Raw genomic sequence first — 113,031 nt, 5'->3', positions numbered from 1 at the left:
GACCACGATCAGACCGTATAAGCGTGCCTTCTCGCAAGCAGAGGCGATCAACATGATGATGAATTCGCCGGGCCATTTCGATAGCCAGCTTCTTTCCGCATTCGTTTCAAAAATGGTGATCAGCGGCACGCTCCACTAAAGCCGCACGGCGGTCGCACTGGGGGAACATGGTCAGAAGTGATATTCTGCTGGCGGGGGCGATCTTGCTTTCGGCGATCATCGTTGGTGGCGCGATCCTCATCCGTCCCTCCGATTTTGATCGATGCCTGGCGGTGATTTCCGCCGAGATCTATCGCCGGGACCAAACGGCGACGCTGGATCCGCGTGAGGTCGAAGCGCAAGCCGCACGCATCTGCTCAGGTAGTGAGCCGAAATAAGTAGGCACAGAGCCATCACGACCTCGTCGGTTGGAAACTCATCACGGCGCTGGAGTGTTCTTGGAGTTCACCGCTTCCCGGAAATGACGGGGGGTCGTACCCGTTCGCTCCTTGAAAATCTCGTAAAAGCGACTATTGGAACCAAACCCGCAGTTAAAACCGATCTGGAGGACCGGATCGTCCGTGTCCGTCAGCAGCTGCATCGCCCGGGCAATCCGATGTCGAGTCAGGTATTCGTTGACTGATATTCCCAAAACCTTTCGGAAAGCGCTGTTGGCGGTGCTTGGATGCATTCCCGCGAGTTTTGCGAGATCGGCTACGCTTACCGGATCTGCGTAGCGGGAATTGATGAGGTCGATCAGCAGCTCGACGTGGCGCACCGCCTGGCCGGCCAACGATGTCGGAGAGACATGGATTGGCGAATTGTCGCTTTCAGCATTGTCCAGGATCAGACGTCGTATTCGCAGTCGCGCTTCCTCCACGACCAGTTTCCGTCTTGCCGCACCGCCGCACTGCCATTCCTTTTCCCATCGTGGAAGGATCAAAGCATCCATCGCTTCCTGATTTCCCTGCGCCAGAAATCTCCCCTGCATGATCGACTGCCTTGCCTTTCTGTCCACCGGCAGACCCAGAAAATCGACAAGGGGAAGATAGAGGCATACGAGCGGCGCGTTTTCGGCAACAGCGATCGTCTGATGGGGAATCGCGGCCCAGAATAAGACCAGGCGGCCGGCCTCCACCTGTTCCCGCCTTCCATTAAAAAGATAGGTCATCTGGCCTGCCATCAGCAGGTTTAATTCAACGTGGTCGTGCCAATGCGGTGCGGCCATCGCATCAGCGATGTGACGCTCGATCAGGAACTCCCCTCGAGATCCAATCCATTCGCCGCGGCTTTGGGTATGTTTCATGTGTCTGAGACTCGAATTCCGGAATTAATAGGCAAATGCCGGGAAGAAATTCCAATCTAGAAGGAGCAATAAGCAATCACAACCGATACGGAGATTGCAATGCCGAAGATTTGCCTGGTAGGCGCTGGTAGCACCGTTTTTGCACAGAACATTCTGGGAGACGTCCTGTCCTCGCAGAGAGGCGGCGACTACGTCATCAGCCTCTTCGATATCGATCCCGAGCGACTGAAGACCTCAGAGATCGTCGCTCGCCGGATCTGCGAGTCACTTAAGCTTTCAAACGTCAGGATCGACGCCACGCTCGAGCGGCGAGAAGCGCTGCGCGGTTCCGATTTCGTGATCCTCATGATGCAGGTCGGTGGCTACAAACCGGCGACCGTCACGGACTTCGACATTCCAAAAAAATATGGTTTGCGTCAGACGATCGCCGACACCCTTGGCATCGGCGGCATTTTCCGCGGTTTGCGGACGATACCAGTCCTTGAGGCGATCTGCCGAGACATGCAGGAGGTCTGCCCGCAGGCTCTTCTGATGCAGTACGTCAACCCGATGGCCATCAACTGCTGGGCGATCAAGGATCTGGCCCCGGAAATCCGCACCGTCGGCTTGTGTCACAGTGTGCAGCACACAGCCGGGCATCTCGCGCAATGCCTCGGCGAGGACATTGCCGACGTGAACTATGTTTCGGCTGGGATCAACCACGTCGCCTTCTTCCTGAAATATGAGAAAATTCATAGCGACGGACGGCGGGAAGACCTTTATCCGCGACTGAACGCTCTCGCCGCCGATGGCCGCGTTCCGCCGGACGATCGGGTGCGGTTCGATGTTCTCAAACGGCTCGGCCACTTCGTCACCGAATCCAGCGAGCATTTCTCCGAGTATACCTCCTGGTACATCAAGGAGGGACGAGGGGATCTGATCGATCAGCTCAATATTCCGTTGGACGAATACATCCGGCGCTGCGAGGTGCAGATCAAGGAGTGGCATGACCTGCGCAAGGAACTGGAAGGCGACAAGCCGATCGAGGTGTGCCGCAGCAATGAATATGCGGCCGGCATCATTCATGCCGCGGTAACTGGTAATCCGGCGTTGATATACGGCAATGTCCCAAACAACGGCCTGATCGAGAATCTGCCCGATGAATGCATCGTGGAAGTGCCTTGCCATGTCGACAGAAACGGAATTCAGCCGGTCCGGGTTGGTCGGATCCCCTCTCAGCTTTCCGCCGTCATGAACTTGAGCGTTTCCGTTCAGCAATTGACGGTCGAGGCGGCTCTTACAAGAAACCGCGAGCGCATCTACCAAGCTGCTCTGCTTGATCCGCATACGTCTGCGGAATTGTCTCCAGACCAAATCTGGAACCTTGTCGACGACCTGATCGATGCGCACGGGGATTTGCTGCCGAGGTATCAGTGAGATCCCGCGGGTAAGCCAGCCACAAGCGCATGGCAGTTCATTCGTTTTAGGCGCGCCGTGAATTCACGGCGCGTCTTTTTTCATTCCAGTCATCATCCAATAAATCAACAAACGTCAGAACGCTGATTGACTCTGATCATTTTAAGTGAAAGTATGATCGAAATTGGGATCGGCCGTGAGGGAGGTTGTCGTTGAGCCAGGCAGTTGGAGTGAAGGTCGATCGACTGGATGCCATTCGCAGCCACCTCTACGCGAACGGGTTTTCGACCATTCAGGCGCTTGCCGATGCGATCGGAGCATCGCTTGCCACGGTTCGTAGAGACCTGCAGATCCTTGAGCAGGAAGGCGCCATTGATCGCGTGCATGGTGGAGCGCGCATTGCCGAAGGATCGTCGGTTGAGGTTGCATTTCAGGAGCGCGAAAAGCGCCACCTGTCAGCCAAACGGGCGATTGCCACCGCGGCCTATGGCCTGCTTCATCCGCGTACGGCGATCTTTCTCGACGCGGGAACCACCGTCCTGCAGCTTGCGCGCCTCGTTCGCATCAACCCCATGCCGCTCAGGATATTCACCAACGGCCTGACGGTAGCGCAGGAATTCCTGAATATTCCGAATTTGGAGGTGGTGCTTCTCGGCGGTCAGCTGCGTAGCGAAAATGCGTCGCTCGTCGGACCTCAGGCGGAGGCAATGCTGGAAACATTATGGTTCGACCAGCTCTTTCTTGGCGCCAGCGCCATTAGCTCTGACGGCTCGATCTACAGCGTGGACAGTGCGGAAGCGAGCCTCAACCGGCGCATGCTGGCTCGGTCGGCCAATCGTTTCGTCCTGGCCGATTCCTCGAAATTCGGAACCACCGCGACCTACAAGGTCGCGCCGCTGGACACCGCGAAAGTCATTACCGATTCCGGGCTTTCGCGGCATTGGCGCGAGGAGCTTGTCAACTTCGGCGTCGACGCAACAATCGCGGATCTGAGGGCGAAAGAGTGAGCGACGCGCTGATCCTCGGCATCGATGGTGGCGGAAGCAAGGTGCTGGTTGCCCTCGCGGACAAGCGTGGCCGGATATTGCGGCGTTCCCGCGGCCATGGCGTCAATCCCATGGACAATCCGAATTGGCTCCATGAGCTGGAGCAGCATCTCCTTCCCTTTCGCGATGAAGGAAATCTGGCGGCCGTCGCCGCAGCGCTGCCCGCCTACGGCGAGGTTGAGCGCCTCTCGGCTCTACAGCGCGATGCGATCGAGCGCCTGTTCCCAAACGTCCACCGCCGCGTCCTCAACGATGTGGACGCGGCGCACCTCGGTGCTTTTGCGGGCGAGCCGGGTATCCTCATTCTTTCCGGCACGGGTTCAATGGCATGGGCGCGTAACTCCAAAGGCCAGTCGGCGCGCACCGGCGGCTGGGGAGATCTCATCGGTGACGAGGGCAGCAGTCATTGGATCGGGCAGAGGGCGCTCAATCTCGTCAGCCAAAGCTTGGACGGGCGTGCTGCGGCAACAGCTCTCGCAAAGGCCCTGTTTGACCATCTTCGCATCGACTTGAGCAATCCAATGAATGGGCTCGGCGATTGGGCCAGCTCCCTGGCGAACCCACGGGCGGACATTGCAGCAATTTCGACCCTCGTCGATCAGGTCGCACTTGGCAGCGATAGAGGGGCGATCGGGTTGATCGAGCAGGCGGCCGATGAACTGGCGAAGCATCATGCGGCAATTGCCGGCCATTGTGATCCGGATGCCGACTGGACCTATGCCGGCGGTACTTTTTCGAGCCGGCTTCTTTTGGAGGCGCTTGAACGGCGAATCGGCAGGCCTCCGGCTTTGCCGAAACTTCCCCCCATTGGCGGCGCGCTCCTGGCTGCCGCCCAGCTTCTCGACTGGCCACTAGACGACGGCTGGTTCGGGCAAATCGTGGCCACGGCCGAAGGCGGTGACTGCGCATCCCAGTAATTGAGCTCAAGAATAATGAAGGATGGGAACATGCATAAATTGATCTTGCCTCTACTTGCATCGGCGGCCTTGGCAATCGCCGCACCCGCTCTGGGCCAGGACGCCAAGCCGCTTGCCGGTCAGTCGATCACGGTGCTCATGCCATCGCCGCAGGGACCGAACATCGCCGCTGACTTCGAGGCCGAAACCGGCATTCACGTCGACCTGCAGACCCTGTCGTGGGACGACATCCGCCCGAAGCTGGTGACAGCCTTGGTTGCCGGTACAGCACCAGCGGATGTGACCGAATTCGATTGGTCCTGGACCGGTCAGTTCAGCGCGGCCGGTTGGTATATGCCGCTCAACGACGTGATCGACGCCGATACGGTGAAAGATATCGGCGTTGCCAAGATCTTCACGGTCGACGGCAAATTATTGGGAATTCCCTACACCAACGACTTCCGGGTGATGCTCGTCAACAAGAAGCATTTCACGGATGCAGGCATCACCGAGATACCGAAAACATTGGACGCCCTGGTCGCTGCAGCCAAGAAGATCAAGGAAAAAGGCATTGTCGAATATCCGATCGGCCTGCCGGTTTCGGCAACCGAAGGCGCGTCGACGAGCTGGTACCTGCTGACGAAGGCTTTCGGTGGCGAACTCTTCGACAAGGACTTCAATCCGCTTTTCACCTCGCCGGATTCGGCTGGTTACAAGGCGCTTGCTTTCGAATTGATGCTTCTCAAGGAAGGGCTGGTCGATCCGGCTTCTACCGGCCTGAAGGACAGCCAGATCAACGAGAGCATGTTCGCCCAGGGCATCACCAGCATCATGATCTCCGGTGAGCCTGGTCGCCTTGGCCAGATGAACGACCCCAAGCAGTCGAAAGTCGCCGGCCAGGTAGAGGCGATCCTCGTGCCGACGGCAAGCGGTGAAACGCGCAGCTTCGGCCTTCCGGAAGCGCTGGCTATTCCAAACGTCTCTCCCAACAAGGAGGCGGCGATCGCCTTCGTCAAATGGTTTACCAGCAAGGACTTCCAGAAGAAGAATGCCGTGAACGGCTTCCTGCCGACACGCACGTCGGCGCTTTCCGAACTCAACGAATCCGGAAAGCTGAACAGCGGCGACGCTCTCGTGGCGCAGTCGAAGACGGTTGAGCCGCTGTTCCCGCAGGGCACGCCGCCTTGGTACCCCCAATTTTCCAGCGGCGTAAACACAGCGATCAATAGCGCTGCCAAGGGACAGATGAGCGTCGACCAGGCGATGGAGGCTATCGCTTCCGCCGCCAAGCAGGCGATGGCGCAATGACCGCTTTGGCGTCCGAAGGGGCCACCAGCAAACGTGGGGTCGGCTTCAACGCCGACGCCACACTCGGCTTGCTGTTGGTGTCGCCCATCGTTATCACGATGGCAGCTTTGGTCTTCTACCCCATGGGAAGAACCGTCTGGGACAGCCTGCACAGGGTCAACCCCATGCAGGCCGGCACGCCATTCGTCGGTCTTGAGAACTACAGCCGAATGCTGTCGGATGGCCAGCTCGCGACGGCCTGGAGCAACACGCTCATGTATGTTGTTCTGGCTGTCGCCGCCGAAACCGTGTTCGGCGTTCTTGCAGCCGCTCTCATCAATCAGATCAAGGTCGGGCGGCAATGGGTTCTCGCTGCGGTGATCTTGCCCTGGGCGCTGCCCGGCGTTGTGAATTCGGTCATTTGGCTTTGGATTTATCAACCGGGCGCGGGTCTGTTGAACGGCATTCTTTCAGCGCTCGGGCTCCCCTTCGAAAATCACGTCTGGTTCAACGATCGCACCAGCGCAATCGTCGCCGTAACGATCGTCCATGTCTGGCGCATGATGCCTTTGACGATCGTCATCGTTCTTGCGGCGATGCAGAGTATCCCTGTTCATCTCTATGAGGCTGCGCGGATCGATGGGGCCACGCGCGTTCAGATGTTCGGATGGGTAACCCTGCCGCTGGTTCGCAGCGCGATCGCTGTTGCCATGACGAACGCAACCGTGAACGCTTTCAATCTCTTCGACGAGGCCTGGGTTCTGGCGGGCGCCAGCCTCGAGACCCGACCGGTGCTCGTCCAGATCTACCTCGAAACCTTCCAGAATCTCCGCTTCTCGTATGGCATGGCGCTTTCGGTCGTGATCACTCTCGTGTCTCTGCTGATTTCGCTGGTCTACGTCCTTCGTGTCTATCGCAACACACGGTTCGACTGATGAGATCTACTATTGCCTATCGAATGATGATTTGGGCCGGTGTCGTCGTCCTGTTGATCTGGTCTCTTGGGCCGATCTACTGGACCATTGCGAGTTCGGTTACGCCCAGCGAAGACTTTTCGACCCGGCCGATCAACTTCTTCCCGCAGCACTTTACGCTCGATCACTACTCCCGGCTGCTCGGCATCAATATTGCGCGGATCGGGGGTGTGGAGGTGTTCAAACAGTTCCGGGCCGCATTGCTCAACAGCGTGGTGACCTCAATCGCTGCCACGCTGCTTTGCGTCGCGATATCCTCTCTGGGGGCTTACGCGTTCACCAGGCTTCAGTTTCCCGGCCGGAAAGCGCTTTTTGTCGCCGTTGTCGCGACCCTAGCCATTCCCGCCTACGCTGTCTTGATCCCGCTCTATCAGATCATGATCAAGCTGCATCTCGTCGATACCTATGTGGGCGTCTCGCTGATCTATGTCTCGGCCTTCCTGCCTCTGTCGCTCTGGCTGTTGCGGAGCGTGTTCGAAGCTCTTCCGATCGCACTTGAAGAGGCGGCGCAACTCGACGGAGCGGGCCGGCTCTACATCTTCTTCAACATCGTCCTGCCGCTGGCCGGACCGGGTCTGACGGCAGCGGCAATCCTCACGTTTCTGGGTGCCTGGGGGCAGTATCTCGTACCGCTCATTTTTTCGCCGCAGGGGACGAAGCCGCTAACGGTTCTGATTCCGGAATTCGTAACGAAGAACTTCATCGACTACGGCCTCATCACAGCGAGTGGCTCGATCGCGATCGTCATCCCCGCCCTCGTCGTCATTTTTCTCAACCGTTACCTCGTCAGCGGCCTGTTGGCCGGTTCCGTCAAATAATCGGAGACTTCATGAGCACGACCGAAAAGGTTATTTTCGAGCAATTTCCCTATTGGGAGAAGGCCATTGAATTGAATTCTGCCGACGACCGCGCGGAGCTGCTCGTCTTCGTCGGTTGCGGCACCTCCTTCAATCTTGCACTCTCGCTGGCAGCCTATGCCAATATGGCCGGACGCAAGGCAATCGCGGTCCCTGGTGCGGAATGGCAAAACCGGCCCTCGGCCTTCTGGCCGGAGTGGCGCAACACACACGTCGTTGCGCTTTCCCGAAGCGGCGAGACGACGGAGACAGTCGCCGCGGCAAAGGCAAGCCGCGCCGCCGGCGCCTTCGTGACGGCGATAACCGTCGAACCGGAAAGCTCTCTCGCGAAAAATTGCGATCGGATGATCGCGGCCGAAACCCATCCGGACGAAGGTATCGTCATGACGGTATCGGCTAGCCTCATGGTCCTTCTCGGTTTGCAGATGATCGGGCAGAAGGTTCCTGCCTCTGTCGTGAATTCCGCCCGCCAGCTCGCGAGCGCTCTCGATGCGGCGCTTCCTGGAATTATCGCCGACCGGTCGCACTTCGTCTTTCTCGGTGGCGGGCCGCTCTTCGGCATCGCCCTGGAGGGAGCGCTCAAGCTCATGGAAATGAGCCAGATCATGACCCAGGCCTTCCACCCGCTGGAATACCGTCATGGGCCGATCAGCCTCGTTGACGCAAAGACGGTTGCGGTCATGCTGTACAGCTCCGACCAGAGGGAGGCGGAGACGAAACTGGTGGGAGAACTGAGAGAAAAAGGCGCGGTCGTTATCGGTGTGGGTGGTCCAGGCGATCTGGAACTCGCCGTCGATGTCGATCTGTCGCTTGCGGGCCTCGTTGTCCTTCCGGCGCTGCAGGTCCTCGGCGAACGCGCCGCGCAGGCCCGGCAAATCGACACGGTCTCTCCTCGTCACCTGACGAAGGTTGTAACGCTCGCATGACGTCGATCGAAGAAAACCGCCAGACCGCGCTGCGAAAGCTTTTCGGTGCCCGAAACCTGCCTTTTCCCCATGGCGTCACTTCGGTCTGCTCGGCGCATCCGCTGGTCATCGAGGCAGCCCTTCGGCGTGCCGGCATGGAGCACCGGGCGGTCCTCATCGAAGCCACCTGCAATCAGGTCAATCAGGAGGGCGGCTATACCGCGATGACGCCGGCGGACTTTCGCCGGTTCATCGAGGACATCGCCGCAGCGGCTGACTTTCCAGCCGAACGCATCATCCTCGGAGGCGATCACCTCGGCCCCAACCCCTGGAGAAAACTGGCGGCCGAGGAGGCAATGCTGCGCGCCGCGGCTATGGTGACGGCCTATGTCGAGGCAGGGTTCGAAAAGATTCACCTGGACGCGTCGATGGGCTGTGCCGGTGAACCAGCGGCGCTCGATGACGAATTGACCGCGGCGCGGGCCGCTCGATTGGCAAAGGCCGCTGAGGAGGCCGCTCTTCGTTCAGGCCGCCCTCCGCCGGTCTATATCATCGGAACCGAGGTGCCGCCTCCAGGTGGTGCAACGCACGCACTCGAAGACATCGAAATTACCCGGGCCGATGCGGCGATGAAAACGCTGGCGGTTCACCGGGCGTCGTTTGCCGAAGCAGGTTTGGCGCCGGCGATGGAGCGGGTCATTGGGATCGTGGTTCAGCCGGGCGTGGAATTTGGCAATACCGACGTGGCGCTCTACAAGCCTGAACGGGCCACGAGCCTCATTCGTTCGCTGGACGACATGCCGGGCTTGGTTTTCGAAGCACATTCCACCGACTACCAGCCGGCCGAAGCGCTATCTGCTCTCGTCGACGGCGGCTTTGCGATCCTCAAGGTCGGACCAGGGCTGACTTTCGCGCTGCGCGAAGCGCTGTACGGCCTCGATGCGATTGCTGACGTGCTTACAGGGAGGACGCCACGAGCCGGACTGGTGAGGACCATGGAAAAAATCATGGTCGAACAACCGGCAAGCTGGGCGGCCCATTATGGCGGCAGTCCCGATGAGGAGCGACTGCAACGGCATTTCAGCTATAGTGATCGAATTCGCTATTACTGGCCGGATCCCCGCGCATCCGCCGCGGTCGGCGAATTGTTCAGCCGGCTCCCCGATGAAATTCCCGAAACTCTGATCAGCCAATATCTCGGCCGACTCTATTGCGACGTGGTTTCAAAGCGGGTCGCTCCGAAGGCCCGCGAACTCTGCCTTGCTGCGATCGACGCGGTACTGGCGCCTTATTCAGCCGCCACGCCAAGCCGATGAGCAATCGACAGCCATGTCAGACGAGCGGCTGCGTCCCGAAGATACCAACATTCAGCCGGAGAAAGTTATGGCGTCAGTAAATGTGGCGAATGCCCGCAAGAGCTACGGTCACTTCGAAGTTCTGCATGGAGTGGATATTGATATCCAAGACGGCGAATTCGTGATCCTGGTCGGTCCGTCCGGGTGCGGGAAGTCGACATTGTTGCGGATGATCGCCGGCCTCGAAGAGATTTCAGCCGGCCGGATATCGATCGGCAGCAAGGTCGTGAACAATGTCGCGCCAAAAGAACGCGATATCGCGATGGTTTTCCAATCCTACGCGCTCTACCCCCATCTGACAGTCGAGGCGAATATGGGTTTTTCGCTGAAGCTGGCGAAAGCCCCAAAGGAACAGACCAGGCAACGTGTTCGGGAGGCCGCTGAAATTCTGGGGCTCGGGCATCTGCTCGACAGATATCCGAAAAACCTGTCGGGTGGCCAACGTCAACGTGTGGCGATGGGCCGTGCCATCGTTAGAAATCCGCAGGTCTTCCTGTTTGACGAACCATTGTCGAACCTGGACGCGAAGCTGCGTGTGCAGATGCGTTCGGAAATCAAGCAACTGCACCAGCGACTGAAGACAACGACCATTTACGTCACCCACGATCAGATCGAGGCCATGACGATGGCCGATCGGATTGTTGTGATGCGGGACGGCTTCGTCGAGCAGATAGGCTCGCCACTCGATCTCTACGACCGGCCGGCAAACCTCTTCGTCGCGGGCTTCATCGGTTCGCCGGCGATGAACCTTATTCGAGGCCAGGTCAGCACTTCAGGGCCGCTAGAGTTGATCGCGGACGGCGGAGGTAGGCTGCCACTGCCCGAAGCAGCGTCATTGGAACGCGGTGCACAGCTTATCTACGGCATTCGCCCTGAACATCTCACAATCGGACAAGGTCCCGTTGCCGCTGAGGTCGTTCTCGTCGAGCCCACCGGTGCTGAGATCCAGGTCACCACGAAGTTTGGTGAGGATCATCTCGTTGCGACGGTAAGAGAGCGCCTTGATCTCCGCGCCGGCGACCAGATCGTCATTAGCCCAGACCTCAGCAAACTGCATCTGTTCGACGCAAAAACCGAACAACGGTTAAAGTCTGTCTAACGTGACTATTTTCTCGGACTGGCGGAACGCGGAGGTCAAACTGATGACAGGTCGGAGAGTTCGCCAACGCTGGCCAATGGTTCGTTGAAAGTCAGCGTTCAAGGCCGGCGGCGGCGATTATCTCCGCCGCAGTCGGGAAGATGCCAAGACTGTTCGGCCCGTCCAGCGCCTCGATTTGCGACCAGGCGATGGTGCCGTTCGCATTGACCAGGAAGTGCCCGACGAGCTGGGTAGCGTGGTTCGCGAAGATCGCCATATCGGCTTCATCAAGCTCGAAGTGGTCCTTGGCGTTGAGTATAGTATTGGCTTCCATGGGCTGTAGCAATTCCGGCAACTCGCCCGTGGGGTTGATGCGCGCCGCCTGGAACTGCGCCATCGTCGCGCTATAAGGCCATTCGGGCTGCTTGCTGCTCCCATCGGGCAGGAACTCAGCATGGGGCACACCATAGGCCCGATGTGTGTGGCAGTCGGGATCGCATAGCAGCGTTACTGGCGTCGGACGGTGGCGGAAATACAGGCGAGCGCGTTCTACCGGTGTGTTGATAACGGCCACGGTCTCCACTCCGGCGGCGCGGAGGGTGGGCTGTATGCCAGCAAGCTGTTCGACCTGGCGCCGGCAGAACGGGCAGTGCAGCCCGCGAAAGAACCCGATCACGAACGGGCGACCGCTCAAATCGGCGAAAGAGACGGTTCCGTCGAAGTTGGCCGTGGCGAGTGCGAAGGCGGGGGCGGTTTCTCCTGGTTGCAGCGGGCGTTTCTGGTCTTCCATGGAATAGTTCCTTTGTCGTATCGTCCAGGTAGACGACCGAAATTTAACTATATCACTTGTCGCAAGAAGGCCCAGCGTTCGATGTTGAGATCGCCGAATCTGGTCGGAATGCCATTTGCCGCTCTGACCGGCGTCGAAGCTGACCCTTCATTGAACCGCCTGACGTCGTCGAGAGCTTGCCGGTATCGATCACCGCTCCTATCTTATTTAGAACAGACTGATGGAGCAACGAGATGGCGGAGCTTGTAGCTGACACTCTATTCGACACGACGATCGAGATCATTCCTCCGGAAGACACAAAAGAGCAGCCGGATAGTCGTGCTTGCCTTTGCTGCAAGCGGCGGCGTCGGTGGATGGACGACGATGGGTGCGGCATCTGTGAGGAGTGCCTGGCCTCGTGATCGATACAAGAAGGGCACAACGCGATGGTCATCCGCAGCGCCGGACTTCTCATCTACCGGCGCATTTCCAAGGACCACGAAGTCCTTCTCGTCCATCCGGGCGGTCCTTTCTGGGCTAGGAAAGATGAGGCTGCATGGTCGATCCCGAAGGGGCTGATCGAGACCGGCGAAGACGAGCTCGCGGCCGCAATCAGGGAGACTGCCGAGGAGCTGGGTGTCGCAGTCGATGGCAGGTTCACACCGTTGGGCGAATACCGACAACCCGGCGGTAAGATAGTCGTCGCGTGGTCGATCGAAGCCGATCCGGTACTGGACGTGAATGCGATACAGAGTTCCGTATTTCAAATGGAATGGCCGCCGCGGTCAGGCCGGATAAAGAGCTTTCCGGAGGTTGATCGTGCGGGGTGGTTTTCCCTGCCCGACGCAGCCATAAAGCTCTTGAAAGGACAGCGACCAATGCTTACCGGCCTCCTGACACATCTGGAACAATCGGGCCGAAGTTATTGATTGAGCCGTCCCAGCTGGCTGCACTATGCGTCAGGTGCGCGGCAGCCATGAGTTGCTTCTTAAGACAACCATCCTATCTGACAGTCACCGCCATATGACTGAAATCGAGAAATTGGAGCTGCGATCCGCCTTGGGCACGCGCGAGGAGACAATCATGAACGGCATTTCCAAAACCCTGAGCGACATGACGCTTGTCGAACGCTCAAGCCTGCTCGACACCGTCGCCGACGCCTTGGAAGCAACGGCCGAGGAGGCGGAAGGTGAGGGCGACGCCCGCTTCGTCGCCAACTCCATCTGCGTCGCCAATACGATCCGTGGACTATCCGGCGATCTCACGCCGCGCGATCTGCAGGCAGCCGAGTTGCTTCTTGAGCAGGGCATCATGCTCGTTCACCAGTTCTCGAACCGGGCGAAAACGAACGGAGTGGTCCACTAGCCGTGAGCGGCCCTGTCAGCAATCCGCTCTGTCGGTGTGGACGGCGGCTGATGGGTTGAGATAAAGCCGCTAATCCGCGCCGGAGATAACGGATGCTGCCGGCCCTTGGTGAGAACGAGCGGTCTCAAACGCGGCAGACCGTTGGGAGCCGGGAGACTAGCAGACACGCCAGGAAGGCTTTATTTCTCATGGATTGCCGGTTCAACGCGCTGCCGTATCGAATAGCCGATATAGCAGGGTTCACCTTTGTTCGGTCAGAAGCGTGATGCAGCCTAGTCGCACAGGACTTGCCGTCTGCTTGATGGTGGCCGCCGCTTTTTTAAATAGTTTCGACGCAGTCATTGTGCGTTTGCTGGCCGGTGACGTGCATCCATTGATGATCGGCTTTTTCCGGTCGTTTTTTGGACTTCTGATCGTCACGCCCTGGATCGTGTCACGGGTGGACCTGAAATCCTCTCCCTATCGTGTTCTGCATGTCGTGCGTGCGGGTCTGAAGCTTGCCTCACTGGTTGCTTTGTTCGTTGCCTTTGCGCACGCGCCACTCGCCGATGCGACGGCGATCAATTTCACCATGCCGATGTTTCTCGTTCTCGGTGCTTGGCTGGTGCTCAAGGAGCATGTCGGCATCTCCAGCGTGGCCGGTATTGTCGCAGGTTTTATCGGCGTCATGATCATCATTCGCCCTGGAGCGTCCGGTTTCGACCAATGGCTGCTTTTTGCGCTGGCAGGAGCGGTCTTGACGGCGGCCAGCCAATTGATGCTGCGGCGGATGGCGTTGAGGGATAGTGCCGACCGGCTGGTTGCATGGAATCTGATAGCGACGGTGCCGCTTGGCCTGATCATCATGCTGCCGGTCTGGTCAATGCCGACCTGGAACCAACTCGGACTGCTTGCCCTGCAAGGGGCACTCGGCGCACTCAACATGACGCTGATCACGCGCGCCTTCGGTATGGCGGCCGCAAGCGTTCTGGCACCGCTCGACTTTCTCCGACTGCCCATCGTGGCCCTTATGGCCTTCTCATTTTTCTCGGAAGTTCCGGCCGCACAGACTTGGATCGGCGCGGCGGTGATCATCGGCGCGGCCATTATCGGAACCCGCGGCATGACATGGCGACGCAAGCCGCCGGTTGACAAGCCCTGATCATTTTTGGGGTTCACAAAAATTTTAGATGCACTAATATTTCAGTTCTAGCGACTGGTCGTCGAGCTGTGCCTGTTGCCGGAGGGGTATCACAGGCAGCACAGACGAAGACGAAACCGGACATCACGACCCCCATGGGGTTCACTCGGGAGGAGTGCATGAAGAGTTTCATCGGCAAACGCGCGATCGCCAGTGGCGTATCGCTCGTGGTGCTTATCGTCATCGTGTTCTTCCTGTCCCGGCTGACGGGCGATCCGACCGACCTCTATCTGCCGATCGATGCGACCACCGAAATGCGCCAGCAATTCCGTGAGATGAACGGTTTCAACGATCCGTTGATCATCCAGTTCGGTCGTTATGTCTCGGATCTTGCCCAAGGCAATTTCGGTCAGTCACTGCGACAGGCCCGTCCGGCCATGGATGTCGTGCTGGAGGCCTTCGTCTGGACCTTCTGGCTGGCTGTCATCACCATGGCGCTGGTCACGGTCGCCGCGATCGTCATCGGTTCGCTCGCGGCGTTTCGCGTCGGCGGCGTCTTCGACCGTCTCGCCACTTTCTTCTCGCTGATCGGCGCTGCGGCGCCGGATTTCTGGCTGGCCATTGTGGCGATCGTCATTTTCGCCGTCAAACTGCATGTCCTGCCGACATCGGGAACGGGAACTTTCTGGCACTGGGTCCTGCCGGTCAGCGTGCTGTTCATCCGGCCTTTCGGCCTGATTCTTCAGGTGGTCCGCGGCTCGATGATCAGCGTTCTGTCTTCCGCCTATGTGAAGACGGCCCGCGCCAAGGGGGTCCGCTCGAACTCAATCATCTTCATTCACGGACTGCGCAACGCCATGCTGCCGGTGATCACAGTTATCGGCGACCAGGCGGCCGCCATCCTGAACGGTGCAGTCGTCGTCGAGACGGTGTTTGGCTTTCCGGGCATCGGCAAGCTGATGATCGATTCCATTTTGCTTCGCGATTTCGCCGTCGTGCTGGCCGTCATCATGGTCTCGGCACTGGCGATCTTCATCATGAACCTGTTGATCGACATCGCCTATGCGCTGCTCGATCCGCGCATCCGGTATTGAGCGATGACGATGGCCGACACACAAATCCTCGCCGAGAAAAAACCAAGCGGCCCGATTGGGCGTTGGCTGACGATGCTGTGGGCGGACAAGCTCGCTTTTTTTGCGGCTCTGTTCCTCTTGATCGTTCTGCTCTGTGCGCTGTTTGGCCCGTTCCTGCTGGAGGCCATCGCCACCAAGCAGAACCTGCGGGGCCGGAACGCGCCGCCATTCGATATCACCCGCGGGATGCTTTATGTCCTCGGCGCCGATGCGCTGGGCAGGCCACTTCTTGCCCGCGTCATCGTGGCGGCGCAAAATACCATCCTGGTTGCCGCGGCAGCCGTACTGGCATCATCTGTCGTCGGTACGGCGCTCGGTCTGGTGGCAGGTTATAGCCGCTCCTCCGCGGCTCAATGGATCATGCGCCTCGGCGACGTTATCATGTCCTTTCCGTCGCTGCTTCTGGCGGTGATCGTGCTCTACATGCTCGAGCCCTCGGTCACCAACATCGTCCTCGTCCTGGCGATCACCCGCATTCCCATCTATCTGCGCACCACGCGCGCCGAAGTGCTGGAAGTGCGCGAGCGGATGTTCGTGCAGGCGGCGAAGGTCATGGGAGCATCGTATTGGCGCATTGTCTTCCATCACATCCTGCCGGTGATCTTCCCAACGCTGGTGACCATCGCGACGCTGGATTTCGCTTTCGTCATGCTGGCGGAGTCCTCCCTGTCATTCCTGGGCATCGGCATTCAGGCGCCGGAGATCACTTGGGGTCTCATGGTTGCTCAAGGACGACCCTATCTCACCAATGCCTGGTGGCTATCCTTCTGGCCGGGCCTTGCAATCATCCTGACGACGCTGTCGCTGAACCTTCTGTCGAATTGGCTGCGCATCGCGCTCGATCCGACGCAACGCTGGCGCCTTGAAATGAGGGGCAGGAAAAATGGCTGATCATCTTTTGGAAGTGCGTGACCTCTCGGTCGAATTCCACACCGCCAGCGGGACCGTCAAGGCGGTGCAGGATGTCAGCTGGCATCTCGATCGCGGCGAGACGCTGGCGATCCTTGGGGAAAGCGGTTCAGGCAAATCCGTGTCGGCCTCGGCGGTCATGAATCTGATCGACATGCCGCCCGGTAAGATCACCAGCGGCGCCATTCTCCTCAACGGGCGCGACATGCTGAAAATGACGCCCGAGGAGCGGCGCTCGATCAACGGCCCCAAGATCGCCATGATCTTTCAGGACCCGCTCGCCCACCTCAATCCGGTCTATCCGGTCGGCTGGCAAATCACCGAGATGATGACGACACATGGCCAGTCGGCGGAGCGCGCCGGCGCGAGGGCACTCGAATTGATCGGGCGCGTCGGCATAACCGATGCGCAGGCGGCGATGCGAAAATATCCGTTCCAGTTCTCCGGCGGACAGCGGCAGCGCCTGATGATCGCCATGGCAATCGCCTGCAAGCCCGATATCCTGATCGCGGATGAACCCACCACCGCGCTTGATGTGACGGTGCAGGCGCAGGTGCTGGAACTTCTGCAGGAGTTGCAGCAGGAAACCGGCATGGGCCTGTTGCTGATCACTCACGATTTGGGCGTCGTTGCCGAGATCGCCGACCGGGTCGTGGTGATGAATTCCGGCTGCGTGGTCGAAACCGGCAACGCGGCCGAAGTCTATCGCAACCCGCAGAACGCCTATACGAAGAAGCTGATTGCTGCCGCACCGGGGAAGGGCGCGATGGCGCAGGAGCGCGACCGGCAGGGCGAACCGCTGCTGCGCGCCATAGGCTTGAAAAAGAGTTTCGGCGCATTCCAGGCGCTGAAGGGCGTGGACTTCGTCATCATGCCCGGCGAGACGGTTGCCGTTGTCGGCGAGAGCGGTTCCGGCAAGTCAACCCTTGCCCGGGCGATCGTTCGCCTCGATGATCCGCAGGAGGGCCAGGTTCTCTACCGCGGCAACGATCTGCTTGCGATGACCCCGAGGGAAATATTCCGGCTGCGTCGCGATTTGCAGATGGTCTTTCAGGACCCGACCCAGTCACTGAACCCGCGGATGAGCGTATTCCGGTTGATTTCCGAAGCCTGGGTCATTCACCCGGATATCCTGCCGAAAGCGAGATGGAAGGAAAGAGTGGCCGAGCTGCTGGTCAAGGTTGGCCTGAAACCGGATATGGCCGACCGGTATCCACATCAGTTTTCCGGCGGCCAGCGCCAGCGCATCGCGATTGCCCGGGCGCTGGCGATGGAGCCAAAACTGATCATCTGCGACGAGGCGGTTTCGGCGCTCGACGTGTCGATCCAGGCCCAGGTGATCGCCTTGCTTGAGGGCCTGCGTCGCGAATTCGGCCTTTCCTACCTCTTCATCGCACACGACCTGCCGGTGGTTCGCGATTTCGCCGATCGCGTCATCGTCATGAAGGCCGGCGAGATTGTCGAGGAGGGGCCGGTGGAACAGATCTTCAACGCGCCATCCCACCCCTACACTCAGGCGCTTCTTGCCGCGAGCCTCGATCCTGATCCGGAGATCCAGGCCACCCGACGCGCCGCCCGCCAACGACAGGAAGGACTCGTTTCCGCATGAAGCCCGATGTTATCGTCGCCTATCCGCTCCGGCCCCATCAGATGGCGATGCTGGAGGAAACCTACACGCTGCACCGGCTCGATCTTGTCAAAGGCGAAGAGCGGGAAGCTCTCTTGCAGCAAGCCGGCCCGGTCTCTTCCGCACTGGTCTGCAACGGCCATGTGACGATCGACGAAGCCCTGCTTTCGAAATTGCCGGCATTAAAGCTCGCCGCCTGTTCCTCGGCTGGCTACGACCAAATGGACGTCGAGGCGATGACACGGCGCGGCATCAAGCTCACCAACACATCCGAGGTGCTGTGCGACGACGTTGCCGACATGGCACTGCTTCTGATGCTGGCGGCACGCCGGCGCCTGCCGGAAGGCGATCGCTATGTGCGCTCCGGCGATTGGGGGCAGAAGGGCATGATGCCGCTGACGACATCGACGTCGGGCAAGAAGGCCGGGATCGTCGGCCTCGGCCGCATCGGGATGGCCATTGCCGGGCGATGCGAAGCTGTCGGGCTGACGGTCGGCTATTACGGCAGGACGAAGAAAGCCGGCAACGATTTTGCCTATTTCGACACGCCGGTAAAACTGGCGGACTGGGCCGATATCCTGATCGTCGCGACGCCTGGCGGCCCCGCGACCGAAGGATTGATTTCGGCGGACGTGCTGAATGCGCTCGGACCGACCGGCAGCTTCATCAACATTGCCCGCGGCACCGTGGTCGACGAGCCGGCCTTGATCAAAGCCTTGCAGGAAAGGCGGATCGCCTCGGCCGGCATCGATGTCTACCTCAACGAACCCAATCCCGATCCGCGCTTCGCAGCGCTCGACAACGTTGTGCTCTATCCCCACCATGCCAGCGGTACCGAGGAAACGCGCGACAGGATGGCGCAATTGACGGTCGACAACCTTGCAGCCTTCTTCGCAGGCAGGCCGCTGCTGACGCCGGTCAATTGACTCCGGCAAAACCCGCGGCGGGGCGGATCAGACGAAGTAGTCCGGGAACTCCTTCCGCAGGTCTTCCACTTTTGCGACGGTGCGGCTGAGATGCTCACGGATCGCGTCGACGGCACCCTGTTCGTCGCGAGCGGCAATCGCATCGATGATGGCGTGATGCCCATCGAGAATGCTGACGATCTTGCCCTTCTCGGGCAGATGCAGGCGACGAATACGCTCGAGATGGCCGGAGCGCTCGCGTATCAATTGGTGGAGGCTGCTGCGCTTGGCGCCTGCGAACAATGTCTGGTGAAAGAGCTCGTCGAGCTCCTGGAAGATCGCGATCTGATCGGCGTCGTCGGCGACTGCCGCCTGCATCTTGATGATCGACCGGGCGCGGGTAATGACGCTCGGATCCGGATCCGGATCGGTTGCGAGGCGGCGGCAAACCTCCGTTTCCAGTGCAACGCGGAGGAAATGCGCCTCGTAAATCTGCAGGACGTCGATCCTGGTCACCACAGTGCGGGACTGCGGATAAATGCGAACCAGACCCTCCTGTTTGAGAAGCTGCAATGCGTCACGGATGGGAGTCTGGCTGACTTCATAAGTCTCGGTGAGCTCGGTGCGCGACAGCGTGGTGTCCGGCGGCAACTGAATGGTGATGATGCGCTTTCGCAAATCATCATAGACCCGCTGGACGGTACTGCCGGCAACGACCGGGAAGCCGGGCGCGGTCAGGCCGAATGTAGAGGCGAACTGGGAATTCATGTGAGGCGTCCTTTTCGACTCCATTCATAGCTTTGCACGACCTAATGCACAAGAACGCAAACTTTCCATTGATATATATGTCAAACTAAAATATCAGTTGGTGCAAACGCTGAAATAAGCAAGCGAAAAGGTGGGAGAAGGCCGTGACCGCGAGGAAAACCTACGAGCAATTGCGGTCCGCCCGATGGATGCTGCCGGACGATCAGCGCTCGTTCGGCCACCGGTCGCGGACCATGCAGATGGGTTACGCGCCGGAGGATTGGCAGGGAAAGCCGATCATTGCCGTGATCAACACCTGGTCCGATGCGCAGCCGTGCCACATGCATTTCCGTGAACGCGCCGAATGGGTGAAGCGGGGAATTCTTCAGTCGGGCGGGTTCCCCATGGAACTGCCCGCTCTTTCCCTTTCCGAAAACTTCGTCAAGCCGACGACGATGCTCTATCGCAATATGCTGGCGATGGAGACCGAGGAACTGTTGCGGAGCCATCCGGTCGATGGCGCCGTTCTGATGGGTGGCTGCGACAAGACGACACCAGGCCTTGTCATGGGCGCAGTCAGCATGGGCATTCCCTTCATTTATCTGCCGGCCGGCCCGATGCTTCGCGGTAACTATGCCGGCAAGACGCTGGGCTCCGGTACCGACGGCTTCAAATATTGGGACGAGCGCCGCGCCGGCACGATCACCCAGGAGGAGTGGCAGGGCATCGAAGGCGGAATCGCCCGCAGTTACGGCCATTGCATGACCATGGGCACGGCATCGACGATGACGGCGATCGCCGAGGCTATGGGATTGACGCTGCCGGGCGCATCCTCGATCCCCGCAGCCGATGCCAACCACCAGCGCATGTCGGCGGCCTGCGGCCGCCGCATCGTCGATATGGTGTGGGAGGATCTGACGCCGGACCAGATCATCACGCCCGCGGCCGTCGACAATGCGGTCACCGTCGCCATGGCGACCGGCTGCTCCACCAATGCCATCATTCACCTGATCGCCATGGCGCGGCGCGCCGGCGTCCCGTTGGAGCTCGATGATCTCGATCGCATCGGTCGCACGACGCCGGTTCTCGCCAACATCCGGCCTTCCGGTTCGACCTACCTGATGGAGGATTTCTTTTATGCGGGTGGCCTGCGCGCTCTGATGAAGCAGCTCGGCGACAAGCTGGATCCCACCGCGATCACCGTGACGGGCAAACCCTTGGTGGATGGTCTGGACCAAGTGAAGATCTACAATGACGACGTTATCCGGCCATTGTCGAACCCGGTCTATCACGAAGGTTCGCTGGCCGTGCTCAAGGGGAACCTGTGTCCCGACGGCGCGGTCATCAAACCGGCGGCCTGCGACCCGAAATTCCATCGCCATTGCGGCCCGGCGCTGGTCGCCGACAGCTATGCGGAGATGAAGAAGATCATCGATGATCCAGACTATCCGCTGACGCCGGACACCGTTCTCGTTCTCCGCAATGCCGGCCCCCAGGGCGGACCGGGCATGCCGGAATGGGGCATGATCCCGATGCCGAAAGCGCTGTTGAAGCTCGGCCTGCGCGACATGGTGCGTATCTCGGACGCCCGCATGTCCGGAACCAGTTTCGGTGCCTGCGTGCTGCATGTTGCACCGGAATCTTATGTTGGCGGGCCTTTGGCGCTGCTGAAAACGGGGGACATGGTCGAGCTTGATATTCCGGCACGCAGCCTCAATATGCTGGTTTCCGAAGAAGAGATCACAGCGCGGCGGGCCGCCTGGGTGGCGCCGACGCGGCATTACGAGCGCGGCTACGGGTTCATGTTCTCCGGCCATATCGAGCAGGCCGACAAAGGCTGCGACTTTGATTTCCTGACCACGCAATTCGGTGGCAAGACGCCGGAACCGGCTATCAACTGAGGCACGACGATGTTTGATCCCGATCGACGTACGATTCCCGCACAGCCCCCCAAGGCTGGCTTCGCTGCCGGTCCGTCCAAGCTGGACGCCATCCGATCGGTCACCCTGTCGCTCGTTTACCTGCCTTTGGCGCGGCCGATCAGCGATGCCAAGGTTTTGACGGGCCGCCAGAAGCCGCTGACCCAGGTGGCTTTTCTGTTTTGCGAGATCGTCTCCGAGGCTGGCCATAGTGGGCTTGGCTTCAGTTACTCGAAGCGGGCAGGCGGACCTGCCCTTTATGCACATGCCTGCGAGCTTGCCGACAACCTGATCGGCGAAGACCCCAACGACACCGCACGCATTTGGGACAAGCTCTGCTGGGCCGGAGCCTCGGTCGGCCGCTCTGGCATCGCAACGCAGGCAATCGCCGCCATCGACATCTGCCTCTGGGACCTGAAGGCGAAACGCGCCGGCCTGCCGCTTGCAAAACTGCTTGGCGCCCATCGCGACAGTGTCGCCTGCTATAACACCTCCGGCGGCTTCCTGTCATCGAGCGTCGAGGAAATCCGCGATGCCATCGACCACTCGATCGCTTCCGGTATCGGCGGCATCAAGATCAAGGTCGGACAGCCGGACCCGATGATCGACCTTCGCCGGCTTGATGCGGTGACCAGCCATATCGATGGCCGTGTCCCGCTGATGGTCGATGCAAACCAGCAATGGGACCGCACGACGGCCTTGCGCTTCGGCCGGCTGGTCGAACCGCTCAACCTCGAATGGATCGAAGAGCCGCTCGATGCCTATGACGCCGAGGGCCATGCGGCACTGGCGCGGGAACTTGCCACGCCGATCGCCACCGGCGAAATGCTGGCAAGCGCCGACGAGCACATGGCGCTGATCCGGGCCGATGCGGTCGACTTCATTCAGCCGGATGCGCCGCGTGTCGGCGGCATCACGCCCTTTCTGCGCATCTGCACGCACGCCGAGGCGAAACGCATGCGCCTGGCCCCGCATTTCGCAATGGAAATCCATCTACACCTGGCGGCCGCCTATGCGCATGAGCCGTGGGTAGAGCATTTCGATTGGCTGGTGCCACTGTTTAACGAACAACTCGACATCAAGGACGGCCGGATGATCGTGCCGGCTCGTCCTGGACTCGGCTGCAGCCTGACAGGCAAGGCGCGTGACTGGACTGTGGAAACCCGCAGCTTCGGCGCCTGAATGAGAACGAGGAGGAGGAAGTATGAACCCCGCAACCCGTGAAAAACTGATGGGTGTCTCCGTTGCGACGCTCTGCTCGGCCCTGTTCAAGCGCGGCCTGAGAAACCAGACGATCCAGGATGTTCGGCCGGTCCAGCCGAAGGGCCGCAATATGGTCGGACCGGCCTTCACGCTGCGCTATATGCCGGCGCGCGAGGACCGCAACGCGATGAACGTCTTTCGGAACCCGAAACATCCGCAACGGCTTGCGATCGAGACTTGCCCGGACGGCGCTGTTTTGGTGATGGACAGCCGCAAGGATCCGCGCGCAGCGTCTGCCGGCGACATCCTGATTACCCGCCTGATGATGCGCGGCGGAGCCGGCGTCGTCACCGACGGCGGCTTCCGGGACGCCATGACGATCGGCGGCCTTGATATCCCCGCCTATCACCACCGTCCCTCCAGCCCGACGAACCTGACGCTGCACGAGGCGATCGACATCAATGTGCCGATAGGCTGTGGCGATGTTGCGGTCTTCCCGGGCGACATCATGGTTGGCGACGACGACAGCGTGATCGTCATCCCTGCCGAGATCGCCGACGAGATCGCCGATGAAGCAGTGGAGATGACCGCTTACGAGGATTTCGTGACAGAACGCGTCAAGCAAGGTCACACGATCATTGGCCTTTACCCGGCCACCGACGAAAGCAATCTGACGCTCTTTGCCGAATGGCGGAAGGTGAATGGCCGCTAAGGCAGCGCATCTTGAACAACGGAAATCAGGACGGAGCAAGGCTCCGCCGAGGAGAATAACAATGAACTGGACCCCTTTAGGCAGGCATTTCATCGCCGGCGAGTGGATTGCCGGAACGACGACATTTCGGTCCGAGCCGGCGCATGGGCAGGCACATGACTTCGCTGTCGGCACAACGGAACTGGTCGACCGCGCCTGCCGCGCCGCCGAAGCTGCTTTTGCAGCATTTGCGGCAACGACACGCGAGGAGCGCGCCATTTTCCTCGAGGCAATCGCCGAGGAGATCGACAAGCGCGGCGAGGCCGTCACCCTCATCGGAACGCAGGAAACCGGGCTCCCGGAGGGCCGGCTCAACGGCGAACGCGGTCGCACCACCGGCCAACTCAAACTGTTTGCCGACCATATCCGCAAGGGCGCGCATCTCGACGCGCGCATCGACGCGGCGCAACCCGACCGGCAACCGGCGCCGCGGCCCGAGATCCGTCTGGTGCAACGGCCGATCGGCCCCGTCGCCGTCTTCGGCGCTTCGAATTTTCCGCTGGCATTCTCGACGGCCGGCGGCGATACGGCAGCCGCGCTTGCGGCGGGCTGCCCGGTCGTGGTGAAGGGACATTCAGCCCATCCCGGCACAGGTGAGATCATTGCCGAGGCAATTGCAGCCGCTATCGAGCGCACCGGAATGCCGGCCGGCGTCTTCAGCCTGATCCAAGGGGGGCGCCGTGATGTCGGAACGGCGCTGGTGACGCATCCGGCCATCAAAGCCGTTGGCTTTACCGGCTCGCTTGCCGGCGGAAGGGCGCTCTTTGACCTTTGCGCCCAGCGCCCTGAGCCAATCCCATTTTTCGGGGAATTGGGCAGCGTTAATCCGATGTTCCTGCTGCCGGCCGCTACCGCTGCCCGGGCGGAGGCGATCGGTTCAGGCTGGGCCGGTTCCCTGACGCTTGGTGCCGGCCAGTTCTGCACCAAACCCGGTATCGCCGTCATCGTCGACGGGCCGGAGGCCGACAAGTTCACCAGTGCCGCCAAGGCGGCTCTTGAAAAGGTGGCGCCGCAGACGATGCTGACCAAAGGCATCGCCACGGCCTATCACGAAGGTGTCGAGCGCATGCGGACAAGCAATGCCGTCGCGCCGGTTCTCGCGGCACAGAGCGCCGGCCGCGAAGCAACGCCGAACCTGTTCGAGACCAACGGCTCGGCCTGGCTTGCCGATCACTCGCTCAGCGAAGAAGTATTCGGTCCTCTCGGCCTCGTCGTGCGCGTCGGCTCGCCTGAAAAAATGCTCACCCTTGCCGAAAGCTTTCAGGGACAGCTGACGGCAACGATCCATATGGACGACGCCGATCTGGGCTTTGCCCGCGACCTGCTGCCAATCCTCGAACGGAAGGCAGGCAGATTGCTGGTCAATGGCTTCCCAACCGGCGTAGAGGTTGTCGATTCCATGGTGCATGGCGGACCCTATCCGGCCTCGACCAACTTCGGTGCGACCAGCGTCGGGACCATGTCGATCCGCAGGTTTTTGCGCCCCGTCGCCTATCAGAATTTCCCCGCCGACCTGTTGCCGCAAGACCTGCGCAACTGAAACCGAGGAGTACCAAATTGATTGCCCCGACGGAACTTCGCGAGATCATTCGCAACGGCCTGCTGTCTTTTCCTGTCACGCCTTTCGATGCCGAGGACCGGTTTGCCGCCAAGCCGTTTTCAGCGCATCTGGAATGGCTGTCATCCTATCCCGTTGCCGGCCTGATCGTTGCCGGCGGCACCGGTGAGCTGTTCTCGCTGACGCCGGGCGAGGTGGTCGAGGTGGTAAAGGCCGCCCGCGCCGTATCCGGCGACGCGCCGGTTATTGCCGGATGCGGCTACGGCACGCGGATTGCCTGTGACATGGCGCGCGAGATCGAGGCGGCCGGTGGCGACGGCATTCTTCTGCTGCCGCATTACCTGACCGAGGCGCCGGCAGATGGCATTGCCGCGCGTGTACGGGCCGTTTGCAAGGCCACCAATATGGGCGTTATCGTTTATAATCGTGGCCAGGCGCGGGTTTCGGCCGAGCAGCTTGCTCAGCTTGCCGACGAATGCCCAAATCTGATCGGCTTCAAGGATGGAACCGGTGACATCGATACGGTGCGCCGTGTCACGATCGCGCTCGGCGACCGCCTTTCCTATATCGGCGGCATGCCGACACACGAACTGTTTGCCCAGGCCTATCGCGGAGCCGGCATGCCGACCTATTCCTCCGCGGTCTTCAATTTCGTGCCTGAAACGGCATTGAAATTCCACAAGGCATTCCTTGCCGGCGACGACGCGGCCTGTGAACAGATGCTGCGCGATTTCTACTATCCCTTTGCCCGCATTCGCGATCGCAAAGCCGGTTATGCGGTCTCCGCGGTCAAGGCAGGCGTGCGATTGCGCGGCTTTGAGGCTGGACCAGTGCGGGCGCCGCTGACGGATCTCACCGACGAGGAAGTCGAGATGATGCGCGAACTGATTGCTTCGGCCCAGTAAAAATGAAGGGTTCCAGACACGGTTGAGGGCTCCGTGCTTCGGAGCGCCTGGGTTGAAGGCCGTGGCTAACTAGTATATTAGTGCACTTGTGCTTTGTGGAACTATGAGGAGATAGATGCCGGAGCACCGGAAACGGGACGCAGATTCACTGTGAGGAGCGCCAAAGGCGCATGGGAGGAGAACGAAATGAAACTGCACTTGTTAGCTGCCTGCTTTTCAACATCGGTGCTCGCGCTGAGCTTCGGCTCGGCTCAGGCGCAGGATGCCAAGAGCAACGTCACTATTGTGCTTGCTGAAACCGTCGATGTCGTCGAGCCCTGTATGGCTGCCCGCCAGGACGTCGGCCGGGTCATTTCTGAAAACGTCAACGAGATGCTGGTGGAATTCGACTACGTCAATGGCGGCCTCAAGCCCCGCCTGGCGACGGAATGGTCGAAGATCGACGACGACACCTGGGAGTTCAAGCTGCGCCCGAATGTCAAATGGCACGATGGCAAGCCGTTCACCGCCAAAGATGTCCAGTTCACCATCGAGCGCAACAAGAACAAGAAGCTCAGCTGTGAGACCGGCGGCAAATATTTCGGCGGCACCGAGTTCAGCTTCGAAACCCCGGATGCCAACACGATCCGGATTACGACAAAACCGGCGCAACCGATTCTTCCGCTTCTGATGACCGTGATGGCCGTGGAATCGGCCGAGACGACGCCAGCCGACGAATTCACCCGCAAGCCGATTGGTACCGGCCCCTATACGTTCGACAAATGGGAAATCGGCCAGTCGATCGTGCTGAAACGCAACCCGGAATATTGGGGTGAAAAGCCGCAGGTGGAACAGGCGACCTATCTGTTCCGCTCCGATAGCGCCGTTGCTGCCGCCATGGTCGATGCCGGCGAAGCCGATATCGTTCCGGCCGTATCCGTGCAGGATGCCACCAACAAGGAAACGGATTTCGCCTATCCGAATTCGGAGACGACATCGCTGCGCATCGATACGCGCGCAGCACCCCTTAACGACCGGCGCATCCGTGAAGCGATGAACCTCGCTATTGATCGTCAGGCGATGCTCGGAACGCTGTTCCCCGAACAGGCGAAGATCGCGACACAGCTCGTCGTGCCGACCACGATCGGCTACAATGCCGATATCCCCGCCTGGCCCTACGATCCCGAAAAAGCAAAGGAACTGGTCGCAGCAGCGAAAGCGGACGGCGTCCCGGTCGATCAGGAGATCCGCATCATCGGTCGCAATGGGCAATATCCAAACGCCACCGAAGCGATGGAAGCGATGATGGCAATGCTTCAGGAAGTCGGCTTGAACGTAAAGCTCGACATGTATGATGTGTCCGTCTGGAACGGTTACTTCGTTGCACCCTTTGTCGCCGATTCCGGTCCGACGCTGACCCAGTCGCAGCACGACAATGCGACCGGCGACCCCGTCTTCACCGCATTCGTGAAATACGCGACCGACGGCTCGCACTCCATGGTTCGCGATCCCGCCGTCGACGCGCTGATCGCCAAGGCGACGTCTTCCACCGGCGACGAGCGCACAAAACTCTGGAAGGAGCTGTTCGCCAAGGTGAACACCGAAATCATCGCCGACATCCCGATGTTTCACATGGTCGGTTTCACCCGCGTCTCGCCGCGTCTCGACTTCAAGCCGACGATCGCGACGAATTCCGAACTGCAGCTGTCGCAGATCCGCTTCAAGTAAGCCGGTATGCCGCATTTAAGCACGGGCCGCCCGCAAATAGCGGCCCGTGCTTTCCATGACGTGAGCGAGAAATGCCTATGCCGCTGATTGACCGCATTGCCCTGACCCAATTCGCCGAGCAGATATTGACCCGCGCCGGCATGGAGCCCGACAAGGCCGAAACGACTGCCGCCGTCCTGGTGGAAGGAGACATGATCGGCCACGAAACCCATGGCGTCAGCCTTTTGAACTGGTATGTCGAGGCGTTGGAGGACGGCTCGCTGGCGAAGTCCGGCAGCTATGAGGTCGTCAATGACCGCGGCGCAGCCTTTGTTTGGGACGGCAAATCCTTGCCCGGCGCATGGCTGCTGACGAAGGCGATCGAGCAGGCCTGCGAACGGGTCGGCGATCATGGCGTTGTCACCGCCGCGATCCGCAACTGCCACCATACCTGCGCTCTTTCAGCCTTCATGCGGCAGGTCACCGACCGCGGTCTGATCGTGCAGCTGTCGGTCTCGCATCCCGCGGCGAGCCGTGTCGCGCCCTATGGCGGCACGAAGCCGCTTCTGACGCCAAACCCGATGGCGGCCGGATTCCCGACGTCCGAGGATCCGATCCTGATCGACGTCTCGGCCTCGATCACCACCACGACCATGACGCAAAACCTGGCGAAGGCCGGCAAGAAATTTCCTGAGGCCTGGGCTCTCACCGCCGCAGGCGAGCCGACCGATGAGCCGCGCGAAGTGACCGAACGGGGCGGGACAATGATGCCTCTCGGCGGCCAGTTGAAGGGTCACAAGGGTTTTGGGCTCGGGCTGATCGTCGAATTGCTGGGGCAGGGGCTTTCCGGCAAGGGACGGGCCAACACGCCGTCGGGTGTCTTTTCGCAAAGCGCTTTCCTTCAGGTCATCGATCCCGCCTTTTTTGCCGGGCTGGATGCCTTTACGGCGCAGTCTGACTTTCTCGCCTCTGCATGCCGCAGCAATCCTCCGGCGCCCTGGAACAATGGCCCCGTTCGCATGCCGGGCGACAGCGCCGCACGAAAGCGCCGCTCGGCGTTGGAAGAGGGTGTGCCGGTCGGCGATGCAGCTTGGCAGAAGCTTTGCAAGCATGCCGAGATCCTGGGCTTGCCTATTCCCGACGTCGCCGCGTGAGGAACACATCTCTGCTTCGAAATTTTTTTATCGGTCGCCGCAATGCCCGGTGTCGGTTGCAATCAGATCGGCCAGACCAATAGCAGGATTGGCACACTGACGACCACCACAATGAGCGAGAGCGGCAGACCCAATCGGGCGTAGTCACCAAATCGATATCCGCCCGGTCCCATCACGAGCGTGTTGCACTGGTGTCCGATGGGCGTGAGGAAGTCACAGCCGGCTCCAATTGCCACCGCCATCAGAAAAGCATCGGGTCTAAAGCCCAGCTTCTCGGCAAAGGTCGCGGCGATCGGGGCCATGACCAGAACCGTCGCTGCGTTGTTCAAAAACGGGGTTACGGCCATGGCCGCAATCAGGATGAGAGCCAAAGCACCGAAGGGCGGGAGCATTTCGGCGGTTCGCGAGAGGAGGTCCGCGATGATGTCGGTGGTTCCTGTGGTCCTGAGCGAGTCGCTGATCGGAATGAGAGCGGCCAGCATGATCAGAATGGGCGCATCGAGATGCTGATAAACTTCCCGCAAAGGAACGGATCCGGTGACCACCATCAGAAAAGCGGCGGCGAAAAACGCTGTCGCGACGGGAATGCCCCCGAAGGCTGTCGCCCCCATAGTTGCCATCAGGATAATGACGGGGATCAAGCCATTGCGGGCGTTGCCGAGCTTCATATTTCGTTCGACCAGCGGCAAACATCCCCATTCGCGTAGAAGATCCGGTAGTTTCTGCAAGTCGCCCTGCAAGACCACGACGTCGCCATTGCGGATCTTAATCTCGCCCAGGCGCTCGGTGAAGCGCCTGTCGCGGCGGCTGACGGCAAGAAGGTTGAGCCCGGTATTGTGGAAGAGAGAAACGTCTTTTGCGCTGACGCCGATCAATCGGGAATGTTCGCCAACGATAGCTTCAACAGAACTGATGTCTTGGCGTGTCTCAGGCTGGTGTTTACGGTCGGACAGTTGAAGCTTGGCTTCACTGACGATCTTGTCGAGGGCGCTCTGCTCCCCCTCGATAATAAGAAGGTCGCCATCCTTGAGCACCGTGTCGGGAAGGGGCGTTCGTCTTTGGCCGTTGCCACCGATAATCGCAGTCACCATCGCATCGCCGCCCGCTGGCTTCTGCAGCCAGCTGACGGACCGCCCGATCGCCGCTGATGGCGTGGTGACCTTGGCCTCGGTCGTATAGTTTTTGATCGCCACCGCCTCATCCATCGACGTTTCGACCCGTGATCTTTCAGGCAGCAGCTTGTAGAACAGCGCCAGAAAGACAACGCCGGCGACCGAGAGCGCCAGGCCGACAGGCGTATAGTCAAACATCATGAACGGCTGCCCGGTGATCTCCTCGCGCACCCGGGAAACGATGATGTTTGGCGACGTGCCGATCTGCGTCATAAGCCCTCCGAGCAGAGAGGCGAAAGACATCGGCATCAGGAACATCGACGGTGATACGCGTGATTTCCGGGCCATTTGCACAGCGACCGGGATCATAATCGCCAGCGCGCCAATGTTTTTGATGAAAGCCGACAGGGCTGCGACAATGGCAACCAGAATGATCAGCTGCATCCGTGGCCCGCGTCGTTCGGGAGAAAATCTGCGCAAGGCGACGTCCATGATCCCCGATCTGGATATCGCCGCACTAACGATGAGCGCGCTGCCAACGATGATAACAATGTCATCCGAAAAACCGGAAAAAGCATTCTTGGCAGGGACGATGCCGACAATGATTGCAGCGAGAAGGGAGCTCACGGCGACTATATCGTATCGATAACGACCCCACAGGAACGCGCCCATCATCAGCGCGATGATGAGAAGAGATAGCCATTGATCAGCGCGCATGTTTGCATCCCGGTGGTAGCAATTAACGTTTCAAGCAAGAGAATGATGCGGCGAGGCGGAGAAATTTTTTCTCGTCTATCCCAGCCGTTTTATCCGCTGACGGCTGGAGGAGCACCCTGATGGAACTTCGAGCGGCCAGCCGGCATTTCGCTGTCGGGGCTGTTTTCTGGAGCGACCATGGCCAGCGACAAACTATCGACCTATCGATCGAAGCGCGACTTTCAAAAAACGGCCGAGCCGAGCGGTGAAAAGCGCCTGGCGCGCAGCAACCGCCGTCGCTTCGTTATCCAGAAACATGATGCCACCCGGCTGCACTACGATCTGAGACTCGAGCTCGATGGCGTCTTCAAATCCTGGGCTGTGACGAAAGGCCCATCCCTCGACCCGCACGACAAGCGGCTGGCCGTCGAGGTGGAGGATCACCCGCTGGACTACGGTGACTTCGAAGGCACCATTCCGAAAGGCCAGTATGGCGGCGGCACGGTGATGCTGTGGGATCGGGGCTATTGGGAACCGGAAGGAAAGAAGAGCCCGGAGCAGGCGTTGGCAAAAGGCGATTTCAAGTTTACGCTGCAAGGCAAACGCCTGCACGGCAGCTTCGTGCTGGTGCGGATGCGCAACGATCGCGACCGTGGCAAGCGCACGAACTGGCTGCTGATCAAACACCACGACGAGTTTTCGGTCGAGGAGAATGGCGAAGCGATCCTCGAGGAAAACGACACCTCCGTTGCCTCCGGCCGAACCATGGAAATGATTGCCGCCGGCAAAGGACGAAAGCCCAAGCCTTTCATGGTCGAGGATGGCGACGTTCAGGCTGATGCCGTCTGGAACAGCAATCACGGACTGGCTGCCGACGAGCGAAAAGAGGACGCCGGAGGCGGTCGGAAATCAAACCCGGATTTCATCGCACCGCAGCTCTGCCAGACCCTGGAGCGCCCTCCGGCAGGCACCGGCTGGATTCACGAGATCAAGTTCGACGGTTACCGGATCCAGATGCGCGTGCTGGATGGTGAGGCGACGCTGAAGACCAGGAAAGGGCTCGACTGGACAGCAAAATATCCCGATATCGCCGAGGCGGCATCGACACTGCCCGATGCGATCATCGACGGCGAGATCTGCGCCCTCGACGGTAGTGGCGCTCCTGATTTCGCGGCCCTGCAGGCCGCCCTTTCGGAAGGCAAGACCAGCGAACTCGTCTATTTCGCCTTCGATCTACTCTATGAGGGAGGCGAGGATTTGCGATCTCTGCCGCTCGTTGCGCGCAAGGCGCGGCTTCAAAGCCTTCTGTCCGACGCTGGCAGCGATCCGCGCATCCGGTTCGTCGAGCATTTCGAGACTGGCGGCGATGCAGTTCTCCGGTCTGCATGCAAGCTCTCGCTGGAAGGCATCATCTCCAAACAAGCGGATGCACCCTATCAATCCGGCCGTACCGAAAGCTGGGCGAAGTCGAAATGCCGCGCCGGCCATGAGGTGGTAATCGGCGCCTACGCCAAGACCAACGGGAAATTCCGATCCCTGCTGGTCGGCGTCTATCGTGGCGACCACTTCGTCTATGTCGGCCGCGTCGGCACCGGATATGGCGCAAAGAAAGTGGAAACGCTGCTGCCGAAGTTGAAGGCGCTCGAGACGGCGAAATCGCCTTTCACCGGTGTCGGCGCACCGAAAAAGGAGGCCGAGGTCACCTGGCTGAAGCCCGAGCTCGTGGCGGAAATCGAATTCGCAGGATGGACCGCAGACGGCATTGTCCGGCAGGCGGCCTTCAAGGGACTGCGGGAAGACAAGCCGGCGAAAGAGGTCAAGGCTGAACGGCCGGCGAAGCCCGGGCAAACTGACGTGCCGCAGCCGGCGGTGCAGGCGAAGGCCGGACCCGTCCGCCGAAAAAGCGCCAAGGCCGAGGTCATGGGGGTGCTGATTTCAAACCCGGACAAGCCGCTATGGCCGGATGCGAATGACGGCGGACCCGTCACCAAGGAAGAGCTGGCCCGCTACTACGAAGCCGTCGGTTCCTGGCTGATCGAGCACATCAAGGGACGCCCATGTTCGGTCATCCGCGCACCGGACGGGATCGGCGGCGAGCAATTTTTCCAGCGCCATGCGATGCCCGGCACTTCGAACCTCCTCGAGTTGGTCAAGGTCTTCGGCGATAAAAAGCCCTATCTGCAAATCGACCGGGTCGAAGGCTTGGCCGCCGTCGCGCAGATCGGCGCGGTCGAGCTGCACCCCTGGAATTGCGAACCGCATCAGCCCGAGGTGCCCGGGCGTCTCGTCTTCGACCTTGATCCAGGTCCGGACGTGCCGTTCTCCGCTGTGGTTTCGGCGGCCCGCGAAATGCGGGACCGTCTCGACGCTCTGGGCCTGATCAGCTTTTGCAAGACGACTGGCGGCAAGGGCCTGCACGTCGTCACGCCACTCGCAAACAACAAGCGCAAGCCGCTTTCGTGGGCGGAAGCGAAGAGCTTCGCACACGACGTCTGCCAGCAGATGGCGCGCGACAATCCCGATCTCTATCTGATCAAAATGACAAAGAGCCTGAGGAACGGCCGGATCTTCCTCGACTATCTGCGCAACGACCGGATGGCGACGGCGGTGGCGCCCTTGTCACCGCGCGCCCGGCCGGGTGCCACCGTCTCGATGCCATTGACCTGGAACCAGGTCAAATCGGATCTGGACCCCAAGCGCTTCACCATCCGCACCGTTCCTGCGCTTCTGGCGAAATCGTCGGCCTGGGAAGACTATTGCGACGGTCAACGGCCACTGGAACAGGCGATCAAGCGGCTCGCCAAGGCGCGGGTCGCGGCTTGATTGAGGGGCTTACCGCGGACCGGGTTCGAGGTGATAGTTAGCCCGAACCGGAATTGCTTTTGGGAGTTCGCGCCCGGCGATCCACCGTGGCGACAGCCGGGCCAGGCGTCGGATTAATGCCGTGTGTTCAAGTTGGATCTGTTGCAGGCAACGACACTCGCCTGGCCACGATCGACAGTTTCCGTGGAGTAGTCGGAAAAGTCCATCGGTCGGAGGCTCTCGACGCTGATTGCTTTATCGCATCGTCGAGACGTCAGTCGCCTATCGGACCGCTGCCTGGTGGTACAGTTTCATCGCGTCTGACGCGGTTCCGCCATGCGTACCCTCCCTCGGAGGCAGGTTTACCGCCAATCGAACCACGGTGTCAGCAAGCCCGTCTTGCGCCGATAGGCTTCATATTCGGATGCCAGCGGTGATAGGGAGAACTTCCTCTCCTCATTGCGGGCTGCAATCACGTAGACAACCGTAAAAAATAAGACCGGCAGGATCGACCATATCGACCAAGATGCCAGCGCCCACCCCGACCAGAAGAGCAGGTAGGACGTGTAAAAAGGGTGCCGCAGGTAGCGATAGGGACCGCCGGTGACAAGACTATCTGGATGATCGAGGGTGAACACAAAGCGCAACCTGGCCTGTCGCGACGCCGACACCGCCCACCAGAACAAGCCCGCCGACCCGATTTCAAATCCCAGTCCTACTCCCTGTACCCATAGCATCTGCGTCCCGGACCAAACCAGGTACAGGAAAAACGCCGTCGTCGCGATGACGCCGACGGTGATCAGCTTTGCTCCGGCTTCCATCTTCGGCGAGTTGAAGTGGCCTCGCAACGACCACGCGTAGGACCCGACGATAGTCAGGCTGGTGATCGAAATAATGAAGTCCAGAAGAAATTGCATCTCGATGCCCGGCTTGAAAGGTTGGTTACAATTGCTGCTGCGACAGACCTAACCCGTATACAACGCCTAGGCAAATGATTGATGTATGATTCGCAACCGCACTGAAACGAGTCATGATTGCACGACCTGGTTTAGATCTGGTTTACGATGATCATGCACCTGCCGTAGATATTTTCGTGCAAGTCTTTGGCTGCGCTTTAGGGGTCGCAGCTTATGGACGTATTTCACTGTACAATCGACACCAGCCACGGCGCTGTGCGCATCAGTGACACTATCGATGGCGCTGCACCACTGGTTATGATACACGGTTCCGGCAGCTCACGGACGGTCTTTTCACGGCAACTACACAGCCATTTGTCCCGGAATTGGCGTCTGATTGCGCTCGATCTTCCGGGACATGGCGAATCGAGCGACGCTCGAGATCCGCAGTCAACTTATACCGTCACCGGTCTTGCCGACTGCATAAGAGAGGTGGCAGCCCGCCTGGGGCTTCATCGCTTTCCCGTGCTGGGATGGTCGCTTGGCGGTCACGTCGCGATTGAGATGGCGGGCCGCGGCAACGGCATTTCGGGCCTGATGTTGTGCGGCACGCCACCGGTCCCCGGCGGTCTCATCGGAATGCTGCGGGGATTCCATCCATCATTTGATATTCTTCTGGCATCAAAAGAGAACTTTACATCGCGTGATGTGGAGCGGTTTCAGTCTCTTTGCTTTGGAGACACGAGCAACCCCTCTTTTCGTGACGCCATAGCGCGCGCAGACGGGAGACTACGGAGCGTTTTTTCTCGCGCAATGTTGCGGGGGCAGGGGGTGGATCAGCGCCGCACCGTCGAACAGGCTGATATACCCATTGCTTTTGTGAATGGATTTCATGACCCCTTTGTCAAACTCAGCTATTTTTCGGGCCTGAACATCCACTTGCTCTTCGAAGGCAAAGCGCATGTAATGGAAGGTGCTGGTCACGCGCCCTTCTGGGAAAAGCCAGAGAGCTTCAACTCGATGCTCGACCGGTTCCTGAACACAGTCGCCGCTCATGAAGCCAATATCGATATGAAAAATCATCACTTTCTTTCGAACAGATCAGTGTTCTAAGAGCGATCCGCGGAGCTGCGGTCTCCTGTGCTTACAGTTTCCGAAACATGTCGCGGGAAGATCGACGAGTGGCTCGAAAGACGACATAGGATCTTTCAGGGCAGGCAATCGGATCGGAATGCGAGGGATGTGGCTCGCCATTCGCCTCGGCCACGAGCTCGTACTGCAAACGACGTAGTTTCCATCGGTCGCAAAACAATATTTGACGTCTAAGTTCATTGTGCGACGGTCATGATCGGGCAACCGTCATTGCCTTTCCCGCAGACCGATCCCGCCCTATCATTCAGAGGCGCCTGCATGAAATCCAGGGAGATGGGAGAGCGATGCGGAATTGTCTAGGCCTGCTAGCTGCAGGAGTCTCTCTCCTCCAGCCATGCTCCTTCGCCAACGCACAGGCACCGAATGCCCTGGAGAGGGCCATCGGAGATGCGCAGCCATGCAGGTCGTTGAAGACCAAGGTATCGAGCTTCGGTATCAGTGTGGAGGTAGGCGTCGACAAGCTCGATTCGGTGAAGATCGAAAACCTGCAATTGTCGGTCAATGGCAACACCGCGGAGGCGAGCGCCCGCGGCACGCTAGCTTGCAAGACCTCGGACGAAGCGCTGGTAGAAGGAGGGTTTTCAGCGACCGCTGAGGTTCGGCTGAAGGTCGACCTTACGACCTGCAAGATGACCGAGACCTCCATCGAGATCGTGAAGACCGGTGGCCGGTTCGGCGACATCGTCAAAGAACTGGAAACCGAAATCACCGGCGCCCTTCGACGAAGTCTAACGAAGAACTTGGTCAAGCTTTGCCAGAAGTGATCAGTGGATCGACACCGTTAGACAGGAAGGGATCGAAGACTGCGTTGCAGAGGTTTCGCCGCCTCAGCGGAGCAACCCATCGCGACTGAACTCCTCCCAGCCGAGAGGTTTCGAACGTGACGCATCGTCGTGGTCGGCATCAGGTTTCGAAGGGTTCTTGGCCTTGGTCTTCAGCGAACGCGTCAACTTCGCTTTCAAGGCTGCCCGTCGTCGTTTCTCGGCCGTCGCTTCAGCATCCTCTTCGCGCCAGACTGTCACCAGGTCTCGGTCGAGGATGTCCTCCACCACGCGCGGGTCGAATACGTGGAAGGTAATTTTCCTCGCCCGCCCACGCAGCTTCACCGTGCGGGTTCCTACACTGGGCAAGCGCCCGTCGCTGAGCCAGCGATGTCTCTCGGTAGTAGAGATCGTCAGGATATCCTGGATTTCACGGGGGATCACAGGCAGGTTTTCGATGTCTTCGAGCGCGTTGGAAACGACCGACGAAGCAGCACGGAACGCACTTTTAGCCGTTTCAGCCATCGCCAATGTCAAAGCACCCGCCTCGATTTCGAGCGACTTTCTCACCGCCAAAGGCAGACGTGCGCGAATTTCCAGCAGAATCCCCTTCGCGCGAACGGATGATCCGAGCGTGGCTGCGGTCGATAGGGGCCACTCCTTGATCAGCTCCGCATCGTCGGTGGTTTTGGGTTTTGCCATGTACGAGTAGATGGGCCTTCCGCTCTGCAGCGTCAACGACTACGTCAGGACGGAAGGCATCATGTGATTACGCTCAGTCGCGGTACTCGGGCATCTGTTCGATGCTCGTCCTTGGTCCAGCTCGTAACGGCATGAACGTCACCGTCTTCATCGCGCATGAACTCAAGATCCGAGACCGGACTGCAACCAGGCGTCGCGCCGATACCCAGAAATCCTCCGACGTCGCTGACCGCGGAGCCGCCGGCGCCCGCGCCATGGATATGATCGACCTTGCCGACCTTGTAATCGTTGGCTCCATAGATGGTGGCACCTTCGAGGACGGCAGAGGTAAGTTCTGAAGTCGTCAAGCGTACGCGGTTGGTGTGTTCCATGATCGTTTCCTCCTTTGTGGAGGAGGGGTCAGTCCGTCCGGCGCTGTGATCAGCTGGTTTTCTCGGCGTGCTGATATTGCCATTCACAAAACTGCTCCAAATAACGGTTGGGTAGATCGCGCGCCGTCATGCGTTGACAATCCTCTTTTGCTCAGGTCTACTGGTCCACTTACCGGACCAGTAGACCTGAGCGCGAGGAGGGGAAAGCAATGGACGTTCGAGCGATGCTCGAAGACGAGGTTGCAGCGCTCGGTGGAGCGCCGAAGAAGTCGATGAAAGACTTCGTCGTCCAGAAGATTGCGACCTTCATTGCCACCGGTATTCTCAAGGTGGGCGATCCGCTGCCAAGCGAACGTGAACTCGCCTCCGCACTCTCGGTCAGCCGCGAGACCGTCCGTGGGGCGATCCTTATCCTTTCCACCCATGGGATTCTCTCGGTTGTGCACGGAACGCGCACGGTAGTGTCATCAGAGGACGTCGGCGAGTTGGCCGTCCAGGCTGCGCGGTATCGCGACATTGCGGCCTACAGTCTTGACCATGTTCACGAGGCGCGGCTGCTGATCGAAGCACAGGTCGTCAGGGCTGCCGCGCTCAAGATGGAGCCTTCAACTCTTGATTATCTCCGCAAGTCGATCGCAGCGCAGGAGGCCGCCTGTGACGATCCTGTTCGTTTTTTGATATGTGACCGGGAATTTCACACCGTTATCTATCGTTCCAGCGGCAACGCGGTGCTGGCTGATATGGCCGCCGACCTCTATTCCTATCTTCTGAGCCACAGAAGGCGCGTCGTATCGCAGCCCGGGAGCATCGCCACCAGCATCGCCGATCACCGGATGATCCTCGCCGGTTTGGAGACGCGGGACCCGGACGCCGCGGCCGCGGCCTTCGCAATCCACGAAACCCGTATTTATACGACGACCAAGTTACTCTTCTCGTAGTTCGCAGGGAGGCGAAACACGATGCATATTCTCATTATCGGGGCGGGAGGAATGATCGGCCGGAAGCTCGCCGCCACACTGGGGCGCAGCGGTTCCCTCGGCGATCACGCAATCACGCGCATGACGCTCGCGGATGTCGCGGCTCCGCCGGTGCCGGCCGGCGCCTCCGTGCCGGTCGAAGCACTGGCTGCCGATATTTCCGAAAGCGCCGCAGCGGAAGCCCTGGCGGCTCGCCGGGCCGACGTTATCTTCCATCTCGCCGCGATCGTTTCCGGCGAAGCCGAGCGCAATTTCGAACTCGGCTACCGGGTCAATCTCGACGGCACGCGATCGCTGTTGGAAGCGATCCGCCGGGAAGGAAGCCGCCAGGCCTATGTTCCCCGCTTCGTATTCTCCTCATCGATCGCGGTCTATGGCTCGCCGTTTCCCGATCCCATTCCCGACGATTACGTGCTGGCGCCTCTGACCAGCTACGGAGTCCAGAAGGCGATATCCGAGCTTCTACTTGCCGACTATTCGCGGCGCGGCTTTATCGACGGCGTCGGAATTCGGTTGCCGACGATCGTGATCCGGCCGGGTGCGCCGAACGCCGCCGCATCGGGCTTCTTTTCCGGAATCCTGCGTGAACCGCTCGCAGGCCAGCGGGCTGTTCTTCCGGTCGAAGAAACGGTCAAGCACTGGCTGGCAAGCCCGCGATCCGCCATCAAGTTCCTGATCCATGCTGCGACGCTCGACACGGCGGCGCTGGGTGTTCGGCGCACGCTCACCATGCCAGGCGTCGCCGCCACCGTTGCCGACCAGATTGCCGCCTTGCGCCGTGCTGCCGGTCCCGAGGCGGCGGACTTGATCGATCGTCGCCGCGACGAGGTCATTGAAGGGATCGTCGCCGGATGGCCGAAGTCCTTTACGCCCGAACGCGCCACGCAACTGGGTTTTTCCGCCGAAACCACGGTGGACGAGCTGATCGAGGTCTATCTCGCCGAAGACGCTCCGGGTGCGTCCGGATGAGATTGAGGTGGGCTAAAATCGCCCGATAGGAGGAGATGACCGCCATGGAACACCCGCATATGCGAGGTTGCAGCGGCAGAAGGACTTGAGAAGATAAGGCCGCCGGCAAGATATACGAAAATACGAAGACATAGCATGTAGCGCTCGATTTCTGGGAGGAGTGGGTATGGCAGGCGTTCAATTCGCGGATGTGCGGAAATCATTCGGGTCATTTCCGGTGATCAAAGGCGTGGATATCGACATTGCCGACGGGGAGTTCGTGATCCTGGTCGGCCCGTCGGGTTGTGGAAAGTCCACTCTTCTGCGGATGCTGGCGGGACTTGAGAATATTTCCGGCGGTGAGATCAAGATCGGCGGGCGCGTGGTCAACACGCTGCCGCCCAAGGACCGCGACATCGCCATGGTGTTCCAGAACTATGCGCTCTATCCGCATATGACGGTGGAGCAGAACATGGGTTTCTCGCTGATGCTGAACAAGGCGCCGAAGGCGGAAGCCGAGAAGCGGGTGAAATATGCCGCCGGCATCCTCGGTCTCGACAAATTGCTCGACCGTTATCCGCGCCAGCTTTCCGGCGGCCAGCGCCAGCGTGTCGCCATGGGGCGGGCGATCGTCCGTGATCCGGAAGTCTTCCTGTTCGACGAACCGCTCTCCAACCTCGATGCGAAGCTGCGCGTCGCCATGCGCGCCGAAATCAAGGAACTCCACCAGCGGCTGAAAACGACGACGGTCTACGTCACCCATGACCAGATCGAGGCCATGACCATGGCCGACAAGATCGTCGTCATGCATGACGGCGTCGTCGAGCAGATCGGCACGCCGCTCGAGCTTTACGACAAGCCGGCCAATCTCTTCGTTGGCGGGTTCATCGGCTCGCCGGCGATGAACATGATCAAGGGCAGGCTCGACCCCGAAAACCCTAAAAGTTTCAAGGCGCCGGATGGCACGACGCTCCCGGTTTCCAATCCGCCTGCCGACGCCCTGGGCCGCGACCTCGTCTATGGGCTGCGCCCGGAATACATCCTGCTCGATGCCGATGGCCTGCCCGGTGAAATCGTGGTGATCGAGCCGACTGGCTACGAGACGCATCTTATCCTCAGGCTCGGCGGCAGCGATCTCAGCTGCGTCTTCCGCGAACGCGTCAGCGCGCGGCCGGGCGAGACCCTGCGCGTTGCGATCGACGCCGCGCATGTTCATCTCTTCGATGCCGAGAGCGGCCGGAGACTGACCGACTGATGCCGTCCAGCGGCTGCGCGGGGCGGAGGAGCCCCCGTCGCCCGCAGGCCGGCAGCACCCCGTTTCAGGGATGCAAGGACCGTCGTTCACCAAGCGGGAGGTGAATGGTGGGGAGTTCGCACCCGCTTTTTTTGAAGAGGAGGAATATCATGAGGTTTAAGAGACGTGACTTTCTTGCCGCCTCGGCTGCCGTTGCCGGCGCCGCCGGCCTCGGCATCCGGCCGACCTTCGCGCAGGCCGAACCGACCTATACGCCGGAAAGCGGCGCCAGCCTGCGGCTGCTGCGCTGGACACCTTTCGTCAAGGGCGACGAGGAGGCCTGGATTGCTAACACCAAGAAGTTCACCGAAGCGACCGGCGTCGAGGTGCGCATCGACAAGGAAAGCTGGGAAGATATCCGCCCGAAGGCTGCCGTCGCGGCCAATGTCGGCTCCGGCCCGGACCTCATCATGTGCTGGTTCGACGACGCTCATCAGTATCCCGACAAGCTGGTCGACCTGACCGAGCTCGCCAACTATCTCGGCAACAAATACGGCGGCTGGTATGACGGCGTGAAGGGTTATGCCGCGCGCGGCGACACCTTCATCGCCATGCCGCTGGCGGCAATCGGCAATGCGGTGGTCTATCGCGACACTCACGTGAAGGCTGCCGGCTTCAGCGAGTTCCCGAAAGACACGGCAGGCTTCCTCGAGCTTTGCAAGGCGATGAAAGCCAAGGGCACGCCGGCCGGCTTCCCGCACGGCAAGGCCGTCGGCGACGGCAACAACTACGCCCATTGGCTGCTTTGGAGCCACGGCGGCAAGATGGTCGACGAAGGCGGCAAGGTGACGATCAACAGCCCGGAAACGCTGGCGTCGATCAACTATGCCAAGGAGCTCTATGCGACCTTCATTCCGGGCACGGAAAGCTGGCAGGACGTCAACAACAACCGCGCCTTCCTCGCCGGCCAGGTGTCGCTGATCGCCAACGGCGTCTCGGTCTATTACACGGCCAAGAACGACCCGAAGCTCGCCGAGATCGCCAAGGACATCCGCACGACGAATTTCCCCGTCGGCCCGGTTGGCCAGAGCGTCGAGCTTTTCCAGACGAGCTCACTGCTTCTCTTCAAGCATACGAAGTATCCGGAAGCGGCGAAGGCCTACATCAAATTCATGATGGAAGCCGACCAGATGAATGCCTGGATCCAGGGCTCCAGCGCCTATTGCTGCCAGCCGCTCAAGGCTTTCGCCCAGAACCCGATCTGGACATCCGATCCGATCCACGCGCCTTATGCACGTGCCTCGGAAAAGTTGCGTCCGAACGGCTATGCCGGCCCACTCGGTTATGCCTCGGCAGCGACCATGGCCGATTACGTTCTGGTCGACATGTATGCGGCCGCCGTCACCGGCCAAATGTCGCCCGAGGATGCGATGAAGGAAGCTGAACGGCGGGCAAACCGCTACTATCGCGTCTGAGCCGCGCGTCAAAACAAGCGGCATGCCGGCTTCGGCATGCCGCAAAGTCCTCTGGGAGTTCAAGTGCAATCTGGGAGATAGGCAATGTCGATGGTGAATTCGGAGGATAGACGCGGGCCGATCTCTTCGCTCCTGCAGAACAACAATGTGCTCGGCTTCCTGTTCATGCTGCCGGCGGCGGTGTTCCTCGTCTGCTTTCTCACCTATCCGCTGGGGCTCGGCGTCTGGCTCGGCTTCACCGATACGAGGATCGGCCGCGACGGCATCTTCATCGGGCTGGAGAACTACCAATTCCTGATGGACGACAGCGTCTTCTGGCTGTCGGTCTTCAACACCATTCTCTATACCTCCGTTGCCTCGGTGCTGAAATTCGCGCTCGGCCTTTGGCTGGCTATGCTGCTCAACCAGCATCTGCCGTTCAAGTCCTTCTTCCGGGCCATCGTGCTGCTTCCCTGGGTGGTGCCGACGGTGCTTTCGGCGCTGGCCTTCTGGTGGATCTACGATTCCCAATTTTCGATCATTTCCTGGTCGCTGATGCAGCTGGGGCTGATCAGCGGACCGATCAACTTCCTCGGCGATCCCATAAATGCGCGCATATCCGTCATCGTCGCCAATGTCTGGCGCGGCATTCCCTTCGTGGCGATCTCGCTGCTTGCCGGCCTGCAGACGATTCCAGCCTCGCTGCAGGAGGCCGCCTCGCTCGACGGCGCCACGAGCTGGCAGCGTTTCCGCTACGTGACGCTACCGATGCTGACGCCGATCATCGCCGTGGTGATGACCTTCTCGGTGCTCTTCACCTTCACCGATTTCCAGCTCATCTACGTGCTGACCAAGGGGGGGCCTGTCAACGCGACGCATCTGATGGCGACGCTATCCTTCCAGCGCGGCATTCCCGGCGGTCAGCTCGGCGAGGGTGCCGCCATCGCGGTCGCCATGGTGCCCTTCCTGCTCGGCGCCATCATGTTCAGCTTCTTCGGCCTGCAACGGCGCAAATGGCAACAGGGCGGCCAGGATTAAGGCCAGGGTTAGAGCCAAATTGGGGTTAGGGAGAGTGATGATGTCGATAAATTCAAACGCCGCTGATCAGGTCGTGACCGATAATGCCGAAGGCATGAGCTATCTGAACCGTCTGCCGCGGCGGATCGTGATGCTCTACCTGCCGATGGCGGTCTTTGTCTTCGTGCTGCTCTTTCCGTTCTACTGGATGGCGATCACCGCCGTGAAACCGAACGAGCAGCTGACCGACTACAGCAACTACAGCCCCTTCTGGGTGGTGGGACCGACGCTCGCGCACATCAAATATCTGTTCCTTGAGACATCCTACCCAGGCTGGCTGTGGAACACGATGCTGGTCGCGGTCTGCTCCACCTTTCTCTCGCTGGTAGCCTCGGTCTTCGGCGCCTATGCCATCGAGCGCGTCCGCTTCACCGGCTCGCGTTCGGTCGGCCTCGTCATTTTCCTCGCCTATCTCGTGCCGCCGTCGATCCTCTTCATCCCGCTTGCCTTCATCGTCTTCAAGCTCGGGATCTATGACTCGCGGCTGGCGCTGATCTTCACCTATCCGACCTTCCTCATTCCCTTCTGCACCTGGCTGCTGATGGGCTATTTCCGCTCGATCCCATTCGAGCTGGAAGAAAGCGCGCTGGTGGACGGCGCCAACAGATGGCAGATTCTCACCAAGATCATCCTGCCGCTCGCAGTACCCGGGCTGATTTCAGCTGGCATCTTCGCCTTCACGCTGTCCTGGAATGAATTCATCTATGCGCTGACTTTCATCCAGTCGTCGGAAAACAAAACCATCCCGGTCGGCGTGCTGACCGAACTGGTGCGCGGCGACGTCTTCGAATGGGGGGCACTGATGGCGGGCGCATTGTTCGGCTCCCTCCCGGTGGTCATCCTCTACTCGTTCTTCGTGGACTACTACGTCTCATCGATGACCGGGGCGGTGAAGGAGTGACAGTCTACTGCCCCTTGCTCCTGCAGCAGTTGCGACTGCTTGTTATCGTGTGCAGGAGGAGTGTCCGCAAGATGGGATCAGGGGCCTTCCCATCATGTATCGAAACCTCGTCTTGCCGAGATCGAATAATTGTAAATTGCCGCATAGCTCGTCGATACGAGCAGCGGAAATGCGATGGTCTTGAGTATTTCCGGTGTGCCGGTCGCCGCATGGATTGCCACGAGAATGCTGGCTGAGCCGAGACAAGCAATGAGAGGCGGCGCCCAAAATCGCGCAGATCCGACGAAACGCTTGGAAAGCCAGTCTATCACAGACTTCAGGAAAAGCGTCAGGCAGGCGGATATCGTACCCTGCACAAGCCCGGCATAGAGCGGCAATGGCATGGCGTGCGCGCGATTGGCGAAGACCGCCCAGCTGCCCATTGCCAAAAAGGCCAAGAGAACATGGACAAGGCCGCTGCGGAGAAGCCGGTGCAGTGCATTCGGCATCACAACGACCACCCGTGGCGGACAAGATGGTGCAACAGGGTCAGAGCCTGTTCTTCATCGCGGCGCGCAAAATGTCGTTGATCCGATCCTGCCAGCCAGGGCCATCTTCCTGGAAATAGGCAAGCACATCACTGTCGATCTTGAGCGAAACGAGCTCCTTTGTATTCGGCAGCGCCGGCCGCTCAACAGCCTGCTCCGGCTTCTTCTTCGCGGGTTTGAACAATGCTTCGGCAGCATCCATTGGATTGACAGGTCTGCGGGGCGAGTTTGCCATCGTTATGACTTTCTATTGCCTGTCGGATCGACATATGAGCGGCATACGGGATCTCGGCTGCTTCGTCGACTATTTAGCTCGTTTCATCAGGGCGATCTAGCCGACCTGCTCGACCGCCGGCGTGCGGGAGCCATTGCCGGCAGGTTCTGGATGCCAGACCTGCCGACAATCTGGGCGTCAATCAGCCTTTTTGCGATACAGCAATGTCATGAGTGCGAGGACGCATCCCAAGACTCCGACGGATGCAAAGATGTAGAAGTTCCACTGCGGAGCCAGGCCTGCACCCAGAACCGCACCGCCGATGGCCGGTCCTATCATGCCGCCGATACGGCCGATGCCGAGCGAGAAGCCGAGGCCGGTTCCACGGATTTCGACCGGATAGAGGTTTCCAACGAGAACGTTGGCGAGGATCTGCGTACCGATCGTTCCCGTACCTGCAAGTGCGACGAGACCATAAACCTGGAGGCCCTGATCCACCTGCGTCAGCAACCAGATCGAGCAGGCTCCGAGGAGAAACATACCTGCCACGACTATTTTGACGTTTCCGCGGTCGGCAATCCTTGCGCCGATCAGGAGGCCGACTGCGGCTCCGAGATTGAGCGTTACGGAGAAGAGCAGGGCAGAACCGAGATCATAGCCCATCTTGTTCATGATTGTCGGAAGCCAGTTGACCATGCCGAATGTGAGCAGAAGCGAACAGAAGTGAATGCCCCATGCGTTCAACGTCGGCAGCAGGCGACCTTCGGAAAACAGCGAGCGGATGCCCACCTGGCGTGATGCAGCAGGCCTGGCTACCGGATTGGGCAGCCCGTACTGGTTTGCAATCTGGTTGGCTTCGGTCTGGCGGTTCTTCGTTGCCAGCCATTCGGGGGACTCGGGGATGAGGCGGATGAAGAAAGGCAGAAGCAGGATCGGTGCACCGCCGATAATCATCAGTGGACGCCATCCGTATTTCTGTATCAGCAGCATTCCGAGGATACCCGAGATGATGCCGCCGGCCAGGTAACCCAGAAGAGCAATCGAATAGGCCATTGCCTTCCGTTTCGGCGGAGAAAACTCGATGATTAGAGCGGTTACCGTCGGAAAAAGAGCTCCAAGGCCCAGGCCGGCGAGAAAACGTGTTCCCTCGAAAGCGAGAAAGTTCGGCGCAAGACCGCTGCCGATCATCATCACGGAAAAGCTCAGCAGACTGCCGATGATGACCTTGCGACGACCTATCCTGTCAGCAAGTGTTCCGGCAACGAGAGCGCCCAGCAGCATACCGAACAGGGTGATGGAGGCAGCCCGTCCGACCATGCCCGGCGTCAGGCCCCAACTGGCTTCACCGAGCAAAGCCGGCGCGACTGCGCCGTAAACGATCAGGTCATAGCCGTCGAACAGGATCAGCAGACCGCAAAGGGCGATGATGATATTCGGGCTGCGAACGCGTTCGTTGATAATAGCGAGATCTTGTATGGCCAATGTTCCCTCCCCATACATTTGCGTACAGGAAGTACGCTCCTGCCAGCGGCAGGTCCGCGTCGATCCGTGTACAAATCCTCCTGGATCGTTGCCGGCGTGGTTCCTCCCAGCGCCAGACTCACCCGCAAACGGGCTATGTCAAGACAACGATGACACGCTATTAAATACTTGCGAATAAAATATTTGCAACTGCAAACTTTTCAGCTCGCAACTTTTCCCTTTCCGGACATTGCCGGCAGGTTGCTGTGCATGCGGCGCAGCGCCTTCTTCAGTGCTGCGACCTCCTCGTCCGACATGTCCTGAACCGCGGTGCGTTCAAGCTCGACGGCAAGCGGCATGAGCCTTTCGGTCAGCGCCTCGCCCTGCGGGGTCAGCCTTACGATGACGATGCGGCCATTATCTTCCGGACGTGTTCTCGACACCAGCTTGCGTTTGGCCAGTGTGCCGACGAGGCGCGACAGCGTCGAAATCTCGACAGAGACGACGTCGGCGAGATCCCCCAGGGTGCTCTCGCGGCGCTCCTTGAGCATGGCCAGAACCCGGTACATCGCCACGCTGAGATTGTCTTCGGCGATTCTCTGCGCGAACACCTCGGCTATCCGCACGCCGGCGCGATTGAGAAGATAAGGAACGGAATCGGTAAGTTTGTACATGTCTCTGTCTGCTGGCGGGATTTCGCTTGCTGAGGGCTCTCTCCGACATGCACCTAAATGACCGGAATGACAACACGATTGGCTTTCAGCCGTCGAGAAAGGCTGAGTATGGCAAGCATTTTCCCGCTCAATTTATAAACTTGCATTGACAATAGTTGCAAATGCAATAATCTGGATGCTAAGGAGACACGGGAGGAAATCATGTCTGCCACTGCTGCCCTCGGCATAGCGCCGGCCCCCGCACCCATCAGCGATGCGTTTCGATCGACCATGCGCCGTTTCCCGGCGACGGTGACAGTCATTTCTGCTTGTCGCAACGGTGCGGATCATGGAATGACGGCGACCGCCGTCACATCACTTTCGATGGATCCGCCATCTCTCATCATCTGCCTGAACAATCGCACCTACCTGCATGACATGCTGCTTGAGGTGCCGGAATTCGCAGTCAGCATTCTGACCGACAGGCAGGCAGCCGTATCGGAAGGTTTCAGCGGCAAGATCGCGCCTGAGCGTCGGTTCGACACTGCCGATTGGGTCCGCCATGAGCGCGGCATGATGGTGCTGGACACCGCTCATGCCTCGGTTGTCTGCCGCCGCATGGGCGCCGTTCCCTATGGAACGCATACGATCTTCATCGGGCAGGTGGTGGATACACGCCATTCCGAAAATACGATCGCGCTGATGTACGAGAATTCGAAATATTGCGCGCCACAGCACGCGCTTCCTGCATCCCAGAACTGAAGGTAGTTCCATGAACAATACAGCCGCCCTGTTTCCCGCCTCGGCGCGGGGCAAGACCGCATGTCTTGCAGATTGCATCGCCCCGGTGCTGGACGAAATCCGTGCCGGCGCGCGCGATACCGAAAAATCCGGCCGTGTGCCGGCGCGCTCTATCGATCTGCTGCGCTCCGCCGGCTATTTCGATATCGTCAAGCCGGCCCGTTTCGGCGGCGACGAAGGATCCTTTGCCGAGCTTGTCGATGCAAATATCGAGCTATCGTCGGCCTGCGCCTCCACCGGCTGGGTTGCCGGCCTCCTTTCCGCGCATCAATGGCTCCTTGCCATGTTCGATGAAAGGGTTCAGCAGGACGTGTGGGGCAGCAATCCGGATGCGCTGCTCTGCGGTTCCTACGCGCCGGTCCGCATGGCGGAACGTGTCGAGGGTGGTTTCCGGCTATCCGGCGATTGGGCCTTTGCGAGCGGATGCGAAAATGCCCAATGGGCGCTCTGTGCGGCGATCATTCCGCCAAACGGGGAGGGGGAACGTCCTGTACCGGCGTTTCTTCTGGTTCCCGCCAGCGACTATACCATCGCCGAAACCTGGGACGTGGTCGGCCTCGCGGGCACCGGCTCAAAAAGCCTGATCCTTAAGGATGTCTTCGTTCCCGAATACCGCATATTGAGCTTTCCGGATGCGACCTCCGGCAGAACGCCGGGCGGACGTGGCTACAAGGGTATCGGGCTTTTCAACATTCCGCTCCTCATGGGAGTTCCGTTCTGCCTCGGCAGCGCGGCCGTCGGTGCAGCCAAGGGCGCACTGGATAGCTATATCGACCAGATCGGGACCCGTGTGACACGTGGCGCAGTGGCCGGTGGCAACAACAAGATCGCGGAGTTTCCGACGATCCAGCTTCGCGTGGCGGAAGCCTCCGCATCGGTGGATGCCGCCCGCGAAATCATTCTGCGCGATATTGCCCGGGCGCAGCAACTGGCCCAGGCCCGCGAGGATGGCACCGGCGAGATCACCGAGGAAGATCGGATTCTTGCCCGCCGCAGCCAGTCCTTTGCGGTCAGCCTGGCCCTTCGGGCGGTCGAAGCACTCAATGCATCGACAGGCGGCCTCGGCCTCCAGATGTCCAACCCCGTCCAGCGGGCGTGGCGCGATGCAAATGCCGTCGGGCGCCACATTTCCATGAACTGGGATGCCGTCGGCACCATGGCCGGCCAGCAACTGCTCGGTCTTCCACCCAAGGGACAATTCTGATCGGCCATCCTCAGCATTTCGATTCAAGACAGGAAAGAGAACATATCGTGCAAGGCAAGATCGCGCTTGAAGAACATTTCGCCATTCCCGAGACGCTGCAGGATTCGGCTGGATTCGTGCCGGGCGACTACTGGACGGAACTTTCCGCCCGTCTCCTGGATATCCAGGAAAAGCGTTTGCGGCTGATGGATGCCCACGGCATCGAGAAAATGATCCTGTCGCTGAACGCCCCGGCCGTGCAGGCGATCCCGGATAAGGCAAAGGCCCTGGAGATTTCCCGACGCGCCAACGACTTTCTGGCGGAGCAATGCGTAAAGAACCCGAACCGTTTCCTGGGATTTGCAGCTTTGCCTCTGCAGGATCCGGATGCCGCTGCGCAGGAATTGCAACGCTGCGTGACGACGATGGGTTTCGTCGGCGCACTGGTCAATGGATTCTCGCAGGAAGGCGACGGAACGACGCCGCTCTACTACGATCTGCCGCAATACCGTCCGTTCTGGGCCGAAGTCGAAAAACTCAACGTTCCCTTCTATCTGCATCCGCGCAACCCGCTGCCGCAGGATAGCCGGATCTATGCCGGCCATTCCTGGCTGATGGGTCCGACATGGGCGTTCGCGCAGGAGACCGCTGTTCATGCGCTGCGCCTGATGGGATCCGGCCTGTTTGACGAACATCCGGCCTTGCGGATCATCGTTGGCCACATGGGCGAGGGGCTACCGTATATGATGTGGCGCATCGACAACCGGAACGCGTGGGTCAAGGTGGAAAAGAACTATCCCGCCAAACGTCCGATTGCCGACTATTTCAACGAGAATTTCTACATCACGACGTCGGGGAACTTCCGCACGCAATCGCTTATCGATGCTATGCTGGAAATCGGCGCGGACCGAATTCTGTTCTCGACGGACTGGCCATTCGAGAACATCGACCATGCGGCAAACTGGTTCGACAGCACGACCATCTCCGAAGCCGACCGTCTGAAGATCGGTCGCACCAACGCGGTTTCACTCTTCAAACTCGATCGATAGCATGGTTGCACCTTTCAGATACACGGTCAGCGCGGCTCAGGTGATCTTCGGGAGCGGCTCGTTGAACCGTCTCGCCGAGGCGATTGCAGGGCAGGGCGGCAAGCGCGCCCTGATCCTTTCGACCCCGCACCAGAAAGCGGAGGCTGAACGGATCGGTGCTTCCCTCGGCCCGCTTGCGGCGGGACTATTCCACGATGCGACGATGCATACGCCGGTCGAGGTTACCGAGCGCGCGATGGCGGCATATAACGCAGCCGCCGCCGATTGCGTCGTCGCGATCGGCGGCGGATCGACCATCGGTCTCGGCAAGGCAATCGCCTATCGCAATGACGCGCTGCAAATCGTGGTGGCGACGACCTATGCGGGGTCGGAGGTCACACCGATCCTCGGCCAGACAGAGAACGGCCAGAAGACGACCGTCCGCGGGGCCGGCATCCTGCCCGAAGTGGTGATCTACGACCCTGAATTGACACTGGGATTGCCGGTCAACATCAGCGTCAGCAGCGGGCTCAATGCGATGGCGCACGCCGTCGAAGGTCTCTATGCGAAGGATCGCAACCCCATTTCGTCCATGATGGCGGTCGAGGGCCTGCGCGCGCTGAAGCAGGCTTTGCCTCAGATCGTCAATGCCCCCGGGGACATCGAGCCGCGAAGCGAAGCGCTTTACGGTTCCTGGCTGTGCGGCACGGTGCTCGGAGCAGTTGGCATGGCCCTGCATCACAAGCTCTGCCATACGCTGGGCGGTAGCTTCGATCTGCCTCATGCGGAAACCCATGCGGTCATTCTTCCCCATTCCGCCGCCTACAACGCCGTAGCCGCAGCGGATGCGTTAAAGCCCGCTGCCGATCTTTTTGGCGGCTCGGTGGGCGGCGGTCTTTATGATTTTGCCGCTTCGATCGGCGCCCCCTTGGCCCTGCGCGATCTGGGTATGAAGGAAGCCGATCTGGACCGTGCGGCGGAACTCGCCGCCCAGAACCCCTACTGGAACCCGCGCCCAATCGAACGGGAAGCGATCCGGGCTTTGTTGCAGAGCGCCTGGGAGGGCGCGCGGCCGCGTTAATTCTTAGGAGGATAGGCCCCGTGCCTGAATATTTCAGCGAAGAGAGATCCGCGGAGGCCGTCAACTCGCGGATGGGACAGGACATTAATCCGCGTCTGGCCGAAATCATGGCGTCGCTTGTCAGGCACCTGCATGCCTTTGCCAAGGATATCAGCCTGACCCAGGCGGAATGGGAGCTGGCCATAGGCTTCCTGACCCGAACCGGCCATCTCTGCCATGACGAGCGACAGGAGTTCATTCTGCTCAGCGATACGCTGGGTTTGTCGATGCTGGTGGATGCGATCAACAACCGGCGTCCGCCAGGCGCCACGGAAAATACCGTGTTCGGACCGTTCCATGTCGAAGGTGCGCCCGTACGGCAGATGGGTGAAAACATCTCGCTCGACGGCAAGGGCGAGAGCTGTCTCTTCATCGGGCGAGTGCTCGATCTTAACGGCAATCCGATCGAGGGAGCCCGGATCGATGTATGGTCGGATAATTCCGATGGCTTCTACGACGTTCAGCAGCCGGATATTCAGCCGAAGTGGAACAACCGGGGCATTTTCGTCACCGGCGCAGATGGCGCCTATAGCTTCGTCGGCATAAAGCCGGTTTCCTATCCGATCCCGGATGATGGCCCGGTCGGCCAGATGCTGACGTCCCTCGGCCGCCATCCCTTCCGTCCTGCCCATACCCATTACCTGATCACGGCTTCAGGGTATCAGAAACTCGTAACCCACACGTTTGTCGGCGACGATCGCTATCTGGAATCAGATACGGTGTTCGGGGTGAAAAACAGCCTGGTCGCGCCTTTCCAGCGTGTCGATCACCCGACGGTCTGGCGCTCCGATTTCGATTTCGTGCTGACGCCGGTGGAGAATAGACAATGATCGTAGCCCGCTATGCGGTATCCGACCCCGGCAAGGCTGCCGAACGCTCAAGATTGCTCGATGAGCACAAGGCCTATCTGCATGGCGCGGCGATCCGCATCCTGCTTTCCGGACCTTCCGCACCGCCGGCGGAAGGCAAGGGTTCTACCGCAATCGTGATGGCGGAAGTTGTATCCCTCGCCGAGTTCGAGGCGTTCAGCGCAGGAGATCCCTTCGTCCGCTCCGGTGTTTACGCGAGCGTCGATATATTCGAATGGCGGCCCAGTTTTGGGCTGCTTCTGGAGAGTCTCTGAGCGGCGTTTTGACCTGCTGAAGGTGATCAAGTCTAGACCATGTGCCGAAAAGTGTGAGCGGCTTTCGGATCTAACCATTTAATTGAGAACAGGATTCAGACTTTAGGTCATATCGAAGACAGCGGCGTTGTCCTGAACCTCGCGCAGCCCCTTGTACGAGGCATGGCGGAGATTGCCGTCATCCGTCCAGCCGCGAAACTCGATCTCGGCGATCAGCGTCGGCTGCACGAGGACGAGGCGCTTGCCCTTCAGGGCAACAACCGGCCGGCTCGTCTTCAACCGGTCCAGCGTCTTTTTCAGGTATTCAGCATCGCTGGCACCGAAACCGGTTCCGACCGACCCAACGTAAATCCAGTCGAGGCCTCGTCTGCCGGCCAGCAGCAGCCTGCCGATGCCGCCGCGGGCGGATACGGACTGCTCATAACCGACGATCATGAAGCTCTCGCTCTGCACGCATTTGATCTTCAGCCAGTCGCCGGTACGACCACTGCCGTAGGGCCGGCCGCGATGCTTGGCGATGATACCTTCCAGACGACGATGGCAGGCGTGCTCGAGGAGATCTTCGGCCGGCAGCTCTATCTCCTCGGAGAGGCGGATCGCCTGATCATCGCCTTCCGGTATCAGGTCTTCAAGCAGGTGCCGGCGTACGTCAAGCTCGGTGCCGGTCAGATCGTGTCCATCGAGATAGAGAAGGTCGAAGGCGGCGAGGATCGACTCGGTCGATACCCGCTTGCCGCCCCGCCCGCCGAGCGAACGTTGCAGGGCGCCAAAATCCGATCGGCCGTGATCATCGAGTACAACGGCCTCGCCATCGAGAATGGCGGTCGTCACCCCAAGCTCTTTTGCTGCCGCAGCGATGGCGGGGAAGCGATGGGTCCAGTCATGGCCGCCGCGAGTAATGACCCGCACGCCCTTCGGCTCGATGTGGATTGCCAATCGATAACCATCCAATTTCACCTCATAGAGCCAATCCGGCCCCACGGGCACAGTCGGCTTCAGCAGTGCGAGGCAAGGCTCAATGCGCGACGGCATTGGATCGAAAGGCAGACTGGGCTGGTCAGGATCGCGCTTGCGGATCGGACGAGACTGCAGCGTCGAGTGAGATTCGTCGAGCAAGGGCAGAATTGGGCGGCGCGGGCGCGTCATGATCAGGTCTAGCGCCTCCCCGGGCGGTTTTCCGCTTCGACCGACTTGCGCAGGGCATCCATGATGTTGATGACATTGCTCGGTGCCGGCTCTTGCTTTTCCTTGGACTTGGACGTTGTCCTGCTCGGCTTTTTCATCTGCTTCTTCTTCGCGTCGATGATGTCGAGGAGTTTATCCTGAACCGGATCGGAAACCATCTTCGGGCTCCAGTGCTGCGTCTGCCTTTTGATGAGCTGCTGGACAAGCGGCATCATTTCGCTGTCGGCAGGCTGGTCATCGACTCTCTCGAAATAGGTCTCTGCGTCGCGCACCTCATCCCCATAACGCAGCGTCCAAAGTACGATGCCCTTGCCGCGTGGCTCCAACATGACGGCGCGTTCCCGTCTCGAGATCACCAGTCTCGATATGCCGACCATATTCTCGGCGGCCATGGCGTCGCGAATGACCGAAAACGCCTCCTGGCCGACCGGATCGTCCGGAGAAAGATAGTAGGGCGTATCGAGCCAGATCCAGTCGACGCCGTCCCGCGGTGCGAAAACTTCGATGTCGATCGTCTTGGTACTGTCGAGCGCGATACTTTCGAGTTCCTCGTCTTCCAGGATGACGTACTCGTTCTCACCACGTTGATAGCCCTTGACCTCGTCCTCATCCTTCACCTCCTTGCCGGTGACGGAATCCACGTAATGGCTGACGACGCGGTTCTGCGTCTCTCGGTTCAAGGTGTGGAAGCGGACCTTCTCGTTTTCCGAGGTCGCCGGCATCATCTGCACGGGGCAGGTGACAAGCGAGAGCTTGAGGTAGCCTTTCCAGTGGGGACGAAGGGCCATGGCATCCTCCGATCAGCTGGCGCGGCGGTGTTGAGCGGCGCCGGTGCCGCGCGACTTCGACGATGTAGCACGCGCTGCCTTCTGGCGACCTTTTCCGGCATTTGCGTTAGCTGCGGTGCGCTTGTTCTTGGCGGGCGCGGACATTCCGGCACTTTCACGCAGCGCCTGAAGCAGGTCGCTCGGCTTTGATGCGGGGGGTGCCTTCTTCTTCGGCAGCGTACGGCCCTCGATCTTGGCCTTCACAAGCTCGGCGACCGCCTCCTCATAGCGGTCATCGAACTGCTTCGGATCAAATTCACCTTTCTTCGTATTGATGATGTGCTTGGCGAGTTCCAGCATCTCGCCTTCGATCTTCAGGTCCGGCATTTCCTCGAAAGCCTTTTGCGACGAACGGACCTCATAGTCATAGTTCAAGGTGGAGCCGACCAAGCCGTTGCCGCGCGGCCGAATGAGAACGGTACGCAGACGCCGGAACAAGACCGTACGAGCAATTGCAGCAACCTTGGCCTTTTTCATGCCGTCGCGCAGCAGTTTATAGGCGTCTCCGCCTAACTTGTCGGGAGCAAGGTAGTATGGCTTGTCGAAATAGACATCGTCGACTTCATCGCAGGGAATGAACGCCTCGACCGTAAGTGTCTTATCGCTGTTCGGAATCGCGGCCGCGACTTCGTCGGGTTCAAGGACGACATATCGCCCGTCCTCGATCTCGAAACCTTTGACCTGATCCTCGCGCTCGACGGGATCGCCGGTTTCGCTGTCGACGAACTCACGCCGAACCCGATTGCCAGTCTTTCGGTTAAGGGTGTTGAATGCGATCCGTTCGGACGAGGATGCGGCCGTGTAGAGCGCGACGGGAAACGCAACTTCTCCAAACTTGATGTAGCCTTTCCAATTCGCCCGCGGGGCAACCATCTGCGCGACTCCCTCACACAACCAACGCGAGTCAACTCAATCACCCGGCTGATTGTTCCGCCGCGAAACGAATCTAATTTCAAGGACTTAACGGACGACAACCTCCCGTATTCCGAGTCTGGAGATGTTCTTGATTCGATGCATCTTTTTGCCACGGCGTGCGATTCAAGAAGACGGCAACCACAGGAATAGATGACATGACCAAGCGCGAACTGATCGATACCGGCACCGACGACGCTATGTCCGCCGTAATAAGCAGGGACAGTTTAAGGAGAGCGATGACGTCGGTCGCTCGCTAGCTGCCAAACGGCCAAGACGAAAGCAAAGGCCGGCGAGGGCGACCAAGGCGATCACAACATCAAGCATTGACGAGGTCGCCAACCGCATCGACCTCTTCGGCCAGACAGCCGATGCAGGTCATCTTGCCGCCGACAAGCCGTTTTTCTTGGTCGCGGCAGGATCAGCGGGCGCTGTACTTTGCGTCGAGATCATCCATGGCCTTGACGTTACCGGCAGACCGGCCGTTCTCGTCGAAGGTCTGGGCAAGAAATGCATCAGCGATCGACTTTGCAAGCTCGGTTCCGATGACGCGGGCTCCCATGGTGATGATCTGCGCATTGTTGGAAAGCGCTGCACGCTCGGCAGAATAGGTGTCGTGCGTCAGGGCGGCGCGGATGCCCGGAACCTTGTTGGCCGAGATGCACACACCGATGCCGGTGCCGCAAACGAGGATCGCCTTGTCGTAGGTGCCGTCGATGACGCCTGAGGCGACGCGATCCGAGAGGTTGGCGTAGAAAGGATCGGCACCGGCGCTGGTGCGCGAGACTTCGTAGACGTCGAAGCGCTCTTTCAGATGGTCGGCCAGGATCTTGGCGAGGCCTTCGCCGGCACTGTCTCCTGCAATGGCAAGCTTCATTGTCTTTCTCCTCAGAGTTTGGCGGCGCATCTGGCCAGGATGTCGAGGTAACCTTCGACATTCCAGGCCGAACGGCCAATGAAGAGCCCGTCGATATGCGGGCTCGAGATCAGTTCTTCGCAGTTCTGCGGGTTGACCGACCCGCCGTAGAGGCAGCGGATCTTCCGGCCCAGCACAGTTTCGGCAACGGCGATGATTTCAGACTGGCGGGCATCCGCATAATCCGCAGTCGCCGGGATGCCCTTCTCGCCGATCGCCCAGACGGGCTCGTAGGCAAGCAGGATTTCGGCGCTTTTCTGGGCGTCAGAAAGTTTCGAAAGCGCGCCGCGCACCTGGGTTGCGAGCATGTCGGCGGCCTTTCCGCTTTCGCGGTCGGAAAGCGTCTCGCCAATGCAGATCAGCGGAATGAGACCGTGGCGAACCGCCGCTTCGGTCTTCAGACCCACAGTCTCGTCGGTCTCTGCAAAATGTTCGCGCCGTTCGGAATGACCGAGCTCGACGAGATCAAGATTGCAGTCCTTCAGCATCACCGGCGAGACTTCGCCGGTCCAGGCGCCCTGGTCGGCCCAATGCATGTTCTGCGCGCCGACCTTCACCGATGTCTTGGCAAGCATCGCCTTGACCTCGCGCACCGCTGTGAAAGACGGAATGACGAAGCGCTGGATACGCGGGTCGCGCGCGGCATCGGCAGCTTCGAGGCCGTGGGCGAAGTGCTCTGCTTCAGCAAGCGTCTTGTTCATCTTCCAGCTGGTGCCAATCCAGAAGCGCGGCTTTTCGGTCATGTCGGATCCTGCGTTAATGCGATGGTGAGCGTGATGCCCGCCTGCTCGAATTCCTCGAGGACAGCGGCGTCCGGTGCGCTGTCGGTGATAACGGCGTCGAAGTCGGCCAGATCCGCCATGACATGCAGGGCGGTGTGGCCGATGCGCTGATGGTTGACCAGAAGACAGGTCCTGGTCGACGACGCGATCATCGCCCGCTTGGCACGCACGACGTTATCGTCCATGTGATAGGCAAGCTTGCCGCTGACGGCGGGCGTCGAAATGAAGGCTATGTCGGCCCTCAGCCGCGACAATGCCTCCTCGGTGACGACGCCGAGATAGGCGTTGAATTTGGCCGAGTAGATGCCGCCGAGCGCGATCAGCGTGATGCCGGTTTCGCCTTTCAGCCGCTCCATGATCGCCGCGTTGTTGGTGATCAAGGTCAACGGCCGCTTCTGCAGCAGCATTTCGCCGAGCACGGCCGCCATCGAGCCGTCGTTTACCATCACCGTCATACCCGGCTCGACCAGTTCCAGCGCGGTCTCGGCCATAGCCAGCTTGGCCTCGTTGCCCTGGCGTTCGCGAATGCGGAAGTCGCTTTCGAACTGCGTTCCGGCGTCAATGGTTGCGCCGCCGCGAACCTTGCGCAGGACGCCGGCCTGCTCGAGATCGTCGAGATCGCGATGGATCGTCATCTTCGACACGGTGAAGCGATCGGCAAGGTCGTCGAGATCGACGGTCTTGTTTTCGACGAGCAGGTTGACGATCAACTGCTGCCGCTCTTCCCGCCTCATCCCGATCTCCACCCTCGTTTGATGTTAAGATAACGGAGTATGCGTGATAATCAACATCTATTATGTTATTTTGCGATCAAATATTGTTGTGTTTCCGTAGCTACTTCAGCAGCGACTGCGCGGTTCGTTCGTCGGTGATCAGCCCGAAAAGGCGGCGGCTATTCAGAATTGCCCGGATGGCCGCCACTTTCGACTGTCCGCCCGCCAGCGCCACGAGCCGCTCTTTCTTCGTCTTGGGAAAAGATGCAGAGAGCGTGCGCGCCGTCAGCGCGGTCTCGAGGATATGGCCGTCGGCGTCGAAAAAATGTCCGAGGATTTCGCCGACGCCGCCTGCGGCAGCGATGTCGTCGATTTCACCGGGTTCAACCATGCCGGACAAAACCAGCTGCGCCTCTGCATCGACAGTTCCCAGGCCGACGAGCTTCAGATCGGCATTGTTGGCAAGATCGAAGACCTCCTTGACGGCACGCTGCGCCTTCAGCACTTCGCGGTCTTCGCCGGTATTGGCGAAAAAGGGAACCGGCATGACATAGGCATGGGCGCCGGTCTTTTCGGCGATGCGATGCATCACGTCATAGGGATTGGCGCCGTAGTTTCGTGTCAGCCCGCCAAGCAAGGAGACGAAGCGCAGGTTCTTCGCGCTCACCCTCGGCATATATTGCACGGCGGCGGAAAGCGTGCGGCCATGACCAAGGCCGATCACCGTATTGTCGCCGCGCTCGATCTCGCGCTTGAGATAGCCGGCACCGGCATGGCCGAGTGCGCGCAGCGGCAAGCCTTCCTCGCCGAGATCGGGCGCGACCTCGCAATATTGAAGCCCGAACCGTTCCGAAAGCCGCATCTCCAGCTCAACGCATTCGACGATATCCCCGTCGATGGTAACTTTGACGACGCCATCGGCGACCGCCCTGGCGATCAGTCGATGGGCCTTTACCGACGGCACGCCGAGGCGGCGCGCAACGTCGGACTGCGTCAGGCCACCGGCATAGTGAAGCCAGGCAGCACGCACGGCAAGCGTATCATCGGCGTCCGTCATCACGGCTCCTTTTCGAAGGTCATGCGGCGATTCCGCCGTATCGCAGTGCTGCCTTTTAAAGATCTCCGCCTCAGATGTTCAAGTCGGCGATGCCGGTGTCGATATGCGGCGCCCAGAAGGCGACGCTTTCGGCAATCTGCGGGATGACCTGGCGGTCGTTCGGCTCGCGTTCCTTGAAGGAGAGTTCCAGGCAGATTTCATTGTCCTTGGCCCCACCTTCGGCCAGCGCCTGGAGCAGAGGCGCCGGCTGAATGCGGCCTTTGGCGTTGAATTCGGCGGTGAAGGGCCGGTGTCCGCCCTTGTCCATCAGGCTCTGTTTGATGTGGATGATCGGCGATACCGGCGGGACGGCGCGTGCCCAGGCATAGGGGTCGTAGTCATCGGGATCAGCGGAGGTGATGTCGCCATGATCGATATCCGCCATCATCCACATCGGGATGGCCATTCCGGCGGCTGTCAGCCGCTCCTGCAGCGACAGGCAAGCGCCGATCGTCTCGCCGAACTCGCGACCGATGCTCATCGGTTCCCAGAAGATGTAGGAGAGGCCTGCGGCGCGCGCGTGCTCGGCGACATCGGCCCAACAATCGATCGCGATCTTGATCAGTTCCTCGCGTCTGGCCGGATCGTCGAAGTCCTTGTAGGTGAAGATCGCGAATTGCGTGCCGACCGAATGGCCGCCGAGATCGGCGGTGATGTCGGCAAAGATCTTGAACCAGTCGACGTAGTAGCGGCGCACATCGGCATCCGGATGTCCGAAATGATTGAGGCGCCCATAGGGGCCCGTCATGCCCGAGGTAACCCGCACGCCGGTGCGCTTCAGCGCGGCGTTCATCGTGCGCGTCAGGCGGTGGATGACGGGCGCCTGCCAGCTCGGATTGATGAACTCATGGGTCAGCTGGAGGTCGCGGATCCGCAGGTCACGTGCAACCGTATCGATCAGATCGTCTGGGGCGGCGAAGCGGTTCACCAGCGGATTGGTATTGAGCGAAAGGGTCAGCGGCATGGCGGCATCCTTCAGGCGGCGGCAAGGCGGGAGGAAGCAAACCACTCGCCAAAGGCCGCGCGTTCCGCTTCATTCAGATGGAGGTAGTGTTTGGTGCGTCGATAGAGGATGTCGTCGGCCGTTTCGGCCCATTCCGTGGCGACGAGATAGTGGGCCTCGGCCTCGTAGAGCTGTCCGCCAAAATGCCGCCCGAGCCCTTCTATGCCAGTCGCACCGGCAACCACATTCCTGGCGCGGGCGCCATAGAGACGGCCGTAGTGATGCACGAGCTTGCGCGGCATCCAGGGATAGGTGTCGCGCAGACTGTTTGCGAAGCTCTCGTAGTCTGCATTCGGAATTTCGCCGCCCGGCAGCGGCGCCTTCGCCGTCCAGTCGCCTCCCATGTTCGGGAAGATGTGCTTCAGGCGCTGCATGCCGCGTTCAGCGAGCTCGCGGAATGTGGTGATCTTGCCGCCGAAGACGTTGAGCAGCGGAGCGCCGCCTGTCTCGTCGAGATCGAAGACATAGTCGCGGGTAACGGCGGACGGGTTGCCCTTGCCATCGTCAAACAGCGGGCGCACGCCGGAGAAGCTATGCAGCACATCGTGGCGACGCAGCTTTTCCTTGAAGTAGCGATTGACCGCCTGGAGCAGATACTCGATTTCCGTCTCGTCGGCGGCAACATCCTCGGCCCGGCCTTCGTAAGCGATATCGGTCGTCCCGATCAACGCCTTGTCGCCCTCATAGGGATTGATGAAAATGACGCGCTTGTCGTGGTTCTGCACCAGATAGGCATTGGCGCCTGCCCAGAACTTCGGCACGATGATGTGGCTGCCCTTGACGAGGCGGACGTTGCGGCCGGAGTTCGAACCTGCGACGCGATTGATGATGTCCATCACCCAGGGGCCGGCGCAGTTCACCAGACATTTGGCACGGAAGGTTCGCGTCTCCCCCGTGGTGTTGCTTTTGGTGACCACGGTCCAACCGCCATTCTCGCGGCGGGCCGACACGGCGGGCGAGCGGGTCAGCACCAGGGCGCCGTTTTCCGCTGCGCTGACCGCATTCAAGGTCACGAGGCGGGCGTCGTCGACCCAGCAATCGGAATATTCAAAACCGCGTGTGTATTGATCGAGGATCGGCGTGCCTTCCGGGTCGCGGAGCAGATTGAGCGTGCGGGTCCCGGGCAGTTTCTTGCGGCCGCCGAGATGATCATAGAGGAAGAGGCCGAGCCGCACGAGCCATGCGGGGCGATCTTCCGGGCTGTGCGGCAGGACGAAGCGCATCGGCCAGATGATATGCGGCGCGGCATTGAGCAGCACTTCACGCTCGATCAGCGCCTCACGCACCAGGCGGAATTCGTAATATTCGAGGTAACGCAGACCGCCATGCACCAGCTTGCCCGAACGCGACGACGTTCCCTGTGCCAGGTCGTCCTTTTCGCACAGCACGACCTTCAGGCCGCGGCCGGCAGCATCGCGTGCTATCCCCGCGCCGTTGATGCCTCCGCCGATGACGAAGAGATCCAGGAGTTCGGGTTCGGTCATGTCATGCTCCTTCGATGCCTGCTGCATCAGAATTACGCGCCCAGCGGCGACGTCGTTGCGGCTTCGGCAAGCTTGTCCCAGGCGGGTGCCATTGCCTGGCGTACATCGGTGTAGGCAGAAAAAAGTCGGTCGAACCGGTGGGCCTCGCTGGCATCCGGTGTTTCCGGATCGCCGAGCAGCGGCGTCACCCAGTCGGCAATGCAATCGTCCATGCTGGAATAGACGCCGACAGCCACCGCGGCCATCATCGCCACGCCGGCCGCCCCCGTCTCCTCGCGGCGCGACTGGCGGATCGGTGCGTTGACGGCGGCCGAAAGTGAGCGGCGAAGGGCGACGGAGCGTGTTGCGCCGCCGGTGACCCGCAGCTCTTCTGGCATCGCGCCCATCGCCGCGTAGCAGTCGCGGGTAGCAAGCCCCAGCCCTTCGATCACGCTGCGCAGCAGGTCGGGGAAACCTTGACGCATCGAAAGCCCGGTGAAGCCCGCGCGCGCATTGGCGTTGACGAAAGGCCCACGTTCGCCCGCCTCGGAAATGTAGGGATGGTAAAGCACCGACCCCGGTCGGCTTTCTGCAAACCAGCCGTCGATGCGCGCAATGAGGTCTGCGTGCGAAGCAGGCTTGCCTGCCTCGGCCATAAGATAGGCGGCGACATTAAGGATCCAGTCGATGTTGATCGTGGCGCCCATATTCGTCTGGACCTGAGTGACGATGCCGGGGATAGGCAGGGCGATCACATAGCCGGTGCCTTCACGATTGAGCTGAACGTCGGCAACGGACTTGGCGCGCAAGTGCACGCCGGTCGAGCCGATCGTCGAGCAGGCGGCGTTGCGAGCGCCGCTGCGCACGCCTGCACCAAGCGCCGTCATCACCATGTCGACATAGCCGAGGCAGACCGGCGTTCCGGCAAGAAGCCCGCAGGCCTTCGCCGCCTCCGATGTCAGCTTGTGGCTGATCTCGCTGCCGTCGATGATTTCGGGCAGCAGCCCGCGTCTGTGGTCAAGGCCGAGCGCGTCGATCACGACGGCATCATACTGGCGTGTTCTGAAATTGCCGAAGGTGAAACTCGCCTCCGATGGATCGGTGGCCCGCACGCCTGTGAGGTTGAGATAGAGCCAGTCCTTGCAGTGCAGCGCCGCCTCCGCCCGATCGAGAAGATCCGGCGCGAAGCGGTCCATATGAGCGAGTTGCGCGCCCTGCTGGCAAGTGTTGAGGCCGGTGCCTGTTGCCTCGAAGCGGGCACGGTTCTGCGCTCCGCCGGCGAGCGCCGTGACTGTCGGCGCAGCGCGTGCGTCGAGCCACAGCCAGGCATCGGCGACCGGCATATTGCCGCGGCCGACGAGCCAGGTGCCGTCGCCCTGTCCGGTGACGGCGATGGCTGCGGTGCGTGATGCAAGATCAGGGACTTTTTCGCCGAGGCCACGCAGCGCGCTGGCGCAATCAAGCCAGGTCTGATCCAGCGACTGCGTTGCCGAGCCATCGTCTCCGGTGGCGTATCGGTTGCGAACGGAGGCAGTGGCGATCTGGCGGCCGGACAGATCGAAGGCGACAGCCTTGATGACCGAGGTGCCGGCATCTATCCCAATGATGATCTTCTCGGTCGATGTCATTGCAGGCCTATCTCGCCATCCTAGCAAGGGTCACGGCGGGTAATACGCGCATCAAATTCATCTGAAGTCCTCCCGATCCCTAAACTCTCTGGGATGATGCATCCAGCTGCCAAATTCGGTTTTTAATTTCAGATCGAGCGCGCAGCCGAACCTACCAAAGCTCGCTTAAAAAGATAACATAAAGATACCATAATGCCAGTAAGATTTTTCTAGCGATGTAATTTTTTTCATCTAAAATAGAAGGGTACGGATGTTACGCGTGTGTCGCCCAGCGATTGCCGTGCGGCATCGAAAACAGCAACGTCCGCGATACTTAACGTGCACAATATCGATTTGAAAACAGCTATATACCACCACAATGCGATCGAATGACATGCGTGGAGCTGTTAGCATTTGCTGCCTCCTTTTGCTGCAGCACAGCGTGATAAACAAGATGTGAGACCCTGTATTTTAATCGACCTGCCGTGAAAGTGCCGTTGACAGCTCATAAAATTTATAACATCATTTACGGCATAAATAACATACATCTATCACGGAAGCGCACTTCCTGATGGAGAATTTGCAGATCCAGGCGGTTGGAGGAGACAAGCGCCGGTCTTGTTGAGGAGGCTTCCAATGCGAATTTTCGTCCAGAGTTGCGCTCTTGCGGGCGCCCCGCCGGCTTCTGTTCCGGCGCGACGCAATGCTTCAGCCTGTCTGCGATCATCATCTCGCTAGCCTTCTCCACCTCGCTATTCCAAGCCAAAGGCCGTCCCGACATGAGTACATCGCCCGATTATCCAGCATCAAAGCCGAGCAGCGGCAATCGCACGCTCCTTGTTAGCGCGGCGTTGGCGGTCATCGTCGTTGCAGCGATCGCGTTCGATACGAGGGTCGTCAGGATCGGCTCCGAAAACGATGTCCGGCAGCAGGCATTCTCTCCGGAAACCTTCGGCGCCGAGCAGTTCCCGAAGATCAAGGCAAATGTCGAGGAGCGGGCCGTTGCGGCCGCCGATCTCGCGGCCGCCATTGCCGCCGACAAGAAGGCGGCGGCCGAGAAATACGGCACTGCGACGAGCACCGGACCGGTCATTCCCGTCACGCTGACCGGCGTTTTCGGCGCCCGCAAGTCGAACACCAACGAAATGAAGATCGATGGGTTGCCTCCCGAGACGGTGGTCCGTGTCCAGACCGGCCCTGCGGTCAACGGCACGGACCTCCGCGATGCAACCGGCACCATCGAATTCGGCCAGTTTACCAACCAGATCCAGTATCAGGATGCCGGCTCGGCCATCAATAACGAGATGAAGAAGGCGGTTTTCGCAGGCCTGGATGCTGACGCCCTGGACGGAAAGCAGGCGACCGTGGTCGGCGTCTTCAAGCTCATCAACCCCAAGAACTGGCTCGTCACGCCGGTGAAGGTCGAGCTCAAATGAGCCAGCCGCAACGCAGCAACGGGGCGAAAGGCGAGGTCGTTCTCGCTGCCCGCAACATCGCAAAATCCTACGGCAGCGTTCACGCCCTCAAGGGAGTGAACTTCGACATCCATCGCGGCCAGGTCACAACGCTGTTCGGAGAGAACGGCGCGGGCAAGTCGACCTTGATGAAGATCCTTTCGGGTGTGGCGCAGCCAAGCTCCGGCGAGATCATTCTCGACGGCTCGCCGATCAGCTTTAGCTCGTCGACCCATGCGCGCGAGTGCGGCATCTCGATCATTCACCAGGAGCTCAGTCTCGCCCCCAATCTCAGTGTTCGTGACAATATTTTCATGGGCCGGGAGATCATCAAGGGCGGTGTCGTCGACTTCGCTGAAGAGGCGCGTCAGACCCGCGCGCTGATGGAGGAACTCGAGGAAGAGATCGATCCGCTGACGCGCGTCGAGGATCTTCGCCTCGGCCAGCAGCAGATCGTCGAAATTGCCCGGGCGCTCTCCGTCAATTCGCGCATCCTGATCATGGACGAGCCGACCTCGGCGCTGAGCGCGACCGAGGTGGAAGTGCTCTTCAAGGTCATCCACGACCTGACGAGCCGCGGCGTGTCGATCGTCTACATCTCTCATCATCTGGAAGAGGCGCTGCAGATCACCAATCACGCCGTCGTTCTGCGCGACGGAAACATGACGGCCTATGCTGAGCGCAAGGATATCGATCTCGAATGGATCGTCCGCAACATGGTCGGCGAGAATTTCGACCTCGGCAGCCCGCCGGAAGATCACCCGTTCGGAAACGTGTCGCTTTCCATCGAAAATCTCAGTGTCCCCGGTCCCTCCGGCGCCGCCTATAATGCAGTCGATCGTCTGTCTCTCAAGGTGCGTGCCGGCGAGATCGTCTGCATCTACGGGCTGATGGGCGCCGGGCGCACGGAACTGCTCGAGTGCGTTGCCGGACGTCTGCGCGCAAGCGGCGGACAGGTTCTGCTCGAAGGACAGGACGTCAGTGGGCTCAGCATAGCCGGGCGCATTGCCAGCGGTCTCGTGCTCGTGCCCGAAGATCGCCAGCGCGACGGTCTCGTCCAGACGATGACGGTCGGCTCCAATCTGTCGCTTGCGAGTATCCGCGCCTTCACCAAAGGGTTTTTCACCTCCGGCCATCGGGAGCGCGATCTCGTCAATGACGCGATCCGGCGGGTGCATGTGAAAACCGATGGCGGCGCGGCTTCGATCGGCTCGCTCTCCGGCGGCAACCAGCAGAAGGTCGTCATCGGCAAGATGCTGGCAACCCAGCCGAAAGTCATCCTGCTCGATGAGCCAAGCCGCGGCATCGACATCGGCGCCAAGGCGGAAGTATTCAAGTTGCTCGCGGAGCGCGCCAAGCAGGGATTGGCGGTCATCTATTCGACGTCCGAAGTCAATGAATGCCTGAGCATCGCGCACCGCATCATCGTCATGCATCGCGGCAGGATATCGGCCGAGTTCGGCTCGGATGTCACCAAGGAAAAGATCATGGCCGCCTCCGGCGAAGCCGTGGTCGCGCACTAGCCTGAGTATGGAGCACTGATTATGTCAGTCACGAACGTCACCGAAAAGAAATCAGTTTCCAGCGGGCCGAAGCGCAATACCAATATCGTGCGTCTCATCCTGGAGGGCCGGGCCTTCTTCGCGCTGATCGTCATCATCGCGGTCTTCTCATTCCTGTCGCCCTATTACTTCACTCTGAACAACTTCCTGATCATGGCGTCGCACGTCGCGATCTTCGGCATTCTGGCGATCGGGATGCTGCTCGTCATCCTCAATGGCGGCATCGACCTTTCGGTCGGCTCGACGCTTGGGCTTGCAGGCTGCATTGCCGGTTTCCTGATGCAGGGCGTCACGCTCACCTATTTCGGCGTCATTCTCTATCCGCCGGTCTGGGCCGTCGTCGTCATCACATGTGCGCTCGGTGCGCTGGTCGGTGCAGTCAACGGCGTGCTGATCGCCTATCTCAAGGTGCCGGCCTTCGTCGCCTCGCTCGGCGTGCTCTACGTCGCCCGCGGTATCGCGCTCTTGATGACCAACGGCCTGACCTACAACAATCTCGGCGGCCGTCCGGAACTCGGCAATACCGGCTTCGACTGGCTCGGCTTCAACCGGCTCGCAGGCATTCCGATCGGGGTCATCGTGCTTGCGGTTCTCGCCATCATTTGCGGCATCGTGCTGAGCCGCACCGCCTTCGGCCGCTGGCTCTACGCCTCTGGTGGTAACGAGCGGGCCGCCGACCTCTCCGGCGTCCCGGTCAAGCGCGTGAAGATCATCGTCTATGTGCTTTCGGGCGTCTGTGCCGCAATCGCCGGCCTGGTCCTCTCCTCGCAGCTGACCTCGGCCGGTCCGACGGCAGGCACAACCTACGAGCTGACGGCAATCGCAGCCGTGGTTATCGGCGGCGCGGCGCTGACCGGCGGCCGCGGTACGGTTCGCGGCACGATGCTCGGCGCCTTCGTCATCGGTTTTCTTTCGGACGGCCTCGTGATCATCGGCGTCTCGGCCTACTGGCAGACCGTATTTACCGGCGCTGTGATCGTTCTCGCCGTCCTCATGAACAGCATCCAATACGGCCGCCGGGTCAAATCGTCCTGACGGCTGAGACTGAAACTTATCCACGACGGCAGGCTGGAATCCACGAAGCCGATTGGGGAAAGCAACGCCGGATCACCGGCAATAACTGAGCTCACAAATGGGAGAGAGACTATGTTTAAGAAAGGCATGCGCATACTTCTGGCCGCCGCGGCCGTAGCACCGCTTCTGGCAAGCTCGGCTTGGGCAGCGGGCATGATGACGATCATCGTCAATGATCCGTCGAATCCCTATTGGCTGACGGAAGGCAATGTCGCCAAGGCAACTGCCGAAAAGCTGGGCTACACGGCCTCGGTCAACGCCCACAAGGGTGACACCAATACCGAAAGCAACCTGATCGATACGGCGATCACCAACAAGTCGGTGGCGATCATCCTCGACCCGGCAAACGCTGACGGTTCCGTCGGTGCGGTCAAGAAGGCCGTTGCTGCCGGCATCCCGGTCATCCTCGTCAACGCCGAAATCAACCAGGAAGGCCTGGCCAAGGCGCAGCTTGTTTCCAACAACGCACAGGGTGCCGCCCTCGGCGCGCAGCAATGGGTCGAGGCGATCGGCGACAAGGGCAACTATGCCGAACTCTTCGGCGCTCCGTCCGACAACAACGCGGCGACGCGGTCGAATGGCTACGAGACTGTCCTTTCGCAGTATCCGGATCTGAAGAAGGTCGCCAAGGAAGTTGCCAACTGGGACCGCACCCAGGGCCACAACAAGATGCAGTCCATGCTGCAGGCCAACCCGGATATCGTCGGCGTCATCTCGGGCAATGACGAAATGGCGCTCGGTGCGATCGCCGCGCTCAAGGAAGCCGGCAAGCTCGCCAATGTGAAGGTCGGCGGCTTCGACGGTTCGCCGGATGCGGTTGCCGCCATCAAGGCGGGCGAACTCCAATACACCGTCCTCCAACCGGTTGCCGTCTTCTCCGAAGAAGCCGTCAAGCAGGCCGACAATCTGATCAAGACGGGTAACACCGGTGCCAAGAGCGAGAAGCAGCTCTTCGATTGCCTGTTGATCACCAAGGACAACATCGACAAGTACACTGGCCCGTTCGTTCTGGCCCAGTAAAGGGAAGAGGGCGCTCGCAAGAGCGCCCTCATTTTCATGCTGGAAGCGATGGCCGACGATCCAACCTCCGGTTGCGCTTCGCCTTTTTGCCTTGGCGCGGCAATCACTGTACGAAGCTGGGATCCATAATTCAGCGACAGGGGTGACCCGTGACACAGAAGACCAGCCGGGACGACGATCTGTTGGACCAGCTCACCAGCGACAGCCGGCAGACGCGCCAGATCGCGCGCCGCCGCATGATTGCAGAGGCCGTGATGGGTGAAGGCTCGATGCGGATTGAAGACCTGACCGACCGCTTTGGGATCAGCCTGATGACAGCTCATCGCGATGTCGATGAACTCGTCAGCCGCGGCCTCTTCAGGAAGACGCGCGGTATCGTCACGGCGGCGGCAACCAATCTTATCGAATCCAGCGACGTCTATCGCTCGAACCGTCAGTCGGCCGAAAAGAAGCTGATCGCCGAGGCGGCAATGCAATTCGTCGAACCGGGACAGGCAATCTTTTTCGATGACTCGACCACGGTTCTTCAGATGGCGGCGCATCTGCCTTCGAAGGCGCCGGTCACGGCAATCACCAATTCCCTGACCCTGATGAATGCGCTGACGGGCCTGCATGACGTGACGCTGCTCGCACTCGGCGGCCAGTATTACAATTGGTGCAACGCTTTCATGGGTCGCATGACCATCAACGAGATCAAGGCTCTCAGGGCCGATGTCGCGTTCATCTCGATGTCGGCGATCAGCGATGGCACGGTGCTGCATCAGTCTCCTGAGACAGTCGATACCAAGCGCGCCATGTTCGACTGTTCCGTAAAACGCATCCTGCTTGCCGATCATACCAAGTTCGAACGACGTGCACTCCACAGTTTCGCAGCACTGGATGAGTTCGACGTCGTTATCGTCGACGACAAGACCCAGCCGGTGCACATCGACCGCATGCGGTCCAGAGATATCAACGTGGTCATCGCCAGGGGCGCCGGAGGGCGCTCCTGACGGCGTCGTCCGTTGCTCCTCGTGAGGTAAATTTAAATGCCGACACTGCTCGGGATCGATAGTGGTTTGACCGTCACCAAGGCGGTCATCTTCGATATCGACGGCACGCCGCTTGCAGTCGCGCGGCGCCGCGTCACGCAGTTCATTCCGAAGGCCCGGCATATCGAGCGCGACATGAATGAATTATGGAACGCGACGGCCGATGCCATCCGCGAAGCGCTTTCCCTTAGCGGACGGCCGGCAAGCGACATAGAGGGCATTGCCGCTACCGCACATGGAGACGGCATCTACCTGCTCGATCACGTCCACAAGCCGCTCGGCCGGGCCATTCTCTCGCTGGACAGCCGGGCAGGGGCGATCGTCGACCGGTGGACAGAGAGCGATGTTGCCGACCTGGCGATCGAACTGACGGGGCAGATCCCGCACGTCTCCGCGCCATCGGCATTGCTGGCCTGGATCCGCGACATGGAGCCTGAGCGCTACAAGCGCATCGGCCATTTCTGCAGCTGCAAGGACTGGCTGCGGTTCTGCCTCACCGGGATCATCGGTACGGACCGCACCGAAGCCAGCACCTCCTTCACCAATGTCAAAACGCAGAACTACAGTGAGGACGCCCTTCGTCTGTTTGGATTGCAGGATCTCGTCCACGCCCTGCCGCCAGCCTCGCGCTCCGACCAGATCGTCGGACGCGTGACCCGTGAAGCCGCGCAGCTGACTGGCCTTGCCGAAGGAACGCCTGTCGTTGCCGGTCTGCACGACGTCACGGCCTCGGCGCTCGGGGCCGGGGGCTATGCCAAGGGCGTTGTCGCGGTCATTGCCGGGACCTATTCGATCAATGAGACGCTTTCGTCGGAGCCGCGTGTCGACCGACGCTGGTTCTGCCGCAACGGGATTGCGCCCGGCATTTGGAACAGCATGTCGATCTCACCTGCATCGACAGCCAATTACGACTGGTTTCTCGACACGCTCTGCGCTGCCGAACGCAAGAATGGCGAGGTGCAAGGCAACTCGATCCACGCCCTGCTGGCGCCCGAGATCGACGCCGCCTTCGACCGCCCCTCGACCGCGCTCTTCCATCCCTATCTGTTCGGCTCGCCTTATGGCGCAGCAGCCAGCGCCGGATTCTTCGGGCTCGGTGGATGGCACGACCGCGGCGACATGCTGCGCGCCGTGCTTGAGGGCATCGCTTTCAATCATCGCATTCATGTCGACGCGCTTCGCGACGGCTTTGCCTTCGATCAGGTGCGGCTCGCCGGTGGCGTCTCGCGCAATCCTGCCGTCGTGCAGATGTTTGCCGATGTGCTTGGCATGCCGATCACGGTAACCGAGACGGATGAGGCGGCTGCCTGGGGTGCTGCGCTTTGTGCCGGGTCGGGCGCCGGGGTCTTCGCCGATCCGCAGAGCGATCCACGCGACACGGCTTCCATCGCGAAGACTTGCCGGCCGGATGCGGCGCGCAGCGCGGACTATGAAAAGCGTTACCAAGTGTTCCGCGACATTGCCGACGCGATGATCCCCCTTTGGCCGAAGATTGCCGCGCTTGCGCCGGAGCAATCGGCAAACTGAAAAGACAGATGCCTGCTGCGGCGGGCGATTTAGGACGATGAGCATGACCCCCGATTTGCAGCAGCGCTTCTCGAATCTCGGCGAGAACGATATCGACGTTTTGATCATCGGGGCGGGCATCAACGGCGCCGGCCTGTTCCGTGACCTCTCGCTACAGGGTGTCAATTGCCTGATCGTCGACAAGGCCGACTTTGGCTCCGGCACGAGCGCCGCACCATCGCGGCTCATTCACGGCGGCTTGAAATATCTGGAAACGGGTGAGTTCGGACTGGTTGCGCAGTCGACGCTTGAGCGCAACCTCCTGCTCAAGAACGCGCCGCATTGCGTCGAGCCGCTGCCGACCTTCATTCCGGTCTTTTCCTGGACCCGCGGCATCTGGGCAGCGATCCGGACGCTCTTCGGGTCGAAGACGGCGCCGCGCAGCCGTGGTGCGGTTCTCATCAAGATCGGGCTTCGGCTCTACGACTTCTTCGGTTCGCGCGACCAGGTCATGCCGCGTCACCGGCTGATTCTGAAGAAACAGGCGCGCAAGGAGATGCCGCATATTACCCCCGCCATCGTCGCCGGCGGCATCTATTACGATGCCAAGATCAGCAGGCCGGAGCGGCTCGTCTATGAGCTCGTGCGTGATGGTCTCGATGTGAATGCGAGGAGCCTCGCGGCAAATTTCGCGACACTGGCTGCCGTTTCAGGAGGGCGTTTGACCTTCCGGCAACCCGATGGTCGCGAGTTCAGCGTCGCTCCCAAGCTAGTCGTCAATGCGGCAGGTCCTTGGATCGATCACGTCAACACTTTGCTCGGCGCTCCATCGCGGCTGATCGGCGGCACGAAGGGTTCCCATATCCTGCTTGACCATCCCGAATTGGTGCGAAGCCTCAACGGCCATATGATCTATTTCGAGGCCGACGACGGCCGCATCTGCCTGGTCTACGACTATCTCGGGTTGGCGCTGGTCGGGTCGACCGACATTCCGGCAGGTGATCCGGACAATGTCTCCTGCGAGGAGCCGGAGACGGAGTATTTCCTCGAAAGCATCCGCTCGCTTCTGCCGACGCTCCGCTTCGATCGCGATCAGATCGTTTACAGCTATAGCGGCATCCGCCCGCTGCCGGCATCGGATGCGACAGCACCGGGGCTGATCAGCCGCGATCACTCCGCGCCGGTAAAGGAGCCAGAGAGCGGCAGACCGTTTCCGATCATTTCGCTGGTCGGAGGCAAGTGGACGACGTTCCGCGGTTTTGCGGAAGAGGTCGCCGACACCGTTCTCTCCCGGCTGCAGCGCGGCCGCAGCCAGTCGACACGCTATCTGGCGATCGGCGGCGGTAAGGCCTTTCCGGCTGCTGCTGAGCAACGTAGCGCCTGGATCAGGGATACCGCGTCACGCAGCGGCGTTGCTGCCGCGCGTGCCGACGAACTGCTCGGCCGCTACGGCACGACGGCCGTGGCCCTGCTTTCTTCCTCTTCAGGCTATTCCGACGAACAGCGCCTGACGGGTGCTGCACGTTACAGCCTCCGGGAGATCGACTGGATCGCCCGGAACGAACTCGTTATCCACCTGTCGGACATCGTGATGCGCCGCACGACGCTTGCGATCGAGGGCCGGTTGACGCTGGAAGGCCTGCGGGAAATCGCCGGCGTTGCCGGGTCAGCGCTCGGCTGGGACGGCGAACGCACGGCAAGCGAAATCCAGGACGTTGTCAGCCAGCTGAGCCGCTTCCACGGCCAAGCACTGACAGGCAAAATTGCCGCCGAGCCGGAAAAGGCACCCCGCCCGGCCTCGGGCTAACCCAGTTTCAGGAGAAAGCCGGATCAAGGGAACCGGACTTGTAACGCTTCGCCATTTCCGAAACGGGAAGGGGCTTGATTCGACCGGCCATACCGGCCGTGCCGAACTGTTCGAAGCGCTCCTTGCAGAGCCTGGTCAGCGCCGTCATTGCCGGTTTCAGATATTTGCGCGGGTCGAATTCGCTTGGGTCCTCCTGCAGCACGCGGCGGATCTGACCGGTCATCGCCATTCTGCCATCGGTGTCGATATTGACCTTACGCACGCCGTTCTTGATGCCGCGCTGGATTTCTTCGACCGGCACTCCCCATGTCGGCTTCATCTGACCGCCATACTTGTTGATGATCTCCTGCAGCTCGATCGGGACCGAGGATGAGCCATGCATGACGAGATGCGTGTTCGGGAGCTTACGGTGAATTTCTTCGATGACGTTCATCGCCAGCACCGAACCGTCCGGCTTGCGGGTGAACTTGTAGGCGCCATGCGATGTACCCATCGCGATGGCGAGCGCATCGACTTTGGTTTCGCGCACGAATTTCACGGCTTCGTCCGGATCAGTCAGCAGCTGGTCATGTGAAAGCTTGCCCTCGGCGCCGTGGCCGTCCTCGGCCTCGCCCATGCCGGTCTCCAGAGAACCGAGAACGCCGAGTTCGCCTTCCACCGAGATGCCGCCGAAATGCGCCATGTCAGTCACCATCTTCGTGACGCCGACATTATAGGCCCAGTCGGCGGGCGTCTTGGCGTCCGCCTTCAGCGAACCATCCATCATCACCGAGGTGAAGCCCGCCTGGATCGCCGTCATGCAGTTGGAGGGATCGTTGCCGTGATCGAGATGCACGCAGACGGGAATATGCGGATAGATTTCGACGACGGCATCCATCATGTGCTTCAGCATGATGTCATGGGCATAGGCGCGGGCTCCGCGCGACGCCTGCATGATAACCGGCGCATGACACGCGTCGGCGGCTTCCATGATGGCGAGCGCCTGCTCCATATTATTGATGTTGAAAGCGGGAACGCCGTAGCCTTCCTCCGCAGCATGGTCGAGCAGTTGCCTCAGCGTAATGCGTGCCATCCAAGATTCCCCCATATCGATGGTCGATCGAAACGCCGCCATCTCTTCGAAACTAGAGCCCGGGCGTGAGCCGTTCAAGCGACTTATTTTAATAGGCAAAATGGCATAGGAGGAGGAATGTAACAAGCAATAATAACAATATCACAACGGGCATGATATTTCTCGAGAGACATTTCGCCTGCCCCAGCCGAATGAAATTCAGGCATGCGCTGAAGAGACGGGCCGCCGTCACGGTCCTTTCCGGCGATGGCGAGATCTCTTGAGCTAGGCACCCATGTGGCCGCGCGGTTGTGGCTTATGGCCAATGGCAGAGGCGACATCAGCCTCGATTTAAGGTTGATGAAGCCGAATGGGCAACATCCGGAAACCGGGTCAGATCAGACCGTATTGTTCCGCCTTATTGCGCAGGAACGGCAGGCCCTTGTCCATGACCTCTTCCATATCGCGTGCAACGGGGCGCCAGACTGCCAGGCCATAGGCGACCTCAGGCGGCATGTTGATGAAGCTTTCCATTGCAAGCCCACCCTTGAAGCCGATTGCGGCGAGCGCAGCATAGATCGCATCCCACGGAATATTGCCGTAGCCCGGCGTGCCGCGGTCGCTTTCGGAAAGATGGATGTACTTGAGGTGGTCGCGGGCGATCAGGATGCCGTTTGCCGCACCCTTCTCCTCGATATTCATGTGGTAGGTATCGAGATGGACGAAGATATTGTCCGCGCCGACACGCTCCACCATGTCGACGGCCTGCTGCGCCGAATTGATCAGGTGGTTCTCATAGCGGTTCACGGCCTCGACGCCGAGCTGGACGCCGTACTTCCTCGCATGTTTTGCCGCCGTGTCGAGCACCTTGGCGATGTTGTCGTATTCGCTTTGCGTCGGCGGCACGCCGGTACGCTCGCCGATGCCACCGAAGATGACGCCGGACAGAGCTTCCGCGTTCATTTCCGCGGTCTTTTCGATCGCGACCTTCAGATGCTCGATCGCCGCATCCGGGCGAACGGAAGCCCAGGCATGTTCCGGTAGGCCGAGCGAGCAGACGGCGCGCAGCTTGTGCTTTTCAAGCAGGTCGCGGGTGTGTTTCGCATCGACGGCAGGCGCGTTCAGCAGCGCAATCTCGATGAAATCCATCTTGTAGTGCACGGCTCCGGCAATCGCCTTCTCGGCGCCTGCCCGATCCCAGTTCATGGTCCACATGCTGGTGTGAACGCCGAAACCTTCCATGTCGTATCTCCTATTTCACGATTCTGATGAACTTGGCCGAGAGCCACCGCAGCACCATCACGACGATGAGCAGGATGCCCCAGACGGCGGTGGTGAGGTGCTGGTTGGCGCCGAGCAGGTTGAGCCCCGAAGAGAGGAGCTGCAGCACGATGAGCGCCACGAAAACGGGGAGGACGCGGCCGAAGCCGCCGAAAGGATTGATGCCGCCGAGAAAGCAGGCGAGCACGGTGATCAGCAGATAGGACTCACCGTGGCCGACGCGCACCGAATTGAAGCGCGCAAGCATGATGATGCCGGCAACCGCCGCCATCACGCCGGAAAGCATGTAGACCAGCACCAGGACCTTGCGGGTGTTGATGCCGGAATAGCGGGCAGACTCGATATTGGAGCCGATCATGTAGGTGGAAAAGCCGAGCTTGGAGCGCGAGAGCAGGACGTGGCTGGCGATCACGCAGGCGATCAGGATCAACAAAGGTACCGGGATGCCGAGGATGCTGCCGTGGCCGATCGGAGCGACGAAGGTGGGGAAGCCCGAGATATCGCCGCCGCGTGTCAGGAACTCGCCGAGGCCGCGCAGGAAGATCATCATCGACAGCGAAACGAGGATCGGGTGGGCGCGGGTAAAGGCAATGACCAGCCCCATGACCAGGCCGCTTGCCGCGCCGACGGCAAGTGCCAGAGCCGAACCGAGCAGGAAGGCGCTAGGGCCGGCATCGATGCCGCCATTGGCCTGCAGCGTCCAGGCGAGCGTCAGGCCGGCGATGTTGGCGGTGAAGGTGATCGCAAGGTTGAGGCCGCCGGTGAGGATCGGCATCAGCATGGCAAGCGTCAGGATGCCAAGCTCGGGAAGCTGAAAGGCGACCGATCCGAAGGTCGCGCTCGTGAGGAAATGCGGCGAGGCGACACCGAAGACGATCAGCACGGCCGCCAGTGCGGCGAGGGGACCGGCCATGTCGGCCCCGAAGATGGCGTTGAAGCGGGCGGCGAGCGCGTTCATCAGCTCTCTCCCCTGTCTGCAGGCCTGTCGCCGGTCAATTTGCGGGTCGCAAACACCGGCACCAGATTGCCGATGCGGGCGCTCGACAAGGTGATCGCAACGAGGATGATCGCGCCGACGATCATCTTGAAGGCGAAGGGCGAGACGCCCATCAGGTTGAGGCCGTTCTGGGTGATCGAGACGAGCAGCACGCCCAGCACGCAACCGAGCACCGAGCCCTTGCCGCCGCCCAGCCGCGCGCCGCCGAGTACCACCGCAGCCAGGACATCGAGCTCGCGGCCATAAAGTGCGTTCGGCACGACCTCCTGCGCATAATGCGCCTGCATGAGACCGGCGATGCCTGCCATCAATCCAAGCCAACCGAAGGCGATGAACTGCATGGCGCCGATATTGATGCCGAAGCGGCGCGCCCCTTCCGGATTGTCGCCAAAGGCATAGAGCTGCCGGCCGGTGGTCGTGCGGGTAATGAAGAGCCAGGTGGCGAGCGTGCAGACGGCCATGACGACAACCGGCAAGGTGATCTCAGCCCAGCTCCCATCGGCCATTTCGCGCTCGTAGATGATGACGCGGGTCGTCAGCCAGTCGGGCAGATTGTAGATCGACACGCCCTTGGTGAAGAACATCAGCAGGCCGAAATAGACGTTGAAGGTCGCGATCGTCGCGACGATCGAGATGATCAGGAAGCGGTGGATCAGGAAGGCGTTGATCATCCCGAGCACCATGCCGATACCGGCCGCGATCAGCAGACCGGACACCCAGCCGCCCCCGCCGATCCGCTCAAGCGCCAGTGCAGTGACATATTGCACGATCGAGGCGGCGACGGCGAAGGAGATGTCGATGCCGCCTGATATCAGCACCACGAGCAGGCCGACGGCGAAGATGATATTGACCGCGCTAATGTTGAGCAGGTCGAACCCATTGCCGAGCGTGATGAAGCGGTCGGTCGTAAAAGCCAGGACAATGCTCATCGCGATGATGACGGCAAACAGCACGAATTCCGTCGTATAGGCCAGGAACAGCTTACGCATAAACCGTCGCCTCCAGGTCCTTCAGTGTGGTCGCGCGCGGATCGTACCAGCCGGCCATGTGGCCCTTTTCCATATGGATGATCCGATCGGCGTTGAAATAGACCTCCGGCACCTCGTCCGAGATGAGGATGATCGCAAGCCCCGCCTCGGCAAGGCGCGCTACGATTTCGAAGATGCCGGCGCGGGCGCCGACATCGACGCCCACCGTGGGCGCATCGAGGATCAGCACCTTTGGATCGGTGGCGAGCCATTTGGCAATGGCGACGCGCTGCTGGTTGCCGCCCGAAAGCGTCGAGATCGCATCGTCCTGCCTGCCGATCCTAACGCCGAGATCGGCGATCCAGCGCGCGACGAGCGAGCGCTTCTTTTCAGGCGAAATGAGCCGGCCGCTCAGGATGCGGTTGAGCGAGGCCATGACCAGATTGTCGGCGATGGATTGCGGCTGGTTGAGACCGAGCGAAAGGCGGTCCTCGGAGAGATAGGCGACACCTGATGTGATCGCCTCGCGGTTGGAGGCAAAGCGCACCGGCTTTCCCTCCAACACGATCGTTCCGGAGGCGGGCCGGCGCATGCCGAACAGCGTGAGGGCAAGTTCGGTGCGCCCGGAGCCAAGCAGGCCGGTGATCCCGAGCGTCTCGCCACGGCGCAGATCAAAGGAGATGTCCTCGAACTCGCCAGGCCGGGAAAGCTTGCTGACAGAAAGCACGACCGGGTTCTGCGATACGTCGCGGGCGACTACATTCTGGTCGAAGGTGCGCCCGGTCATCAGCTCGGTGATCTTAGACTGGGTCATGCCCTCCACCGGATAGACCCCGACCAGCGCGCCATCGCGCAGTACCGTGATGCGCGAGGAGATTTCCAGCACTTCCGCAAGACGATGACTGACGAAGACCACGGCAACGCCCGAAGCCGACAGTGTGCGCACGATCGCCAGCAGATGATCGGTCTCGGACTGGGTGAGCGAGGCAGTCGGCTCGTCCATGAACACGATCCGGGCCTCTCCGACCAGCGCGCGGGCAATGGCGACGATCTGGCGCTGAGCGATGGCGAAATCCTTAAGGGGTCTGTCGACGTCGAGGGTGACGCCGAGGCGGGCGAGTGCTTCCTCGGCTATTCCGCGGATCGCGGCATAATTGACGAAGCGCGGGCGCGAACCGGAAAGGGTCTGGAAGGCGATATTCTCAGCCACGCTCATTTCCGGAAAAAGCGCGAGGTCCTGCCAGATGATCTGGATGCCGCGGGACTGGGCCATGGCAGGCGTCATCTGGGATATCACCTCACCGTCGAAGACGATCTCGGCGCCGTCTGCAGGCCGATAAACGCCGGAGATCACCTTGATCAACGTGCTCTTGCCGGATCCATTCTCGCCGGCGAGGCAATGCACTTCGCCGGGCAAGACTTCGAAGGAGACGTCTTTGAGCGCCTTGACACCGCCGAATGTCATGTTGATGCCGCGAAGCGAAAGAAGCGGCGTGGCCTTCACACCATCATCCGTTGCTGTGTTCATGCCGGTTGCCCGTCCAGTCGAATGCCATAAAAGTCAAATGGTCCGGCCATGGCCGGATACCGCTCTCTTTCCCGAACGCCGGGCCGGTCGACATGGACCAGCCCGACACCCGGGGAGGGGGCCTCTTCAGAGGCCCATTGCGGCCAAGTCGTCGACCGTATCCTTGTTGATCGGCAGCAGCTGATCGACGATGATGTCGTTACCAACAGGCTTGATCACGCCGAGACCCGGAATGTCATCACCTTCCTTGACGCTCTCGCCCTTGATCAGGCGATCGGCGAGCGTGACGAAGACTTCGCCGGCCTGTTTCGGATTCCACATGAAGCCGCCCGATATCGCGTCGGCCTTGATCAGCTTCTGGCCCTGACCGGGCGAGAACGGGCCGAGCACGAAGATTTTGCCCGTCTTGCGGCGTTCCTCGATGGCGCGCCCAGCGCCGATCGGACCCTGGCTGCCGAAGGCGAGGAAGCCGGTCAGATCCGGATGCGCGGCAATGAGATCGAGCGCCGTCGAGCGGCTCTTGTCGACGTCTTCCGCCACGCCGTAGCGCTCGCCGACGAGCTTCATGTCCGGGTAATTCGCCTTGATATAGGCGATTGCGGCATCCGCCCAGGCGTTGTGCAGCGGCACGGTCAGCGAGCCGACGAAGACGGCATATTCGCCCTTGCCGCCCATTTTCTCGGCGAGCAGCTTGCCATGCGCTTCACCGAAGCCGGTGGCCGATGCGAGCTCGAAATTCCAGTCGGCGCCCTTCTGCGAGGGCGATTCATGCGTAATGACCTTGATGCCGGCGGCCTGCGCCTTGGTCAGCACGGGCTCGAGCACCTTGGCATCGTTCGGAACCACGCCGATGACCTTGACGCCTTGGGCAATCAGATCCTCGATGGCGCGCACCTGCAGCGCCGGGTCGGCGCTGGTCGGGCCAATCATGAAGGCATCGACCCCCAGTTTCTGGCCCTGTTCCTTGATCCCGGCTTCCATCGCGTTGAACCAGGGAATGCCGCCGATCTTGACGACAACGCCGACCTTCGGCGCGTCCTGCGCAAACGCGACCACCGCCCCGGCAAGCGACAGCGATGCGGCAAACGCCGCTACGATAAGGCTCCTCATCCTCACTCCTCCTCAAAGGTCGCTCATACGAACGACGACCACCGGCCGGTTTGCGGCAGGTTGTTCCTGATTGCTTCTTGGCGAGGGAATACCCTTGCCTCCCATCCCGCCTCCTCCGGCGAACCATCTTTGCACAATCGATCTTTCTTTTTTGCACAATCGATGGTGCAATGACTATCGATCAAGGCGGGGCTTTCGTCAAGAGGGGTTTGTTTCTAAGGGAAGCGACAAAGGAAGGCGCGATATGACCAACGTCAGCAGGAAGAAGGCGACCATCTACGATCTCTCGATCCTATCGGGTGCGTCGCCTTCCACCGTGAGCGCCGTGCTGAACGGAAGCTGGCGGAAACGGCGTATCAAAGAGGCGACGGCGCAGCTCATTCAGAATCTGGCAAACGAGCACGGCTATACGGCAAATCTGCAGGCCCGCGGCTTGCGTTCGTCCCGCTCCGGTCTCGTCGGTCTTCTGCTGCCGGTGCACGACAACCGCTATTTCTCCTCGATGGCGCAGTCTTTCGAGGCGCAGGTCAGAAGCCGCGGCCAGTGCCCTCTCGTCGTCAGCGCCTGTCGCGATCCGGAGGAGGAGCGCAAGGTTGTCGAGACGCTGATCTCCTATTCGATCGACGAGCTTTTCATCGCCGGCGCAACCGATCCGGATGGCGTGCACAAGGTTTGCGAAAAGGCTGGGCTGAAGCACGTCAACATCGATCTGCCGGGCACGCTGGCGCCGTCGATCATCAGCGACAATCATGAAGGTGCGCGCATGCTGACACAGGCGATCATCGAACGCGCGCAGGAGGATGGCCCACTTTCACCCGACGATCTGTACCTGTTCGGCGGCCGCAACGACCATGCCAGCCATGAGCGAATTCGCGGCTTTCGCGACGTAAAGCGCGCATTGCTGGGCGCGGATCCGGACGTCTGCATCCAGCCGACCGGCTATTCCCCCGCCATGACGGCGCGCGCCTTCGAAGCCTTCTACGAAGGCCATGGAAAGCTGCCGCGCGCATTCTTCGTCAATTCCTCGATCAACCTCGAAGGGCTGATGCGCTTCCTCGCCCTGCACCCGCATGAGACCTTCGCCGATATCATCGTCGGCTGCTACGACTACGATCCCTTCGGCTCCTTCCTACCTTTCCCCGTCTTCATGATCCGGCAGGACAGCGAGGCGATGATCACCAAGGGGTTTGCGATCCTCGACGCAGACCGCGGCCCGCCAATCACGCATCTGGTGCGGCCGACCCTCGTGCCCCCACGCACGGCGCTGACCGGCCCACTCGATGCACTGAGGGATATCGAGTAGCCTCCTGCTTCGTCGGAGACGCTGGGCTGACGAAGCAACGGACTGGCTGATGCCGATCGTGTTGGCATCGACAACTGCCTTATCGGATCTAGCTTTCTGTGATGCGGCGATCTTCATCGGAGCCGACGGAGAGCTGCTTCCAGTCCAGGTCCTCCTGCAGCTCGAGATATTGCGTCGCGCCGATCTGATCCGTGTCGCGCAATTCCTCAAGGCGCTGGCGCTGGGCGAGGACGGCGGCGATCGTCAGGTCGCGGCGGCGATCGAGCGGCGAGGTCTTGATTGCACCGCTTGATGCGGCCCAATGTTCCTTGCAGATCGTCCGGATCGCTTCGGCCTCGGTGCCGTCTTCCTTCTCAAGCCGCTGAAAGGCGGCTTCGGCGAGCGATCTTCGGGCCGCCTTGAGTTCATCGCGGACTTCTGCCTGCCGACCGAGTTTCAGGAGATGGATCATCGGAGCCAAGGTCGCCCCTTGAATGACCAGGGTTGCGAGCACCACCGTGAAGGCCGTGAGCACGACCAGGTCTCGCTCGGGAAAGTCGGCAGGGAGCGCGAAGGCCGTCGCCAGCGTAACGAGGCCGCGCATACCGGCCCAACCCACCAGCAAGGTTTCCCCTGATGTGAAAGGCGCCAATTCATTGCCTCTTCGGTGGCGAGACGCGACGACGGCGTGAAGCAGGAACGCCATCGCCATGCGCGCCAGGATGACGCCGACCACCACGATGACGGCAAATCCCATCGCCCGCTGAAGCTCTTCAGCCGACATCGTCTCGATGATGCGGCGCGCCTGCAGCCCCATCAGCAGGAAAGCCACCACGTTCAACAGGAAGACGACAGTCGTCCAGACCGCGAAGGAATGCACCCGCATCCGCGGCGAATCCTCGACTGAAGAGAGGGTGGCGATGGTCATTGCGCTCGCTACTGTGGCAAGGACAGCCGACAGGTGCAGATGCTCGGCGATCAGCCAGGTCGAAAAAGCGTAGACGAACTGAAGCAGGGTCCCACCAACCGTATTTTCGGTTATCGGCCGAAGCCGCGAGACGAAAAAGCCGAAGACGAGGCCGAACAGGATTCCTCCAGGTGCGGCAAACCCCACCTGAAGCGCCGTCCCGGCATCCAGCCCACCCCGCGCCTGGACAGTGAGCGCGGCCCCGAAAAGCAGCAGTGCGGTCGCATCGTTGAACAGGCTTTCTCCCTTGAGCAGGGCATCCACACGGCGCGCGACAGGCAAATTGGAAAGGACCGCCGTGGCGGCTGCGGCATCGGGCGGCGCAACGATTGCGCCGAGTGTGACCGCAACCGCAATCGGAAGCCCGACTGTCAGCATGCTGATCGACACCACCACGCCTGTCGTGACGAAAACGGCAACGACGGCATAGAAGAACAGCGGCAGCAGCATGCGCCGGGCCGCACCCACCGGGAAATCATAAGCCGAGTCGACAAGGACGGGGGCGATGAACAGGGCAAGCGCCGTCGGCGGATCGATGGGGATCGTGGGCGCGCCGGGCAGCATCGCCACTGCGACGCCGGCGGCAGCCAGGATGCCGGGGTAGGGCAGGCGCGTGCGACGCGTCACCTGCAGCAACAGGATGGCAACCGCCAGCAATGCAACAAGTGTTTCGAAGAACGTCATTTCAGCATACTAGCAGGCTTTCGGGCACATTGAAGCGGGTGCAGCCCCGATGTAAAACTTGTGTCGTATCAAGCTGCTGATGCAGCGGCGGAGGGCGATCATGGACTACGAGGTTGCGATTGTCGGCGCTGGCGCGGCCGGCATTGCAGCAGCAAAAAGCCTGGCCGATGCCGGCCGCTCGGTCATCATCCTGGAGGCCAGCAACCGCGTTGGCGGACGAGCCTGGACAATCGAATTGGCCGGAATGCCGCTGGATATGGGGTGTGGCTGGCTGCATTCTGCCGAGCGCAATCCTCTCGTCGCCATCGGCCGTACCTCCGGGTTCAACATCGAGCGCGGAACTACGGCGTGGCAGAGCCAGTGGCGCGATCTCGGTTTCACACCGGATGAGCGCGCGGCGGCGGCAGCCGCTTGGACCGCGCTTGAGGAGCGGATGCGGGCCAGCCCCCCCGCGAGCGACAGGGCGTCGGACGCGCTGGAGCCGGGCGGCAAATGGAACGCTTACTGCCAGTCCCTCAGCGGATATCTGAACGGCGCACCGCTCGATCGGCTGTCGGTCTCTGACTTTCTTGCCTATAACAGTGCGGCGACCGACGCCAATTGGCGGGTGCGTGAAGGCTATGGAAGTCTGATCGGCGCGGCCGTTCCGAATGTGGCCTTGCGCCTTTCGACTCCCGTTCGACGCGTGGCAATGACCGGAAACGGCATCCAACTGGAGACCGACCGCGGTCCTGTCACATCAGGTGCCGCGATCATCACGGCATCGAGCACCGTTCTGGCCGGCGGAGCCATTATCTTCGACCCGGAGGCCGACGATCACCTCCACGCCGCGAGTCAGCTGCCGCTTGGCCTCGCAGACAAGCTGTTTTTTGAACTCCATGGCAATCATGGTCTCGAGCCGGAAACCCATCTGCTCGGCGACCCGCAAAATGCCGAGACCGGCAGCTATTATATCCGGCCATTCGGCCGGCCGATCATCGAAGGCTTCTTTGGCGGAACCGGCGCTGTCGTCATCGAACGTGCGGGTTTGGTGGAGGCATTTGCCTTCGCTCTCGACCAGCTTTCATCACTGCTCGGCAGCAACATCCGCCGCCACCTGCGGCCCCTGGCAGCCTCTTCCTGGTGTCGTACCGATTGGATAGGCGGCTCCTACAGCCATGCGCTGCCCTGCCATGCCGGCGCACGTGCAGTCCTGGGGCGCCCGGTCGGCGACCGGCTGTTTTTCGCCGGCGAGGCGACGCATCAATCCGACTTTTCGACTGCGCATGGCGCATGGGAAAGCGGGTTGCGGGCCGCCGACCAGGCTGCAGCTGTTCTACCACCCTCATGAGATAGAAGGGTGCATCTCGTGACCCTCAGCGCTCCGGCTGACCATCACCAGCTGGCAGAATTTCATGATTTGCCCGGTTTCGGATTGTTTATGTGCAACTATAAATCGGGCAAAGCCGCCGACCGCACGGCGGTCCATGTCCGTCAGGCGACCGTCGAAGAGGACGGAGGCGCCGAGCTTGTTAGCAATCGCGCCGACCGGATCGCCGTTCGAAAGACGGCTTTCACGCAACTCCAAGCCCAGATTGGCGCAGAGCGAGAGCGTGCCGCAAACGACGCAGGCCTTGGCCTGCCTGCCGCTCATCGGGTAGAAGGCGAGCAGCGCCGAGCCGCCCATCTCGACGGTGGCGGCACGTGCCAGGCGCTCCGTCCAGGCATTGCTGACCGTTTCGAGCACCAATGCGTTGCCCTTGTCGTCGCAGCGAACCTGGGCGTGGCGGAGTTGCCTAGTGAACGTTACCATCTGCAAGGCAAAGGCCGAGGGCATGTCACTTGCGGCGTAGTCATAGTCGCAAATATCAATCACGAAACAAAGGCCAGCGGCAGATCGGGCTTAGACGCCCCTGAAGGTTCTGTTGGCTGAGCTCGACTAACGATTACAGCGATCCTGAAGGAGATATTCCATGCTCAAGCCCGTCCCACTACTTGTCGTAGCACTGGTTTCAGTTCTGGCCTCATGCAGTGCCGATACTGCTTCGACAACGCCGCGCAAAGGGCCGTGCAATGCTGACGCCGCCCAAAGCCTCATTGGCAAGCCAAAGCCGACAGACGTCGAGGCGATGCGGATCACGAACTCGAAGACCGTTCGCCAGATCGAGCCGGGTCAGATGGTGACCCATGACTTCAGGGAGGACCGGGTGACGATCGAGACCGATCCTGCGTCCGGTCGGGTTGTTGGAGCCAGGTGCGGCTAAGACGCCTCGATCGCTGCAACGCCGCCAGAAAAGGGCCAGTGGAGAGCCGCGGCCCTTGAGATGTGAAGGTCAAAACCTCCAGAGGGGAACAGCCGAGAGCGAGCTTTAGGATTTGCTGCTTTTAATCGCGCCGTGTTCGATTGGTTCATCAAATGCTTCCCAAACAGAAGGCCGCCAGCAACTTCCAGACCATGAGGTTCTATGCTCCCCGCGCGGATCCTGCCCGATGCACGGAAACACGGCTTCAAGAAGGATCATTGCGTCGAGGCGCTGTGGTCGGTTCGTCGCCATGTGGGGCAAAGTCATCCGTCAGGCGGGTGGCAGCCGGTCTTGCTCACGGAATATGCTAGGCTGCACAATTCTCTTGTCGAGCAGCCGCAGAACGCTGATTGCTGCACATCCTCCGACCAAATGTCATGCTCAACAGGGGAAATGATTGGCCAAATTCTATTTGCTACTAGAAGGCCGCCTAGCATAGGCCGGCACCTGAAACCGGCGGCGATAGTTCCCCGGAGCCAAGCCTGTTATCCTCCTAAACAAACGTCGAAAGAAGGCGGACTCCTCGTACCCTACCTGCCAACTTATCTCGTCGACGGAAGCCTCAGTTCGCTCTAGTCGCCGCTTCGCCTCCTCGATCCGCAGCCGTTGAACATAGGCGATCGGGCTCATGCCGGTCGTCTGGGTGAACCGTCGCTTGAAGGTCCGTTCCGTCAGCCCCGCCCGCTTGACCATCTCCTCCAACGGATTGGCGACGGAATAATGGGCGGCAAGCCAATCCTGTGCAGTTTGGATCGCCTGGTCGCGGTGGTCGCGCCGCCCCTCGAAGACCATGTAGGGAGCCAGGCCGTCCTGGTGCCATTGCAGCGCAAAATAGCGGGCCACCGTCTGCGCCGCCGTCGCCCCTGCATGGCGGGCGATCAAGTAGAGCACGAGATCGTGCCATGTCATCGAGGCGCCGGACGTAATCAACTCGTCCCGTTGGCCAGCGACCACCAGCACCTGTTCCGGATGGATCGGGACCTGCGGGTAGGCGTCGCGGAACGTCTGGGCATAGCCGAAATGGACGGTGGCATCGGCGCCATCGAACAGCCCGGTCTCGGCAAGCAGGAAGATTCCCGAACAGGCTGAGCAGATCAGCGCCCCTTTCGCGTGCATCCTCCGGCACCATTCCACCAGCGCAGGATAGCGGCGCTTCACCCAGCCTTCCGGCCCGAGCACGACTGACGGCACGATGACGATGTCGGTCCGGTCGATTTCGGCGATCGGCCGCTGCACCACAATCGGCACGCGGCTGGCGAGCGTCAGCGGGCCGGCCCGTTCGCCGACGATCTCGACGTGGAAAGGTGGTGTCTTCGTAATGCCGCCGTCCGGAGGTACGATGGAAAAGGCGTTCATTACATCAAAGATACCGCTCAACGTCGATAGTGCCGCCTCCGGCAGCGCCACCAGGCTGACATGGAGCGGCTGCGGCCCCAGCGCCCGTTCAGCCTCCTGCTGCGTTCTCGTCATCATCGGTTCCCCTTTGCAGCAATAATAACCCCGGAGCGCAGCGGGGGCCACGTCGAACGCGACAGCTTCCGGCTTTGCGTGGCGTAAATGGCCCGATCATGGCCTGCACCGCTCTGCCGCTCCCCCTCGTCGCCTGCGATCCTCCCCTCACCTCGAACGGAGGTTTCCAACCAGGGAGAAACATCGTGGATACCATGCAGACCAAGACCATCGACAGTGCAAAGCTCGAGACGCTGGTCGGTCGCGTCGTTAGCGATCTTTCCGCCGGCTATGGCGGGGTCATGGTCAGCCTCGGCCACCGCCTCGGTCTCTATAAGGCAATGGCCGACCGCGGGCCGCTCACATCTCGTGAAATCGCCAGCCGCGCCGGCTGCAGCGAACGATATGTGCGCGAATGGCTGAATTCGCAGGTGGCCGGTGCCTATGTCACTTATCATGCCGTCAGCGGCACCTATGAGCTGACGCCGGAACAGGCTTTCGTGCTGGCGAACGAGGACAGCCCCGTCTTCATCCCGAATGCCTGGGCAACGCCCGCTTCCATGTGGGCCGACGAGGAAAAGGCGCTCGAGGCCTTCCGCACCGGCGCCGGCATCCCTTGGGGAGACCATGATGGCCGACTCTTTTGCGGCGTCGCTTCCTTCTACCGCAACGCCTACCGCGCCAGCCTCGTGCCGGAATGGCTACCGGCGCTCGATGGCGTGGTGGAGAAGCTGAAGGCAGGCGCACTGGTGGCCGATGTCGGTTGCGGCCACGGCCATTCGACGGTGCTGATGGCGGAGGCATTCCCAAAGTCGAAATTCCACGGCTTCGACACGCACGAGAAGTCGGTCGACGAAGCACGCAAAGTGGCGAGCGAGGCGGGCGTTTTTGATCGCGCGACCTTTTCGACCGCGCGGGCGGAGAACTATCCGGGGAAGGGCTATGACCTCATCTGCTTCTTCGACTGCCTGCACGACATGGGTAATCCGGTGGCAGCCGCCACGCATGCAGCCAACGCCCTTGCCAAGGACGGCAGTGTAATGCTGGTCGAGCCCTTCGCCAACGACAGGGTAGAGGACAATATCTCGCCTGTCGGCCGGCTCTACTATGCCGCTTCGACGACGATTTGCTGCGCCCATGCGATTTCTGATGGAGGTCACACCGTGCTGGGTGCCCAGGCCGGCGAGGCAAGGCTCAAGGACATCTTCCGCAAGGCGGGCTTCACCCGCTTCCGCAAGGCGATGCAGACGCCGTTCAACCTGATCCTCGAAGCCCGCCTCTGACAGAGACCGGCGACTGAGGGCGCCGGTCTTGGCACGACCAATGCAGGCCCTCCGATGTTTGGACGGAGCCTGCATTGCCACCGAACCCGGCCAGAGGTCGTCGAGATAGAGAATGAATGGCGCCGGGTCGATATCGGCCGCAGCCCGGTACTCAGTCACTCTTCGGGCGCGATGAAAGTCTTCGTGCGTCCCGCGGACGCCGCGCTTCGACACCCGAAACCACCTCTTCAACGATCTCTGTAACTCCATCGGCGTCGCACCGTCGCGCGCCTGGACCGAGATGCCTTGCATGACAGCCGATAAGGAACGTGCGAGACGGTGCGCGTCGGCCTTAGCTGCGAAAGATGAAAGTGCGTCAGCGATGCGTTCGCGCATGGCATCACGTCGGGCAGCTGCATCAGGGGCAAGCGCCGCGTGGTCTGGATGGCAGGCTGTCGTGCCGCTGGAGATCATGCACCCACGCTCTCGGTCCGGATGCGTCACGGCCCGAACCCCTCCCTCCAGCAGCAGCCGCACAGCTTGAGCCAGCGACGCGGCTTTGCCCATTTCGAAGCGCCGACGAGCTCGCTTAGTCGAGATCGCCATTTCCTCACGGTTCTCTCGTTGGTGCCGTATCGCCGTGCAAGCGCCTCGGTTGGGAGCTTCCGATAACGGTAGCCCTGCTCGAACGACGTACGTGGTCTTGGCGCTGCCCATGAAGAAATTGGCCCATAGAGACTCCCTCTGCGATCGCGACAAGAATACGCCATAAGACCCAGGGACTAAACCACCCAGTGTACGAGGGTGAGCACGGATATCTGCAGGTGCGAAAGCCGATGATATGTAATTCTCGATGCCGAAAGCGTTGACATTTAAGCGCAAGCCGTATGTATAAAGATTACAACATGGTGTGAGACAAAGTGAATGCTAGCGATCCTCGCAGACGATCTGACCGGTGCGTTAGACTCGGCAGCGCCGTTTGCCGGCCGGGGTCTCTACACGGAAGTTGCTCTTCATCAAGAAGCTATCGCTGACATCGTGAAGAGCGCGCCCGACGTCCTTTCAATTAACCTTGATACTCGCGAGATTAGTCCGGACGAAGCGCGGGCGGCTACCGCTGCCGTCGTCGCTCTGTTGCCGGCGGGAACGCGGTTGTTCAAGAAAGTCGACTCGCGGCTCAAGGGCAATATCGCCGCCGAACTTGACGCAATACCTTATTCTCGGGCCGTTGTTGCACCGGCCATTCCTCAATTTGATCGTTTCGTCGAAGCCGGCAGAGTGACAGGTTTCGGTGTCGCCACGCCGATCGACATTGCCGACAGGCTTGGGGCGCATGCCGGCCGTGCCAGCGCGCCGGATACCCGTTCGTCCGCTGACATGGAGGCCGTTCTCCAGATTGCTGAAACCGACGGCACAGACCTATTGGTTGGCGCGCGTGGCCTTGCCGAAGCACTCGCGTGCCGAATGACGGCGATGGCCAAGGCGCAAGCGGCAACCATCCCGACCGGCCGGATCACCTTTGTGATCGGCTCGCGGGACCCGATCACGCTTGCGCAGGTCGAGCACTTGCGCATGAACTTGGCCTTACAATATTTGCCAGCCCCGAACGGTATCTTCAACGGATCCCCGGCGACCGATGCCGAATTAACGCTCGTTCAGGCGACGCCAGGCTCAGAAGGCGTCAGTCCGAAAGCCGTGGCGGATGCGTTGGCCGATGGTGTGCTAGAATACCTTGTCCGCAATGACGGTACACTTCTTTTGTCTGGAGGAGCAACGGCGGAAGCAGTGCTGCGCCGACTTGGGCTGTCGCGAATGCGGCTGCATGGCGAATGCCTGCCGGGTCTCGGTCTAGCGTCCGCAAATGGGCGTTGCATCATTGCCAAATCCGGCGGATTTGGTCAGCCGGACACGTTGAAGAACATTGCAGAAATGGTGCTGCGGAAGGCGGGTTGAGATATGGGACTGGAAACTGGAACCGTCCGAAGGGGGCTTGCCGATATCGTATTCGAACGCATGCTGCGCGCCATCAAGTCTGGTGCCTACAAGCCCGACGAGCGCCTGCCGACCGAACATGATCTTGCTGCAGAATTCGAGGTTTCTCGCCCGGTCATCCGCGAAGCGCTGAAACGCCTGCGGGACCAGAGCCTGATCTATTCGCGTCGCGGTGCCGGCAGCTTCGTCCGCTCGGTCGGCCTGCGAAATCCGCTCGGTTTCGGCCAGCTGGAAAATGTCGCCGACCTTCTCAACTGTTACGAGTTCCGCCTGACGATGGAACCGACAGCCGCCGCGGCCGCCGCAATCCGCCACGATGCCGACAGTCTGAAAGCGATCCGTCAGGCGCTGGAACTGCTGCGCGATGCCACGAACCGCCAATCGCATCGTGAGGACGCTGACTTCCAGTTCCATCTCGCCATCGCCCGCGCCGCGCAGAACAACTATTTCTCCACTGCCATGGAAGCGCTGAAGGACCACATTGCTGTCGGCATGAAGTTCCACGGCGCCTCGATCAAACGAGAAGCATCCGGCCTGTCCCGCGTGTTCGCCGAACATGAAGCGATTGCGACAGCCATCGCCAACCGCGACGAGGACGAAGCGCGACGCTTGATGCTGGAGCATCTGAAGGGCTCGCGCGAAAGGCTGTTCCAGTCGTCACATCAGTAGGGCGGCTGTCCAGGCTGTTGGCAGTCCCTTCTGGCCTGTCGTCGCCCTTCGGCCCCATCACAAGGGGTGGTCACCGCTTGCCTCGATTAGGCCTCGACTATTCGCCCAGATTAGCCCTCCACTACGATCCACTCCCCAAAAACAAAAAAGGCGGCGCATCACTGCACCGCCTTCGTCCTCAAGGCTGGCGTCTCAGAAGCTGGCCCGATATATTCCCAGAACGTCATCGACGCTCATATCAGCCGGGTTGTTGTCCATCAGGCGGCGGATGGCATGCGCATCCGCGGCAAAGCGCGGCAGGTCGGCTTCGGTCGCGCCGTGTTTCGCCAGTGACATCTCGATGCCGAGATCGGCACAGAAACCAAGGGCCTCTGCGCGCAGATTCGCCTGCGAAAGACCGTGACCGAGGCCCAGCGCCTGCGCCACCTCTGCGGTCTTTTCCTGCGCCACTGGCTCGTTGAAGGCGAGCACGTGCGGAAACACGATGGCATTGGCGAGCCCGTGTGGCAGGTGCAATAGCGTGCCGAGCGGGTAGGCGATGGCATGGCCCGCCGCCGTATTCACCGGCCCGAGGCAGATGCCCCCGTAATAGGACGCCAGCATCAGCCCCTCGCGGGCTTCGTGGTCGGATCCATCCTTCACAGCGCGGGCAAGATATTTGCCGACGAGGTGAAAGCCCATGCGGGCAAAGCCGTCGATCATCGGATGCGCGCGCTTGCTGGTAAATGCCTCGACGCAATGGGCCATGGCATCCACGCCGGTTGCAGCGGTCACGGCCGGCGGCACCGAATAGGTGAGTTCCGCGTCGAGCACGGCAAGATCGGCGATCAGATGTGGGCTTTCGACCGCAATCTTGGCGCCCTTGATCGGGTCGGTGATTAGCGAGCGGATGCCCGCTTCCGAGCCAGTGCCGGCCGTGGTGGCGATCTGCGCCAGACGCGTGCTGCGTCCTGCTACCTTGTTGGAGCCGGCGACATCGGCCAACGTCTGCTCGCTGTCCCAAAGGGCAGCGAGCAGCTTGGCGACGTCCATGACGGAACCGCCACCGAGACCGACCACCAGATCCGGCTTTGCCGCGCGCGCCGCTGCCAGCGCAGCGTCGAGCGTTGCAATCTCCGGCTCGCCGGGAATGGCATCGAACACGGCGACCTTGCCCGGCAGTTTCAGCCGGTCGACGAAGCCCGCGGTGATCGGCGTGGCAATCACCAGCGTCGAGGAAACCTCTCCGGCCCAGGTGCAGACCTCGCCGATCGTTCCGGCGCCGACGATAAGCCGTTTCGGTTGATGCAGGATGATGACGGGAACGCTGCTCATACCTGCTCTCCTTTACCGTCTGCAACCAGCTTACGGGCGTAGGCGATGGCCGACAGCATGTTACCGTGGTTGGCAATGCCCTTGCCGGCGATGTCGAAGGCGGTGCCGTGATCGACTGAGGTGCGGTCGATCGTCAGGTCGACGGAGACGTTAACGGCCGTATCGAAGGCGACGAGCTTGATCGGGATATGGCCCTGGTCGTGATATTGCGCCACAACGAGATCGAAGCCGCCGGAATAGGCGCGGTGGAACACCGTGTCGGCCGAGATCGGACCATAAGCATCGATGCCTTCGGCTCGGGCGGCGGCCACGGCCGGCGCGATCTGGTCGTCATCCTCGGTGCCGAACAAGCCGTTCTCGCCGCAATGCGGGTTGATGCCGGCAACCGCGATGCGCGGGCGCTCGTAACCGGTGCGCTTTAGGTGGTCATTGCCGGCTCTGATGGTCGCCAGCACCCGCTCCTTGGTCGCGCGGCGGATCGCCTCCTGCAGGGAGACGTGGGTGGAAACGTGGATGACCTTCAGCTTTTCGGACGCCAGCAGCATATAGGCGGCCGCCGATTTCGTCAGGCTGCGCAGCATGCCGGTATGGCCGTCGTAATGATGGCCGGCAAGATTTAGCGCTTCCTTGTTGATCGGCGCGGTGACGATGCAGCCGATCACCCCAGCTTCAGCATCGCGGACCGCCTTTTCGATGAAACGGAAAGCCGCATCACCGGCGACCGGCGACATCTGGCCCCATGGCAGCGGTGCACCTTCGATCGGCAGATCAACGACGTAGGGTGCAAGATCGATAACGACGTTCAGCGCCTTGCGGGCCGCTTCCAGCGTCGGCAGGTTGCCGTAGATGCGGGTGGCGGCACGGTCCGTATCGCCCATTTCGGCCAGTGCCCGCACCGTGATTTCTGGTCCGACGCCGCAAGGGTCACCCATGGTGATGCCGATGATATTGCTCATGATTATTCTCCGGCTACTGCACTGGCCCAGCCTGGCGCCAGACGAACGTATTTGATGGCGCGCCTGTAATAAGTATAGGCGATGTGAAGACTGCCGTCGGTTCCCTCGAGCAGCCACGGATAGGACATTTCCTTGTTATGACCGTCGATCGAATTGTTCGACAGGCAGGTGCCCAGACCTTCCTCGATGATGATTCGTTGCGAAAAACTCTTTGCCCCGTCATCGGAAATGCAGACGCTGACCGGTGCGCGCGGCACGCCCCAGATCGGCACGCAGCCGCCATCCGGGTTGGCATCCGGCCGATCGTCGTGCTTGCCCAGCTCGTCGTAAAGCGAGGCGCGGCGATCTGCGGACATGTCCGCATTGATCGGGTTGCAGATCATTGCGATACGGCCATCTTTCAGGCGGATCGCGGCGATCGATGAATTGTTGTTGGGCACGTCGGTCGCCTGCGGCACAGACCACGTACGCCCGCCATCGGCGCTCTCGGTGCGATAGACGAAATCGGCCTGCCTGCGACGGAACACGGCGGCAAATTTTCCGTCGCCAATGGACACCGGACTCATATGTACGCAGCCGATCGAATGCTCAAGATCTTCCAGACGCCAGGTCTTGCCGCCATCTTCGGAAATGCCGACGGCGGCGCGGTCATGGCTGCCGTTCCACTTCTGGCCCGGCCGCTGGATGCAGCGAAAGATCGGCAGAAGCCAAGCGCCATCGTCGCGAATCGTCAGCGGTGCGCGAACGAAACAGCCCCGCGGAAGGTCGAGGTAACGCCCGTCGCCCGTTGTCAGCTTTGTCTGGTCGGAGGCATCGCGCTTTACCTCGGCCATGCGGATACGGCATTCGTCCTGATTGCCGGAAGGCTGCGAGGTGTGGAACAGAAACAGGCCGCCACCGGGCGCCGCAAACAGAACCGGGTTTTGCTCAGAATGGTCAGGATCGAAACTCAGCCGCTGCGGCTCACCCCATCTATCTGACCCCGCCGCCAGAACCGAAGCAAAGATCGAGATATCCGACTTTCCTTCCAATGTGCCGCCGAACCAAGCGCAGATCAGCGAGCCATCCACGGCAAGGTGCAAGAAGGATGCGTGGTTCTGGATCATCGGTGAGGCCAGCATGGCCTCGTGTCGTCCGTTTCCGGCGGCTTTCACCGTGCCGGTCATGACGGTCGCGATCTGTTCAGGCGTCATCGGGGTCTCCTCTTAACCCCATGAAAATCACCAAAATAAAAAAGTTGTCAAGTTTGAAAAACTCACACATTTGCCATTGACGGTCCAAATTATCGATGCATGTATTTGAAATTAGGTGGTTTTATGAAGGTAAATTTTGTACAAAATGATAGTTCCGAATATTTAATTTGACAAACTTGCCCAGAAATCCGATGGTCTGCGCCAGCCCGCTCATAGCGACGAAAAGGACGGAGGCATCCCGACCGACGCACAGGGGTCTCAAGGGAGGAATGCCTTTCGGCCGCACTGCCGAAAGGCCATTGACCAGATGAACAGCAGCGGTGCGATCTGCACCCAAAGGGAGGAGAATGACATGAAAACCTCGCGCCTATTCGGAGCCATTCTGGGCTCTGTCCTTGCACTCGGTACCGGCGTCGCTCCGGCACAGGCCGCCTCGAGCGACATCAAGATCGTTTTGCCGGAAGAAGCCGACTTGCTCGAGCCCTGCATGGCGACGCGCTCCAATATCGGCCGCGTCATCATGGAGAATGTCAGTGAAACGCTGACCGAGCTCGATGTGCGCGGTAAACAGGGCGTCATGCCCCGCCTCGCTGAAAAATGGGAACAGACCGGCGATGGCGCCTGGCGTTTCCATCTGCGTCAGGGCGTAAAATTCTCCGACGGCAAGGCCTTTGGCGCCAAAGATGTCAAATACAGCTTCGATCGCATTTTCAGCGACAAGAACGTCTGCGAATCCCGCCGTTATTTCGGCGGCATGAAGTTCGACGTGAAGGTCGTCGACGACAACACCGTCGATTTCAAGGTCGAGCCGGTTCAGCCGATCCTGCCTCTGTTGCTGTCGCTCGTCACCATCGTTCCGGAAGGCACGCCACTGGAGTTCGTCCGCGAGCCGGTCGGCACCGGCCCCTACAAGCTGTCCAACTGGACGCCAGGCCAGCAGATTGTTCTCGATGCGCGCGACGACTACTGGGGCAAGAAGCCCGCCGTCACCAAGGCCACCTATCTCTTCCGTGCCGATCCAGCCGTCCGCGCCGCCATGGTTCAGGCCGGTGAAGCCGATCTCGCTCCGTCGATCTCGCAGGTCGAAGCCACCAACGACAAGACCGACTTCTCCTATCTCGACAGCGAAACGGTGTATCTGCGCATCGATGGCAACATCGCGCCGCTCAATGATATCCGTGTCCGCAAGGCGCTGAACCTCGCCATCGACCGTCAGGCCTTCATCGGCACGCTCGTGCCACAGGACGCGGTCCTGGCAACGGCTCTGGTGCCGCCGACGACGCTCGGCTGGAACCCGGACGTAAAGGTCTTCCCGTACGAACCGGATCAGGCCAAGAAACTGCTTGAAGAAGCAAAGGCTGACGGCGTTGCGGTCGATACCCCGATCACTGTTGTCGCCCGCACGGCAAACTTCCCGAACGTGACGGAAATCATGGAAGCCATCCAGACACAGTTACAGGACGTCGGCTTCAAGATAGACCTGCGCTTCGTCGAGGTGGCCGAGCATGAGGTTTATTACTCGAAGCCGTTCAAGGAAGGTCGTGGTCCGCAGATCGTTGCCGCCATGCACGACAATTCCAAGGGTGACCCGTCCTTCACCATGTTCTTCAAGTACCACTCGAATGGCACCCAGTCGGGTTACTCCGATCCGAAGGTCGATGATCTCATCGCCCGCGCTTCGGCCGCCACTGGTGATGAACGTGCAAAGCTGTGGTCGGAATTGATCGCCTATGTCCACGACGATCTCGTCGCCGATGTCCTGCTCTTCCACATGGTCGGTTATTCCCGCGTGTCCGAACGTCTGGACTTCAAGCCCAGCATCGCCACGAACTCGATGCTGCAGCTCTCCGAGATTGGCATCAAGAACTAACCCCCGACCATAATCTGAAGGGCGACCCTAATCGCCCCAATCGAAGCGAAATGGGCGGCGGTCCTGCCGCCGTCCATTCCAGCAAGATCGAGGTCACCATGCTCACTTTCATTCGCAAGCGCGCCTTCGCCAGCCTCATCTCGCTCGTCGGCCTGCTGGTCATGGTCTTCTTCCTGTCGCGCCTGACAGGCGACCCGGCTTCCCTGTTCCTCCCCGTCGAAGCATCCGCCGAAATGAAGGCCGAGTTTCGTGCACTGCACGGACTCGACCAGCCGCTTCTCGTGCAGTTCGGCCAGTATGTCGGCAATGTGGTGACCGGCGACCTCGGCGAAAGCCTGCGCAAAGCCCGGCCGGCACTTGATGTCGTTCTCGAAGCCTTCATCTGGACGCTGTGGCTCGCCATCATCACCATGACGCTGGTCACCATCGCGGCTATCGTCGTCGGCTCGCTTGCCGCCTTCCGCACCGGCGGTTTCTTCGACCGGTTTTCCTCGGTGGTGTCGCTGATCGGCGCTTCCGTCCCTGATTTCTGGCTCGCCATCGTCGCGATCGTGGTCTTTGCCATCCAGCTGTCCTGGCTGCCGACATCTGGCACAGGTACGCTGTCGCATTGGATCCTGCCGATCTGCGTGCTGTTCGTACGCCCCTTCGGCATCATCGTTCAGGTGGTGCGCGGTTCAATGATTTCGGCGCTCTCTTCCGCTTACGTGAAGACGGCCCGCGCCAAGGGCGTCAAATCCGGGCCGATCATCTTTGTCCACGCACTGCGCAACGCCATGCTGCCGGTCATCACCGTCATCGGCGATCAGGCCGCCAGCCTCTTGAACGGCGCAGTCATCATCGAGACCATCTTTGGTTTCCCCGGCGTCGGCAAATTGATGATCGACAGCATCCTGCAGCGTGACTTCAACGTCGTGCTTGCGGCGATCCTCGTCACAGCTTTCGCCATTTTCCTCATGAACTTCGTGATCGACCTTGCCTACGCTCTGCTCGATCCGCGCATCCGCTACTGAGGATCGACATGGCCATCCCATCCCACACGACCGACAACACCGTCGCCGCCGAGCCAAGCGCCTTCGTACGCATGGCGCGCATGCTGTGGGCGGACAAGTTTGCGCTCTGCGCCGCCATCTTCCTCGTCTTCGTCATTGTCATGGCGATCATCGGCCCGACCATTCTCGATGACCTCGCCACCAAGCAGAACCTGCGCGGCCGTAACCTCGCGCCGTTCGATTTCAGCCGCGAATGGTTCATGTGGCTCGGCGCCGATGCGCTGGGCCGCCCGCTCTGGCCACGCATCATCGTCGCCACTCAGAACACCATCATGGTCGCTGCCGGCGCCGTGCTGATCTCGGCTGTTGTCGGCACGCTGCTCGGCCTGGTCGCCGGCTTCGCGTCGGAGCGAACCAGTCAGATCATCATGCGTCTTGCCGACGTCATCATGTCCTTCCCGTCGCTACTGGTCGCCGTGATCGTGCTCTATATTCTCGGCTCGTCCATCCTCAACCTGATGCTGGTCCTTTCGATCACCCGTATTCCGGTCTATCTGCGCACCACCCGAGCCGAGGTTCTGGAAATCAAGAGCCGCATGTTCGTGCAGGCCGCACGAGTCATGGGCGCATCGTCCAAGCGCATTCTCTTCCGCCACATCCTGCCCGTCGTCTTCCCGACGCTGACGACGCTTGCCACGCTTGATTTCGCCTATGTCATGCTGGCGGAAAGCGCGCTTTCCTTCCTCGGCATCGGCATCCAGCCGCCGGAAATCACCTGGGGCCTGATGATTTCCCAGGGCCGCCAGTACCTCACCAATGCCTGGTGGCTGTCCTTCTGGCCTGGTCTGGCGATCATTCTTACTACGCTCTCGCTCAACCTTCTGTCCAACTGGCTGCGTATTGCGCTCGACCCCGTCCAGCGCTGGCGCCTGGAAATGAAAGGACCGAAAAATGGCTGATCATCTTCTCGAAGTCCGTAACCTCTCCGTCGACTTCCACACCGTCACCGGCACCGTTCACGCCGTGCGCAACATCTCCTACTATCTCGACCGTGGCGAAACGCTTGCCATCCTCGGCGAGAGCGGTTCGGGCAAATCGGTATCGTCATCTGCGATCATGAACCTGATCGACATGCCGCCGGGCAAGATCACATCCGGCGAGATTCTTCTCGACGGCAAAGATCTGTTGAAAATGTCCGCCGAAGCCCGCCGCAAGGTGAACGGCCGCCGCATCGCCATGATCTTTCAGGACCCCCTCAGCCACCTCAACCCGGTCTATACCGTCGGCTGGCAGATGCGCGAGGCGCTGAAGACCCACGGCATCAGCACGACGCAGGCACAGGCCGAAGCGTTGCGCCTTTTCAAGCGCGTGGCGCTGCCGGACCCCGAACGGGCGCTCGACAAATACCCGCACGAGTTTTCCGGCGGTCAGCGTCAACGCGTCATGATCGCTATGGCGCTGGCGCTGAAACCCGACCTGCTGATTGCAGACGAGCCGACCACCGCACTCGATGTAACCGTGCAGGCGGAAGTGCTAGCACTTCTGAAGGAATTGCAGCGCGAAACAGGAATGGGCGTTCTCATCATCACCCACGATCTCGGCGTTGTCTCGGAAGTCGCAGATCGCGTCGTCGTCATGGAAAAGGGCCAGTTGGTCGAAAGCGGCACGGTGCGCGACGTCTACCGCAACCCGCAGCACGCCTATACGAAAAAGCTGATCGCCGCCGCCCCCGGGAAGGGCGAAATGCACGAGCCGGAAGCACAAGGCGAACCGATCCTCAGCGTCAAGGACGCCCGCAAGTCTTACGGCGACTTCGAGGCGCTTAAGGGCGCTTCCTTCGACCTCAAGCAGGGTGAAACCGTCGCCGTCGTCGGCGAAAGTGGCTCGGGAAAATCGACGCTTGCCCGCATCCTTTTGCGCCTGGAGGAGCCGGATGGCGGCACCGCGCATTGGAAGGGAAAAGACCTCTTCACCATGTCGCCGGGTGACTTATTCAAGCTGCGCCGCGACCTGCAGATGGTGTTTCAGGACCCCACCCAGTCGCTCAACCCGCGCATGACGGTCTATCAGCTGATTTCCGAGGCCTGGGTCATCCACCCGGAAATCATGCCCAAGGCCAAATGGCGCGAACGCGTTGGCGAACTGCTCGGTCAGGTCGGCCTCTCTCTGGAGCACATGGGGCGTTACCCGCACCAGTTCTCCGGCGGCCAGCGCCAGCGTATCGCCATCGCTCGTGCACTAGCGCTCGAACCGCAGTTGATTGTCTGCGACGAGGCCGTGTCAGCGCTTGACGTGTCGGTACAGGCGCAGGTGATCACGCTTCTCGACAAGCTGCGCAAGGAGATGGGCATCGCCTTCATCTTCATTGCTCACGACTTGCCGCTGGTGCGCGATTTCGCCGATTACGTAATGGTCATGCAGAAGGGCGAGGTCGTCGAGCTTGGCACCGTCGCGCAAGTCTTCGACAACCCGCAAAAGCCCTATACGCAGGCGCTTCTCGCTGCCAGCCTCGATCCCGACCCGGACGTGCAGGCCGCAAATCGCAACGCCCGCCTCGCAAGCGTTGCCTGATATTGATACCGGAGTAGAATGATGACCAAGAAAGCCTTCGTCGCAATAGTGACATGCTTCAACGACGACGAGACCATCAATTACGAAGCCACCCGCGCCCAGGTGCGCCGGCAGGTCGCGGCCGGCAACAACATCATGTGTGCCGGGACCAATGGTGACTTTTCCGCACTCACCCACGGCGAAAAGGTCAAGCTGCTGGAGGAAGTGGTCGATGAAGTCGGCGGTAAGGTCGATGTCATCGTTAATGCCGGTATGCCCGCAACGTTCGAAACCCTGCAGCTAGCGAAAGAATTCGACCGCATCGGCGTCACCGGCATCGCCGTTATTACGCCCTTCTTCATCGCCTGCGCGCAGGACGGCTTGATCCGCCACTTCTCGACGGTGGCAGACGCTGTCAATACACCGGTCTATCTTTACGACATCCCGGCCCGCACCCAGAATCACATCGAGCCGGAAACTGCCCGCAAGCTGGCCACCCACGGCAACATCGCCGGCATCAAGGATTCCGGCGGCGCGCAGGAAACCTTGGCTGCCTATCTTCAGGTCTCCAAGGAAGTCGAAGGTTTCGAAGTCTATTCCGGTCCCGACCACCTGGTCCTGTGGTCGCTGCAGAATGGTGCTGCCGGCTGCATTTCCGGTCTCGGGAACGCCATGCCGGACGTCTTGGCCGGCATCGTCGGTGGCTTCAACTCGGGCAATATCTCAGAAGCCGAACGTCAGCAGGAAATCTACACCGCTTTCCGCACAGACCTCTACGCCCACGGTTTCCCGCCGGCCATGGTCAAGCGCGCGCTTTACCTGCAGGATTCCTCTGTCGGCGCCAGCCGCCAGCCGGCGTTGCTTGCCGATACCGAACAGGACAAGAAGATTGCTGAAATCCTGAAGAAGTATGATCTCCTATTGGGTCAACGTGGATAAAATCGTTCTTGCATCAATGCCGGGACTAAACATCTAGGCTATCGAAAGCAGCCATTAGTTCGAGAGAACACACGCCGACTGGCGACCCGACGTGCGTGTATCGAGGGAAAGCCCGTGGCGTTGCATTGTTATCCGAGTGCTTCGTCCAATGCCGTCGCCGCGGCAAGACTGGTGGCTTATGCGTAAGGCGTCAGTCGCGATCGTCATTCTCGCTGCCGGCAAGGCAAGCCGGATGGGTGAGGGCGGGAAGCACAAGCTGCTGGCCGAGTTCGACGGCGTGCCGCTCGTGCGGCGGTCAGCATTGACCGCGCTCGGTGCGGATGCAACCTCCGTTATTGTCGTCACGGGGCATCGCAGGAGCGAGATCGAGGCCGCGCTCGATGGGCTCGCTCTGACTTTCATCGATAATCCCGATTACGCCGGCGGCATGGCAAGCTCGCTCATAAAAGGGGTTCTCAGCAACCCACAGCGCCGATGGCATTCTCGTCATGCTGGCCGATATGCCCGGCATTTCCACCGCACATCTCGATGCCCTGATTTCCGCCTTTCGCAACGCGGGCGGCGAGGCCGTCGTGCGCGCCGTTTCACAGGGCAAGCCGGGCAATCCCGTCACTCTGCCACGTTCTCTCAATCAGGCAGTCCTCCGACTTCAAGGTGATGTCGGCGCGCGATATCATCGCCACATCAGGCCTGCCCGTGCTCGATGTCGATGTTGGCGACGCGGCTTTGCTCGACGTCGACAAGCCGGAAGAGGTACTGGCCGCTGGCGGCGCAATGAAGAATTAGCTGGCTCGCGGGCATGTCAGCGAAATGGAAGTGTGGCGGTTCCATAAACCACGTTATGCGAGCATCCATTGTAAGGGGGGTGGGTTCAAGGATGAAGTGCGACTTGCAATAGATAACAACGGCTTATCCTTGCAAGGAACGAGACATGAAACGCACCTACTCCCAGATCGATATCGATGAACGCCGCAAGATTGCCCGCTGGCGGATGGCCGGCATCGCTCGACGCATAGACGAAGATCTCTGGCCTGAAGGGATATACCTCCTCTTATCCGACGATGACGTGCGGTACGAAACGCGACAAGTTGGCGGTTATGCGCGAGCGGTCCTCGCGGACCGCAAGACCGCAGGCGCGATCACCGACGATCCAGCTGCCGAGCACGGCGAAGCCGCCATCGCTTTCGAAAAGCGGGGTATAGGCCTGGACGATAAAACCTTCGTCGCCATAATCGCCGGGCGCGGAAATCAATTCCTGGCCATCTCGGAATATCGTGACGTTCTCGCCTTCTCGCGACAGCAGTGGTTTGCGCACATAGTCGCTCAAACTCGAGGCCGCCGGGTCGTCTGCGAAATAGCTAGCCAGCAGGTTGGGATGATTGGGGTGCCGCTGCCAGAGCAGAGGCAGAAGCCCTTTGTTGGAGAGCACGGCCTTCCAGGCGGGCTCGACGAAAACATCACCCGAGCGCACGAGGTCGCGGGCGAACGGCTCGCGCAGCATGAATTCCCACGGATACAGCTTGAAGCAACGGTCGATCACCCGATCCTGGAGGTCGGTGTAACGGCCCTGCGCATCGATGCCGATCTCGCGGATGTCCAGAAGCTCGACGCGATGGCCGGCCTGCACTGCACAGTCCATCAGATAGACCGTGGTGCCGCGATCCTCCTCATTGTCGGTCATCGCCGCGAAGTGGAAGATCGGTTCCTTGGAAAATTGCTCGAACGCCTCAACGAGGCTTTCCTGCAAGGAATTGTACTGGTCCGCATCCTTGGGCAGGATACCCAAAGCCACCTGGTCGGTCAGCCAGTTGAACTGGAAATAGGCTGTCTCAAACACCGAAGTGGGAGTATCGGCGTTATATTCGAGCAACTTGGCCGGGCCAGTGCCGTCGTAAGCCAGATCGAATCGGCCGTAGAGATGCCGGTCGCGGCGTTGCCAGGAGCGCTGCACTACATCGCGCAGGTCCTCCGGAATGGCTAGCCTGTCGAGCGTCTCTTCGCTTCTGACGATATCGCCGACCATATCCATGCACATGTCGTGCAGTTCCTGGCTCGGCCCTTCGATCTGCATCTCGATCTCATCGAGCGTGAACGTATAGGCGGCATCGTCGAGCCAATAGGGCTCGCCATACATGACGTGAAACCCGAAGCCGACGGCGCGCGCCTTGTCAAGCCAATCAGGACGCGCCGGAAGGGTGATGCGTTTCATATCAGCCGCCGAAACTGAAGGACGAACGGCCCCCGAAGCCTTGACGGGCAACGGTGCGGGTGTTGACGTTGACCGGCTTAACAGTCTGACGCGAGGGCGCGATCGCGGTGTCGTTGCCGCCCGAGCGAACAGTCGTTGTCACCGTTTGTCCCGAGCGATTGCGATAAATCGGTGTCGAGCCGTAGGAGCCACTCTCCTCCTGGCGCCGGCGATAATTGTAATAGTCGCCGATGTTGTTCAGTGCGGAAGACAGCACGTAGCCTGTCAGGAACGGCACGAAAAAGCTGCCGCCTCCGCCGGTATTGTTGGGGACGGCACTGGCCGACTGTTCCGTGCACTGGCCCGAGCCGTATTCTGCCTCGCAGGCGGCCATGCCGTTGAAACGCGGCGCGGCGGCGAGATGGGCCCGCATGGCATCCTGATAGCCGGCCTGGCAGACCTGCCGGTCCATGCCGGACGTCACGCATTGGTCGACGGAGGTGAACATTGTGTCCGAGGGAGTCTGATCGCCGCAACCGGACAGCGCCAGGGTCGAGGCAGCGATAGTGCCGAGGGCCAGGAAAGGTCGTTTGTGCCCGCTCTTACGTCTGCGCATCGTTCCCTCCCCTCAATAGGTCATGCAGGCGGCGTTGAGAATACCGATGACCAGCGCGATGCCGCCGCCCCATATGCCCGCGGCGATATCGCCGGCAGTGATCTTTTCATGGAGATCCGTCATGGTGAAATTCGCAATATAGTAAGCCAGGATCTGCGCCAGAATGCCGACCACCGCCCATATGATGTAGTCGACGATGCTGACCGAATTGGCTGCGGCCGAAGCCAGAGGCAGGCTGAAACCGACAAGCGCGCCCAAGAACGCCGTGACGGCGGCAAGATTGCCTGCGCGAATGAGTTGGACTTCCTTCTGCGGCGTCAAGAATGTGTAGATCACCGCGAAAACGCCATAGGCGGCAAGACCGACGGCGAAATAGCCGAGGAAGGCAGGCAGACCCGCCACATAATCGAGCATTGAAAAAGTCCTCCGTTGAAATTGACAGAATCCCCTCAGACGCGGCGAACATCGGCCGGAGCGAGTCCGTAGCCGATCAGAAATTCCACCGAGCTGCCCGCCTGGCTCTGTCCGAGATCGAGGTCGCGCTCGACATTGATCAAAAGCATTTCGCGCGTCGAGCCAAGCGGGCGATAATACAGCATGCAGGTCTGGTGAATGGAGCGCTGCGCCTCACCGTCGTCGACCTTCTCGACAAACTCCGCCAATGGGGTGCGTTCCGGGCCTTCGCCCCAGAAGCGGCTATAGAGGATGCCATCGGCATCGTAGGTTGACTGGCCGATCAGGCCGTCCGGCCCGGTCCAGCGGTTCCATTCGCCCTGCCCGGCAGGCACGACGCTGTCCCAAGGCTGATAAAAGCTGATGTCGTCGACATCACCCGGCTGGCCCGACGTCGACATCACCTGCACCATCCGGTGGTCTTCATCGTAGTAGCGCGACAGAACCGTCGCGGCATCGAGCGAAACCTCACCGTAGGCGGCGATGATGAACGCGCCGCTCCGTGGCAGCGGCATGGCCGGCTGGCCGGCCAAAGCCTCGGCTTCGAGGGAGAGGAAATCGATCTCCAACGCCCCGCCGATGGCGGCGCTCAACGGGCCAAGTTCTTTGGGTAAGGGCCTCTCGTTCTTTCCGCCGAACCAGCCGATCATGATACGTCTCCCATTCGAGCCCAAGCGATGGCAGCGGGATCTAGCCGCATTCCGCTGATGTAGTAAAGGGTCTCGCCGCCCCGAAGCGGCGCCTCGTCTCGGCAATTGAGGTCGGTCATTCCCTGGCTCAGCATGCCCACCAGCGTCACATTGTGCTGACGTTTGAGGCTTAAAAATACGTTTCCATAAAGCAGCGGCGTTTGCAAAGGCGGGACCGGCAGGGAAAAGGCCGTGTCGGTGGAGGCGGCCGACAGCAGCCGTGCGGCGATTTCCGAAGAGCCCGGATCACGGGCGGAACGCGACAGCAGCTCCTCGGCGAGCGAGCCCACCGCCTCGACGCGCGGCCGGCGTTGTTTGACCATCTGTGCCGTGCGGTCGTCGGCGAAATAGGCGACGATATGAGCATTGGGCGCATGGTCTTCGGCAATCAGCACGGCAGCGAGCGTCTCGTCGTCATTTGCGCCGCGCGCGATGATCGCGCGCGCCTGGGCCACTCCGGCCCGCACCAGAGCGTCGGCATCGGCAAGCCGCTCGGTTCTGATATAGTCGGCATAATTGCTGGCGGGATTTTCCGGCAGGTCCTTGGCAACCAGAACGCTCATCGGTTCGTTCGCCTGTCGTTCGGCATGCAGCAGCCGCAGCGTCTGGTATGTCTGCCCCTCTTGCCAGCCCAGGACGATGATATGGCCGGCGCGTTCGCTGTAATCACCCAATCCACGCATGCGGTTCCTCCAGATCGTACCGATAGTTGTCAACAACTTGCCAAGAACAGCGGTGAAGATGGCAATGCCGCCGGGAAGAACGAACAGGACGGCAATTAATCGGCCGAGCCCCGATTTTGGAGAAAGATCGCCATAGCCGACAGTCGTTGCCGTCACCATATAGTAATAAAGAAAGTCGACCGGATTGCCGACGAGATCGCCTTCGCCGGCCAGCATAAAGAGCAGGTAAGAAGCGACCAGGTGGATCACGAGGATAACAAAAAGGGCTGACCAGGCCAATTCGCTGAGCGAGAGATATACACGCCGCATCAATGAAGCGATAAATGGCAAGCGATTCGCCCCCGTTCCTAACGCGTACCCTAGCGAAATTTATTTAGCGCACCAGATCTTTAAGTTGCAAACCGATTACCCAAATATTTTGATGTTCCAACCGATGGAGGACTTTTTGGAGACCTGGAACCTCACCACTTTAACGCGCCTGTTCGCCGCCGATCCCGACGCACTAGGCGATGTGGATGTGGCCGTACCCGAACAGGGCGACGTCATATGCGTGACTCTTAAGGAAAAAGGCGATCTCGACGTCTTCGTCGCGGTAAGCGGGGAGCGCGACATCCTTGTCAGCGCTGTTCTGGTGCCGTGCAAGGACGTGTCCAATCGAGAAGCCTTCGAACGTATGGTGCTGAAGACCCATAAGTTCGTGCCGCTCTCCAGCTTCGGCATCACCACGATCGACGGTGAGGAATGGTATGAATTGTTCGGCTCGCTGTCAGCACGCTCGCCGGCCGAGACGGTGGTCGAGGAAGTCGCGATTCTGGCTGCCAATGCCGTCGATGCGGCTCACATGATTGAAGAATGGAAAAGCGGGGAGATTGCAGCGTGAGCACCTGGGGCAAGATTTTCACCGCCATTCGCGGCGGCATTAACGAAGCAGCGGAAGCGGCCGCCGACAGCCAGTCCATGCGCGTACTTGATCAAGAAATCCGCGACGCTGAACAGTCGCTGCGCAGTGCGCGATCCGATCTGGCCGGCATCATGGCGTCCAACAAGAGCGTCATGCGCCGACTTGACGAAAACCGCGCCAAGGAGACCAAGGATACGGACAGCGCTCGCGCTGCGATCTCCGCGGGGCGCACGGATCTGGCTCAAGGTCTCGCTCAGCGCATAGCGAGTATCCGTGCCGAAGTGCAGCGCGACCAGGAAGAGCTCGACCGGCTGCTGCCTCGCCAGCAGCAGATGCTGCGCACGATCCAGGAGACCGAAGCGCGCATTGCTCAGATGAAGCGCGAGGTGGGGAATGTCAAAGCCAATGAGTCGCTGCTGCGCGCTCAATCGGCGATCGCCCATAGCCAGTCGGGCATCAATACCCGCCTCGGTAGCGCCGTCGAAAGTCTCGAACGCATCAAGAAACGCCAGGAAATCACTGCCGGCCGCATCGAAGCCGGTGCTGAACTGGCCGCGCTGGAAAACGGCAGCGACCTCGATCGTCAACTGCGCGAGGCCGGCATTGGCAGTTCGAGCCACTCGGCCGACGACATTCTTGCACAGCTGATGGCACCGAAACATTCGGTAGAGCCCATCTTGCTGCCAGCGCCGACCAGCAAAAAAGACTGACAATCCCGGGAGCGGCAGCCCTGCCTGCCATTCCCGCGCGCGCTTACGGAATTGGAGCGCCGCGACCCAGCCTCTTAAAGCAGTGGGTATCGCGGCTTTTCAACCCGCTGCAAGCTGCCCTTGGCAGGCGGTGCCATCGCCGCCTGCCCGCTTGTTTGGCGCCGGCAGCGAGAAAGGCACGGTTCCGCGGCCGATACGCCGGATACGCCCGTCAGATCTTGAAATTTGTCGCGACACATGACATATAAAAAGCGACAGATGACGCAGGAGAAAGATCATGGCCGTCGCAGCAAAAGCACCTTCTTCAGCGGCAGGCGGTGGTGAACTGCAAAAAATAGAAGCATTGCTCGGCGGTTCGCGCATTCTGTCGCGTAGCCTGACCAATGCCCTCGACGCCCATGAGCTGCTCCTGCACGGCCTGCCTGCAACAGCACTGGATCATCTTGTCGGTACTCTCGTCGTCCTCGGCAAGAACGAGTCCCTCGAAAAGGCGGTGGGCATGAGCTTGCGCACCTGGCAGCGGCGGAAGGATACGCCTTCCAAGCCGCTCAGCCAGGAACAGAGCGGCCGCGCGTGGAAATTCGCCGAGATCCTCGCAAAGGCAACGGATATCTTCGGATCGCAGGCAGAAGCCGAACAATGGCTGGAGCGTCCGGCGGTCGGACTTGAGCAGCGCCGCCCGATCGATCTTCTTGGGACGCCCGCCGGCGTCGAGCTTGTCGAGGATCATCTCGATCGCCTGGAATACGGCGTCTATGCATGACCCTTTTGCCGATCGCGCTCGGCGGGACCGAGCTGGTCGCGTGGCGGCTCGATCAGGCCGTCCATGCGCCGACTTGGGATAGCGGAGAAGGCGCCTATCGGGTTGGCGGCCGTTGGAACAGCAAGGGGGTTCGCGCGGTCTATTGCTCGCTCGATCCCGCGACGGCGATCCTTGAAGTCGCGGTCCACAAGGGGTTCCGGGCGCTCGACACCGTGGCGCACTGGATGACGGCAGCTGTCATTACCGTTGCTGGCGATGTCCATGTTGTCGATCCGGGAAACGTGCCCAATCCCAACTGGTTGCGCCCGGGCATTCCCAGCGCCGGACAGCAGGCCTTCGGAGACGATTTGCTTCGACAGCATCGTTTCGTGGCAATCCCGAGCGCGGTCTCGCGGCATAGCTGGAACCTGATTTTTCTGGCAGGCGGCGCAACGGGCGCCTATGCGCTGAAGTTCCAGGAGGCTTTTGCCCTCGATACACGGCTGCATCCGCCCACGTCATGAACGTCTTGGAGCCACGGGAATATTTGGAAGGGACCGAATCTCAATGTCAAATATTGACATCGCGACCCGGATGCAGAACAATTTCAGGAATTTGATAAGGAGGGTGCTACGTGACCAGCAGCCTGCATGTAAGCTTGCCCGATGAAATGCGCGCCTTCGTCGATATGCGCGCCAACGGGAAGAGCCAGTACACGACGCCGAGCGAATATGTACGCGCCCTTATTCGCGAAGATATGGCACGCGAAGAAGATCGCCGCTATGCCATCCGCTCGCTGCTGCGGGCGGAAGAGGAATTCCGGCGCGGAGAGATGCTGCCCCTTTCTGCTCTGGATGCTATCGACGCGGAGCTGGATGAAGAACTGCGCTAGTGGCTCCTCGCGTTCTCATCCTGCCGACCGCCCTTGATAACTACCGTCTGGCAGTCCGCGAAACGGCGCGAAAATGGTCCATCGAACAGGCGAAAGCATATAGCCGCTTGCTGCGGGCGGGATTTGAAGGCATCCCCGAAGCCTATGCCCGCGTAAGGATAAAGAAAGACGAGCGCGCCAGGAATTCGCTCTTCCGGCTCCACAAGATAGAACACCATTACGCCGTATACATCGTCGTTGACGACTCAACCTTCGTCATTGCCGCGGTCTTGCATGAGCGGATGGATATTCCCGCACAGCTGAGGACAATCGAACGATTGACCGACAGAGAGTATGCAGCGTTGATGGGACATCCTCGGCCGAAGTCCTGAGGACGGTCGGCCGCGATCACCGGCGGCGCGGCAGCAGATCGAGCAGCAAGCCGCGTTAGATAGGCGAGAGGCGCCCCGCTTACCGAGCGGATAATCGACGCGCAAACGCAGCACGCCATAAAAATGCTCGATCCACCAAGTCGGCTATTCTCACTGTCTCCTAATTGACACCGAGAAATTGCTTCAGTTCCGCAGTCTGCGGATTGGCAAAGACTTCCTCCGGCGGGCCTGCTTCGTGGACTCGGCCCTGGTGCATGAAGACGACGCGGTTGCAGACGTCGCGGGCGAACTTCATCTCGTGCGTCACCATCAGGAGGGTCATTCCCTCGGCGGCGAGTTCGCGCACGACGGCCAGAACTTCGGCGACCAGTTCCGGATCGAGTGCGGAGGTGATCTCGTCGCAGAGAAGTGCTGTCGGCTGCATGGCCAGCGCGCGGGCTATGGCGACGCGCTGCTGCTGGCCGCCCGAGAGCTCGTCCGGATAGGCGTCGAACCTGTGGCTTAGCCCCACCCGCTCCAGCATCTTGCGGGCCGTGGCCTCGGCCTCGGCCTTCGGGGTCTTCTTGACCACGGTCTGCGACAGCATGACGTTGCCGCCGACGGTCAGGTGCGGGAAGAGGTTGAACTGCTGAAAGATCATGCCGACCTTGAGGCGCAGTGCCTTCAGATGGACTTCGTCATCGAGGAGCTGCGCGCCGGCCACGGAGATGGAGCCGTCGGTGATGGTCTCCAGGCCGTTGATGCAGCGAAGCAGGGTCGATTTGCCCGAACCGCTCTTGCCGATAATGGCGATGACTTCGCCGGCCTCCACATCGAGATTGATGCCTTTCAGCACCTCGGTGGTGCCAAAGCTCTTGCGGACTTCAGTGATTTCGATGAGCGACATTGAGCTTCCTTTCCAGGATCTGGCTGCTTTTCGACAAAGGCCAGCAAAGGGCGAAGTAGATGAGAGCGACGAGCCCGTAGACGGTGAAGGGCTGGAAAGTGGCATTGGTGACGACCGTGCCGGCTTTCGACAATTCGACGAAACCGATGATCGAGGTCAGCGCCGTTCCCTTGACGATTTGCACGGAGAAACCGACCGTCGGCGGTATGGCGACCCTCAGCGCCTGGGGCAAGATGACATAACGCATCTGCTGCAGCCGGCCCATGCCGAGGCTGGCAGAGGCTTCCCATTGACCCCGCGCGACCGCCTCGACGCAGCCTCGCCAGATTTCGGCGAGAAACGCGGCACTCCACAGGGTGAGCGCCAATCCCGCAGCAAGCCAGGCCGGCACGTCTATCCCGAAGAGGCCGAGACCGAAAAATGCGATGAAGAGCTGCATCAGCAGCGGCGTGCCCTGGAAGAGCTCGATGTAATATTTCGCGAGTGCCTTGAATGCCTTGCGCTTGCTGATGCGCAGGAACAGCAGCCCCAGTCCGACCGCGCCGCCGCCGATGAACGAAACGAGCGAAAGCAGGATCGTCCAGCGGGTGGCGAGCAGCAGGTTGCGCAGGATGTCCCAGAGTGTGAACTCGATCATCGTGCTGCTCTCCTCGGGAAAATCAACCCGCCGACCACCCCCAGCAGCTGCCGAAGCAGAATGGCCAGCACAAGGTAGATGGCTGTCGAGACGATGTAGGCTTCGAAGGCGCGGAAGGTTCGCGATTGTATGAAGTTCGCGGCAAAGGTCAGATCCTCAGCGGCGATCTGCGACACCACCGATGAGCCGAGCATGACGATGACGACTTGCGACGACAGCGCCGGCCAGATGCGCTGCAGGGACGGTACGAGAACGACATGCCGGAAGGTTTCGAAGCGCGTCATGGCGAGGCTCTCGCCTGCCTCGAACTGGCCCTTCGGGGTTGCCTGGATGCCCGCGCGGATAATTTCGCAGCTATAGGCGCCGAGGTTGACGACCATCGCGAGGTTGGCAGCCGTCAGTTCGGGAAGCTGCAGGCCGAGCGACGGTAGACCGAAGAAGATGAAAAAGAGCTGGATCAGGAACGGCGTATTGCGGATTAGCTCGACATAGGTCGCAACGACAGGCTTCAGCCAGACCGGGCCGAGTGCCCGCACCCAGGCACAGAAGATCCCGAGCGAAATGCCGAGCACGCCGCCGATCGCGATAAGCTCCAGCGTGATCAGTATGCCCTTGATGATCTCAGGATAATATTCAAGCAGCCAGCCGAATTCGAAATGATAACTCAAGGAACTGTCCCCTCTTGCGGTAACGGAGCATCACGTCATCCCGCGTGCGGACGCGGGATGACGTCCGTAAGACCGGGTCCTAGAGATCCGAGGGAAGATCGGCGCCGAGCCACTTCTGCGATATGGCGTTCAGCGCGCCATCGGTTTTTGCGGCGGCGACAATGCCGTTCACCTTCTCCAGAAGGGCTGCCTGTTCCTTGTTGAGGCCGATGTAGCAGGGCGAGTTCTTGATGAGGAACTTCATCTCAGGGCGCTTGGGGGGATTTTTGGCGAGGATCGCAGCGGCCACGACGTTGCCGGTGGCGATGGTGTCGACCTGGCCGGACAGAAAGGCCGAGATAGTGCCATTATTGTCCTCGTAGCGCTTGATCGTCGCGTTGGCCGGCGCGATCTTCGTCAGCTCGAGATCCTCCACGGCGCCGCGCGTGACGCCGATGCTCTTGCCGGCGAGATCTTCCACCTTGGCGATCGAAAGATCGGCCGGTGCGAACACGCCGTTGAAGAAGGGTGCGTAGGCCGTGGTGAAATCGATCACTTTTTCGCGCTCCGCATTCTTGCCGAGGCTTGATATCACCAGATCGACCTTGTTCGTCTGCAGATAGGGGACGCGGTTGGCGCTGGTGACCGGCACGAGTTCGGTCTTGACGCCCAGCTTTTCGGCAATGAGATTGGCCACGTCGATATCATAGCCCATCGGCGCCATATCGGTACCGACGCTGCCGAAGGGCGGGAAATCCTGCGGGACCGCGACACGCAGCGTCCCGCGCGCGGTGATGTCGGCGAGAGCATCGGCGTAGGACGCCGAGCCGAAGCCGAAGGTTGCAGCCAGGGTCGCGATTGCGAAGAAGACTCGTCTTGTCAGCATGGTTTAATTGCTCCTTTGAAGTTGTGGTTTTTTGGGTCTGACAGTTGGGAGACCGAGGGCACGGTCTTGGGAGGAAGTGACAGGGAACTGCGCAGTTCCGAGAGCGGATCGGGGCGGGTGGTGAGGTCGAGGCCCATTTCCACTTCGTCCAGATGTTCGATAGAGAGCTCGGCAGCTCTGGCGAAATCGCCCGCTTGCATGGCCTCGAAGATGCGGCAATGCCCGTCGTGAGACTGGGCTGCATGAAATTCAGACTGATAGAGCATCGAAATGAGGATCGTCCTCGCGGTGAGATCGCGGAGGATATCGACGATGATGGCGTTACCGCTCAATTCTGCGATGCGGATGTGGAAATCGCCCATCAAATAGGTCAGGCGCTGGCGGTCGCCCGCAGCCATTGCGCTTTTTTCCTCGTTCAAATGCGCGTCGAGCGCTTCCCGTCCCTCGTCTGTCAATACACGCATGCTGCGCAGCAATCCGGCCTCGATGACGCGCCGCGCCTCATAGACCGCGATCGCCTCTTCAGCGGACGGCTCGACGACAAACCAGCCCCGTCTCGGACTGACATGCACGATACCGCGTGTTTCCAGGCGCATCATAGCTTCCCGAACGCGGGTTCGAGACACGCTGAAGAGCGCCGCCAGCTGGTTTTCGCTGAGACGCGTACCGGGCCGAATCCTGGCTGAAAGAATCCCGGAGACGATCGTCTCCTCGATGGTCTTCTGCGTGCTCTCAGATGTGTGGCTATCTTGCATACAAGACAGGAAAGCAAAGCTCGTGCCAAAATCCTGCGTTCAGGATTTCCAAGACGTCTCGGATCCCTCCCCCAGGAATTTGCACGCTGGGAATGCAGACTGAGCGCAAATTGAGCGAGTGTCTGCAACTCCTTGCCAACTCCTCAGCGTCGGCCGCCCAAAGCCGGCAAAGCCCCTATCGAAAAGTTGCTTGCGGCTGGACCGCTTCGGCTTATATAGTCATGATAGTCACTATAGTCAGGATATAGCGAATGCAGCCATCACGACCAGAGGATAAAAATTGGACCGTCGCCAGTGCGAAGGCCAAGCTGTCTGAGGTTATCGAACGCGCGCAAGCAACGCCGCAAACGATCATGCGCAATGGTAAACCAAGCGTCGTCGTCGTTTCGGCCGAAGAATGGCAGCGGAAGACCGCGCGCAAGGGCACCCTTGCAGAGTTTCTGATGCAATCGCCGCTGAGTGGCGCCGATCTGGACCTCGGACGACAGCGCGACGAACCGCGTGATCTCCAGCTGTGAGACTTCTGCTGGACACCAATGTGCTTTCCGAGGTGACAAGGCCGCGTCCCGATGCACGTGTCCTGCAATGGCTGGACAGTCTCGACGAGGATCGCTCATTCATCAGCACCGTATCGATCGCGGAGATCCGGCGTGGTGTTGCATTGATGGAAAGCGGCCGGAAGCGCGACGCGCTGGCTGAATGGCTTGCACAGGACCTGCCGCAGCGCTTCGAGCAGCGCGTCACCCCTGTCGACCAGCCGGTTGCGATAGTCTGGGGCGACCTGATGGGGCTCGCAAAGCGAAGCGGACGCGGCTTGTCGTCAATGGACGGCTTGATTGCCGCCACCGCGATTGCTCACGATCTCACTCTCGCCACCCGTAATATAAAGGATTTCGAAGGTTTTGGGATCGAGCTTGTCGATCCTTGGATAGAGCGCCCATGACGATCCGCAGAGCGGACCGTCACGGGATCTTTCTTTTCGTCTAGTTGAAACTCGAGGTTTTGAGGAATTCCGCGAGCCGTTCGGTCTTCGGATGCACGAACATGTCCTTCGGATCGCCTTCCTCGCAGATGACGCCCTGGTTCATGAAGATGACGCGTGACGAAACGTCGTAGGCAAAGCGCATCTCGTGCGTGACGAGCAGCATGGTCATGCCGTCGGCGGCAAGCCCCTTGATGACCTGGAGCACTTCGCCCACCAGTTCCGGGTCAAGCGCGGAGGTCACTTCGTCGAACAGCATCAGCCTCGGCGACATGGCGATGGCGCGAGCGATCGCGACGCGCTGCTGCTGGCCGCCGGAAAGCTGTCCGGGATAATGGTTCGAGCGGGCGGAAAGGCCGACACGATCGAGCCATTTTTCCGCGATGGCGCGGGCATCCGGCTTGGTCATTTTTTTCACCTTGACGAGGCCGAGCATGACGTTTTCAGCGGCACTCATATGCGGAAAAAGATTGAACTGCTGAAACGCCATGCCGGTCAACGCGCGTTGGCGTGCAATCTCTTTCTCGCTCTTGCGGCGCCGCGTCGCGCCTTCGGCGCGGTATCCGATCTCCTCGCCGTCGAGGCTGATCGTGCCGCCCTGGAATTCTTCGAGCATGTTGATGCAACGCAGCAAGGTGGTCTTTCCGGAGCCGGACGAGCCGATGATGGAAATGACT

At 60.5% G+C, this 113,031-nt stretch carries 110 protein-coding genes and 4 pseudogenes (2 of these 114 running past the window's edge); 68 read left to right on the top strand and 46 right to left on the bottom strand.

Going from position 1 to position 113,031, the window contains the following annotated elements:
* Both RlegSU303_RS25400 and RlegSU303_RS25395 read left to right on the top strand, forming a co-directional pair.
* On the top strand, nt 1-139 hold the 3' end of the coding sequence (locus RlegSU303_RS25400) for an HD-GYP domain-containing protein (protein WP_205928038.1). It extends 821 nt beyond the left edge of the window; only the last 139 of its 960 coding nucleotides appear in the window; its start codon lies off the left edge, out of view; the stop codon is at nt 137-139.
* A 64-nt stretch (nt 140-203) separates the two neighbouring features.
* Entirely contained in the window at nt 204-377 is a 174-nt protein-coding gene (locus RlegSU303_RS25395; RefSeq protein ID WP_226532360.1) for a hypothetical protein, read from the top strand.
* Nucleotides 378-418: 41 nt separating this feature from the next.
* On the opposite strand, the gene RlegSU303_RS25390 is transcribed toward RlegSU303_RS25395, so the two are convergent.
* The gene (locus RlegSU303_RS25390; RefSeq protein ID WP_017956459.1) at nt 419-1,285 is read right to left on the bottom strand and encodes a helix-turn-helix domain-containing protein; all 867 of its coding nucleotides are present in this window, start codon (nt 1,283-1,285) and stop codon (nt 419-421) included.
* Nucleotides 1,286-1,384: 99 nt separating this feature from the next.
* On the opposite strand from RlegSU303_RS25390, the gene RlegSU303_RS25385 reads away from it, so the two are divergent.
* The 9 genes from RlegSU303_RS25385 to RlegSU303_RS25345 all read left to right on the top strand — a co-directional run bounded on the left by RlegSU303_RS25385 (nt 1,385) and on the right by RlegSU303_RS25345 (nt 11,099).
* Nucleotides 1,385-2,701 (top strand): alpha-glucosidase/alpha-galactosidase, encoded by a 1,317-nt coding sequence (locus RlegSU303_RS25385; protein WP_017956460.1) that lies wholly within the window; start codon nt 1,385-1,387, stop codon nt 2,699-2,701.
* A 191-nt stretch (nt 2,702-2,892) separates the two neighbouring features.
* Entirely contained in the window at nt 2,893-3,687 is a 795-nt protein-coding gene (locus RlegSU303_RS25380; RefSeq protein WP_017956461.1) for a DeoR/GlpR family DNA-binding transcription regulator, read from the top strand.
* On the top strand, nt 3,684-4,643 hold the full coding sequence (locus RlegSU303_RS25375; protein WP_131718435.1) for an N-acetylglucosamine kinase: 960 nt from the start codon (nt 3,684-3,686) through the stop codon (nt 4,641-4,643). Before RlegSU303_RS25380 ends, RlegSU303_RS25375 begins: the two co-directional genes overlap by 4 nt.
* A gap of 30 nt (nt 4,644-4,673) precedes the next feature.
* Nucleotides 4,674-5,930: an ABC transporter substrate-binding protein gene (locus RlegSU303_RS25370; RefSeq protein WP_043294021.1), complete on the top strand. Its 1,257-nt coding sequence runs from the start codon at nt 4,674-4,676 to the stop codon at nt 5,928-5,930.
* The gene (locus tag RlegSU303_RS25365) at nt 5,927-6,844 is read left to right on the top strand and encodes a carbohydrate ABC transporter permease (protein WP_017956464.1); all 918 of its coding nucleotides are present in this window, start codon (nt 5,927-5,929) and stop codon (nt 6,842-6,844) included. Before RlegSU303_RS25370 ends, RlegSU303_RS25365 begins: the two co-directional genes overlap by 4 nt.
* A gap of 23 nt (nt 6,845-6,867) precedes the next feature.
* Nucleotides 6,868-7,701, top strand: a complete 834-nt coding sequence (locus RlegSU303_RS25360; protein ID WP_205928039.1) for a carbohydrate ABC transporter permease — start codon at nt 6,868-6,870, stop codon at nt 7,699-7,701.
* A gap of 11 nt (nt 7,702-7,712) precedes the next feature.
* On the top strand, nt 7,713-8,666 hold the full coding sequence (locus tag RlegSU303_RS25355) for an SIS domain-containing protein (RefSeq protein ID WP_017956466.1): 954 nt from the start codon (nt 7,713-7,715) through the stop codon (nt 8,664-8,666).
* Nucleotides 8,663-9,961, top strand: coding sequence for a D-tagatose-bisphosphate aldolase, class II, non-catalytic subunit (locus tag RlegSU303_RS25350; protein ID WP_131718437.1), 1,299 nt, complete (start codon nt 8,663-8,665; stop codon nt 9,959-9,961). The genes RlegSU303_RS25355 and RlegSU303_RS25350 overlap by 4 nt, the downstream gene beginning before the upstream one ends.
* A 67-nt stretch (nt 9,962-10,028) precedes the next feature.
* Entirely contained in the window at nt 10,029-11,099 is a 1,071-nt protein-coding gene (locus tag RlegSU303_RS25345) for an ABC transporter ATP-binding protein (RefSeq protein ID WP_017956468.1), read from the top strand.
* A 91-nt stretch (nt 11,100-11,190) separates the two neighbouring features.
* On the opposite strand, the gene RlegSU303_RS25340 is transcribed toward RlegSU303_RS25345, so the two are convergent.
* Nucleotides 11,191-11,868, bottom strand: coding sequence for a peroxiredoxin-like family protein (locus RlegSU303_RS25340; protein WP_017956469.1), 678 nt, complete (start codon nt 11,866-11,868; stop codon nt 11,191-11,193).
* Nucleotides 11,869-12,293: 425 nt separating this feature from the next.
* On the opposite strand from RlegSU303_RS25340, the gene RlegSU303_RS25335 reads away from it, so the two are divergent.
* The 7 genes from RlegSU303_RS25335 to RlegSU303_RS25305 all read left to right on the top strand — a co-directional run bounded on the left by RlegSU303_RS25335 (nt 12,294) and on the right by RlegSU303_RS25305 (nt 18,927).
* Nucleotides 12,294-12,776 carry an NUDIX domain-containing protein gene (locus RlegSU303_RS25335; RefSeq protein WP_017956471.1) on the top strand — a complete coding sequence of 161 codons (483 nt, stop codon included), beginning with the start codon at nt 12,294-12,296 and terminating at the stop codon, nt 12,774-12,776.
* Nucleotides 12,777-12,930: 154 nt separating this feature from the next.
* Nucleotides 12,931-13,212, top strand: a complete 282-nt coding sequence (locus tag RlegSU303_RS25330; protein WP_026158177.1) for a hypothetical protein — start codon at nt 12,931-12,933, stop codon at nt 13,210-13,212.
* Between the two features lie 265 nt (nt 13,213-13,477).
* Nucleotides 13,478-14,353, top strand: a complete 876-nt coding sequence (locus RlegSU303_RS25325) for a DMT family transporter (RefSeq protein WP_131718438.1) — start codon at nt 13,478-13,480, stop codon at nt 14,351-14,353.
* 158 nt (nt 14,354-14,511) lie between these two features.
* Nucleotides 14,512-15,426, top strand: a complete 915-nt coding sequence (locus RlegSU303_RS25320; protein ID WP_003550760.1) for an ABC transporter permease — start codon at nt 14,512-14,514, stop codon at nt 15,424-15,426.
* A 3-nt stretch (nt 15,427-15,429) separates the two neighbouring features.
* Nucleotides 15,430-16,356 carry an ABC transporter permease gene (locus RlegSU303_RS25315; protein WP_017956475.1) on the top strand — a complete coding sequence of 309 codons (927 nt, stop codon included), beginning with the start codon at nt 15,430-15,432 and terminating at the stop codon, nt 16,354-16,356.
* The gene (locus tag RlegSU303_RS25310; protein ID WP_131718439.1) at nt 16,349-17,983 is read left to right on the top strand and encodes an ABC transporter ATP-binding protein; all 1,635 of its coding nucleotides are present in this window, start codon (nt 16,349-16,351) and stop codon (nt 17,981-17,983) included. The genes RlegSU303_RS25315 and RlegSU303_RS25310 overlap by 8 nt, the downstream gene beginning before the upstream one ends.
* Nucleotides 17,980-18,927, top strand: a complete 948-nt coding sequence (locus RlegSU303_RS25305) for a 2-hydroxyacid dehydrogenase (protein WP_017956477.1) — start codon at nt 17,980-17,982, stop codon at nt 18,925-18,927. The genes RlegSU303_RS25310 and RlegSU303_RS25305 overlap by 4 nt, the downstream gene beginning before the upstream one ends.
* A 27-nt stretch (nt 18,928-18,954) precedes the next feature.
* On the opposite strand, the gene RlegSU303_RS25300 is transcribed toward RlegSU303_RS25305, so the two are convergent.
* Nucleotides 18,955-19,674 (bottom strand): GntR family transcriptional regulator, encoded by a 720-nt coding sequence (locus RlegSU303_RS25300; protein WP_017956478.1) that lies wholly within the window; start codon nt 19,672-19,674, stop codon nt 18,955-18,957.
* A 143-nt stretch (nt 19,675-19,817) separates the two neighbouring features.
* Here RlegSU303_RS25300 and araD point away from each other — a divergent pair, with 143 nt between their 5' ends.
* The 7 genes from araD to RlegSU303_RS25265 all read left to right on the top strand — a co-directional run bounded on the left by araD (nt 19,818) and on the right by RlegSU303_RS25265 (nt 28,829).
* Entirely contained in the window at nt 19,818-21,554 is a 1,737-nt protein-coding gene (araD, locus tag RlegSU303_RS25295) for an L-arabinonate dehydratase (protein ID WP_017956479.1), read from the top strand.
* A 9-nt stretch (nt 21,555-21,563) separates the two neighbouring features.
* Entirely contained in the window at nt 21,564-22,754 is a 1,191-nt protein-coding gene (locus RlegSU303_RS25290) for an L-talarate/galactarate dehydratase (RefSeq protein WP_017956480.1), read from the top strand.
* Nucleotides 22,755-22,776: 22 nt separating this feature from the next.
* Nucleotides 22,777-23,487 carry a ribonuclease activity regulator RraA gene (locus RlegSU303_RS25285; RefSeq protein WP_017956481.1) on the top strand — a complete coding sequence of 237 codons (711 nt, stop codon included), beginning with the start codon at nt 22,777-22,779 and terminating at the stop codon, nt 23,485-23,487.
* A gap of 61 nt (nt 23,488-23,548) precedes the next feature.
* Nucleotides 23,549-25,066 (top strand): aldehyde dehydrogenase (NADP(+)), encoded by a 1,518-nt coding sequence (locus RlegSU303_RS25280; protein ID WP_131718440.1) that lies wholly within the window; start codon nt 23,549-23,551, stop codon nt 25,064-25,066.
* Nucleotides 25,067-25,083: 17 nt separating this feature from the next.
* Nucleotides 25,084-25,989, top strand: coding sequence for a 5-dehydro-4-deoxyglucarate dehydratase (locus RlegSU303_RS25275; RefSeq protein WP_017996187.1), 906 nt, complete (start codon nt 25,084-25,086; stop codon nt 25,987-25,989).
* 186 nt (nt 25,990-26,175) lie between these two features.
* Nucleotides 26,176-27,696, top strand: a complete 1,521-nt coding sequence (locus RlegSU303_RS25270) for an ABC transporter substrate-binding protein (protein ID WP_131718441.1) — start codon at nt 26,176-26,178, stop codon at nt 27,694-27,696.
* Nucleotides 27,697-27,767: 71 nt separating this feature from the next.
* The gene (locus tag RlegSU303_RS25265; protein ID WP_131718442.1) at nt 27,768-28,829 is read left to right on the top strand and encodes an Ldh family oxidoreductase; all 1,062 of its coding nucleotides are present in this window, start codon (nt 27,768-27,770) and stop codon (nt 28,827-28,829) included.
* 62 nt (nt 28,830-28,891) lie between these two features.
* On the opposite strand, the gene RlegSU303_RS25260 is transcribed toward RlegSU303_RS25265, so the two are convergent.
* Nucleotides 28,892-30,658 carry an SLC13 family permease gene (locus tag RlegSU303_RS25260; RefSeq protein WP_131620692.1) on the bottom strand — a complete coding sequence of 589 codons (1,767 nt, stop codon included), beginning with the start codon at nt 30,656-30,658 and terminating at the stop codon, nt 28,892-28,894.
* 177 nt (nt 30,659-30,835) lie between these two features.
* Between RlegSU303_RS25260 and ligD (RlegSU303_RS25255) the strand changes: the two genes are divergently transcribed.
* Nucleotides 30,836-33,460 carry a DNA ligase D gene (gene ligD, locus RlegSU303_RS25255; RefSeq protein WP_131718443.1) on the top strand — a complete coding sequence of 875 codons (2,625 nt, stop codon included), beginning with the start codon at nt 30,836-30,838 and terminating at the stop codon, nt 33,458-33,460.
* A 341-nt stretch (nt 33,461-33,801) separates the two neighbouring features.
* Here the strand turns inward: ligD (RlegSU303_RS25255) and RlegSU303_RS25250 are convergent, their stop codons facing one another.
* Nucleotides 33,802-34,356 carry a methyltransferase family protein gene (locus tag RlegSU303_RS25250; protein ID WP_131718444.1) on the bottom strand — a complete coding sequence of 185 codons (555 nt, stop codon included), beginning with the start codon at nt 34,354-34,356 and terminating at the stop codon, nt 33,802-33,804.
* A gap of 213 nt (nt 34,357-34,569) precedes the next feature.
* On the opposite strand from RlegSU303_RS25250, the gene RlegSU303_RS25245 reads away from it, so the two are divergent.
* Complete coding sequence (locus tag RlegSU303_RS25245) at nt 34,570-35,448, top strand: alpha/beta fold hydrolase (RefSeq protein ID WP_131718445.1); 879 nt, start codon at nt 34,570-34,572, stop codon at nt 35,446-35,448.
* Nucleotides 35,449-35,771: 323 nt separating this feature from the next.
* Entirely contained in the window at nt 35,772-36,251 is a 480-nt protein-coding gene (locus RlegSU303_RS25240) for a hypothetical protein (protein WP_331275231.1), read from the top strand.
* A gap of 63 nt (nt 36,252-36,314) precedes the next feature.
* Here the strand turns inward: RlegSU303_RS25240 and RlegSU303_RS25235 are convergent, their stop codons facing one another.
* The gene (locus tag RlegSU303_RS25235; protein ID WP_131718481.1) at nt 36,315-36,950 is read right to left on the bottom strand and encodes a hypothetical protein; all 636 of its coding nucleotides are present in this window, start codon (nt 36,948-36,950) and stop codon (nt 36,315-36,317) included.
* 73 nt (nt 36,951-37,023) lie between these two features.
* A pseudogene (locus tag RlegSU303_RS25230) lies at nt 37,024-37,321 on the bottom strand (PRC-barrel domain containing protein).
* Nucleotides 37,322-37,530: 209 nt separating this feature from the next.
* On the opposite strand from RlegSU303_RS25230, the gene RlegSU303_RS25225 reads away from it, so the two are divergent.
* From RlegSU303_RS25225 to RlegSU303_RS25200, 6 genes are all read left to right on the top strand, one after another.
* Nucleotides 37,531-38,259: a FadR/GntR family transcriptional regulator gene (locus RlegSU303_RS25225; protein WP_131718447.1), complete on the top strand. Its 729-nt coding sequence runs from the start codon at nt 37,531-37,533 to the stop codon at nt 38,257-38,259.
* A gap of 21 nt (nt 38,260-38,280) precedes the next feature.
* Nucleotides 38,281-39,267 (top strand): D-erythronate dehydrogenase, encoded by a 987-nt coding sequence (gene denD / locus RlegSU303_RS25220; protein WP_131718448.1) that lies wholly within the window; start codon nt 38,281-38,283, stop codon nt 39,265-39,267.
* 166 nt (nt 39,268-39,433) lie between these two features.
* A complete protein-coding gene (locus RlegSU303_RS25215) occupies nt 39,434-40,501 on the top strand; it encodes an ABC transporter ATP-binding protein (protein WP_017956495.1) in 1,068 nt (355 codons plus the stop codon).
* 149 nt (nt 40,502-40,650) lie between these two features.
* Nucleotides 40,651-41,955 carry an ABC transporter substrate-binding protein gene (locus RlegSU303_RS25210; RefSeq protein WP_003550788.1) on the top strand — a complete coding sequence of 435 codons (1,305 nt, stop codon included), beginning with the start codon at nt 40,651-40,653 and terminating at the stop codon, nt 41,953-41,955.
* 84 nt (nt 41,956-42,039) lie between these two features.
* A complete protein-coding gene (locus tag RlegSU303_RS25205) occupies nt 42,040-42,972 on the top strand; it encodes a carbohydrate ABC transporter permease (RefSeq protein WP_003550789.1) in 933 nt (310 codons plus the stop codon).
* Between the two features lie 40 nt (nt 42,973-43,012).
* Nucleotides 43,013-43,912, top strand: a complete 900-nt coding sequence (locus tag RlegSU303_RS25200; protein ID WP_020485891.1) for a carbohydrate ABC transporter permease — start codon at nt 43,013-43,015, stop codon at nt 43,910-43,912.
* A gap of 92 nt (nt 43,913-44,004) precedes the next feature.
* Here the strand turns inward: RlegSU303_RS25200 and RlegSU303_RS25195 are convergent, their stop codons facing one another.
* The 4 genes from RlegSU303_RS25195 to RlegSU303_RS25180 form a co-directional block, all read right to left on the bottom strand.
* Entirely contained in the window at nt 44,005-44,400 is a 396-nt protein-coding gene (locus RlegSU303_RS25195; protein WP_131718449.1) for a hypothetical protein, read from the bottom strand.
* 40 nt (nt 44,401-44,440) lie between these two features.
* A complete protein-coding gene (locus RlegSU303_RS25190) occupies nt 44,441-44,674 on the bottom strand; it encodes a BrnA antitoxin family protein (RefSeq protein WP_017956500.1) in 234 nt (77 codons plus the stop codon).
* A 177-nt stretch (nt 44,675-44,851) separates the two neighbouring features.
* Nucleotides 44,852-46,153 (bottom strand): MFS transporter, encoded by a 1,302-nt coding sequence (locus RlegSU303_RS25185; RefSeq protein ID WP_205928037.1) that lies wholly within the window; start codon nt 46,151-46,153, stop codon nt 44,852-44,854.
* A 182-nt stretch (nt 46,154-46,335) separates the two neighbouring features.
* Entirely contained in the window at nt 46,336-46,788 is a 453-nt protein-coding gene (locus RlegSU303_RS25180; RefSeq protein WP_003562469.1) for a MarR family winged helix-turn-helix transcriptional regulator, read from the bottom strand.
* Between the two features lie 201 nt (nt 46,789-46,989).
* Here RlegSU303_RS25180 and RlegSU303_RS25175 point away from each other — a divergent pair, with 201 nt between their 5' ends.
* Genes RlegSU303_RS25175 through RlegSU303_RS25150 form a run of 6 tightly spaced genes read left to right on the top strand, consistent with a single transcriptional unit; the run spans nt 46,990 to nt 52,022 of the window.
* Entirely contained in the window at nt 46,990-47,529 is a 540-nt protein-coding gene (locus RlegSU303_RS25175) for a flavin reductase family protein (RefSeq protein WP_131620688.1), read from the top strand.
* A gap of 10 nt (nt 47,530-47,539) precedes the next feature.
* Nucleotides 47,540-48,772, top strand: a complete 1,233-nt coding sequence (locus tag RlegSU303_RS25170) for a flavin-dependent monooxygenase (RefSeq protein WP_131643518.1) — start codon at nt 47,540-47,542, stop codon at nt 48,770-48,772.
* Between the two features lie 47 nt (nt 48,773-48,819).
* Complete coding sequence (gene tsdA / locus RlegSU303_RS25165) at nt 48,820-49,800, top strand: gamma-resorcylate decarboxylase (RefSeq protein ID WP_017956504.1); 981 nt, start codon at nt 48,820-48,822, stop codon at nt 49,798-49,800.
* A gap of 1 nt (nt 49,801) precedes the next feature.
* Nucleotides 49,802-50,860: a maleylacetate reductase gene (locus RlegSU303_RS25160; RefSeq protein ID WP_131718450.1), complete on the top strand. Its 1,059-nt coding sequence runs from the start codon at nt 49,802-49,804 to the stop codon at nt 50,858-50,860.
* A gap of 20 nt (nt 50,861-50,880) precedes the next feature.
* The gene (locus tag RlegSU303_RS25155) at nt 50,881-51,729 is read left to right on the top strand and encodes a dioxygenase family protein (protein WP_017956506.1); all 849 of its coding nucleotides are present in this window, start codon (nt 50,881-50,883) and stop codon (nt 51,727-51,729) included.
* Nucleotides 51,726-52,022, top strand: a complete 297-nt coding sequence (locus RlegSU303_RS25150) for a YciI family protein (RefSeq protein ID WP_131718451.1) — start codon at nt 51,726-51,728, stop codon at nt 52,020-52,022. The genes RlegSU303_RS25155 and RlegSU303_RS25150 overlap by 4 nt, the downstream gene beginning before the upstream one ends.
* A 102-nt stretch (nt 52,023-52,124) precedes the next feature.
* Here the strand turns inward: RlegSU303_RS25150 and ligD (RlegSU303_RS25145) are convergent, their stop codons facing one another.
* From ligD (RlegSU303_RS25145) to RlegSU303_RS25095, 11 genes are all read right to left on the bottom strand, one after another.
* A complete protein-coding gene (gene ligD, locus RlegSU303_RS25145) occupies nt 52,125-53,168 on the bottom strand; it encodes a non-homologous end-joining DNA ligase (protein WP_131718452.1) in 1,044 nt (347 codons plus the stop codon).
* Between the two features lie 8 nt (nt 53,169-53,176).
* Nucleotides 53,177-53,995, bottom strand: a complete 819-nt coding sequence (gene ku, locus RlegSU303_RS25140) for a non-homologous end joining protein Ku (protein ID WP_017956509.1) — start codon at nt 53,993-53,995, stop codon at nt 53,177-53,179.
* A gap of 12 nt (nt 53,996-54,007) precedes the next feature.
* A complete protein-coding gene (ku, locus tag RlegSU303_RS25135; protein ID WP_131718453.1) occupies nt 54,008-54,907 on the bottom strand; it encodes a non-homologous end joining protein Ku in 900 nt (299 codons plus the stop codon).
* A gap of 460 nt (nt 54,908-55,367) precedes the next feature.
* On the bottom strand, nt 55,368-55,823 hold the full coding sequence (gene derI, locus RlegSU303_RS25130; RefSeq protein WP_017996196.1) for a D-erythrulose-4-phosphate isomerase: 456 nt from the start codon (nt 55,821-55,823) through the stop codon (nt 55,368-55,370).
* Nucleotides 55,824-55,834: 11 nt separating this feature from the next.
* Nucleotides 55,835-56,605 (bottom strand): triose-phosphate isomerase, encoded by a 771-nt coding sequence (locus RlegSU303_RS25125; RefSeq protein WP_131718454.1) that lies wholly within the window; start codon nt 56,603-56,605, stop codon nt 55,835-55,837.
* Entirely contained in the window at nt 56,602-57,378 is a 777-nt protein-coding gene (locus tag RlegSU303_RS25120) for a DeoR/GlpR family DNA-binding transcription regulator (RefSeq protein WP_131718455.1), read from the bottom strand. Before RlegSU303_RS25120 ends, RlegSU303_RS25125 begins: the two co-directional genes overlap by 4 nt.
* 100 nt (nt 57,379-57,478) lie before the next feature.
* Complete coding sequence (locus RlegSU303_RS25115) at nt 57,479-58,414, bottom strand: sugar-binding transcriptional regulator (protein ID WP_017956515.1); 936 nt, start codon at nt 58,412-58,414, stop codon at nt 57,479-57,481.
* A 70-nt stretch (nt 58,415-58,484) separates the two neighbouring features.
* On the bottom strand, nt 58,485-59,417 hold the full coding sequence (locus tag RlegSU303_RS25110) for a sugar phosphate isomerase/epimerase family protein (RefSeq protein WP_131718456.1): 933 nt from the start codon (nt 59,415-59,417) through the stop codon (nt 58,485-58,487).
* A gap of 11 nt (nt 59,418-59,428) precedes the next feature.
* Nucleotides 59,429-60,940, bottom strand: coding sequence for a glycerol-3-phosphate dehydrogenase (locus tag RlegSU303_RS25105; RefSeq protein ID WP_131708152.1), 1,512 nt, complete (start codon nt 60,938-60,940; stop codon nt 59,429-59,431).
* Between the two features lie 32 nt (nt 60,941-60,972).
* Nucleotides 60,973-62,547 carry an FGGY-family carbohydrate kinase gene (locus RlegSU303_RS25100; RefSeq protein WP_131718457.1) on the bottom strand — a complete coding sequence of 525 codons (1,575 nt, stop codon included), beginning with the start codon at nt 62,545-62,547 and terminating at the stop codon, nt 60,973-60,975.
* Between the two features lie 505 nt (nt 62,548-63,052).
* The gene (locus tag RlegSU303_RS25095; RefSeq protein WP_231283890.1) at nt 63,053-63,256 is read right to left on the bottom strand and encodes a hypothetical protein; all 204 of its coding nucleotides are present in this window, start codon (nt 63,254-63,256) and stop codon (nt 63,053-63,055) included.
* 49 nt (nt 63,257-63,305) lie between these two features.
* Here RlegSU303_RS25095 and RlegSU303_RS25090 point away from each other — a divergent pair, with 49 nt between their 5' ends.
* From RlegSU303_RS25090 to RlegSU303_RS25060, 7 genes are all read left to right on the top strand, one after another.
* Nucleotides 63,306-63,962: a DUF2291 domain-containing protein gene (locus RlegSU303_RS25090; RefSeq protein ID WP_131718459.1), complete on the top strand. Its 657-nt coding sequence runs from the start codon at nt 63,306-63,308 to the stop codon at nt 63,960-63,962.
* Nucleotides 63,959-65,503, top strand: coding sequence for a sugar ABC transporter ATP-binding protein (locus RlegSU303_RS25085; RefSeq protein WP_131718460.1), 1,545 nt, complete (start codon nt 63,959-63,961; stop codon nt 65,501-65,503). The genes RlegSU303_RS25090 and RlegSU303_RS25085 overlap by 4 nt, the downstream gene beginning before the upstream one ends.
* 21 nt (nt 65,504-65,524) lie before the next feature.
* Nucleotides 65,525-66,577 carry an ABC transporter permease gene (locus tag RlegSU303_RS25080; protein WP_011648984.1) on the top strand — a complete coding sequence of 351 codons (1,053 nt, stop codon included), beginning with the start codon at nt 65,525-65,527 and terminating at the stop codon, nt 66,575-66,577.
* 111 nt (nt 66,578-66,688) lie between these two features.
* Nucleotides 66,689-67,636: a D-ribose ABC transporter substrate-binding protein gene (locus tag RlegSU303_RS25075; RefSeq protein WP_003550839.1), complete on the top strand. Its 948-nt coding sequence runs from the start codon at nt 66,689-66,691 to the stop codon at nt 67,634-67,636.
* Between the two features lie 149 nt (nt 67,637-67,785).
* The gene (locus RlegSU303_RS25070; protein WP_131718461.1) at nt 67,786-68,628 is read left to right on the top strand and encodes a DeoR/GlpR family DNA-binding transcription regulator; all 843 of its coding nucleotides are present in this window, start codon (nt 67,786-67,788) and stop codon (nt 68,626-68,628) included.
* A gap of 36 nt (nt 68,629-68,664) precedes the next feature.
* Nucleotides 68,665-70,194 carry an FGGY-family carbohydrate kinase gene (locus RlegSU303_RS25065; RefSeq protein ID WP_168279336.1) on the top strand — a complete coding sequence of 510 codons (1,530 nt, stop codon included), beginning with the start codon at nt 68,665-68,667 and terminating at the stop codon, nt 70,192-70,194.
* Between the two features lie 37 nt (nt 70,195-70,231).
* Nucleotides 70,232-71,980, top strand: coding sequence for a glycerol-3-phosphate dehydrogenase/oxidase (locus RlegSU303_RS25060; RefSeq protein WP_131718463.1), 1,749 nt, complete (start codon nt 70,232-70,234; stop codon nt 71,978-71,980).
* Between the two features lie 7 nt (nt 71,981-71,987).
* Here RlegSU303_RS25060 and fba read toward each other — a convergent pair whose 3' ends face one another.
* The 6 genes from fba to RlegSU303_RS25030 all read right to left on the bottom strand — a co-directional run bounded on the left by fba (nt 71,988) and on the right by RlegSU303_RS25030 (nt 78,915).
* Entirely contained in the window at nt 71,988-73,052 is a 1,065-nt protein-coding gene (gene fba, locus RlegSU303_RS25055) for a class II fructose-bisphosphate aldolase (protein ID WP_131718464.1), read from the bottom strand.
* 372 nt (nt 73,053-73,424) lie between these two features.
* Nucleotides 73,425-74,273, bottom strand: coding sequence for a sugar phosphate isomerase/epimerase family protein (locus RlegSU303_RS25050; protein ID WP_094088125.1), 849 nt, complete (start codon nt 74,271-74,273; stop codon nt 73,425-73,427).
* 10 nt (nt 74,274-74,283) lie between these two features.
* Complete coding sequence (locus RlegSU303_RS25045) at nt 74,284-75,270, bottom strand: ABC transporter permease (protein WP_131718465.1); 987 nt, start codon at nt 75,268-75,270, stop codon at nt 74,284-74,286.
* Nucleotides 75,270-76,298, bottom strand: coding sequence for an ABC transporter permease (locus RlegSU303_RS25040; protein WP_131718466.1), 1,029 nt, complete (start codon nt 76,296-76,298; stop codon nt 75,270-75,272). Before RlegSU303_RS25040 ends, RlegSU303_RS25045 begins: the two co-directional genes overlap by 1 nt.
* Nucleotides 76,291-77,805: a sugar ABC transporter ATP-binding protein gene (locus RlegSU303_RS25035; RefSeq protein WP_131718467.1), complete on the bottom strand. Its 1,515-nt coding sequence runs from the start codon at nt 77,803-77,805 to the stop codon at nt 76,291-76,293. The genes RlegSU303_RS25040 and RlegSU303_RS25035 overlap by 8 nt, the downstream gene beginning before the upstream one ends.
* A gap of 126 nt (nt 77,806-77,931) precedes the next feature.
* The gene (locus tag RlegSU303_RS25030; RefSeq protein ID WP_025397348.1) at nt 77,932-78,915 is read right to left on the bottom strand and encodes an autoinducer 2 ABC transporter substrate-binding protein; all 984 of its coding nucleotides are present in this window, start codon (nt 78,913-78,915) and stop codon (nt 77,932-77,934) included.
* Nucleotides 78,916-79,159: 244 nt separating this feature from the next.
* On the opposite strand from RlegSU303_RS25030, the gene RlegSU303_RS25025 reads away from it, so the two are divergent.
* The gene (locus RlegSU303_RS25025) at nt 79,160-80,218 is read left to right on the top strand and encodes a LacI family DNA-binding transcriptional regulator (RefSeq protein WP_131620666.1); all 1,059 of its coding nucleotides are present in this window, start codon (nt 79,160-79,162) and stop codon (nt 80,216-80,218) included.
* Between the two features lie 88 nt (nt 80,219-80,306).
* Here RlegSU303_RS25025 and RlegSU303_RS25020 read toward each other — a convergent pair whose 3' ends face one another.
* Nucleotides 80,307-81,848 carry a cation:proton antiporter gene (locus RlegSU303_RS25020; RefSeq protein WP_131718468.1) on the bottom strand — a complete coding sequence of 514 codons (1,542 nt, stop codon included), beginning with the start codon at nt 81,846-81,848 and terminating at the stop codon, nt 80,307-80,309.
* A 100-nt stretch (nt 81,849-81,948) separates the two neighbouring features.
* Between RlegSU303_RS25020 and RlegSU303_RS25015 the strand changes: the two genes are divergently transcribed.
* Nucleotides 81,949-83,178 (top strand): flavin monoamine oxidase family protein, encoded by a 1,230-nt coding sequence (locus tag RlegSU303_RS25015; RefSeq protein WP_131718469.1) that lies wholly within the window; start codon nt 81,949-81,951, stop codon nt 83,176-83,178.
* On the opposite strand, the gene RlegSU303_RS25010 is transcribed toward RlegSU303_RS25015, so the two are convergent.
* Nucleotides 83,173-83,703, bottom strand: coding sequence for an S-methyl thiohydantoin desulfurase domain-containing protein (locus tag RlegSU303_RS25010; protein ID WP_231283889.1), 531 nt, complete (start codon nt 83,701-83,703; stop codon nt 83,173-83,175). The two genes, RlegSU303_RS25015 and RlegSU303_RS25010, sit on opposite strands and share 6 nt — an antisense overlap.
* A gap of 97 nt (nt 83,704-83,800) precedes the next feature.
* Between RlegSU303_RS25010 and RlegSU303_RS25005 the strand changes: the two genes are divergently transcribed.
* Nucleotides 83,801-84,091 carry an I78 family peptidase inhibitor gene (locus tag RlegSU303_RS25005; RefSeq protein WP_026158181.1) on the top strand — a complete coding sequence of 97 codons (291 nt, stop codon included), beginning with the start codon at nt 83,801-83,803 and terminating at the stop codon, nt 84,089-84,091.
* A 447-nt stretch (nt 84,092-84,538) separates the two neighbouring features.
* On the opposite strand, the gene RlegSU303_RS25000 is transcribed toward RlegSU303_RS25005, so the two are convergent.
* Nucleotides 84,539-85,603, bottom strand: coding sequence for a GlxA family transcriptional regulator (locus tag RlegSU303_RS25000; RefSeq protein ID WP_017956536.1), 1,065 nt, complete (start codon nt 85,601-85,603; stop codon nt 84,539-84,541).
* A gap of 191 nt (nt 85,604-85,794) precedes the next feature.
* Between RlegSU303_RS25000 and RlegSU303_RS24995 the strand changes: the two genes are divergently transcribed.
* The 3 genes from RlegSU303_RS24995 (at nt 85,795) to RlegSU303_RS24985 (ending at nt 89,502) form a co-directional block, all read left to right on the top strand.
* Nucleotides 85,795-86,862 carry a class I SAM-dependent methyltransferase gene (locus tag RlegSU303_RS24995; protein ID WP_131718484.1) on the top strand — a complete coding sequence of 356 codons (1,068 nt, stop codon included), beginning with the start codon at nt 85,795-85,797 and terminating at the stop codon, nt 86,860-86,862.
* Between the two features lie 903 nt (nt 86,863-87,765).
* Complete coding sequence (locus RlegSU303_RS24990) at nt 87,766-88,794, top strand: four-carbon acid sugar kinase family protein (protein ID WP_131718470.1); 1,029 nt, start codon at nt 87,766-87,768, stop codon at nt 88,792-88,794.
* Between the two features lie 3 nt (nt 88,795-88,797).
* On the top strand, nt 88,798-89,502 hold the full coding sequence (locus RlegSU303_RS24985) for a FadR/GntR family transcriptional regulator (RefSeq protein WP_027664892.1): 705 nt from the start codon (nt 88,798-88,800) through the stop codon (nt 89,500-89,502).
* Between the two features lie 192 nt (nt 89,503-89,694).
* Here the strand turns inward: RlegSU303_RS24985 and RlegSU303_RS24980 are convergent, their stop codons facing one another.
* Genes RlegSU303_RS24980 through RlegSU303_RS24970 form a run of 3 tightly spaced genes read right to left on the bottom strand, consistent with a single transcriptional unit; the run spans nt 89,695 to nt 92,965 of the window.
* Nucleotides 89,695-90,816, bottom strand: coding sequence for an iron-containing alcohol dehydrogenase (locus RlegSU303_RS24980; protein ID WP_131627319.1), 1,122 nt, complete (start codon nt 90,814-90,816; stop codon nt 89,695-89,697).
* Nucleotides 90,813-91,772: a 4-hydroxythreonine-4-phosphate dehydrogenase PdxA gene (pdxA, locus tag RlegSU303_RS24975; RefSeq protein ID WP_131627321.1), complete on the bottom strand. Its 960-nt coding sequence runs from the start codon at nt 91,770-91,772 to the stop codon at nt 90,813-90,815. Before pdxA ends, RlegSU303_RS24980 begins: the two co-directional genes overlap by 4 nt.
* A 2-nt stretch (nt 91,773-91,774) precedes the next feature.
* Nucleotides 91,775-92,965: a sialidase family protein gene (locus RlegSU303_RS24970; RefSeq protein ID WP_131627323.1), complete on the bottom strand. Its 1,191-nt coding sequence runs from the start codon at nt 92,963-92,965 to the stop codon at nt 91,775-91,777.
* 352 nt (nt 92,966-93,317) lie between these two features.
* Here RlegSU303_RS24970 and RlegSU303_RS24965 point away from each other — a divergent pair, with 352 nt between their 5' ends.
* The 7 genes and pseudogenes from RlegSU303_RS24965 to RlegSU303_RS34585 all read left to right on the top strand — a co-directional run.
* Nucleotides 93,318-94,835: an ABC transporter substrate-binding protein gene (locus tag RlegSU303_RS24965; protein ID WP_131718472.1), complete on the top strand. Its 1,518-nt coding sequence runs from the start codon at nt 93,318-93,320 to the stop codon at nt 94,833-94,835.
* A gap of 98 nt (nt 94,836-94,933) precedes the next feature.
* Nucleotides 94,934-95,848, top strand: a complete 915-nt coding sequence (locus RlegSU303_RS24960) for an ABC transporter permease (protein ID WP_131627681.1) — start codon at nt 94,934-94,936, stop codon at nt 95,846-95,848.
* Between the two features lie 8 nt (nt 95,849-95,856).
* On the top strand, nt 95,857-96,786 hold the full coding sequence (locus RlegSU303_RS24955; RefSeq protein WP_131627327.1) for an ABC transporter permease: 930 nt from the start codon (nt 95,857-95,859) through the stop codon (nt 96,784-96,786).
* Nucleotides 96,779-98,398, top strand: coding sequence for an ABC transporter ATP-binding protein (locus tag RlegSU303_RS24950; RefSeq protein ID WP_231283888.1), 1,620 nt, complete (start codon nt 96,779-96,781; stop codon nt 98,396-98,398). Before RlegSU303_RS24955 ends, RlegSU303_RS24950 begins: the two co-directional genes overlap by 8 nt.
* Nucleotides 98,399-98,419: 21 nt before the next feature.
* Nucleotides 98,420-99,316, top strand: a complete 897-nt coding sequence (locus RlegSU303_RS24945; RefSeq protein ID WP_131718473.1) for a dihydrodipicolinate synthase family protein — start codon at nt 98,420-98,422, stop codon at nt 99,314-99,316.
* A gap of 178 nt (nt 99,317-99,494) precedes the next feature.
* Nucleotides 99,495-100,102 (top strand): annotated as a pseudogene (locus RlegSU303_RS24940) (nucleotidyltransferase family protein).
* A gap of 145 nt (nt 100,103-100,247) precedes the next feature.
* A pseudogene (locus tag RlegSU303_RS34585) lies at nt 100,248-100,322 on the top strand (integrase catalytic region); the annotation flags it as partial.
* Between the two features lie 45 nt (nt 100,323-100,367).
* On the opposite strand, the gene RlegSU303_RS24935 reads toward RlegSU303_RS34585, so the two are convergent.
* From RlegSU303_RS24935 to RlegSU303_RS24915, 5 genes are read right to left on the bottom strand one after another with little or no spacing between them, the layout of a single operon-like run.
* Nucleotides 100,368-101,525, bottom strand: a complete 1,158-nt coding sequence (locus RlegSU303_RS24935; RefSeq protein WP_017956562.1) for a glutathionylspermidine synthase family protein — start codon at nt 101,523-101,525, stop codon at nt 100,368-100,370.
* A 1-nt stretch (nt 101,526) separates the two neighbouring features.
* Nucleotides 101,527-102,120 carry a DUF1190 domain-containing protein gene (locus tag RlegSU303_RS24930; protein ID WP_017956563.1) on the bottom strand — a complete coding sequence of 198 codons (594 nt, stop codon included), beginning with the start codon at nt 102,118-102,120 and terminating at the stop codon, nt 101,527-101,529.
* Nucleotides 102,121-102,132: 12 nt separating this feature from the next.
* Nucleotides 102,133-102,534 carry a DUF350 domain-containing protein gene (locus tag RlegSU303_RS24925; RefSeq protein WP_003550237.1) on the bottom strand — a complete coding sequence of 134 codons (402 nt, stop codon included), beginning with the start codon at nt 102,532-102,534 and terminating at the stop codon, nt 102,133-102,135.
* Between the two features lie 35 nt (nt 102,535-102,569).
* Nucleotides 102,570-103,223: a YjfK family protein gene (locus RlegSU303_RS24920; RefSeq protein ID WP_094088142.1), complete on the bottom strand. Its 654-nt coding sequence runs from the start codon at nt 103,221-103,223 to the stop codon at nt 102,570-102,572.
* Complete coding sequence (locus RlegSU303_RS24915) at nt 103,220-104,275, bottom strand: ion channel (protein WP_094088143.1); 1,056 nt, start codon at nt 104,273-104,275, stop codon at nt 103,220-103,222. Before RlegSU303_RS24915 ends, RlegSU303_RS24920 begins: the two co-directional genes overlap by 4 nt.
* Before the next feature lie 103 nt (nt 104,276-104,378).
* Between RlegSU303_RS24915 and RlegSU303_RS24910 the strand changes: the two genes are divergently transcribed.
* The 6 genes from RlegSU303_RS24910 (at nt 104,379) to RlegSU303_RS24885 (ending at nt 107,561) form a co-directional block, all read left to right on the top strand.
* Entirely contained in the window at nt 104,379-104,825 is a 447-nt protein-coding gene (locus tag RlegSU303_RS24910; RefSeq protein ID WP_029871137.1) for a YjfI family protein, read from the top strand.
* Nucleotides 104,822-105,556, top strand: coding sequence for a PspA/IM30 family protein (locus tag RlegSU303_RS24905; protein WP_017956566.1), 735 nt, complete (start codon nt 104,822-104,824; stop codon nt 105,554-105,556). Before RlegSU303_RS24910 ends, RlegSU303_RS24905 begins: the two co-directional genes overlap by 4 nt.
* Before the next feature lie 277 nt (nt 105,557-105,833).
* Nucleotides 105,834-106,319 (top strand): type II RES/Xre toxin-antitoxin system antitoxin, encoded by a 486-nt coding sequence (parS, locus tag RlegSU303_RS24900; RefSeq protein ID WP_012755584.1) that lies wholly within the window; start codon nt 105,834-105,836, stop codon nt 106,317-106,319.
* Nucleotides 106,316-106,822, top strand: a complete 507-nt coding sequence (locus RlegSU303_RS24895) for an RES family NAD+ phosphorylase (protein ID WP_131718948.1) — start codon at nt 106,316-106,318, stop codon at nt 106,820-106,822. The genes parS and RlegSU303_RS24895 overlap by 4 nt, the downstream gene beginning before the upstream one ends.
* A 110-nt stretch (nt 106,823-106,932) precedes the next feature.
* Nucleotides 106,933-107,190 (top strand): ribbon-helix-helix domain-containing protein, encoded by a 258-nt coding sequence (locus tag RlegSU303_RS24890; RefSeq protein ID WP_003550229.1) that lies wholly within the window; start codon nt 106,933-106,935, stop codon nt 107,188-107,190.
* Entirely contained in the window at nt 107,190-107,561 is a 372-nt protein-coding gene (locus RlegSU303_RS24885) for a type II toxin-antitoxin system RelE/ParE family toxin (RefSeq protein WP_017956568.1), read from the top strand. The genes RlegSU303_RS24890 and RlegSU303_RS24885 overlap by 1 nt, the downstream gene beginning before the upstream one ends.
* A 160-nt stretch (nt 107,562-107,721) precedes the next feature.
* On the opposite strand, the gene RlegSU303_RS24880 is transcribed toward RlegSU303_RS24885, so the two are convergent.
* The 6 genes and pseudogenes from RlegSU303_RS24880 to RlegSU303_RS34580 form a co-directional block, all read right to left on the bottom strand.
* Complete coding sequence (locus tag RlegSU303_RS24880) at nt 107,722-108,447, bottom strand: amino acid ABC transporter ATP-binding protein (protein ID WP_017956569.1); 726 nt, start codon at nt 108,445-108,447, stop codon at nt 107,722-107,724.
* Entirely contained in the window at nt 108,425-109,084 is a 660-nt protein-coding gene (locus tag RlegSU303_RS24875; protein WP_017956570.1) for an amino acid ABC transporter permease, read from the bottom strand. Before RlegSU303_RS24875 ends, RlegSU303_RS24880 begins: the two co-directional genes overlap by 23 nt.
* On the bottom strand, nt 109,081-109,752 hold the full coding sequence (locus tag RlegSU303_RS24870; protein ID WP_131627364.1) for an amino acid ABC transporter permease: 672 nt from the start codon (nt 109,750-109,752) through the stop codon (nt 109,081-109,083). The genes RlegSU303_RS24875 and RlegSU303_RS24870 overlap by 4 nt, the downstream gene beginning before the upstream one ends.
* A gap of 79 nt (nt 109,753-109,831) precedes the next feature.
* Nucleotides 109,832-110,617 (bottom strand): transporter substrate-binding domain-containing protein, encoded by a 786-nt coding sequence (locus tag RlegSU303_RS24865; protein WP_094088146.1) that lies wholly within the window; start codon nt 110,615-110,617, stop codon nt 109,832-109,834.
* A complete protein-coding gene (locus tag RlegSU303_RS24860; protein ID WP_374108227.1) occupies nt 110,611-111,213 on the bottom strand; it encodes a GntR family transcriptional regulator in 603 nt (200 codons plus the stop codon). The genes RlegSU303_RS24865 and RlegSU303_RS24860 overlap by 7 nt, the downstream gene beginning before the upstream one ends.
* Nucleotides 111,214-111,216: 3 nt before the next feature.
* Nucleotides 111,217-111,372 (bottom strand): annotated as a pseudogene (locus RlegSU303_RS34580) (GntR family transcriptional regulator); the annotation flags it as partial.
* Between the two features lie 251 nt (nt 111,373-111,623).
* On the opposite strand from RlegSU303_RS34580, the gene RlegSU303_RS24855 reads away from it, so the two are divergent.
* Together RlegSU303_RS24855 and RlegSU303_RS24850 are read left to right on the top strand one after the other, a co-directional pair.
* Nucleotides 111,624-111,890, top strand: coding sequence for a type II toxin-antitoxin system Phd/YefM family antitoxin (locus RlegSU303_RS24855; RefSeq protein WP_131627368.1), 267 nt, complete (start codon nt 111,624-111,626; stop codon nt 111,888-111,890).
* Nucleotides 111,887-112,315 carry a type II toxin-antitoxin system VapC family toxin gene (locus tag RlegSU303_RS24850; protein WP_131627370.1) on the top strand — a complete coding sequence of 143 codons (429 nt, stop codon included), beginning with the start codon at nt 111,887-111,889 and terminating at the stop codon, nt 112,313-112,315. The genes RlegSU303_RS24855 and RlegSU303_RS24850 overlap by 4 nt, the downstream gene beginning before the upstream one ends.
* Nucleotides 112,316-112,355: 40 nt before the next feature.
* Here RlegSU303_RS24850 and RlegSU303_RS24845 read toward each other — a convergent pair whose 3' ends face one another.
* Nucleotides 112,356-113,031: the 3' portion of an amino acid ABC transporter ATP-binding protein gene (locus tag RlegSU303_RS24845; protein ID WP_017956575.1), read on the bottom strand. The gene runs 95 nt beyond the window's last position; 676 of the gene's 771 nt are visible here — the last part of the coding sequence; its start codon lies beyond the right edge, outside the window; its stop codon occupies nt 112,356-112,358.

This window comes from Rhizobium sp. SU303 (assembly GCF_021052345.1).
Classification (GTDB): Bacteria; Pseudomonadota; Alphaproteobacteria; order Rhizobiales; family Rhizobiaceae; genus Rhizobium; species Rhizobium laguerreae.
The sequence above is the reverse complement of the archived record's forward strand: the minus strand, read 5'-3'. Positions and strand labels throughout refer to the sequence as shown.

Coding starts and splice junctions, on each gene's coding strand:
- RlegSU303_RS25390 (WP_017956459.1), bottom strand. CDS start 1,285: ATGAAACATACCCAAAGCCGCGGCGAATGGATTGGATCTCGAGGGGAG.
- RlegSU303_RS25385 (WP_017956460.1), top strand. CDS start 1,385: ATGCCGAAGATTTGCCTGGTAGGCGCTGGTAGCACCGTTTTTGCACAG.
- RlegSU303_RS25370 (WP_043294021.1), top strand. CDS start 4,674: ATGCATAAATTGATCTTGCCTCTACTTGCATCGGCGGCCTTGGCAATC.
- RlegSU303_RS25365 (WP_017956464.1), top strand. CDS start 5,927: ATGACCGCTTTGGCGTCCGAAGGGGCCACCAGCAAACGTGGGGTCGGC.
- RlegSU303_RS25360 (WP_205928039.1), top strand. CDS start 6,868: ATGATGATTTGGGCCGGTGTCGTCGTCCTGTTGATCTGGTCTCTTGGG.
- RlegSU303_RS25355 (WP_017956466.1), top strand. CDS start 7,713: ATGAGCACGACCGAAAAGGTTATTTTCGAGCAATTTCCCTATTGGGAG.
- RlegSU303_RS25350 (WP_131718437.1), top strand. CDS start 8,663: ATGACGTCGATCGAAGAAAACCGCCAGACCGCGCTGCGAAAGCTTTTC.
- RlegSU303_RS25345 (WP_017956468.1), top strand. CDS start 10,029: ATGGCGTCAGTAAATGTGGCGAATGCCCGCAAGAGCTACGGTCACTTC.
- RlegSU303_RS25340 (WP_017956469.1), bottom strand. CDS start 11,868: ATGGAAGACCAGAAACGCCCGCTGCAACCAGGAGAAACCGCCCCCGCC.
- RlegSU303_RS25335 (WP_017956471.1), top strand. CDS start 12,294: ATGGTCATCCGCAGCGCCGGACTTCTCATCTACCGGCGCATTTCCAAG.
- RlegSU303_RS25330 (WP_026158177.1), top strand. CDS start 12,931: ATGAACGGCATTTCCAAAACCCTGAGCGACATGACGCTTGTCGAACGC.
- RlegSU303_RS25325 (WP_131718438.1), top strand. CDS start 13,478: ATGCAGCCTAGTCGCACAGGACTTGCCGTCTGCTTGATGGTGGCCGCC.
- RlegSU303_RS25320 (WP_003550760.1), top strand. CDS start 14,512: ATGAAGAGTTTCATCGGCAAACGCGCGATCGCCAGTGGCGTATCGCTC.
- RlegSU303_RS25315 (WP_017956475.1), top strand. CDS start 15,430: ATGACGATGGCCGACACACAAATCCTCGCCGAGAAAAAACCAAGCGGC.
- RlegSU303_RS25310 (WP_131718439.1), top strand. CDS start 16,349: ATGGCTGATCATCTTTTGGAAGTGCGTGACCTCTCGGTCGAATTCCAC.
- RlegSU303_RS25305 (WP_017956477.1), top strand. CDS start 17,980: ATGAAGCCCGATGTTATCGTCGCCTATCCGCTCCGGCCCCATCAGATG.
- RlegSU303_RS25300 (WP_017956478.1), bottom strand. CDS start 19,674: ATGAATTCCCAGTTCGCCTCTACATTCGGCCTGACCGCGCCCGGCTTC.
- RlegSU303_RS25290 (WP_017956480.1), top strand. CDS start 21,564: ATGTTTGATCCCGATCGACGTACGATTCCCGCACAGCCCCCCAAGGCT.
- RlegSU303_RS25285 (WP_017956481.1), top strand. CDS start 22,777: ATGAACCCCGCAACCCGTGAAAAACTGATGGGTGTCTCCGTTGCGACG.
- RlegSU303_RS25280 (WP_131718440.1), top strand. CDS start 23,549: ATGAACTGGACCCCTTTAGGCAGGCATTTCATCGCCGGCGAGTGGATT.
- RlegSU303_RS25270 (WP_131718441.1), top strand. CDS start 26,176: ATGAAACTGCACTTGTTAGCTGCCTGCTTTTCAACATCGGTGCTCGCG.
- RlegSU303_RS25265 (WP_131718442.1), top strand. CDS start 27,768: ATGCCTATGCCGCTGATTGACCGCATTGCCCTGACCCAATTCGCCGAG.
- RlegSU303_RS25260 (WP_131620692.1), bottom strand. CDS start 30,658: ATGCGCGCTGATCAATGGCTATCTCTTCTCATCATCGCGCTGATGATG.
- ligD (WP_131718443.1), top strand. CDS start 30,836: ATGGCCAGCGACAAACTATCGACCTATCGATCGAAGCGCGACTTTCAA.
- RlegSU303_RS25250 (WP_131718444.1), bottom strand. CDS start 34,356: ATGCAATTTCTTCTGGACTTCATTATTTCGATCACCAGCCTGACTATC.
- RlegSU303_RS25245 (WP_131718445.1), top strand. CDS start 34,570: ATGGACGTATTTCACTGTACAATCGACACCAGCCACGGCGCTGTGCGC.
- RlegSU303_RS25240 (WP_331275231.1), top strand. CDS start 35,772: ATGCGGAATTGTCTAGGCCTGCTAGCTGCAGGAGTCTCTCTCCTCCAG.
- RlegSU303_RS25235 (WP_131718481.1), bottom strand. CDS start 36,950: ATGGCAAAACCCAAAACCACCGACGATGCGGAGCTGATCAAGGAGTGG.
- RlegSU303_RS25225 (WP_131718447.1), top strand. CDS start 37,531: ATGGACGTTCGAGCGATGCTCGAAGACGAGGTTGCAGCGCTCGGTGGA.
- denD (WP_131718448.1), top strand. CDS start 38,281: ATGCATATTCTCATTATCGGGGCGGGAGGAATGATCGGCCGGAAGCTC.
- RlegSU303_RS25215 (WP_017956495.1), top strand. CDS start 39,434: ATGGCAGGCGTTCAATTCGCGGATGTGCGGAAATCATTCGGGTCATTT.
- RlegSU303_RS25210 (WP_003550788.1), top strand. CDS start 40,651: ATGAGGTTTAAGAGACGTGACTTTCTTGCCGCCTCGGCTGCCGTTGCC.
- RlegSU303_RS25205 (WP_003550789.1), top strand. CDS start 42,040: ATGTCGATGGTGAATTCGGAGGATAGACGCGGGCCGATCTCTTCGCTC.
- RlegSU303_RS25200 (WP_020485891.1), top strand. CDS start 43,013: ATGTCGATAAATTCAAACGCCGCTGATCAGGTCGTGACCGATAATGCC.
- RlegSU303_RS25195 (WP_131718449.1), bottom strand. CDS start 44,400: ATGCCGAATGCACTGCACCGGCTTCTCCGCAGCGGCCTTGTCCATGTT.
- RlegSU303_RS25190 (WP_017956500.1), bottom strand. CDS start 44,674: ATGGCAAACTCGCCCCGCAGACCTGTCAATCCAATGGATGCTGCCGAA.
- RlegSU303_RS25185 (WP_205928037.1), bottom strand. CDS start 46,153: ATGTATGGGGAGGGAACATTGGCCATACAAGATCTCGCTATTATCAAC.
- RlegSU303_RS25180 (WP_003562469.1), bottom strand. CDS start 46,788: ATGTACAAACTTACCGATTCCGTTCCTTATCTTCTCAATCGCGCCGGC.
- RlegSU303_RS25175 (WP_131620688.1), top strand. CDS start 46,990: ATGTCTGCCACTGCTGCCCTCGGCATAGCGCCGGCCCCCGCACCCATC.
- RlegSU303_RS25170 (WP_131643518.1), top strand. CDS start 47,540: ATGAACAATACAGCCGCCCTGTTTCCCGCCTCGGCGCGGGGCAAGACC.
- RlegSU303_RS25160 (WP_131718450.1), top strand. CDS start 49,802: ATGGTTGCACCTTTCAGATACACGGTCAGCGCGGCTCAGGTGATCTTC.
- RlegSU303_RS25150 (WP_131718451.1), top strand. CDS start 51,726: ATGATCGTAGCCCGCTATGCGGTATCCGACCCCGGCAAGGCTGCCGAA.
- ligD (WP_131718452.1), bottom strand. CDS start 53,168: ATGACGCGCCCGCGCCGCCCAATTCTGCCCTTGCTCGACGAATCTCAC.
- ku (WP_017956509.1), bottom strand. CDS start 53,995: ATGGCCCTTCGTCCCCACTGGAAAGGCTACCTCAAGCTCTCGCTTGTC.
- ku (WP_131718453.1), bottom strand. CDS start 54,907: ATGGTTGCCCCGCGGGCGAATTGGAAAGGCTACATCAAGTTTGGAGAA.
- derI (WP_017996196.1), bottom strand. CDS start 55,823: ATGAAGCTTGCCATTGCAGGAGACAGTGCCGGCGAAGGCCTCGCCAAG.
- RlegSU303_RS25125 (WP_131718454.1), bottom strand. CDS start 56,605: ATGACCGAAAAGCCGCGCTTCTGGATTGGCACCAGCTGGAAGATGAAC.
- RlegSU303_RS25120 (WP_131718455.1), bottom strand. CDS start 57,378: ATGAGGCGGGAAGAGCGGCAGCAGTTGATCGTCAACCTGCTCGTCGAA.
- RlegSU303_RS25115 (WP_017956515.1), bottom strand. CDS start 58,414: ATGACGGACGCCGATGATACGCTTGCCGTGCGTGCTGCCTGGCTTCAC.
- RlegSU303_RS25110 (WP_131718456.1), bottom strand. CDS start 59,417: ATGCCGCTGACCCTTTCGCTCAATACCAATCCGCTGGTGAACCGCTTC.
- RlegSU303_RS25105 (WP_131708152.1), bottom strand. CDS start 60,940: ATGACCGAACCCGAACTCCTGGATCTCTTCGTCATCGGCGGAGGCATC.
- RlegSU303_RS25100 (WP_131718457.1), bottom strand. CDS start 62,547: ATGACATCGACCGAGAAGATCATCATTGGGATAGATGCCGGCACCTCG.
- RlegSU303_RS25095 (WP_231283890.1), bottom strand. CDS start 63,256: ATGATGATCGCAGACAGGCTGAAGCATTGCGTCGCGCCGGAACAGAAG.
- RlegSU303_RS25090 (WP_131718459.1), top strand. CDS start 63,306: ATGAGTACATCGCCCGATTATCCAGCATCAAAGCCGAGCAGCGGCAAT.
- RlegSU303_RS25085 (WP_131718460.1), top strand. CDS start 63,959: ATGAGCCAGCCGCAACGCAGCAACGGGGCGAAAGGCGAGGTCGTTCTC.
- RlegSU303_RS25080 (WP_011648984.1), top strand. CDS start 65,525: ATGTCAGTCACGAACGTCACCGAAAAGAAATCAGTTTCCAGCGGGCCG.
- RlegSU303_RS25075 (WP_003550839.1), top strand. CDS start 66,689: ATGTTTAAGAAAGGCATGCGCATACTTCTGGCCGCCGCGGCCGTAGCA.
- RlegSU303_RS25065 (WP_168279336.1), top strand. CDS start 68,665: ATGCCGACACTGCTCGGGATCGATAGTGGTTTGACCGTCACCAAGGCG.
- RlegSU303_RS25060 (WP_131718463.1), top strand. CDS start 70,232: ATGAGCATGACCCCCGATTTGCAGCAGCGCTTCTCGAATCTCGGCGAG.
- fba (WP_131718464.1), bottom strand. CDS start 73,052: ATGGCACGCATTACGCTGAGGCAACTGCTCGACCATGCTGCGGAGGAA.
- RlegSU303_RS25050 (WP_094088125.1), bottom strand. CDS start 74,273: ATGGAAGGTTTCGGCGTTCACACCAGCATGTGGACCATGAACTGGGAT.
- RlegSU303_RS25045 (WP_131718465.1), bottom strand. CDS start 75,270: ATGAACGCGCTCGCCGCCCGCTTCAACGCCATCTTCGGGGCCGACATG.
- RlegSU303_RS25040 (WP_131718466.1), bottom strand. CDS start 76,298: ATGCGTAAGCTGTTCCTGGCCTATACGACGGAATTCGTGCTGTTTGCC.
- RlegSU303_RS25035 (WP_131718467.1), bottom strand. CDS start 77,805: ATGAACACAGCAACGGATGATGGTGTGAAGGCCACGCCGCTTCTTTCG.
- RlegSU303_RS25030 (WP_025397348.1), bottom strand. CDS start 78,915: ATGAGGAGCCTTATCGTAGCGGCGTTTGCCGCATCGCTGTCGCTTGCC.
- RlegSU303_RS25025 (WP_131620666.1), top strand. CDS start 79,160: ATGACCAACGTCAGCAGGAAGAAGGCGACCATCTACGATCTCTCGATC.
- RlegSU303_RS25020 (WP_131718468.1), bottom strand. CDS start 81,848: ATGACGTTCTTCGAAACACTTGTTGCATTGCTGGCGGTTGCCATCCTG.
- RlegSU303_RS25015 (WP_131718469.1), top strand. CDS start 81,949: ATGGACTACGAGGTTGCGATTGTCGGCGCTGGCGCGGCCGGCATTGCA.
- RlegSU303_RS25005 (WP_026158181.1), top strand. CDS start 83,801: ATGCTCAAGCCCGTCCCACTACTTGTCGTAGCACTGGTTTCAGTTCTG.
- RlegSU303_RS25000 (WP_017956536.1), bottom strand. CDS start 85,603: ATGATGACGAGAACGCAGCAGGAGGCTGAACGGGCGCTGGGGCCGCAG.
- RlegSU303_RS24995 (WP_131718484.1), top strand. CDS start 85,795: ATGCAGACCAAGACCATCGACAGTGCAAAGCTCGAGACGCTGGTCGGT.
- RlegSU303_RS24990 (WP_131718470.1), top strand. CDS start 87,766: ATGCTAGCGATCCTCGCAGACGATCTGACCGGTGCGTTAGACTCGGCA.
- RlegSU303_RS24985 (WP_027664892.1), top strand. CDS start 88,798: ATGGGACTGGAAACTGGAACCGTCCGAAGGGGGCTTGCCGATATCGTA.
- RlegSU303_RS24980 (WP_131627319.1), bottom strand. CDS start 90,816: ATGAGCAGCGTTCCCGTCATCATCCTGCATCAACCGAAACGGCTTATC.
- pdxA (WP_131627321.1), bottom strand. CDS start 91,772: ATGAGCAATATCATCGGCATCACCATGGGTGACCCTTGCGGCGTCGGA.
- RlegSU303_RS24970 (WP_131627323.1), bottom strand. CDS start 92,965: ATGACGCCTGAACAGATCGCGACCGTCATGACCGGCACGGTGAAAGCC.
- RlegSU303_RS24965 (WP_131718472.1), top strand. CDS start 93,318: ATGAAAACCTCGCGCCTATTCGGAGCCATTCTGGGCTCTGTCCTTGCA.
- RlegSU303_RS24960 (WP_131627681.1), top strand. CDS start 94,934: ATGCTCACTTTCATTCGCAAGCGCGCCTTCGCCAGCCTCATCTCGCTC.
- RlegSU303_RS24955 (WP_131627327.1), top strand. CDS start 95,857: ATGGCCATCCCATCCCACACGACCGACAACACCGTCGCCGCCGAGCCA.
- RlegSU303_RS24950 (WP_231283888.1), top strand. CDS start 96,779: ATGGCTGATCATCTTCTCGAAGTCCGTAACCTCTCCGTCGACTTCCAC.
- RlegSU303_RS24945 (WP_131718473.1), top strand. CDS start 98,420: ATGACCAAGAAAGCCTTCGTCGCAATAGTGACATGCTTCAACGACGAC.
- RlegSU303_RS24935 (WP_017956562.1), bottom strand. CDS start 101,525: ATGAAACGCATCACCCTTCCGGCGCGTCCTGATTGGCTTGACAAGGCG.
- RlegSU303_RS24930 (WP_017956563.1), bottom strand. CDS start 102,120: ATGCGCAGACGTAAGAGCGGGCACAAACGACCTTTCCTGGCCCTCGGC.
- RlegSU303_RS24925 (WP_003550237.1), bottom strand. CDS start 102,534: ATGCTCGATTATGTGGCGGGTCTGCCTGCCTTCCTCGGCTATTTCGCC.
- RlegSU303_RS24920 (WP_094088142.1), bottom strand. CDS start 103,223: ATGATCGGCTGGTTCGGCGGAAAGAACGAGAGGCCCTTACCCAAAGAA.
- RlegSU303_RS24910 (WP_029871137.1), top strand. CDS start 104,379: ATGGAGGACTTTTTGGAGACCTGGAACCTCACCACTTTAACGCGCCTG.
- parS (WP_012755584.1), top strand. CDS start 105,834: ATGGCCGTCGCAGCAAAAGCACCTTCTTCAGCGGCAGGCGGTGGTGAA.
- RlegSU303_RS24895 (WP_131718948.1), top strand. CDS start 106,316: ATGACCCTTTTGCCGATCGCGCTCGGCGGGACCGAGCTGGTCGCGTGG.
- RlegSU303_RS24880 (WP_017956569.1), bottom strand. CDS start 108,447: ATGTCGCTCATCGAAATCACTGAAGTCCGCAAGAGCTTTGGCACCACC.
- RlegSU303_RS24875 (WP_017956570.1), bottom strand. CDS start 109,084: ATGATCGAGTTCACACTCTGGGACATCCTGCGCAACCTGCTGCTCGCC.
- RlegSU303_RS24865 (WP_094088146.1), bottom strand. CDS start 110,617: ATGCTGACAAGACGAGTCTTCTTCGCAATCGCGACCCTGGCTGCAACC.
- RlegSU303_RS24860 (WP_374108227.1), bottom strand. CDS start 111,213: ATGCGCCTGGAAACACGCGGTATCGTGCATGTCAGTCCGAGACGGGGC.
- RlegSU303_RS24855 (WP_131627368.1), top strand. CDS start 111,624: ATGCAGCCATCACGACCAGAGGATAAAAATTGGACCGTCGCCAGTGCG.